This window comes from Acinetobacter sp. SFD, assembly GCF_001647575.1.
GTDB classification, from domain to species: domain Bacteria; phylum Pseudomonadota; class Gammaproteobacteria; order Pseudomonadales; family Moraxellaceae; genus Acinetobacter; species Acinetobacter pecorum.
This window is the reverse complement of the sequence record NZ_LSZJ01000012.1, coordinates 230,413-345,755: the sequence shown is the minus strand read 5'-3', so window position 1 is coordinate 345,755 and position 115,343 is coordinate 230,413. Positions and strand designations below refer to the sequence as shown.

113 protein-coding genes and 4 pseudogenes (1 of these 117 running past the window's edge) are annotated in these 115,343 nt (G+C 42.2%); 43 read left to right on the top strand and 74 right to left on the bottom strand.

Going from position 1 to position 115,343, the window contains the following annotated elements; genetic code table 11:
* The first annotated feature begins 35 nt into the window (after nucleotides 1-35).
* The 5 genes and pseudogenes from AY605_RS09305 (at nucleotide 36) to AY605_RS09285 (ending at nucleotide 5,627) form a co-directional block, all read left to right on the top strand.
* A pseudogene (locus AY605_RS09305) lies at nucleotides 36-1,240 on the top strand (alpha/beta hydrolase family protein).
* A 409-nt stretch (nucleotides 1,241-1,649) separates the two neighbouring features.
* Nucleotides 1,650-1,865, top strand: a complete 216-nt coding sequence (locus tag AY605_RS09300; RefSeq protein WP_064096117.1) for a hypothetical protein — start codon at nucleotides 1,650-1,652, stop codon at nucleotides 1,863-1,865.
* Nucleotides 1,866-2,069: 204 nt separating this feature from the next.
* Complete coding sequence (locus AY605_RS09295) at nucleotides 2,070-3,212, top strand: catalase family protein (RefSeq protein WP_064096116.1); 1,143 nt, start codon at nucleotides 2,070-2,072, stop codon at nucleotides 3,210-3,212.
* A 182-nt stretch (nucleotides 3,213-3,394) separates the two neighbouring features.
* Nucleotides 3,395-4,624, top strand: coding sequence for an alpha/beta hydrolase family protein (locus AY605_RS09290; RefSeq protein WP_416202339.1), 1,230 nt, complete (start codon nucleotides 3,395-3,397; stop codon nucleotides 4,622-4,624).
* 367 nt (nucleotides 4,625-4,991) lie between these two features.
* Nucleotides 4,992-5,627, top strand: a complete 636-nt coding sequence (locus tag AY605_RS09285; protein ID WP_064096114.1) for an SOS response-associated peptidase — start codon at nucleotides 4,992-4,994, stop codon at nucleotides 5,625-5,627.
* Nucleotides 5,628-5,668: 41 nt separating this feature from the next.
* Here the strand turns inward: AY605_RS09285 and AY605_RS15105 are convergent, their stop codons facing one another.
* Nucleotides 5,669-5,815, bottom strand: coding sequence for a hypothetical protein (locus tag AY605_RS15105; protein WP_171254943.1), 147 nt, complete (start codon nucleotides 5,813-5,815; stop codon nucleotides 5,669-5,671).
* A 976-nt stretch (nucleotides 5,816-6,791) separates the two neighbouring features.
* On the opposite strand from AY605_RS15105, the gene AY605_RS15100 reads away from it, so the two are divergent.
* The gene (locus AY605_RS15100; RefSeq protein ID WP_171254942.1) at nucleotides 6,792-7,094 is read left to right on the top strand and encodes a hypothetical protein; all 303 of its coding nucleotides are present in this window, start codon (nucleotides 6,792-6,794) and stop codon (nucleotides 7,092-7,094) included.
* Nucleotides 7,095-7,482: 388 nt separating this feature from the next.
* Nucleotides 7,483-7,827, top strand: a complete 345-nt coding sequence (locus AY605_RS09275) for a hypothetical protein (RefSeq protein ID WP_064096112.1) — start codon at nucleotides 7,483-7,485, stop codon at nucleotides 7,825-7,827.
* Nucleotides 7,828-7,934: 107 nt separating this feature from the next.
* Here the strand turns inward: AY605_RS09275 and AY605_RS09270 are convergent, their stop codons facing one another.
* Both AY605_RS09270 and AY605_RS09265 read right to left on the bottom strand, forming a co-directional pair.
* Complete coding sequence (locus tag AY605_RS09270; protein WP_064096111.1) at nucleotides 7,935-8,213, bottom strand: hypothetical protein; 279 nt, start codon at nucleotides 8,211-8,213, stop codon at nucleotides 7,935-7,937.
* A gap of 603 nt (nucleotides 8,214-8,816) precedes the next feature.
* Nucleotides 8,817-9,047: a hypothetical protein gene (locus tag AY605_RS09265; RefSeq protein ID WP_064096110.1), complete on the bottom strand. Its 231-nt coding sequence runs from the start codon at nucleotides 9,045-9,047 to the stop codon at nucleotides 8,817-8,819.
* 250 nt (nucleotides 9,048-9,297) lie between these two features.
* Here AY605_RS09265 and AY605_RS09255 point away from each other — a divergent pair, with 250 nt between their 5' ends.
* Nucleotides 9,298-9,774: a CinA family protein gene (locus tag AY605_RS09255; RefSeq protein ID WP_064096108.1), complete on the top strand. Its 477-nt coding sequence runs from the start codon at nucleotides 9,298-9,300 to the stop codon at nucleotides 9,772-9,774.
* Between the two features lie 102 nt (nucleotides 9,775-9,876).
* The gene (locus tag AY605_RS09250) at nucleotides 9,877-10,494 is read left to right on the top strand and encodes an aminotransferase (RefSeq protein WP_081406360.1); all 618 of its coding nucleotides are present in this window, start codon (nucleotides 9,877-9,879) and stop codon (nucleotides 10,492-10,494) included.
* A gap of 65 nt (nucleotides 10,495-10,559) precedes the next feature.
* Here the strand turns inward: AY605_RS09250 and prpC are convergent, their stop codons facing one another.
* Together prpC and prpB are read right to left on the bottom strand one after the other, a co-directional pair.
* On the bottom strand, nucleotides 10,560-11,699 hold the full coding sequence (prpC, locus tag AY605_RS09245; protein WP_044110021.1) for a 2-methylcitrate synthase: 1,140 nt from the start codon (nucleotides 11,697-11,699) through the stop codon (nucleotides 10,560-10,562).
* A gap of 4 nt (nucleotides 11,700-11,703) precedes the next feature.
* Entirely contained in the window at nucleotides 11,704-12,588 is an 885-nt protein-coding gene (gene prpB, locus AY605_RS09240; protein WP_064096106.1) for a methylisocitrate lyase, read from the bottom strand.
* 230 nt (nucleotides 12,589-12,818) lie between these two features.
* On the opposite strand from prpB, the gene AY605_RS09235 reads away from it, so the two are divergent.
* Both AY605_RS09235 and argF read left to right on the top strand, forming a co-directional pair.
* On the top strand, nucleotides 12,819-13,466 hold the full coding sequence (locus AY605_RS09235; RefSeq protein WP_064096105.1) for a TetR/AcrR family transcriptional regulator: 648 nt from the start codon (nucleotides 12,819-12,821) through the stop codon (nucleotides 13,464-13,466).
* 113 nt (nucleotides 13,467-13,579) lie between these two features.
* Nucleotides 13,580-14,500 carry an ornithine carbamoyltransferase gene (gene argF, locus AY605_RS09230; protein WP_064096104.1) on the top strand — a complete coding sequence of 307 codons (921 nt, stop codon included), beginning with the start codon at nucleotides 13,580-13,582 and terminating at the stop codon, nucleotides 14,498-14,500.
* Between the two features lie 56 nt (nucleotides 14,501-14,556).
* On the opposite strand, the pseudogene AY605_RS09225 reads toward argF, so the two are convergent.
* Nucleotides 14,557-15,851 (bottom strand): annotated as a pseudogene (locus AY605_RS09225) (MFS transporter).
* Between the two features lie 348 nt (nucleotides 15,852-16,199).
* Here AY605_RS09225 and AY605_RS09220 point away from each other — a divergent pair.
* On the top strand, nucleotides 16,200-16,676 hold the full coding sequence (locus tag AY605_RS09220) for a hypothetical protein (RefSeq protein ID WP_064096177.1): 477 nt from the start codon (nucleotides 16,200-16,202) through the stop codon (nucleotides 16,674-16,676).
* A 107-nt stretch (nucleotides 16,677-16,783) separates the two neighbouring features.
* On the opposite strand, the gene AY605_RS09215 is transcribed toward AY605_RS09220, so the two are convergent.
* From AY605_RS09215 to rpiA, 10 genes are all read right to left on the bottom strand, one after another.
* On the bottom strand, nucleotides 16,784-17,137 hold the full coding sequence (locus AY605_RS09215; protein ID WP_064096103.1) for a YnfA family protein: 354 nt from the start codon (nucleotides 17,135-17,137) through the stop codon (nucleotides 16,784-16,786).
* A 95-nt stretch (nucleotides 17,138-17,232) separates the two neighbouring features.
* Nucleotides 17,233-19,509, bottom strand: coding sequence for an ATP-dependent Clp protease ATP-binding subunit ClpA (clpA, locus tag AY605_RS09210; protein WP_064096102.1), 2,277 nt, complete (start codon nucleotides 19,507-19,509; stop codon nucleotides 17,233-17,235).
* 9 nt (nucleotides 19,510-19,518) lie between these two features.
* On the bottom strand, nucleotides 19,519-19,932 hold the full coding sequence (gene clpS, locus AY605_RS09205) for an ATP-dependent Clp protease adapter ClpS (protein WP_064096101.1): 414 nt from the start codon (nucleotides 19,930-19,932) through the stop codon (nucleotides 19,519-19,521).
* A gap of 18 nt (nucleotides 19,933-19,950) precedes the next feature.
* Nucleotides 19,951-20,700 carry a DUF6776 family protein gene (locus AY605_RS09200; protein ID WP_064096100.1) on the bottom strand — a complete coding sequence of 250 codons (750 nt, stop codon included), beginning with the start codon at nucleotides 20,698-20,700 and terminating at the stop codon, nucleotides 19,951-19,953.
* 76 nt (nucleotides 20,701-20,776) lie between these two features.
* Nucleotides 20,777-21,832 (bottom strand): N-acetyl-gamma-glutamyl-phosphate reductase, encoded by a 1,056-nt coding sequence (gene argC, locus AY605_RS09195; RefSeq protein WP_171254951.1) that lies wholly within the window; start codon nucleotides 21,830-21,832, stop codon nucleotides 20,777-20,779.
* Nucleotides 21,833-21,977: 145 nt separating this feature from the next.
* Nucleotides 21,978-22,337 carry a hypothetical protein gene (locus AY605_RS09190; RefSeq protein ID WP_171254941.1) on the bottom strand — a complete coding sequence of 120 codons (360 nt, stop codon included), beginning with the start codon at nucleotides 22,335-22,337 and terminating at the stop codon, nucleotides 21,978-21,980.
* 139 nt (nucleotides 22,338-22,476) lie between these two features.
* The gene (locus AY605_RS09185) at nucleotides 22,477-24,069 is read right to left on the bottom strand and encodes a rhodanese-like domain-containing protein (protein ID WP_064096098.1); all 1,593 of its coding nucleotides are present in this window, start codon (nucleotides 24,067-24,069) and stop codon (nucleotides 22,477-22,479) included.
* 73 nt (nucleotides 24,070-24,142) lie between these two features.
* A complete protein-coding gene (locus tag AY605_RS09180; RefSeq protein WP_064096097.1) occupies nucleotides 24,143-25,135 on the bottom strand; it encodes an aliphatic sulfonate ABC transporter substrate-binding protein in 993 nt (330 codons plus the stop codon).
* 178 nt (nucleotides 25,136-25,313) lie between these two features.
* Nucleotides 25,314-25,997, bottom strand: a complete 684-nt coding sequence (locus AY605_RS09175; RefSeq protein ID WP_064096096.1) for a M48 family metallopeptidase — start codon at nucleotides 25,995-25,997, stop codon at nucleotides 25,314-25,316.
* Between the two features lie 244 nt (nucleotides 25,998-26,241).
* Complete coding sequence (gene rpiA, locus AY605_RS09170) at nucleotides 26,242-26,913, bottom strand: ribose-5-phosphate isomerase RpiA (RefSeq protein WP_064096095.1); 672 nt, start codon at nucleotides 26,911-26,913, stop codon at nucleotides 26,242-26,244.
* 104 nt (nucleotides 26,914-27,017) lie between these two features.
* Here rpiA and ilvA point away from each other — a divergent pair, with 104 nt between their 5' ends.
* On the top strand, nucleotides 27,018-28,556 hold the full coding sequence (gene ilvA, locus AY605_RS09165) for a threonine ammonia-lyase, biosynthetic (protein ID WP_064096094.1): 1,539 nt from the start codon (nucleotides 27,018-27,020) through the stop codon (nucleotides 28,554-28,556).
* Nucleotides 28,557-28,758: 202 nt separating this feature from the next.
* On the opposite strand, the gene AY605_RS09160 is transcribed toward ilvA, so the two are convergent.
* Nucleotides 28,759-28,944 (bottom strand): hypothetical protein, encoded by a 186-nt coding sequence (locus tag AY605_RS09160; protein WP_064096093.1) that lies wholly within the window; start codon nucleotides 28,942-28,944, stop codon nucleotides 28,759-28,761.
* Between the two features lie 332 nt (nucleotides 28,945-29,276).
* Here AY605_RS09160 and AY605_RS09155 point away from each other — a divergent pair, with 332 nt between their 5' ends.
* Together AY605_RS09155 and AY605_RS09150 are read left to right on the top strand one after the other, a co-directional pair.
* On the top strand, nucleotides 29,277-29,933 hold the full coding sequence (locus AY605_RS09155) for a potassium channel family protein (RefSeq protein WP_064096092.1): 657 nt from the start codon (nucleotides 29,277-29,279) through the stop codon (nucleotides 29,931-29,933).
* A complete protein-coding gene (locus AY605_RS09150) occupies nucleotides 29,930-31,270 on the top strand; it encodes a TrkH family potassium uptake protein (RefSeq protein ID WP_064096091.1) in 1,341 nt (446 codons plus the stop codon). Before AY605_RS09155 ends, AY605_RS09150 begins: the two co-directional genes overlap by 4 nt.
* Nucleotides 31,271-31,340: 70 nt before the next feature.
* On the opposite strand, the gene AY605_RS09145 is transcribed toward AY605_RS09150, so the two are convergent.
* The 3 genes from AY605_RS09145 to AY605_RS09135 form a co-directional block, all read right to left on the bottom strand.
* Nucleotides 31,341-32,480, bottom strand: a complete 1,140-nt coding sequence (locus tag AY605_RS09145) for a phospholipase A (protein WP_064096090.1) — start codon at nucleotides 32,478-32,480, stop codon at nucleotides 31,341-31,343.
* A gap of 21 nt (nucleotides 32,481-32,501) precedes the next feature.
* Nucleotides 32,502-35,441: an insulinase family protein gene (locus AY605_RS09140; protein WP_064096089.1), complete on the bottom strand. Its 2,940-nt coding sequence runs from the start codon at nucleotides 35,439-35,441 to the stop codon at nucleotides 32,502-32,504.
* 165 nt (nucleotides 35,442-35,606) lie between these two features.
* The gene (locus AY605_RS09135; RefSeq protein WP_064096088.1) at nucleotides 35,607-36,059 is read right to left on the bottom strand and encodes a GNAT family N-acetyltransferase; all 453 of its coding nucleotides are present in this window, start codon (nucleotides 36,057-36,059) and stop codon (nucleotides 35,607-35,609) included.
* Nucleotides 36,060-36,335: 276 nt separating this feature from the next.
* On the opposite strand from AY605_RS09135, the gene AY605_RS09130 reads away from it, so the two are divergent.
* The 3 genes from AY605_RS09130 to AY605_RS09120 are packed head-to-tail and all read left to right on the top strand — an operon-like array spanning nucleotide 36,336 to nucleotide 38,298.
* Complete coding sequence (locus tag AY605_RS09130; protein ID WP_064096087.1) at nucleotides 36,336-37,340, top strand: adenosine kinase; 1,005 nt, start codon at nucleotides 36,336-36,338, stop codon at nucleotides 37,338-37,340.
* Between the two features lie 14 nt (nucleotides 37,341-37,354).
* Nucleotides 37,355-37,663 carry a Rieske (2Fe-2S) protein gene (locus AY605_RS09125; protein ID WP_171254950.1) on the top strand — a complete coding sequence of 103 codons (309 nt, stop codon included), beginning with the start codon at nucleotides 37,355-37,357 and terminating at the stop codon, nucleotides 37,661-37,663.
* Between the two features lie 20 nt (nucleotides 37,664-37,683).
* Entirely contained in the window at nucleotides 37,684-38,298 is a 615-nt protein-coding gene (locus AY605_RS09120) for an OB-fold-containig protein (protein WP_064096085.1), read from the top strand.
* A gap of 60 nt (nucleotides 38,299-38,358) precedes the next feature.
* On the opposite strand, the gene AY605_RS09115 is transcribed toward AY605_RS09120, so the two are convergent.
* Together AY605_RS09115 and AY605_RS09110 are read right to left on the bottom strand one after the other, a co-directional pair.
* A complete protein-coding gene (locus AY605_RS09115; protein ID WP_064096084.1) occupies nucleotides 38,359-39,045 on the bottom strand; it encodes a YidB family protein in 687 nt (228 codons plus the stop codon).
* 105 nt (nucleotides 39,046-39,150) lie between these two features.
* Nucleotides 39,151-39,621 carry a DUF6231 family protein gene (locus tag AY605_RS09110; protein ID WP_064096083.1) on the bottom strand — a complete coding sequence of 157 codons (471 nt, stop codon included), beginning with the start codon at nucleotides 39,619-39,621 and terminating at the stop codon, nucleotides 39,151-39,153.
* Between the two features lie 34 nt (nucleotides 39,622-39,655).
* On the opposite strand from AY605_RS09110, the gene AY605_RS09105 reads away from it, so the two are divergent.
* On the top strand, nucleotides 39,656-40,525 hold the full coding sequence (locus AY605_RS09105) for a DUF2797 domain-containing protein (protein WP_064096082.1): 870 nt from the start codon (nucleotides 39,656-39,658) through the stop codon (nucleotides 40,523-40,525).
* 62 nt (nucleotides 40,526-40,587) lie between these two features.
* Here AY605_RS09105 and AY605_RS09100 read toward each other — a convergent pair whose 3' ends face one another.
* The 3 genes from AY605_RS09100 to AY605_RS09090 all read right to left on the bottom strand — a co-directional run bounded on the left by AY605_RS09100 (nucleotide 40,588) and on the right by AY605_RS09090 (nucleotide 43,493).
* Nucleotides 40,588-42,453, bottom strand: coding sequence for a SurA N-terminal domain-containing protein (locus AY605_RS09100; protein WP_064096081.1), 1,866 nt, complete (start codon nucleotides 42,451-42,453; stop codon nucleotides 40,588-40,590).
* A 130-nt stretch (nucleotides 42,454-42,583) separates the two neighbouring features.
* Nucleotides 42,584-42,856 (bottom strand): HU family DNA-binding protein, encoded by a 273-nt coding sequence (locus AY605_RS09095; protein ID WP_004279807.1) that lies wholly within the window; start codon nucleotides 42,854-42,856, stop codon nucleotides 42,584-42,586.
* A gap of 157 nt (nucleotides 42,857-43,013) precedes the next feature.
* Nucleotides 43,014-43,493, bottom strand: coding sequence for a phasin family protein (locus tag AY605_RS09090; protein ID WP_064096080.1), 480 nt, complete (start codon nucleotides 43,491-43,493; stop codon nucleotides 43,014-43,016).
* A 203-nt stretch (nucleotides 43,494-43,696) separates the two neighbouring features.
* Here AY605_RS09090 and AY605_RS09085 point away from each other — a divergent pair, with 203 nt between their 5' ends.
* From AY605_RS09085 to fdx, 8 genes are all read left to right on the top strand, one after another.
* Nucleotides 43,697-44,347 carry a hypothetical protein gene (locus AY605_RS09085; protein ID WP_064096079.1) on the top strand — a complete coding sequence of 217 codons (651 nt, stop codon included), beginning with the start codon at nucleotides 43,697-43,699 and terminating at the stop codon, nucleotides 44,345-44,347.
* A 112-nt stretch (nucleotides 44,348-44,459) separates the two neighbouring features.
* On the top strand, nucleotides 44,460-44,933 hold the full coding sequence (locus tag AY605_RS09080) for an Rrf2 family transcriptional regulator (RefSeq protein WP_005096769.1): 474 nt from the start codon (nucleotides 44,460-44,462) through the stop codon (nucleotides 44,931-44,933).
* A 1-nt stretch (nucleotide 44,934) separates the two neighbouring features.
* A complete protein-coding gene (locus AY605_RS09075; RefSeq protein WP_064096078.1) occupies nucleotides 44,935-46,152 on the top strand; it encodes an IscS subfamily cysteine desulfurase in 1,218 nt (405 codons plus the stop codon).
* 104 nt (nucleotides 46,153-46,256) lie between these two features.
* Nucleotides 46,257-46,643: a Fe-S cluster assembly scaffold IscU gene (gene iscU, locus AY605_RS09070; protein ID WP_004279815.1), complete on the top strand. Its 387-nt coding sequence runs from the start codon at nucleotides 46,257-46,259 to the stop codon at nucleotides 46,641-46,643.
* 34 nt (nucleotides 46,644-46,677) lie between these two features.
* Nucleotides 46,678-46,998 (top strand): iron-sulfur cluster assembly protein IscA, encoded by a 321-nt coding sequence (gene iscA / locus AY605_RS09065; protein ID WP_005107159.1) that lies wholly within the window; start codon nucleotides 46,678-46,680, stop codon nucleotides 46,996-46,998.
* Between the two features lie 102 nt (nucleotides 46,999-47,100).
* Nucleotides 47,101-47,616 carry a Fe-S protein assembly co-chaperone HscB gene (gene hscB / locus AY605_RS09060; protein WP_064096077.1) on the top strand — a complete coding sequence of 172 codons (516 nt, stop codon included), beginning with the start codon at nucleotides 47,101-47,103 and terminating at the stop codon, nucleotides 47,614-47,616.
* A 36-nt stretch (nucleotides 47,617-47,652) separates the two neighbouring features.
* Nucleotides 47,653-49,512 carry a Fe-S protein assembly chaperone HscA gene (gene hscA / locus AY605_RS09055; RefSeq protein ID WP_064096076.1) on the top strand — a complete coding sequence of 620 codons (1,860 nt, stop codon included), beginning with the start codon at nucleotides 47,653-47,655 and terminating at the stop codon, nucleotides 49,510-49,512.
* A gap of 15 nt (nucleotides 49,513-49,527) precedes the next feature.
* Nucleotides 49,528-49,866 carry an ISC system 2Fe-2S type ferredoxin gene (gene fdx, locus AY605_RS09050; protein ID WP_064096075.1) on the top strand — a complete coding sequence of 113 codons (339 nt, stop codon included), beginning with the start codon at nucleotides 49,528-49,530 and terminating at the stop codon, nucleotides 49,864-49,866.
* 90 nt (nucleotides 49,867-49,956) lie between these two features.
* Here fdx and AY605_RS09045 read toward each other — a convergent pair whose 3' ends face one another.
* The 5 genes from AY605_RS09045 to aspA all read right to left on the bottom strand — a co-directional run bounded on the left by AY605_RS09045 (nucleotide 49,957) and on the right by aspA (nucleotide 57,651).
* Nucleotides 49,957-51,402 (bottom strand): adenylate/guanylate cyclase domain-containing protein, encoded by a 1,446-nt coding sequence (locus AY605_RS09045; protein WP_064096074.1) that lies wholly within the window; start codon nucleotides 51,400-51,402, stop codon nucleotides 49,957-49,959.
* Nucleotides 51,403-51,458: 56 nt separating this feature from the next.
* Nucleotides 51,459-51,893: an HIT domain-containing protein gene (locus AY605_RS09040; RefSeq protein ID WP_004646760.1), complete on the bottom strand. Its 435-nt coding sequence runs from the start codon at nucleotides 51,891-51,893 to the stop codon at nucleotides 51,459-51,461.
* A gap of 229 nt (nucleotides 51,894-52,122) precedes the next feature.
* Nucleotides 52,123-55,581 (bottom strand): transcription-repair coupling factor, encoded by a 3,459-nt coding sequence (gene mfd / locus AY605_RS09035; protein ID WP_064096073.1) that lies wholly within the window; start codon nucleotides 55,579-55,581, stop codon nucleotides 52,123-52,125.
* Nucleotides 55,582-55,704: 123 nt separating this feature from the next.
* Nucleotides 55,705-56,070: a hypothetical protein gene (locus tag AY605_RS09030; protein ID WP_171254940.1), complete on the bottom strand. Its 366-nt coding sequence runs from the start codon at nucleotides 56,068-56,070 to the stop codon at nucleotides 55,705-55,707.
* A 129-nt stretch (nucleotides 56,071-56,199) separates the two neighbouring features.
* On the bottom strand, nucleotides 56,200-57,651 hold the full coding sequence (aspA, locus tag AY605_RS09025; RefSeq protein WP_064096174.1) for an aspartate ammonia-lyase: 1,452 nt from the start codon (nucleotides 57,649-57,651) through the stop codon (nucleotides 56,200-56,202).
* Between the two features lie 409 nt (nucleotides 57,652-58,060).
* Between aspA and putP the strand changes: the two genes are divergently transcribed.
* A complete protein-coding gene (gene putP / locus AY605_RS09020; protein ID WP_064096072.1) occupies nucleotides 58,061-59,569 on the top strand; it encodes a sodium/proline symporter PutP in 1,509 nt (502 codons plus the stop codon).
* A gap of 64 nt (nucleotides 59,570-59,633) precedes the next feature.
* On the opposite strand, the gene AY605_RS09015 is transcribed toward putP, so the two are convergent.
* Nucleotides 59,634-60,128, bottom strand: a complete 495-nt coding sequence (locus tag AY605_RS09015; RefSeq protein WP_064096071.1) for an Lrp/AsnC ligand binding domain-containing protein — start codon at nucleotides 60,126-60,128, stop codon at nucleotides 59,634-59,636.
* Between the two features lie 118 nt (nucleotides 60,129-60,246).
* On the opposite strand from AY605_RS09015, the gene putA reads away from it, so the two are divergent.
* From putA to AY605_RS08995, 4 genes are all read left to right on the top strand, one after another.
* Nucleotides 60,247-64,002, top strand: a complete 3,756-nt coding sequence (gene putA / locus AY605_RS09010) for a trifunctional transcriptional regulator/proline dehydrogenase/L-glutamate gamma-semialdehyde dehydrogenase (protein WP_064096070.1) — start codon at nucleotides 60,247-60,249, stop codon at nucleotides 64,000-64,002.
* Nucleotides 64,003-64,186: 184 nt separating this feature from the next.
* Nucleotides 64,187-65,269 (top strand): tRNA (uridine(54)-C5)-methyltransferase TrmA, encoded by a 1,083-nt coding sequence (trmA, locus tag AY605_RS09005; protein WP_064096069.1) that lies wholly within the window; start codon nucleotides 64,187-64,189, stop codon nucleotides 65,267-65,269.
* A gap of 243 nt (nucleotides 65,270-65,512) precedes the next feature.
* Complete coding sequence (locus AY605_RS09000) at nucleotides 65,513-65,737, top strand: hypothetical protein (protein ID WP_034436106.1); 225 nt, start codon at nucleotides 65,513-65,515, stop codon at nucleotides 65,735-65,737.
* Between the two features lie 391 nt (nucleotides 65,738-66,128).
* Nucleotides 66,129-66,689 carry a lecithin retinol acyltransferase family protein gene (locus tag AY605_RS08995; RefSeq protein WP_064096068.1) on the top strand — a complete coding sequence of 187 codons (561 nt, stop codon included), beginning with the start codon at nucleotides 66,129-66,131 and terminating at the stop codon, nucleotides 66,687-66,689.
* Between the two features lie 79 nt (nucleotides 66,690-66,768).
* Here the strand turns inward: AY605_RS08995 and AY605_RS08990 are convergent, their stop codons facing one another.
* Together AY605_RS08990 and AY605_RS08985 are read right to left on the bottom strand one after the other, a co-directional pair.
* Nucleotides 66,769-67,680, bottom strand: coding sequence for a bestrophin family protein (locus AY605_RS08990; RefSeq protein ID WP_064096067.1), 912 nt, complete (start codon nucleotides 67,678-67,680; stop codon nucleotides 66,769-66,771).
* A gap of 69 nt (nucleotides 67,681-67,749) precedes the next feature.
* Nucleotides 67,750-69,477: a glutamine--tRNA ligase/YqeY domain fusion protein gene (locus tag AY605_RS08985; RefSeq protein WP_064096066.1), complete on the bottom strand. Its 1,728-nt coding sequence runs from the start codon at nucleotides 69,475-69,477 to the stop codon at nucleotides 67,750-67,752.
* A gap of 423 nt (nucleotides 69,478-69,900) precedes the next feature.
* Here AY605_RS08985 and AY605_RS08980 point away from each other — a divergent pair, with 423 nt between their 5' ends.
* Both AY605_RS08980 and AY605_RS08975 read left to right on the top strand, forming a co-directional pair.
* Entirely contained in the window at nucleotides 69,901-70,410 is a 510-nt protein-coding gene (locus tag AY605_RS08980; RefSeq protein ID WP_064096065.1) for a peptidylprolyl isomerase, read from the top strand.
* 135 nt (nucleotides 70,411-70,545) lie between these two features.
* Nucleotides 70,546-71,265 (top strand): UDP-2,3-diacylglucosamine diphosphatase, encoded by a 720-nt coding sequence (locus tag AY605_RS08975; RefSeq protein ID WP_064096064.1) that lies wholly within the window; start codon nucleotides 70,546-70,548, stop codon nucleotides 71,263-71,265.
* A 30-nt stretch (nucleotides 71,266-71,295) separates the two neighbouring features.
* On the opposite strand, the gene AY605_RS08970 is transcribed toward AY605_RS08975, so the two are convergent.
* Nucleotides 71,296-71,517: a transposase gene (locus tag AY605_RS08970; protein ID WP_171254949.1), complete on the bottom strand. Its 222-nt coding sequence runs from the start codon at nucleotides 71,515-71,517 to the stop codon at nucleotides 71,296-71,298.
* A 622-nt stretch (nucleotides 71,518-72,139) separates the two neighbouring features.
* Nucleotides 72,140-72,934 (bottom strand): 4-hydroxy-2-oxoheptanedioate aldolase, encoded by a 795-nt coding sequence (hpaI, locus tag AY605_RS08965; RefSeq protein WP_064096062.1) that lies wholly within the window; start codon nucleotides 72,932-72,934, stop codon nucleotides 72,140-72,142.
* A 243-nt stretch (nucleotides 72,935-73,177) separates the two neighbouring features.
* Here hpaI and nfsB point away from each other — a divergent pair, with 243 nt between their 5' ends.
* Entirely contained in the window at nucleotides 73,178-73,831 is a 654-nt protein-coding gene (gene nfsB, locus AY605_RS08960; protein ID WP_064096061.1) for an oxygen-insensitive NAD(P)H nitroreductase, read from the top strand.
* 107 nt (nucleotides 73,832-73,938) lie between these two features.
* Nucleotides 73,939-74,166: a hypothetical protein gene (locus AY605_RS14925; protein ID WP_081406359.1), complete on the top strand. Its 228-nt coding sequence runs from the start codon at nucleotides 73,939-73,941 to the stop codon at nucleotides 74,164-74,166.
* Here AY605_RS14925 and AY605_RS08955 read toward each other — a convergent pair.
* The 4 genes from AY605_RS08955 to AY605_RS08940 form a co-directional block, all read right to left on the bottom strand.
* A complete protein-coding gene (locus AY605_RS08955; RefSeq protein WP_064096060.1) occupies nucleotides 74,129-74,983 on the bottom strand; it encodes a DMT family transporter in 855 nt (284 codons plus the stop codon). The genes AY605_RS14925 and AY605_RS08955 overlap by 38 nt on opposite strands.
* Nucleotides 74,984-75,069: 86 nt before the next feature.
* Complete coding sequence (fba, locus tag AY605_RS08950) at nucleotides 75,070-76,107, bottom strand: class II fructose-bisphosphate aldolase (RefSeq protein WP_064096059.1); 1,038 nt, start codon at nucleotides 76,105-76,107, stop codon at nucleotides 75,070-75,072.
* Between the two features lie 120 nt (nucleotides 76,108-76,227).
* Entirely contained in the window at nucleotides 76,228-76,506 is a 279-nt protein-coding gene (locus AY605_RS08945) for a hypothetical protein (RefSeq protein WP_064096058.1), read from the bottom strand.
* A gap of 150 nt (nucleotides 76,507-76,656) precedes the next feature.
* Nucleotides 76,657-77,844, bottom strand: a complete 1,188-nt coding sequence (locus AY605_RS08940; RefSeq protein ID WP_064096057.1) for a phosphoglycerate kinase — start codon at nucleotides 77,842-77,844, stop codon at nucleotides 76,657-76,659.
* A gap of 139 nt (nucleotides 77,845-77,983) precedes the next feature.
* Here AY605_RS08940 and AY605_RS08935 point away from each other — a divergent pair, with 139 nt between their 5' ends.
* From AY605_RS08935 to AY605_RS08925, 3 genes are read left to right on the top strand one after another with little or no spacing between them, the layout of a single operon-like run.
* Nucleotides 77,984-78,367: a DUF2237 family protein gene (locus AY605_RS08935; RefSeq protein ID WP_004279857.1), complete on the top strand. Its 384-nt coding sequence runs from the start codon at nucleotides 77,984-77,986 to the stop codon at nucleotides 78,365-78,367.
* Nucleotides 78,367-78,960: a Maf family protein gene (locus AY605_RS08930; protein WP_064096056.1), complete on the top strand. Its 594-nt coding sequence runs from the start codon at nucleotides 78,367-78,369 to the stop codon at nucleotides 78,958-78,960. The genes AY605_RS08935 and AY605_RS08930 overlap by 1 nt, the downstream gene beginning before the upstream one ends.
* Nucleotides 78,961-78,988: 28 nt before the next feature.
* On the top strand, nucleotides 78,989-80,158 hold the full coding sequence (locus AY605_RS08925) for a cupin domain-containing protein (protein WP_064096055.1): 1,170 nt from the start codon (nucleotides 78,989-78,991) through the stop codon (nucleotides 80,156-80,158).
* A 75-nt stretch (nucleotides 80,159-80,233) separates the two neighbouring features.
* Here AY605_RS08925 and AY605_RS08920 read toward each other — a convergent pair whose 3' ends face one another.
* The 3 genes from AY605_RS08920 to AY605_RS08910 form a co-directional block, all read right to left on the bottom strand.
* A complete protein-coding gene (locus AY605_RS08920; RefSeq protein WP_064096054.1) occupies nucleotides 80,234-81,013 on the bottom strand; it encodes a glutathione S-transferase N-terminal domain-containing protein in 780 nt (259 codons plus the stop codon).
* Between the two features lie 101 nt (nucleotides 81,014-81,114).
* Nucleotides 81,115-81,624, bottom strand: a complete 510-nt coding sequence (rraA, locus tag AY605_RS08915; protein WP_064096053.1) for a ribonuclease E activity regulator RraA — start codon at nucleotides 81,622-81,624, stop codon at nucleotides 81,115-81,117.
* Nucleotides 81,625-81,636: 12 nt separating this feature from the next.
* On the bottom strand, nucleotides 81,637-82,302 hold the full coding sequence (locus tag AY605_RS08910; protein ID WP_064096052.1) for an NAD(P)H-binding protein: 666 nt from the start codon (nucleotides 82,300-82,302) through the stop codon (nucleotides 81,637-81,639).
* A gap of 214 nt (nucleotides 82,303-82,516) precedes the next feature.
* On the opposite strand from AY605_RS08910, the gene rpsT reads away from it, so the two are divergent.
* Nucleotides 82,517-82,786, top strand: coding sequence for a 30S ribosomal protein S20 (rpsT, locus tag AY605_RS08905; protein WP_005096723.1), 270 nt, complete (start codon nucleotides 82,517-82,519; stop codon nucleotides 82,784-82,786).
* A gap of 192 nt (nucleotides 82,787-82,978) precedes the next feature.
* Here rpsT and AY605_RS15330 read toward each other — a convergent pair whose 3' ends face one another.
* From AY605_RS15330 to AY605_RS08895, 3 genes are all read right to left on the bottom strand, one after another.
* Complete coding sequence (locus AY605_RS15330; RefSeq protein WP_257220449.1) at nucleotides 82,979-83,104, bottom strand: hypothetical protein; 126 nt, start codon at nucleotides 83,102-83,104, stop codon at nucleotides 82,979-82,981.
* A 237-nt stretch (nucleotides 83,105-83,341) separates the two neighbouring features.
* Nucleotides 83,342-84,082 carry a histidine phosphatase family protein gene (locus tag AY605_RS08900; RefSeq protein ID WP_064096051.1) on the bottom strand — a complete coding sequence of 247 codons (741 nt, stop codon included), beginning with the start codon at nucleotides 84,080-84,082 and terminating at the stop codon, nucleotides 83,342-83,344.
* A 60-nt stretch (nucleotides 84,083-84,142) separates the two neighbouring features.
* Nucleotides 84,143-84,994, bottom strand: coding sequence for a 3'(2'),5'-bisphosphate nucleotidase CysQ family protein (locus AY605_RS08895; RefSeq protein ID WP_064096050.1), 852 nt, complete (start codon nucleotides 84,992-84,994; stop codon nucleotides 84,143-84,145).
* A 395-nt stretch (nucleotides 84,995-85,389) separates the two neighbouring features.
* On the opposite strand from AY605_RS08895, the pseudogene AY605_RS08890 reads away from it, so the two are divergent.
* Nucleotides 85,390-86,396 (top strand): annotated as a pseudogene (locus AY605_RS08890) (IS1595-like element ISAcsp6 family transposase).
* A 430-nt stretch (nucleotides 86,397-86,826) separates the two neighbouring features.
* Here AY605_RS08890 and AY605_RS08885 read toward each other — a convergent pair.
* The 4 genes from AY605_RS08885 to AY605_RS08865 form a co-directional block, all read right to left on the bottom strand.
* Nucleotides 86,827-87,066 (bottom strand): hypothetical protein, encoded by a 240-nt coding sequence (locus AY605_RS08885; RefSeq protein WP_064096049.1) that lies wholly within the window; start codon nucleotides 87,064-87,066, stop codon nucleotides 86,827-86,829.
* A 979-nt stretch (nucleotides 87,067-88,045) separates the two neighbouring features.
* Complete coding sequence (locus tag AY605_RS08875) at nucleotides 88,046-88,417, bottom strand: hypothetical protein (RefSeq protein WP_064096047.1); 372 nt, start codon at nucleotides 88,415-88,417, stop codon at nucleotides 88,046-88,048.
* The gene (locus tag AY605_RS08870; protein WP_064096046.1) at nucleotides 88,418-88,960 is read right to left on the bottom strand and encodes a glycoside hydrolase family protein; all 543 of its coding nucleotides are present in this window, start codon (nucleotides 88,958-88,960) and stop codon (nucleotides 88,418-88,420) included. It lies immediately after the preceding gene.
* The gene (locus AY605_RS08865) at nucleotides 88,944-89,207 is read right to left on the bottom strand and encodes a holin (protein WP_064096045.1); all 264 of its coding nucleotides are present in this window, start codon (nucleotides 89,205-89,207) and stop codon (nucleotides 88,944-88,946) included. The genes AY605_RS08870 and AY605_RS08865 overlap by 17 nt, the downstream gene beginning before the upstream one ends.
* 115 nt (nucleotides 89,208-89,322) lie before the next feature.
* Here AY605_RS08865 and AY605_RS08860 point away from each other — a divergent pair, with 115 nt between their 5' ends.
* Nucleotides 89,323-90,261 carry an acyltransferase family protein gene (locus AY605_RS08860; protein WP_064096173.1) on the top strand — a complete coding sequence of 313 codons (939 nt, stop codon included), beginning with the start codon at nucleotides 89,323-89,325 and terminating at the stop codon, nucleotides 90,259-90,261.
* A gap of 30 nt (nucleotides 90,262-90,291) precedes the next feature.
* Here the strand turns inward: AY605_RS08860 and AY605_RS15095 are convergent, their stop codons facing one another.
* The 20 genes and pseudogenes from AY605_RS15095 to AY605_RS08765 all read right to left on the bottom strand — a co-directional run bounded on the left by AY605_RS15095 (nucleotide 90,292) and on the right by AY605_RS08765 (nucleotide 111,557).
* Nucleotides 90,292-92,589, bottom strand: a complete 2,298-nt coding sequence (locus tag AY605_RS15095; protein ID WP_064096044.1) for a right-handed parallel beta-helix repeat-containing protein — start codon at nucleotides 92,587-92,589, stop codon at nucleotides 90,292-90,294.
* Nucleotides 92,590-92,597: 8 nt separating this feature from the next.
* A complete protein-coding gene (terL, locus tag AY605_RS08850) occupies nucleotides 92,598-94,250 on the bottom strand; it encodes a phage terminase large subunit (protein ID WP_064096043.1) in 1,653 nt (550 codons plus the stop codon).
* A gap of 3 nt (nucleotides 94,251-94,253) precedes the next feature.
* Nucleotides 94,254-94,589, bottom strand: a complete 336-nt coding sequence (locus AY605_RS08845) for a hypothetical protein (protein ID WP_064096042.1) — start codon at nucleotides 94,587-94,589, stop codon at nucleotides 94,254-94,256.
* Between the two features lie 65 nt (nucleotides 94,590-94,654).
* Nucleotides 94,655-97,180 (bottom strand): hypothetical protein, encoded by a 2,526-nt coding sequence (locus AY605_RS08840; protein WP_064096041.1) that lies wholly within the window; start codon nucleotides 97,178-97,180, stop codon nucleotides 94,655-94,657.
* Nucleotides 97,181-97,246: 66 nt separating this feature from the next.
* A complete protein-coding gene (locus AY605_RS08835; protein WP_064096040.1) occupies nucleotides 97,247-97,669 on the bottom strand; it encodes a hypothetical protein in 423 nt (140 codons plus the stop codon).
* Nucleotides 97,670-97,728: 59 nt separating this feature from the next.
* Entirely contained in the window at nucleotides 97,729-100,554 is a 2,826-nt protein-coding gene (locus AY605_RS08830; protein ID WP_064096039.1) for a hypothetical protein, read from the bottom strand.
* Nucleotides 100,554-102,590, bottom strand: coding sequence for a hypothetical protein (locus tag AY605_RS08825; protein WP_064096038.1), 2,037 nt, complete (start codon nucleotides 102,588-102,590; stop codon nucleotides 100,554-100,556). The genes AY605_RS08830 and AY605_RS08825 overlap by 1 nt, the downstream gene beginning before the upstream one ends.
* Nucleotides 102,590-103,024: a hypothetical protein gene (locus AY605_RS08820; protein WP_064096037.1), complete on the bottom strand. Its 435-nt coding sequence runs from the start codon at nucleotides 103,022-103,024 to the stop codon at nucleotides 102,590-102,592. The genes AY605_RS08825 and AY605_RS08820 overlap by 1 nt, the downstream gene beginning before the upstream one ends.
* Nucleotides 103,024-103,506, bottom strand: a complete 483-nt coding sequence (locus tag AY605_RS08815; RefSeq protein ID WP_064096036.1) for a hypothetical protein — start codon at nucleotides 103,504-103,506, stop codon at nucleotides 103,024-103,026. Before AY605_RS08815 ends, AY605_RS08820 begins: the two co-directional genes overlap by 1 nt.
* 2 nt (nucleotides 103,507-103,508) lie before the next feature.
* Nucleotides 103,509-103,958, bottom strand: a complete 450-nt coding sequence (locus AY605_RS08810) for a GNAT family N-acetyltransferase (protein ID WP_064096035.1) — start codon at nucleotides 103,956-103,958, stop codon at nucleotides 103,509-103,511.
* A gap of 1 nt (nucleotide 103,959) precedes the next feature.
* Complete coding sequence (locus AY605_RS08805) at nucleotides 103,960-106,059, bottom strand: hypothetical protein (RefSeq protein ID WP_064096034.1); 2,100 nt, start codon at nucleotides 106,057-106,059, stop codon at nucleotides 103,960-103,962.
* Entirely contained in the window at nucleotides 106,059-106,622 is a 564-nt protein-coding gene (locus tag AY605_RS08800) for a hypothetical protein (RefSeq protein ID WP_064096033.1), read from the bottom strand. Before AY605_RS08800 ends, AY605_RS08805 begins: the two co-directional genes overlap by 1 nt.
* A gap of 64 nt (nucleotides 106,623-106,686) precedes the next feature.
* A complete protein-coding gene (locus AY605_RS15410; protein WP_416202341.1) occupies nucleotides 106,687-106,902 on the bottom strand; it encodes a crAss001_48 related protein in 216 nt (71 codons plus the stop codon).
* 27 nt (nucleotides 106,903-106,929) lie between these two features.
* Nucleotides 106,930-107,232: pseudogene (locus AY605_RS08795) on the bottom strand (Gp49 family protein); the annotation flags it as partial.
* Between the two features lie 75 nt (nucleotides 107,233-107,307).
* Nucleotides 107,308-108,210, bottom strand: a complete 903-nt coding sequence (locus tag AY605_RS08790; RefSeq protein ID WP_064096172.1) for a phage capsid protein — start codon at nucleotides 108,208-108,210, stop codon at nucleotides 107,308-107,310.
* Between the two features lie 16 nt (nucleotides 108,211-108,226).
* A complete protein-coding gene (locus AY605_RS08785) occupies nucleotides 108,227-108,892 on the bottom strand; it encodes a hypothetical protein (RefSeq protein ID WP_212839208.1) in 666 nt (221 codons plus the stop codon).
* On the bottom strand, nucleotides 108,885-109,322 hold the full coding sequence (locus AY605_RS08780) for a hypothetical protein (RefSeq protein WP_064096032.1): 438 nt from the start codon (nucleotides 109,320-109,322) through the stop codon (nucleotides 108,885-108,887). Before AY605_RS08780 ends, AY605_RS08785 begins: the two co-directional genes overlap by 8 nt.
* Nucleotides 109,319-110,962: a portal protein gene (locus AY605_RS08775; protein WP_064096031.1), complete on the bottom strand. Its 1,644-nt coding sequence runs from the start codon at nucleotides 110,960-110,962 to the stop codon at nucleotides 109,319-109,321. Before AY605_RS08775 ends, AY605_RS08780 begins: the two co-directional genes overlap by 4 nt.
* On the bottom strand, nucleotides 110,962-111,195 hold the full coding sequence (locus AY605_RS08770; RefSeq protein ID WP_064096030.1) for a hypothetical protein: 234 nt from the start codon (nucleotides 111,193-111,195) through the stop codon (nucleotides 110,962-110,964). Before AY605_RS08770 ends, AY605_RS08775 begins: the two co-directional genes overlap by 1 nt.
* Before the next feature lie 2 nt (nucleotides 111,196-111,197).
* A complete protein-coding gene (locus AY605_RS08765; RefSeq protein WP_064096029.1) occupies nucleotides 111,198-111,557 on the bottom strand; it encodes a hypothetical protein in 360 nt (119 codons plus the stop codon).
* Between the two features lie 135 nt (nucleotides 111,558-111,692).
* On the opposite strand from AY605_RS08765, the gene AY605_RS08760 reads away from it, so the two are divergent.
* A complete protein-coding gene (locus AY605_RS08760; RefSeq protein ID WP_155857665.1) occupies nucleotides 111,693-112,868 on the top strand; it encodes a hypothetical protein in 1,176 nt (391 codons plus the stop codon).
* Here AY605_RS08760 and AY605_RS08755 read toward each other — a convergent pair.
* The 5 genes in view from AY605_RS08755 to AY605_RS08735 are tightly spaced (at most 17 nt apart) and all read right to left on the bottom strand, a layout consistent with a single transcriptional unit that may run on beyond the window.
* Nucleotides 112,865-113,335 (bottom strand): hypothetical protein, encoded by a 471-nt coding sequence (locus tag AY605_RS08755; protein WP_064096171.1) that lies wholly within the window; start codon nucleotides 113,333-113,335, stop codon nucleotides 112,865-112,867. The two genes, AY605_RS08760 and AY605_RS08755, sit on opposite strands and share 4 nt — an antisense overlap.
* 17 nt (nucleotides 113,336-113,352) lie before the next feature.
* Complete coding sequence (locus tag AY605_RS08750; protein WP_064096027.1) at nucleotides 113,353-113,868, bottom strand: RusA family crossover junction endodeoxyribonuclease; 516 nt, start codon at nucleotides 113,866-113,868, stop codon at nucleotides 113,353-113,355.
* Nucleotides 113,865-114,116 carry a hypothetical protein gene (locus AY605_RS08745; protein ID WP_064096026.1) on the bottom strand — a complete coding sequence of 84 codons (252 nt, stop codon included), beginning with the start codon at nucleotides 114,114-114,116 and terminating at the stop codon, nucleotides 113,865-113,867. Before AY605_RS08745 ends, AY605_RS08750 begins: the two co-directional genes overlap by 4 nt.
* Complete coding sequence (locus AY605_RS08740; protein ID WP_064096025.1) at nucleotides 114,113-114,856, bottom strand: ATP-binding protein; 744 nt, start codon at nucleotides 114,854-114,856, stop codon at nucleotides 114,113-114,115. Before AY605_RS08740 ends, AY605_RS08745 begins: the two co-directional genes overlap by 4 nt.
* Nucleotides 114,853-115,343: the 3' portion of a helix-turn-helix domain-containing protein gene (locus AY605_RS08735; protein ID WP_228138650.1), read on the bottom strand. The gene runs 352 nt beyond the window's last position; only the last 491 of its 843 coding nucleotides appear in the window; the start codon falls outside the window, past its right edge; its stop codon occupies nucleotides 114,853-114,855. The genes AY605_RS08740 and AY605_RS08735 overlap by 4 nt, the downstream gene beginning before the upstream one ends.

Below are 115,343 nucleotides of genomic sequence, written 5' to 3'. Positions count from 1 at the left end.
AAAATGAAATTATAAAAATTAAAGTGGTATCGGCAATGAAAATTCAAAATCCTATTCCTCTTAAAGTTATGATTAGTTGTATATGTCTAGGCTTTGCTAGCCATGTTGCAGCTTCTCCTACACAATCCCAAAAAGATAAAAGTCCTTTAACAGATGTGGTATCAAAAACACCAGGTACTTTGTTATCCATTCAGGAACAAAGCACCGATTTATTTCCTCATGCTTCAAAATGATTTTTAATTAATTATCGTAGTCGTGGCATACATTCAGAGTCTATCGTAACTTCCGGATTCATCCTGCTCCCTAAAGGTAATCCCCCAAAAGGTGGATGGCCTGTTGTTGCTTGGGCTCATGGTACAACTGGTGTGGCTGACACTTGTGCACCCTCTGAAGATTATGTAGGAGGGCCTGTGCATGCCTATCAGCAAATCGCCGCCCAACCGCTTGATGCCTGGCTCGCTCGTGGTTTCGCAGTGGTTGCAACGGACTATCAGGGTTTAGGTACACCAGGAAGACATCCTTATATGAATGCACAGAGCCAGTTACATACTGTCGTGGATTCTGTCAGGGCAATCCATCTATTAAAGCCTTACCAGTTCAGTAAAACTGGTTTGTCATGGGACATAGTCAAGGAGGTGCTGCCACCCTGATGGTAGCTGCTCACGGGCAAAAAGATGCTCCTGAACTCAAGCTGCTCGGAGCAATGGCTGTTGCACCAGGTGGTTATCAATATCAAGGGATTGCCAAATACGTTTCAACTCATTCGCAAATTCCAAAAAGTGTGATTGCATTTCTTCCTATTGTTCTTCTGGGTGCGGATGCGGCAGATCCAAGCCTGAACGTCATGAATCTACTCAGTCCAGAAATGGGACAGATTACGACTAATGCGCGGGATCGTTGCTTATCAGAATTGCAAGCTACAGTAAAAGAAGCTCCCAAAACAGTATTCAAATCAAATGCAAATCTTACTCCATTACTTAACTATTCCGCAAAACAGTCGATTGAAAATATGATACCTACTGTTCCCGTAATAATTGTTCAAGGTGATAAAGATCAGATTGTAGATCCTCGTGGTACTTATGCTTACTATCAGCAGATCTGCAAATTGCAAAAACCTATCGCATTCCAACCCGTTAAAGGTGCCGATCACCATGGTTCCTTAAGACAGAGTGCATCCATGGTAGGAAATTTTATCAGCTCGGTTGAACAAGGGAAATTTATGAGTACCTGTAATAAATAATAATCAAGTAAAACTTTAAAAATTAGCCTTTAAAGAATTGTCAGCCCCTTGATTGCAAGTGAGGGGCTGTACATGTATTTAATGCCATGCACAGCAATACAGGAATAATTTTTTTACACTTCTATAACTCAGAAGCGATACTCAGGAGATAACTGCTAAAGAGTAAAATCCACTGTGCCTACACCGGATTATAAGTGCTTTCCAAAAAGCAAATAATCTGTAAATTTCATATATTTATATCACAAGCATACATCACCTTAATTGTATTTTCATCTCAACAATCTATCAATGTGTACACAAAAAGTTTAATAAAAACAAACTATTCAGCATATAGTTCTAGGTGAATACTACATAATATTGGATGATGATAAACAGTGAAAATATAAAACTAAGAATCAGGAGATACATAATGAACGAAGCATACATCTACTGCGATAGAAAAATTATCAAGTGTTCTATTTGTGAAGCACAGGATGACTATAGCTTTAATGATACTCAGCAATTTTCTATTATTGCTGCTGCAGAAGGCAAGCAAACTCATGGGCGCTACTCTATTGAAAGCATCAAGTGCAAGAACTGCAATAAAGTGGCAAAAAACAGTCAGGATCCCTATTTTTATTATTAAGTTGAATTAAAAATAAAAACCTACTTTTATATAGAGCAGATGATAAAGAATGGATATATTTTTAGAAATGAATCTGGATGGGCTTAAAATTTAAAAGATTGATAATTACACAAGCATGATCATTATTATAGGTCTAAAGGGCCTTCAAAGAATTTCAGATCATAAGTTAAAACTAACTTTAGCGGTATATCAAGGAGATACTCAATGCCTGACTTTATAAGAGCTGTAGGCTTGGGCCTACTTTACCTCCCGCTGATGACCATCAGTATCTTTAACACTATATATGCTAATACCTCGCCTATACCCCCTGAATCTCCCAAAGGTATCGCTTATCCCAATATAGATCGTGGTTTAAATGAAAGCCTTTATCCTGATGAAGAAATTACAGCTAAAAAGATCGCAGACATTATTGAGAAATCTATTCGGAAAGAGTATTCCACCGGTATCGCGCTACGTGATGCACACCCTAAGGCTCACGGTTGTGTACGCGCAGAGTTCAAGATAGATGAAGCACTTCCCAAAGAGTTGGCACAAGGTGTTTTCCTTCCCGGAAAAACTTATCCAGCCTGGATTCGTTTTTCTAATGGATCTAGTAATGCTAAACAAGCAGATATTAAAAAAGATGCCCGTGGCATGGCAATAAAGCTTTTGGCAGTACCGGGAGAAAAACTTTTAAATCATGATGAAATGTCTACTCAAGATTTTATCATGATTAATCATCCGGTTTTTTTTGTGAATGATCCAGCTCGTTATATGGCATTTATGCAGGATATAAATAGTGAAAGCTTTCTCAAAAAATTGCATACCCCTTTTGCATTAGGGGCTAAAGGAACCTGGATTGCCTTAAATACGAGAAATAAAATATCTAATCCTCTGCAAACCCGATATTGGTCCATGGTGCCCTATCAATTAGGAACAGACAGTGGTCGTCAAGCTGTAAAGTATTCAGCCCAAGCATGTTCAAAAGGAACAAATCCTATACCCTATAATCCCCACAATAATTTTCTAAGAGAAAATCTGCGGAACCATTTGCAAAAAAGTGAGGCATGTATGGAGTTTTTAGTACAACCCCGAACATCAAACAGCATGTCGGTCGAAGATTCCATGACCGAATGGCCAGAAAGCCAGGCACCTTTTTACAAGCTAGCGACTATTCATATTCCTCAACAGGTTTTTGATACGCCTGAACAAAACAAATTTTGTGAAAACCTCTCCTTTACGCCATGGCATACAGTACCAGAACACAAACCTCTGGGAGGAATAAACCGGATGCGAAAGGTGATTTATGAGCGTATCAGTCAGCTTAGACATGAGATGAATGCTACTAAAAGATTAGAACCACACTGAGAACTAAATATATATGAATTATTAACTAAATTATAACTTAAACTAAAATTAGAGCGATTATTGCACCATTTATTAAATTTAGCTTAATAATTTTAGTTTACAAAGTTTGCTAATAGTTAATTTAAAAACATGGCTAAGACTGCTACATTAAAAATGAAATTATAAAAATTGAAGTGGTATCTGTGATGAAAACAAAAAGTTCTCTCCTGAAAATTATAGTAGGCTGTGCAGGCTTAGGCTCTGCTTATTTGCTCGCCTCTCCTGCTATTTCCCGGAAATGCAAGAATCAGAATTCCCAGAAATGCAATCATCAGAATTGTGATATTGCCGCGAAGACACCCGGAACTTTACTCGCTATCGAGGAACAAAGTACTGATTTATTTCCTCATGCCGCCCAACGATTTTTAATCACCTATCGCAGCCGTGGTATACATTCAGAACCCATTGTTGTCTCCGGATTTGTTTTATTGCCACAAGGCAAACCACCCAGAGGTGGCTGGCCCGTTTTAGCCTGGGCACATGGCACCACCGGAGTGGCAGATACCTGTGCCCCCTCTGGTGATTATGTCGGTGGACCCGTACATGCCTATCAAGAGCTGGCTTCCAAACCACTTGATGCCTGGCTTGCCCAAGGCTATGCAGTAGTTGCCACCGATTATCAGGGCTTAGGTACACCCGGCAAACACCCCTACATGAATGCACAGAGCCAACTGCATACTGTGGTTGACTCTGTAAGAGCACTTCATTTTTTAAAGCCTTATCATTTTAACAGGAAATGGTATGTCATGGGACACAGTCAGGGAGGTGCTGCTGCCCTAATGGTAGCTGCACATGGGCAAAAAGATGCACCTGAGTTAAAGTTACGTGGAGCACTGGTCGTTGCCCCAGGAGGATATCAATATGAGGGAATTGCCCAATACGCAGCCTCGCATCCTCAAATCGAAAAAAGTGTGGTTGCATTTCTTCCTATCGTTCTTTTAGGTGCTGAAGCCGCGGATCCTAGCCTCAATATTATGAATTTATTGAGTCCTGAAATGGCCCAGATTGTTAATTATGCGCGTAATCATGGCTTATCGGAATTACAAGCCGATGTCAAAGAAGCACCTCAAACAGTTTTCAAACCCGATGCAGATCTTAATCCCTTAATAGAATACTCGAAAAAACAATCCATCGAAAATATGATACCTACCGTCCCTGTAATGATAATTCAGGGTAATAAAGACCAGATTGTAGATTATCAAGGTACTCATGCCTATTATCAGCTGATGTGTACCAAGCAAAAGCCGATTGCATTTAAAACTGTTGAAGGTGCAGATCATCATGGCTCTTTAAGACAAAGTCAATTTATGGTCGAAGACTTTATCAACTCAGTTGAACAAGGAAAATTTATGAGTACTTGTGAGACAAATTAATGTTCATATTTTTGTCGATTAGATATTTATTATCATGGTAACTCTATGAAATCAATGAAATATGCAGTCTGTTACTAGACTGCATAGCATTAAAAATTTAGCTCTTATGACCTGAGTATGCCCTTAACACGCTTATCGCAGTTAAGCAGTAACGAATATCGAAACGTAATATTTCATTTATTTGAGATTAATCCGGGCCTGCTACAGGCCAACTAACTTTAATTAATCCAAATTTTATTCCTTCGCAAACGTGCAGCTAAAGCAAGTATTAGAGCTTTTGCTGAAACACATAATTTTGATTTTTGAGTTCCCCATTTTGATTCCTTAATTCTTTAGCAAACAACAATGAGAATGAAAGAGGTTCTTTATGTGCTCGAACTATGAATTCCCTTCAAAAAAACGTCTTTCCTTACTAGATATTCATGAAGAACAACTGGAACTCGGAATAAAAATACATGTTTATCCATTAGCACCCGCCCCAATCATTATGCGTGGTGCGGACAAGTTTGAGCTGGATATTGCACGTTTCGGACTAGTTCCATCTTGGGCAAAAGAGTTGAAATATGGCAGACATACCTACAATGCCCGGAGTGAAACAGTGGCATCCAAACCAAGTTTTCGACATGCCTGGAAAAATAACCAGTTTACTTTAGTCCCAGTCGATACATTCTTTGAGCCTAAATATATAGACGATAAACCACACTGGTTTGGTATTTCACGTGAAGATGGTCATCCTTTCACGGTTGCAGCAATTTATGAGGATGCATTGATTGAAGGTGAGAAAATCAGATCCTTTTCGATGCTTACCATAAATTCGGATCAGCACCCATTTATGAAACAGTTTCACAAGCCGAATGATGAAAAACGTTCGATTATTGTGATTCCTGAAGAATTACGACACGACTGGCTCAACTGCGACCATGAACAAGCTCATAATTTTTTCTTTGAAATGAAAGATGAATTTATAGCAAGGCCTAAAGAGCAAGGTTTGTGGACCAACTGAAAAGCCCTAAACCAAGTTAGGGCTTTATTCATATAAAATACTTATTTCTGCTCTCTCAATGGATTTTCTGGCTCGGCATTGGGTTTTTTCTCCGGCTTGACATGCTTATAAGATTCCTGATTCCCTTTATCGTCATTTGATTCTTTTTGTGGATTTGATTCCTGCTCTTGCTCTGGCTTATTTGTCATATATATCTCCTCGATCTGTTTACTCAAAATAAATATGACATCTGACAATAAACATCAATGTTATTTATGTTTCACATTTACATTATAGAAATTTAATCTCTTCAGCATGTACTCACTTCTCACAGCACCTGTCACACATAAGTTAATAAGTCTCGATAGCTGATTGGAGGATAATACCGTATGAGAATATAAACTTACTTATTGGTTAATAGAGAGTCTTGGCGGTGTAATTAAAGGATTCAGACGCCCCCTGTTTTTTGAATATTTTGCTAACGTGTGTCATTCAATATGTCTGAAATGCGATTACGTCACCACCTCAGATAAGTCTGCTTGACTGACTTTGTTGTTCCACCAGAAAGACAGAAAATGTGGTGCAATAATGACCAGCAATCAAAAGACTGTTTTAAGCATCACATTTACAATACTTCTTTCCCATGGCCTTTATCATATTCATAGAAGAAAAAACATGACGAATATAAATTTATCTTGCCGGATACATAAGTATCGTAATCAACCAAATCTTGTTTTCACCGAGACCAAATACGAAAATCTTCCAACCTTATCTCTATTATAAGGAAAATTTCATCAGTAAAGCCCTCGCCACCTGGTGATTGAACTGGGAAGGCTTTACGTTTATTGTTGGAATATTATTCAATATTTTTCAAGCAATCACGACACTCTTTTATTTCATCATCATCACAGGTGTAATCGATTTCAGTTGCACCATGAAGACCAAATAAACAAAATATAAATTGCATCATGTTTTTCTCCTTTTATATAAATCTCGATTCTGAATCGAGCTTTATTGCTTCAAATATAAAATGATCCAATACATCATGATTTGGATCAGCTGAATAAGCTGGAACGACTTCGCTACTCTGCTCCGTATTTAGGTAAATTAAAGCCTTCAGAGCTAAGTCCGTATAGGTTCTTCAGCTTTAGTCATCTGGTCCTTTTTACAATGATCACTTTTACAATGCTCGTTGCTCATCATCTGACACATTTTTTCTTTGCAAGATTTAAAACAACAGCCGACCATCACGCCCATGCCAAATGCGCATATACATCTCATCATAGCTTTGTCCTGTCTTTTCGTGAAAAGAGATATATAAATAACATCTATTCATGTATTTCTCTTGAGAGAATTTTCATGCTTTATGTTGTGAATGAAAACTTATGTGAACAACAAGGGCGAAAACTACAATCAGTATCAAAAAAGAAGATTGTTGCGAAAAAGAAAAAGCCTGTTCAACTCTCCTCAATTGAACAGGCTTTGTAATATGCTGATTTTTAATTATTTAAATTAAGTTTTTTAGAATGACGCCAAGATATCACTAGCCAACCACCCAATCTGTGTAGGATATATAGATTCAATGTTTCCAAATGTGAAATATTCACTATTTCTGTTAAATAAATGTCTGTATTTTAGGCAAAAATATTTTCACCCCTCAAATTTGACCAATAAACATCCAAATATTAAAGATGATCAATTCAAATAAATATTAAAAAGCTTGGTTCAAATTTTGGGAGAAGATTCTCATTTTTAAAATACTTGCTACTAACTATATATAGTTTCTCAACAACTTATAAAATTTGCAGATGGCTGCTTTCTTTTTCGCTATTTATCTCTATAATTTTTCATATAAGGCATATCAACATTTAGCACTATGAAAAAACGCATACTGATTACTGTCTTGATGAGCGTGGCAATATGTGGTTGCCAAAAACAACAAGCAGAGAGCTCAGCCAAACCTGATTCAAATATCAGAGCACAGTTTGAACAGTCAGATAACCAGCTCAGTGTTTATCTGGATAAACTAGATTCTTCAACAATTCGTATGGAAGAAAGAATCAGTATCCTTTGTAACCAGTATCCTGAAGAATATAAAAATAATTACATGCCAGCACTACTACAACTTGCCCCTGAGGAATATACAGAAAAGGATCTACTCCGAGATCTAGACAATGCGCTGAATTTCTACAAGCTGAAAGCTAATATTCAGTGTTCCTAGTTGATATATTCAATTTTATAAGAAAAAGTAAATGCATAAAAAACCGCCTTATTCAGGCGGTTTCTTATAAATAGCGTATATTCTGAAAAGAATTAACGCTTTATTTTTCACTCATCTTGTTGATTTTGTGAATTTTGTTGTTGCTGGTTACTTTTTTGCTGTGGCTGTTGTTGCTGTTGGCCTTGCTGGTTTTGTTGCTGATTACGCTGCGGTTGCTGCTGTTGTTGCTGATTACTCTGACCCTGCGGCTGTTGTTGCTGCTGGTTGTGTTGTTGCTGATTTGGATTTTGCTGGTTATTTTGCTGACGCTGTTGATCTTGATTGCGTTGTTGATTTTGCTGTTGCTGTTGTTGGTTCTGTTGGTCTTGCTGTTGGTTATTAGCCATGGTGGTATTCCTTACTATTTGCTTTAAATTAAAAGCCGATAGGGTTTCGACTTAATAACCACTTTACTCATTTTTTTGATTTATCCAACCTTTGACCTGTTACAGTTTAATTCAATGTAAAAAATAGTAAGCTAAGTAATTGAAGTGGAGATTAATGAGCAACATAAATTACCTAATATAATGCAAAAGAAACATAAGGAACGATATAAAAATCAAAATTATTATCCAATAAAAGGAATAACTTAAGCTCTGTTTTATATATAGAAAAAATTAAAAAATATTATTAAATACAATTTACCACAACGTATATTTTTGATATTTATAAATATATAAACAAATTTATCTTTTGCAATATTTTTTGAAAATTGAATTAAATATTCATAATCCATTTTTTAAAATATTTTAAACACATCTTAATACGATAATTAAAATAATCTCCTCAATAATAATTTTTGTTTTTAGATTTTATCTTGATTTTGACTTGAATAATTTTTTCTCTTTTTTACTATTAATTTAGGTAAACTCATTGTTTTAAATTATCTTTATTAGATCACTTCTATATAATAAGTCTCCTGTAAGGAGACTTATTAGACTCATTTTTTATTAGATATTGACCACTTTAACAATAATAGTCTGAGTATCTTCCTGCTCTTCAGCTAGATGTAAACGTTTAAGCTCCTTGCTTATCACTTTAAACTGTAAGTTCTGATAAGAAAGCGTGCCTGGAATCTGATCAAAATATTGACCATCAGCATCGATTTCTTCCTGAAATAACGGTGTTCCCAATTGATAGTCAAGACTTTTCAAGACAACATATTTTACTGTGGTTTGCATTCCAACGCCCTACTTTTACTAAGCACTTTATTTTTATTTTTACCACTGTTCCGCCTGAGAAGAAACCTCTATTTATGAAAATAGCGCAAGCTTTAACCACTCAGACTTTAAAGTCCAAACAACATGAAATTACACTTATCTCTGAAAATAGTTTTAATTTTCATAAAAATATAAATATACTTGAAGTTAATGGCTGGAAAAATCTGTCTAGATTGATCGACAATCACTCCCACAAAGAAATAGAGAGACTATGATAAAGACCTGTTGCAGCTTACTCGAAGAGAAAAATATAAAAATTGCCTTTATCGAAAGCGCAAGTTCTGGATATCTCAGCAGCCAGTTCTCCATCTGTAAAGGTGAAGGTGCCGAAATTCTGCTTGGTGGTTTGATCTGTTACGATGTAAGTGTCAAGACTTCAGTATTGGGTATCTCTAAAACCTTGATTAATAGTCATACTGCCGAATCTATGCCGGTAACTGTTGCGCTGGCGGAAGCAGGTAAAAAAATGTTTCGTAATGCTGACTGGATTATCGCCTGTACCGGATTGCTTAAACCAGGTGGTAGCGCGACACCAGAGAAACCGGAAGGAACATTTTTTGTGGCCATTAATGATGGCACGCAAATCCATCAGTTTCAGTATTATCTCAAAGGCTCACCACTTGAACGCCTCAACAAACTGTCGGCAGCGGTTGCACATGACATGATCAATCTGCTGAATAACCGCTAAGCTTTCAAAGTTACTGTGTAGCCTGAATAAGCTTCATTATTTCTACCGTATTTTAGGATAGATTGGCATGATTAGTTGCCAATCTATTTTTTTGAGAGTGGAATGACCATGAATATTAAAACCGCACTGCTTCTGCTCCCTCTTAGCTTGCCCGGTCTGGCTTTCGCTACAGTAGGCGGCCCACAAAATATTGAAGTTTTAGGCTATGAAGTCAAAGAACAAAAACTTTATATCCTTCGTCATTACCTTGATGGTCGTGGACGCTTGCCTCAACTGTATTATTATAATTTTAAATCTAAAACACCGAATCAGCTGATTCAGGTCAATTCCTTATATATCAATCCTAAAACCAAGCGCATCGATTATGATCAAGACAGTCGCAAGTTTGATCAGGACATTGCCAAAATCAAAAAACGTTTAGTCCCATTGAGTCCGATTCAAAAATCAAAGCCACAGCTTAAGGTGTTAAAGACAACGAAAGGTAGCGCGCCTGCCTGGCATGATCCGAATGAAAAAGTGCCAAAATGGACCTATCAATATCAAGTGAAATCTGGCGCACAAAAAAGCCCGGTTCAGCAAGCAGTCAGTTATCAGCAAGGCTTGAAAATTAGCCAAGCCTATAAAGTTCCGAGACAGAATAAAACTCTGGTGACAGTCAAGTATCTAGGTATTCCTTTTGAAACAGGTTATAGCCTTGAAGATCCCGTACTCTTAAACTAATAATACAAATTCAATAAAAAATAAGGTCTCAGAGGAGACCTTATTTTTTCTAAGAGCTTAAGAGATTAAGCCGCTGTAGAACGCTCAGCGATTGGCACTACTTTACGCAACTCTGGACCGGTATAGTCTGCGCTTGGACGGATAATACGGTTGTCTGCACGTTGTTCCATCACATGCGCTGCCCAGCCTGTCACACGTGACATAACAAAGATCGGGGTAAACAGCTTGGTTGGAATGCCCATGAAATGATAAGCCGAAGCATGGAAGAAATCCGCATTACAGAATAATTTCTTCTCACGCCACATGACTTCTTCACAGCGCACTGAGACTGGATACAGTACCGTGTCACCGACATCTTTGGCCAAACGCTCAGACCAGACTTTAATAATGCCATTACGCGGATCATTGTCCTTATAGATCGCATGACCGAAGCCCATGATTTTTTCTTTACGTTCCAGCATGCCCAGCATTTCACGTTCAGCTTCTTCAGGCGACTTCCAGTTTTCGATCATGTCCATCGCAGCTTCGTTGGCACCGCCATGTAGAGGGCCACGCAAGGAACCGATTGCACCGGTAATACAGGAATGCATATCGGACAGCGTTGATGCACACACACGAGCGGTAAAAGTTGAAGCGTTAAATTCATGCTCTGCATACAGAATCAAGGAAACATTCATCACCTGTTCATGTAATTCGTTTGGCTTCTCGCCATGCAGAAGATGCAGGAACTGTGCACCAATCGAATCATCATCGGTATTTTCTTCAATACGCACACCGTCATGGCTATAACGATACCAGTAACAAATGATTGCCGGTAAAGTTGCCAAAATGCGGTCTGCGATATCCTGTTGCTGCTCAAAAGACTGCTCAGTTTCAAGATTTCCCAGCATGGAAACACCAGTACGCATCACATCCATTGGGTGTGAATCGGCAGGAATACGCTCAAGCACTTCTTTTAATGCCTGAGGTAAAGTACGCAAGGATTTCAGTTTGGCTTTATAGGCGGCCAATTGCTCTGCTGTAGGCAATTCTCCAAAGAAAATGAGATAAGCGACTTCTTCAAACTGGCAATGTTCAGCCAGATCCTGCACGTCATAGCCGCGATAGGTCAGGCCTGCGCCACTTTTCCCTACTGTTGAGAGTGAGGTTTTACCTGCCACTTGTCCGCGCAATCCTGCGCCGGTGAGTACTTTTCCTTCAGCCATTTTTTTAATTCTCCTGTTTAAACAGTTTATCTAATGTGTCTTCGAAGCTGTGATAATCTAAAAATTCGTAGAGTTCTTTGCGTGGTTGCATGAGATCCAGCACATTCACCTGAGTGCCGTGTTCACGTACCGACCGCATCACCTCAAGTGCGGCTTTTTGCATTGCACGCGTCGCTGACAATGGATACAGCACCATGCCAATACCCTGCTCCGCCAGTTCATCAACTGTGTAATACGGTGTATCACCAAATTCGGTAATATTCGCCAGGACGGGCACACCGACTGCATCACATACTGTACGGTACATGGTAATATCGGTCATTGCTTCGGCAAATATTGCATCAGCACCGGCTTCAACACAGGCACAAGCACGATCAATCACGGCTTGCAGGCCTTCTTTTTGCAGCGCATCGGTACGCGCCATTACCACAAAGTTTGAATCGGTTTTCGCATCTACAGCCGCTTTGATACGATCGACCATTTCCTGTTGCGATACGATTTCTTTATTTGGACGGTGACCACAACGTTTCTGTGCAACCTGGTCTTCAATATGAACTGCAGCGGCTCCTGCTGCAATCATCTGCTTGATCGTGCGGGCAATATTTAATGCACCGCCCCATCCGGTATCAATATCGACCAATAAAGGGGTATCGACACGCTCGGTAATGCGGCGTACATCTTCAAGAACATTATCCAGGCTGGTCATACCCAGATCAGGCAAACCATAAGAATAATTTGCGACTCCGGCACCTGATAAATAAATGGCTTTATAACCGACCTGTTTGGCCATCATGGCAGCATAGGCATTTACCGTGCCCATAATTTGCAATGGTTTCTCGACTTCAAGTGCTTGTCTAAATCTTGAACCTGCAAAGATTTGTTCTGTCATCTTCCTTTTCCACAGTCTTGGCTATAATTATTGAAATTCGAGTATACCCATTTGGTTTGCTCATTCCATAACCCGATAGAACAAATACTCTAAAACTTTAGTCAAATTTTCAAGTTTTGTTCTCACTAATTTTTTAAATACTGCACCTCTCTGGTGCGATTATGAAATATGCGCATATTTTTGTTATGATGGCAGTTCAATCCTTATTGACATGTTGATATATATCTCCTATGCAAGACCTCTCCCTAGAACCGCTCGCCAAAGACCTGCCGCAAACCAAACGCGGTCATGAGCGTTGTATTGCTTTACTAAACAGTGCAACCGAGCTGTTTCTGGAACGGGGTTATGATGCTGTCTCTCTGGATGATATCGTGCAGCATGCCGGTGGTTCCAAAGCATCTATTTATAAATACTTTGGTAATAAAGAAGGTTTGTTTAAAGCCATCTGTGATTACCGCCGTATCAAGTTTTTTGAGGATATCAGTATTCCAATCGAACTGATGGCACTGGATTTTCGTAGTTATTTGGTACACACCTTGCTCAATTTTTATCATCAGATCATGCAACCAGAGAATTCTGCTTTTATGCGTCTGGTCCTGGAACAGAGTCAGCGTAATCCTGAGCTCGCCCAGCATATTCATGAGCATGGCCCGGTGCATGTACAAAGTACCATTGCAACGGCTTTAGAACAGGCAGATGTACAAGGTTTATTGCATTGCGAAAATCCTCAATATTCAGCACAGCTGTATTTTGGTATTTTACGCAATCTGGAATGGCGTATCCTGATGGGAATTCCGGTACAGGAAGATGATCAGGAAATCGACAAATACATCAGTTATTGTGTAGATCGCTTTTTAGACGGTCATCAAAAAGTCTAGTTTTTTTGCATTTTTGATTGCTTATAGTATATTAGCCGATTCCGTATTTTTTCTTAAACTAACCAACAACTGATTGTTGATCGAGTTTTTCGGCAATTATTGTGGAGTAACGAATGGCTCTCCGTCACTTTCTCACCTTACGCGATTTATCAACTTTAGAACTTAACCAGATTTTGCAGCGCGCAATTGAGCTTAAGCGCAAACAGCATAACAATGAAGTGTTCCAACCTTTTGTTGGTAAAGTGATGGGCATGATTTTTGAAAAATCCAGTACCCGTACGCGTGTTTCGTTTGAAGCTGGCATGAGCCAGTTTGGCGGTAGCGCAATTTTCCTTTCTTCACGCGATACCCAGTTAGGCCGTGGTGAACCGATTGAAGATTCTGCACGCGTGATTTCAAGTATGCTGGATATCGTGATGATCCGTACTTTTGGGCATGATATCGTTGAACGTTTTGCATCCTATTCTAAGGTTCCAGTAATCAATGCACTAACTGATGATCACCATCCTTGCCAGCTGCTTGCCGACATGCAGACTTACCTGGAACATCGGGGTTCAATCCAAGGTAAAACTGTTGCCTGGATTGGTGACGGCAATAACATGTGTAATTCTTATATTGAAGCAGCACACATGTGGGGCTTTAAGCTGAAAGTGGCTGCACCGAAAGGTTATGAACCGCAGCAACAGTTCCTGTCTGAATTCGCGCATTGTGTCGAGCTGGTAGATACTGCTGAAGATGCAGCCGTGAATGCCGATCTGATCGTGACTGACGTTTGGGCCAGCATGGGTCAGGAAGAAGAACAGAAAATCCGTGAAAAAGCATTTGCAGACTACCAAGTCAATGAACGCTTGATGGATCTTGCGCATCCAGACTGTCTGTTCATGCACTGTCTGCCAGCGCATCGTGGTGAAGAAATTTCAGAAAATCTGCTTGACCATAAAAATGCTGTGGTTTGGGATGAAGCTGAAAATCGTCTGCATGCACAAAAAGCGCTGGTTGAGTTTCTGCTCAATGAAAACCTGAAAAAAGACTGATAATTTATAAACTATGAAAAAGCACCTCCTGAGGTGCTTTTTTGATTTTCCACTTCCTAAAGATCATCTTTTAGATATTGAGCTTCTTTAGGAAGTTGCCAGCTGCAGAAGAAACATATAATCAGAATCACGATCACATAGACAAAGAAACTGTTTTCTATTCCTGCTGCCTTAAACTGTAGTGCAACAGAGGGTGCGGAGCCACCAAAGACCGCGTTCCCAACAGCATAGGAAAAGCCTACCCCAAGCGCACGCACATGAGGCGGAAACAATTCTGCTTTTACAATACCGCTAATAGAGGTATAGAAACTAAGTATCATCATTAGAAAGATCAGCAGAAACGCTACAATCAAGGGAGAGCTGCTGAAGGCACGCATATACCTAGCACCATGACGGGATAAATCGCAATAGCCATCAGACTGCTAAACAGTAGCATTGAATTTCTCCGTCCAATACGGTCGGATAGCATGCCAAAAAAGGGTTGTGCTATCATGAGAATAAAGATAGACGCCGTCATAATCAGTCCTACGGTTTTGGCATCAATCCCAATATTGGTCAGATAAGTTTTTGAGTAAACCGTGATCACATAGAAACTCAAAGAACCTGCTGAAGTCAAACCAACGACCAGCAAAAAGGTTTTCCAGTAATTTTTAAATAGCTCTTTAAGTGTGCCGGATTCCTGCTTTTCACTATCTTCATGCGATAAAGTTTCTTCAAGCCGGCTACGTGCCAGTAAAGAAGCAAGTGCAGCAACGCCACCTATAACAAAAGGAATTCACCATCCTCCATCTTGTAACTGCTGTTCCGTCATAATATTCAAGAAAATGACGCCCAACAAACTTGCCAAGAGTTGACCACCTGTTAAGGTCACATATTGAAAAGAAGAAAAGAATCCACGTTGACCCTTGAGGCCGAGTTCACTCATATAGGTTGCGACTGCACCATATTCCCCCCCTACAGACAAGCCTTGTAGCAGACGTACCAGTAGCAACAGAAAAGGAGCTATCATTCCAACTTGTTCATAGGTAGGTAAAGCTGCAAACAGGAAAGAGCTCAATGCCATCAAACAGATTGAAATAACCATCGATTTCTTGCGGCCATATTTATCCGCAATACGCCCAAATAGCCAACTACCAATGGGACGCATGAAAAAGCTGGCTGCAAACACTCCCCAAACGTAAATCGCCTGAGCAGAACTTTCCATTCCAGGAGCGGTTAGTGCATGGGTAAAGTACACTGCAAATACAGCATAAATGTAGAAATCAAACCATTCGACCAGGTTACCAGAAGCTGCTCCAACAACACCTTTAATTCGACTAATTTTTTCTTGTCTAGTATAAGTTTGGTTCAAAATACGACATCCTTATTTTAATTATTCAGATTGAAAATTTATAGGTATTAGGCGTGCATCTTTCTACTCACTGTTTCTTCAGAAATTAACCCAAGCCAGAGTTATTACTTTTTGTTGTAGATAATTTGCTATGAATATAAGCTTTGCTGAATGTTCAGACAAAATAATAAGTGTAATTTTTGATGAGTTTTTTGAAGCTGAAATATGAAAATTCTAATACTCATAGGCAAATATTGTTACTAAAACTTAGCGCTTAAGTATTCGCTATGAAATTAAAGTTGTGTGTTGTTTCTATTCATGTCATGTTTCTATTTTTCTCATAAAGTTAACGTAATTTCTGTGATTCATATGAAATATAATATTAAGCTACTCAGCGTTTTAGGACTTGGTCTCGGTCTACTCACAACAAATGTAAATGCTTCCGAATTTGATCAATATCTTCATAAAAAAGGGATTCTCGACAGTAGCTTTAAAATTAAGAAAAAAGCTGAACTGAATGAATTGCTGACAGTACTGAGCGCAGAAGATTCCAGAACCTTGCCTTTGCAAATTGACCAGAATACAGTGATTGAACAATTGCAGCTAAGTGCTAATAAAACCACGCTAAAAGGAATGATTACCACACCCGACTTCAGCCAGTTTGAAAAAGACCTAGGGCGCAAAGAGGTGATGAAAGTAATTCGTAATAATCTGCTCAATAATTGTGAAATTTTCTTTGAACATCGTTATCAGATTGAAAACCCTTACAAGATTGAACTTACATTAACCTCGCAAACGCAAACTTATAAGACTGCTATTTCCCAGAAAGATTGCAAATTGAAATAGTCTAAATACATAAGAAATCTCGGGTGATTCGATTACAGAATTTAGAAAACAAAAAGGTAGTTTTGGCTGCCTTTTTTGATGAACTTTTTTATCGAGTTGTACCCCGATTAACGTACTAAGCCTTGTGGTTGCAAAATAATAATTAATGCGCCCAGTATGACCACCATACCGCCCAGTAGATCCCAACGTGACAGCGTCACTTGATCAATGAAGCGCAACCATATCAGGGCAGAAAAAATATAGATACCACCATAAGCTGCATAGATCCTTCCTGAAGCAGCCGGATGTAAGGTTAATAGCCAGACAAAGATCGCTAAAGCCAGAGCTGTCGGAATCCATAACCAATGGCTTTTTCCCTGATTTAAAATTAGATAAGGAAAATAACAGCCTAAAATTTCCATCAATGCAGTGACGAAAAACAGGAAAAATGTCGTGAATAACTTGGTAATTTGAATATCCATAATTTATCTTTTGAACTAGATGAAAGAATGTAATGCTTTAAAATATGAATGCATGAAAAAACCCGTGCAAGCACGGGTTTAATCTTTTCCATCAATTAGGCTGGTTCAGCTGTCTGGTCTTCAAAAACTTCAAGTTTTAAGCCGACCGCCTTACCATTTTCTTTCTTAACAGACACCGCAACATTACCGCCATTTTCAGCCAGTTCGCCGAACAGGATCATTTCAGCCAGCGGTTTTTTCAGGTGTTCCTGAATCAGACGCTGCATTGGACGTGCACCCATTAAACGGTCATAGCCATGTTCAGCCATCCATTCACGTGCGCTCTGATCCACTTCGAGCATGACTTTTTTATCATCCAGTTGTGCCTGGAGTTCTGTCAGGAATTTATCTACAACATTTTCAATAATGCTGCTTGGTAATGCCTTGAACTGGATCACGCCATCAAGACGGTTACGGAATTCCGGCGAGAAGGCTTTCTTCATCGCTTCCTGATTATCGTTACTATTGTCTTGTTCCATGAAACCGATGCTGGCACGAGAAATACTCTCAGCACCAATATTGGTGGTCAGTACCAAGACCACGTTGCGGAAGTCAGATTTACGCCCGTTATTATCGGTCAATGAACCATGGTCCATGATCTGCAATAACAGGTTAAATACATCTGGATGTGCTTTTTCGATTTCATCAAGAAGTAATACACAGTGCGGATTTTTGTGAATCGCATCGGTGAGCAAGCCACCTTGATCAAAACCGACATAGCCCGGAGGTGCACCGATCAGACGGGACACTGCATGGCGTTCCATGTATTCCGACATATCAAAACGAACCAGTTCCACACCCATCTGTTTCGCGAGCTGCTTGGTCACTTCGGTTTTACCAACACCTGTAGGACCCGCAAAGACAAAACTACCTACAGGCTTATCTGGAGACTTCAAACCGGCACGTGACAACTTAATTGCAGATGCCAAGGCCTCAATGGCTTCATCCTGTCCAAACACCACACGTTTCAGATCTCGCTCAAGATTTTCCAGCACGCTCTTGTCATCTTTAGAGACCGTTTTTGGTGGAATACGCGCAATTTTCGACACGATGTCTTCGATATTTTCTACCGTAATTAAACTATCATCTTGCTCCGCTTTCAGACGGCGCTGAGCACCGGCTTCATCAATCACATCAATTGCTTTATCTGGCAGGAAGCGGTCATTGATAAATTTTGCAGATAGCTCTACTGCAGATACCAGAGCTTGATCGTCATACTCCACATGATGGAAATCTTCAAATTTCGATTTCAGACCACGTAGGATATCAATGGTTTCTGAAATAGAGGGTTCATTCACATCAATTTTCTGGAAACGGCGTGATAAAGCATGATCTTTCTCAAAGACCTGGCGGTATTCCTGGAAAGTGGTTGAGCCAATGCAACGTAAAGAACCATTTGCCAGCGCCGGCTTGATCAGATTCGATGCGTCCATGGTACTGCCCATACTCGAACCTGCACCAATAATCATGTGAATTTCATCAATAAACAGCACTGCTTCTGGTTTCTTTTTCAGCGCATTTAAAAGCTGTTTCAAGCGTTTTTCAAAGTCGCCACGGTATTTGGTTCCTGCTACCAAAGCACCAATATCCAAGCTAAATATTTCAGCATTTTCCAGTGGTTTTGGCGCTTTACCATTAACAATCAACCAGGCCAGACCTTCAGCAATCGAGGTTTTACCAACTCCCGGATCACCGACAAGCAGCGGGTTATTTTTACGACGGCGGCAAAGGATTTGCGCGGCACGCTCAATTTCTTTTTCACGACCAATCAGTGGATCAGTCTTGCCTTTTTGTGCTTCCACATTCAGGTTAGTCGTATAAAGCTCAAGTGGACCTGAACTCGCTGAAGATGTGGATTCGCCATCTAGGTCCTCAATCTCTTCTTCAGATTGCACATCTTCTTTACGCGTACCATGAGACAAGTACTGGGTCAGCGTCAATCGGTTAATCTGATGGCGTTTCAGCAGATAGACCGCAAATGAATCACGCTCAGAATACATGGCTACCAGAATATCGGCACCTTCTACAGTACGATCACCGCCGCTTGACTGCACGTGAAAAATCGCGCGTTGCAAGATCCGGTCAAAGCTTTCTGTCGGGTGTGGTGCCTGGTCACTATTTTCACCAAGTTTAGGGGTATGTTGTTCTACGTACTCTTCTAATTCCTTACGCAGCACGATAATATCCGCGCCACATGCTTTCAGGGCATTTACGGCGGAATCATTGTCGAGCAAGGCCAACAATAAATGTTCTACGGTCAGGAACTCATGTCTCTTTTGACGAGCCATGCTGACAGCCAAACGTAGTGATACTTCTAATTGACGACTGAGCATGTAACCCCCTTAATCTTTAGGCTCTATTTGGCAAAGTAACGGATGACCTTGTGATCGAGCATAATTATTGACTTGGTTCGCTTTGGTCTCCGCAATGTCTCGAGGATAGACCCCAGCTACACCCTTTCCTTCATAATGTACAGTTAGCATTACTTGTGTAGCTTGGTCAAGATTCATTGCAAAGTATTGTTGTAAAATTTCAATTACAAACTCCATCGGGGTGTAGTCATCATTTAATAAAACGACAGCATACAATGGAGGGCGTTTCAATTCTGGCGGCACAGTCTGTACAGCCAAGTCAGAATCACCTTCTTCAGAAGGTTCATTTGCTAAACGGGGGCTGATATGCCAATCAACAATTCCAGACTCATTAAAAGAGTTTTTAATATCACTTAAACACATTTGACGTTTATTGCTTGGCATAAGATTTATATTTCACACTTAATTTGCATTTGCTTCGGTTTTCGGAATTTCTGACAAGGAGGCAGCCTGATTTTCGACTGCTTTGCCCTGTTCCCAACTAAAACGACGAATTACAGGTTTGGCACCAGTAAGACGTACTTCAATAAATTCAGGCTTAAAGCCTTTAGGCATGGTCCAGCGGCCTGTGAGTCGCTCATAATTTTCAAAATTGAAGTTTTTATCCTCTAATGGCACGACCAGAATTTCAGTGCCTTTAATCAGGCGCAATTCTACGCTACCTGAAGCACGGCTTTTACTTGGACTCACCTGCACCAGATCAATCTGATATTCAAAGGCATTTTCGGGTAAAGGTTTGATTGACAGATTTTGAACTGCCAATGCCAAACCACCACGCTGACGCAAAACCTCGCGATAAATGGTTCCCACGCTTTCAGCCTGAGTCTGTTCATCACGTGCCTTGGTCATGGCCAAATATAGATCATTAGCATTGCTGACCGCCAGATCACGTTCCTGAACCGCAGTATTCAAGTTTTTGTTCAATGTTTCCAGACTGGCTTTCTGTTTTTGTACCACTTCAACCAGTTGTTCCGCATCTGCATCAAAACCAACCGCAGTCAAACCTTGCCGATGCCCGACGGTATAGCCCAGTAGACCACTCCCAAGAATCAGAACAGCAGCACCGGTTACTAATGGTGTGTTGCCTTTCATCCATGATTTCTTTGTATCGGGTTCCTGAGCGATCGTCATGTTTAACTCATTATTCGGCATTTTGATCTCTGTTTGCTTTATACAAGACACACATTTAAATGCAAATCTAAATGTGTGTGAAGTTCTAATACGTTTTTTATGGTAATAAACCAATATTATTTAAGCCAGCATCTTCGGCAAAACCAAACATCAGGTTCATGTTCTGCACGGCCTGGCCTGCTGCACCCTTGACCAGATTGTCTTGTGCAACCAGAATGACCAGTTTAGCGGGTTGCGGCTTATACAGGGCAATACGCAACTGATTCGCTCCACGCACTGAACGAGTTTCAGGAGAACTGCCTGCTGGCATTACATCGACAAACTGTTCGTTGGCATAGAATGCTTCATACAGTGATTGAAGATCAGCTTGTTGACCTGCTTCAGTTAAATCGATATAGATGGTCGACAACATACCACGGATCATTGGCACCAAATGTGGTACAAATAAAATGTGATCAAACACATCTTTCTGACCTGAAATATTTTCCAGTGCTTCGACAATTTCAGGATGATGGCGATGACCCGCTACACCATAGGCTTTAAAGTTATCGGCATTTTCAGAATAAATCATGCCCAGACTAGCTTTACGACCTGCACCTGATACACCCGATTTGGCGTCGATAATAATGCTTTCAGGTTTCACCAATGCTTCAGCTGATTTCAAGACAGGTGCCAGACCCAACTGAACTGTGGTTGGATAACACCCCGGATTTCCGATGACACTGGCCTTTTTAATTTCTTCACGATTTAGCTCAGATAAACCGTATACAGAATCTTTTAACAGTTCTGGACATGCATGTTGCATGCCATACCATTTTTCAAACTGTCCAAGATTTTGTAAACGGAAATCTGCTGCCAAGTCAATCACTTTGGTATTTGCAGCAACCAGCTCTTCGGCATGTTTCATGGCGACACCATGCGGAGTTGCAAAGAAAACCACATCGCATGATTTTAATAGCTCAAGACTGAGATCAGAAAATTGCAGATCAGTATGTCCACGCAAACTTGGAAACATGTCATCTACACGACGGCCTGCTTCAGTACGTGATGTCAGTGCTGTTACATTTACATCTGGATGTCGCAGTAAAAGACGCAAAAGTTCAACGCCTGTATAACCTGTACCACCCACAATACCCACTGAAATCACGATGATTACCTCAAATAAATGTTGCCTTTTATAAGGCTAGTATGACAGGAAGTTATGCTTTTCTAAACCATTTTGCTGGGGTTTGCTGGTTTTTTATAGGCTTTCAAAAGGTCCATATAAAATTTGCATTAAAATTAGTATTTATTAGTGGTTAGTCTGCTTTTGCTGTTGACCAGCTGCAATAGCATAGATAAATCGTAAATAAAAATGCCGGCAATGCCAACAATACGATAGCGTCTAATCGAATAATAAATGGAATTAAGCCTATAATCGCTAGTAAAGTCCCCAGTGCTGAAATCCATTGAGAGATAGGCAGATGCTTCACCCATAAAATACTCATATAAAAAAGTACACCCCAGGCTACCATCCCCGCCAACATGAATAACCTGTATGGCCATGGATACACAATGGGCAGACTTGGATTAAAAATACTCATGAGAAAAAGTACATAAAAGAAAAGTGCGGGAATTGATAGCATAAAAATTAAAATACTTGTCAGTAAGCGGTTCATATTAGAATCTGATATTGTTTTTGTTATCTTTGGAGTTTAACCTAAAATTTAAAAGGCTAACAATAAACTGTACTAAAATGCTTAGGCTATTTTAATTAAAAAATAAAACCGCATGTGCGGTTTTATTTGACTTGATACATTAGACAACAAAAAAACCATGGGTTGCATCTTTCGTTAATTGATCGACCAAACCGTATTCCCAATCCAAATATGCCTGCATCGCTTCCAAAGCGTTGTCAGTTCCTTCATACGGCCGCTTATAACGGTCAATTTGTGGGGATAAGGCTCGGATATCATCAGAGGTTAATTCAAAGCCTGCTTGTTGCCAGCCCGTGTTGCCGCCATCGAGTACCCATATTTTCTGTTCTTGAGCTAAATACGGTGCAATTTCCTCAGCAGCATATTGCGCCAAAATTGCCGTGCTACAGGTCAGCACAATTACTTTTTTGGATTGAAATTCGGGCTCCTGAATCTTTTGAATCGCGTCAGCTTTTAATAACCATTGTGCACCGGGTAAATGGCCTTGCTTATAGTTTGCAAAGGTGGAGACATCCCAAATAGCAATATCCTCTTTCGCGAAGTGATTTAAGTCTTTAGCCGAAATAGTCTGGGCTAAATGCACATTTGGCAGTTTCGATTTCCAAACGCCCTGTTCTGTGAGGACCTGATTAAAATCGGTCTCTAGTACATACACCTCCCAGTTCATCTGCCCCAACCAAGATGCCGTCATATATGCTCTCACCAAAAGGTGATCAATTAAGACAATTCGTGCACCCCGTACTGCAGCAGTATGATCGGTTTCCTGTACCAGTTGACCACCCGCAACCCATCGTGATTCAGGTAAATGTCCCTGTATATATTCCTCTTCATCACGTACATCAAAAATATACGTCGTACGCGTCGTCTCTGTTTTAAATTCCTGTAGTTGTTCTAGGGTAATGGTTTTGACATGGGCTTTTTCTGCCAGTTCTTTAGCACTAAAAACCTGTTGCTCTGATATTGGAGCAATTTGATCTTTATACGAGCGTTGCTGACCGTGCTCTAAGTTCTGGCCTGCTAACGTCCAGCCAATAGTCCCATTCCGCAATGCATAAACAGGATGTGGGATTTTGGCATTGATTAAAGACTGGGTGCCAATAATACTCCGGGTTCGTCCAGCGCAATTTACAAGAATCGTGGTATTTTCATTTTTGACCAAGGCTGGTGCACGTAAAACCAGTTCAGCACCCGGTACGCTTCTCCCGGTTGGGATACTCATAGTCTGATATTCATCGAAACGACGTGCATCTAGGATAATAATATTATCATTCGCATCGATTTTAGCCTGTACATCTTCTGCACTTAGAGACGGCGTATGTTTAAAGTGCTCTACCCATTCACCAAATGCTTTACTCGCAGAGTTCACATCAATAAATAACTCACCACCCTCCTGCTGCCAGGCTTTGACTCCACCTGCCAGGACATAAACCTGGGTGTAACCATACTGTGCTAATTTTTCTGCTGCGCGTTCAACCCGACCATCACGATCATCATAAAGAACGACTTTCGTTTCTAAACGTGGAACACGATTTAAGATTTCTATTTCTAAACGTGATAGGGAAATATTGGTGGCAAACAAAGGATGTGCTTGAGCATAAATGTGCTCCTCACGTAAATCGACAATAGCGATTTCTTTACCCGCCAGTAAAATTTCTCGGATTTGAACAGCGTTTAATGCTGGAATATTTGACATAAATGACTCAGATTTGCTTAGGCTATTTTATTAAACATAAAAAGTCTCAATATGAATTGAGACTTCTAAAAGTTTATTTCGCTTTAAAAATATCGGATGCTTTTGCATCGATGCTGTGTGGAATTAGCTTTTCATTAAAGAATGCATCGGAAATCTGTTGCTGTTCCGCCATATCTTCCGCAATAACGTTTTGCACGTTATAGCTACGATTAGCATTGGCTTGGAGTACAACGTCTGTAGGCAAGTTACCCCATAATGGCGCCAAAATTTTTGCTGCATCATTAGGGTTTGCCTTCACCCAAGCTGCTTTTTCTTCAAGTGTTTGAATGATGGTATTGAGAATCGCCGGATTTTCCTGTGCAAATTTCTGAGCAGTCAAATAGTAACGAATATAATTTGCAAGACCTTCACCTGATGCCAAAACTTTTGCATTCTGAAGTACTGTACCACTTGAAACATACGGCTCCCATGTCACCCATGCATCTACACCGCCATGTTCAAATGCTGCACGGCCATCTGCCGGACTTAACCACGCTGGCGTAATGTCTTTGAAACTTAAACCTGCTTGGTTTAAGGCTGCAATGAGCAAATAATGGCTACCAGCAGCTTTGGTCACCGCAATTTTCTTGCCTTTTAAATCTGCAATAGTTTGAATTTTTGAGTTTTTCGGAATTAAAATTGCTTGTGCATTTGGAGATGCTGTTTCTTTTACATAATAAGTGAGTTTTGCTTGAGCCGCCTGTGCGAATACAGGAACCGTATCTGCCACATCTGCAGTCACATCTACACTTCCTACATTAAGCGCTTCTAACAGCGGTTGACCACTGGTAAATTCGTGCCAGCTGACTTTGACATTTTTTTCAGCCAATTTTTTCTCAAGTTCACCCGACTCTTTAAGTAAAGTCATCAAAGTAGATGAACGTTGATAGCCGATACGTACATTCTCGGCTTTATAAACCGCATCATCTGCTTCTGGTGAAGATTGTGTATTATCAGGTTTGTTACAAGCGCTTAAAAATACGCTAAAAATTAAAGAGAAAACACATAAAAATCTAGAATAAACCATCGCGGTTTCCCCATCCAATAACCGCAGTGAAAAACCCAGTGCGATCTGTTTAAATTGAGGGCATTCTAGAAAAGTGATACATGATTTAAAAATAATCTATTCTCATAAGGGATGCAGAAATTGTTCAAACATCCATCATATTTTTATCTCAAATAAATATCGAAAAATTAGAATTAGATTAGATTTGATGCCACCAATACGGTAAAGGTGTAGTTTTTAACAATTGACGATGAATTTTAAATTCTGGATCATGCTTCGCCACTTCTGTCCAGAAGCGTGGGCTATGATCAAAATGTTTAGTATGCGCCAGTTCATGTATAGCGACATAACGCGTGATATTTTCAGGAAACAATACCAGCGCGCTATTCAACATAATATCATATCTGGCAGAGCAGCTACCCCATCGGGTTTTGGGCTGCCGAATGTTGCAATTAATGAATGGCAAATCACATTGCTGCGAGACAAGCTTTAAATATGAAGGGAGCTGTTCTTTTGCATAGGCAATCACAAAAGCCTTTAAATATTCTTCAGGATGTCGGTCACTAATCCAAAGCTGTAAATTTTTATGATCAAAAATGAAGTTGTTCTTCTGGTTTTGATAAGAAATTTGTACAGGTTCTTTAAGATTGAATAACCGCAGCTCACTCGGTAGCGTCCGGTCAATATTTTCGATTTTTTCTTGCTGGGATTGCCAGGTTTTAATCAGCCAGCTTTCAGATTGCTCAATAAAATGCCGTATCTGTTTTTTGCTGCAAAAAAATGGGGCTGTAAGGCGAATCTGGGTCGCATCGACACGTAAACGTAGCCGTGTTGAACGGACATTTCGGGTGATTTGAATTTCGGGTAAGTCGGATAAGGTCATTTTTTATATTTAATCATTTTTTAATCCTCCCCAACCCTCCTTGGTTAAAGGAGGGAGAAAAGCCTTTATTAAAATATGTAATAACGAGCCTTTCTTGCATAAATGTTAAAGCAGAACTTTAACTTTTACTCAGAGTTTGGGTAGATTTATTTACGATAAACTCACTTCTTTCATTTTCTACCACCTCTTTTACATTTTATCCTAGAAGAAGAAAACATAAGGCATGAAAGAAGGTCATCAAATCTTAAACCGCTGTACGCTCTTCAATTCCGTTATCCGTCGCGACAATTGCGATATCTGCTTTGTTGATCGCAAAGATCCCGTTACACACTACCCCTGGAATATCATTGATGGTTTTTTCAAGCTCAAGTGCATTCAGGATATTTAGGTTATAAACATCTAAAATCACGTTACCGTTGTCAGTTACCACACCTTCACGGTACGCAGGATCTCCACCTAAAGCGACCAGTTTACGTGCTACTGCAGAACGTGCCATCGGAATCACTTCTACCGGAAGCGGGAATTCACGGCCTAATTGCCCTACCCATTTTGAATCATCTACGATACACACGAATTTTTTCGCGATAGAGGCAACAATTTTTTCGCGAGTCAGTGCTGCGCCACCACCTTTGATCATATGCATATGACGGTCAATTTCGTCCGCACCATCGACATAGGCATCTAGACCACCCACGCTGTTCATATCAACAACTTCAATGCCGAGCTTTTTCAGGCGCTGTGCTGTCGCTTCCGAACTGGCTACCGCAGCTTCCAATTGCAGCTCAGGTAAAAGCTCAATTAAAAAGTTCACAGTGCTACCTGTACCTACGCCTAAAATACCCCCTTTTGGCAAGTGTTTTAAAGCCGCTTTGGCTGCAGCTTGCTTCTTCTCATCTTGGGTTGCATATAGACTCATGGCTTCACTCAACTATTTTGGACTTTTGCAGTATTTTCGAACCGCAAAGCTGTCTGGTTTGTTACAATAAGTCCCTATTTTAAACTGTTAGATGGAAAATTAACATGCTGTCTCGTTTGGTTCGACAAATTTTACAAGCAACGGTCTATGATGTTGCAATCGAAACCCCACTCGAAGCAGCGCCACGAATTAGCGAACGACTCAATAATAACATCCGCTTTAAACGTGAAGATTTACAACCGGTTTTTTCATTCAAGCTACGCGGTGCTTACAACCGTATTAGTCAATTACCGAAGTCGCAAATGGAACGTGGCGTTATCACTGCTTCAGCAGGCAACCATGCACAAGGCGTGGCACTTTCAGGGAAAAAGCTAGGCATACGCGCAATTATTGTGATGCCCAAAACCACACCTGATATCAAAGTACAGGCAGTTAAACGTCTCGGTGGCGAAGTAGTTTTACATGGCGATTCATTTGATGTTGCCAATAAATATGCGATTCAACGTGCCCAAGAAGATGGCATGACCTTTATTCCGCCCTATGACGATGAACTCGTGATTGCGGGTCAAGGTACGATTGCCAATGAAATTCTGCGTCAATGGCGTGATGTGGACTACGTGTTTGTTGCAGTGGGCGGTGGCGGCCTGATCGCAGGTGTCGCAGCTTACTTAGGTGATGTCGCACCACACGTCAAAGTTATTCCGGTGGAATATGATGAGTCTGCCTGTTTAAAAGCTGCATTTGAAGCCAATGAGCGTGTGATTCTTCCATCTGTTGGATTATTTGCTGATGGGACAGCGGTAGCCCAAATTGGTGAAAAACCATTTGATGTAATCCGTCTACAAAAATCGGACAATTCTGGCCCAATCGTGGAACCCGAGGTGGTGCTGGTGAATACTGATGAAATCTGTGCTGCCATTAAAGATACCTATGACGAGTGCCGTAGCATCGTAGAGCCATCAGGTGCAATGGCACTGGCCGGCATAAAAAAATACGTGGCTGAACATGGCATCGAAGGGAAAAACATGGTGTCGATTGTCTGCGGCGCCAACATGAACTTCGACCGTTTACGTTATATCGCGGAACGTACCGAACTGGGCGAGCGTAAAGAAGCAATCTTTGCCGTGACCATTCCGGAACAGAAAGGTTCATTCCTGAGTTTCTGCCGTGCCTTGCAAGGTCGTAATATTACTGAATTTAACTACCGTGCCAGCGATGCTTCTGCTGCGCAGGTATTTGTCGGCATCAGTCTGAAAAATGGCGAGAAAGAACGTCAGGAAATTTATGAAGCCTTAAAGTTCCAGTATGACGTTGACGATCTCTCTGATGATGAAGTCGCGAAACTGCATATCCGTTACTTGATCGGTGGCCATGCCGATATTGAAAATGAACGCCTGTTCCGTGTGGAATTCCCGGAACGTCCAGGCGCATTATTGACTTTCCTTGAACGTCTTGGTCCAACCCATAACATCACCCTGTTCCACTACCGTAATCACGGTGCTGCTGAAGGACGTGTTCTGGTGGGTCTTGAAGCAACCGATGCACAGCAGAATCCAGACGGCTTGATCGAAACTCTCGAGACCATTACCTATCCTTATCAGGAAATTACCAATAACCTGGGTTATCAACGTTTCTTGAAGTAATCCTTCCAAATAAAAAACCGCCTTTTGAGGCGGTTTTTTATACATATACAATAATTTTTATTAATGATTTTTTTAAACTATTTAGAGTTTTAATTAAAACTTCGTGTGCAACTTTAATATCAATACTGTGATGTCTCCTGCGATCATCGTCTAAAATTTTATCTTTACTAAATATAGCTAAATGTAAAATGTCATTTTGAAGCTAATCAAGTTCTTCGTAAGTTTTAATTAATCTTCCCTTTAACTGCTCAAGATCTTTATCTTTTTCTACTTCAAGAATGATCTCTAAATTAGAAATTATACCTACATATAAATCATAAATAATCGGCTTCAATTCTTTTTCAATACCATAATATACATTCCCCTCACCCCTCATTAGGTCCTTCATTTAAATTATCAACATGCGAAGCAATATATTAGACAAAATATTTATCAAATTTTCTAATATCCAGATAAACTTCCTTTGCAATATTTGAAACTGTTTCAACTCTCTTTTATGTTTTCCATTGCTTTGAAATACAGTAAGCCACGATAACCGTTAAAATTGCGGCAGCAATCGTTGCAATAGCTCCCTAATCAAGCACACAACTCTCAACCATTTAGCTCTTTTCCTTTTGAAATAAACGTTTTATATCAATTATGTAAAACTTCAAACATCTTGGATTAGATTAACGCTAACATAACTCAAAACACTTTGTTTAGAATAATTAAGGATAGCAAATGGCATTATTTGCAGTCATTGGGCTTGGCAGTTTCGGTGCCACAGTGGCCACACAGCTGATCAGCCTGAATCATGAAGTGATCGGGATCGATCTGAATAAAAAATATGTAGAAAACATTTCTGATCAGCTAACCCATGCCGTGATTGCCGATGCAACCGATGAACATGTACTCGACGAGCTGAATATTCAGCGCTGTGATGCTGCTGTGGTGGCAATTGGAGAGGATATTGAAGCCAGTATTCTGTGTGTATTGCACTTAAAAAATATGGGTGTCAAGAAAATATGGGCGAAAGCGAAATCAAAATCCCATCACATGATTCTGACCCATCTTAATGTTGAAAAAATCATTCACCCTGAAGAAGATATGGGAGTTCGGGTGGCCCAGTCATTAAGCTATCCGATGGTCAGTCGCTATATGGCGCTTGAGGATGATCACTATATTGTCAAAATTGAAATTCATACTGAACAGCATGGTATGCCATTGAATCAATTGATGAAGCATGGGCCTGAAATTACTACTTTATTACATAAGCGCGGGTCTACCCTGCAATATCACGTAGATGCCAATCAGGTTCTTCAGAAAGGCGATATTCTTGTGGTTGAAGGATTATTAGAACCTTTGCGCCACCTTTCTAAATACTTTAGACATCTATGAAAAGTTCTAACTTAAAGGAACACCGGACGATTAATCTCAGCCCTCCAAGCTTACTGGCTTTAGGATTTCTCGGATTAATTCTGATCGGTTCGCTGCTATTAATGCTGCCCATTGCACATCAGGGAGAAATCAGCTGGCTGGAAGCTATTTTTACCGCAACTTCAGCAGTCACCATCACCGGACTATCGGTGGTGAATGTCGGTGAAGCCTATACGGTATTTGGGCAGATCGTCATTATGTTTTTGTTGCAATGCGGTGGTTTGGGTTTTATGACTTTCGCCATTCTAGCAGTAATGAGTCTGGCTCCAAAAATGGGATTGAAGCAGCAAGTCATGGCACAAGAATCCATCGGACAAACCAGTCTGAAAAAAGTCAGTTTTACCATTAAAGCCGTATTTTTATATTCACTATTTTTTGAAGCAATCGGTACGCTGATTCTGACTTTGGCGTGGCTCAAAGAATATCAGTTCAGCGATGCATTATTTTATGCAGCCTTTTATAGCGTTTCAGCTTTTAATAATGGTGGATTTTCACTCTTCCCCAACAGCTTGATGAGTTTTTCCGGCCAGTATTTAATTACTTTTACTATCAGCATGTTGTATATCATTGGGGGTATTGGCTTTTTGGTGTTGATGGATGTTAAAAAAAACAAGCGCTGGCGCAAGTTAAGTACTAACAGCAAGCTGATCCTCTCTACTATTCTGGGTCTTAACTTAAGTGCGTTTATCGTACTCTGGCTATTAGAGGCCTCTAATCCGCAAACTTTGGGCCTGATGAGTTTAGGCGATCAGGCCGTAAATGCCTGGTTCCATGCTACGGTTCCCCGCTCTTCGGGTTTTAATAGCTTGCCAATGGAACAAATGAGCGATGCATCCAGTCTCGTTACCATGCTGCTCATGTTTATCGGGGGCGGCTCCTTAAGTACTGCAGGCGGCATCAAGGTCGGAACGTTTATTATTGTGGTAATAAGTGTCATCAGTTTTTTAAGACGCGAAGATGAAATCCGGGTGTTTAATCACTCTATTCCGGAGAAAACCACATTTAAAGCCTTGGCGGTGGTGTGCATTACTGCTGCACTCATCATAATGGGCTTTATGAGTCTATTAATTCTGGAACCTGATCTTGATTTTCTGGACCTGCTGTTTGAGGCTGTTTCGGCGGCATGTACCGTCGGCTTGTCTCGAGGTGTGACTGAAGAATTACAACCAGCCAGTTTAATCATTCTGATGTTATTGATGTTTGCAGGTCGACTAGGGCCACTGACACTTGCTTATTTCATTGCAACTCCGAAAAAGAGCCGTATAAAACATCCTCCTTCAGAAATCCAGATTGGCTAAGTTTAGTTATAAAAAAACCATGCCGCAGCATGGTTTTTGTTTAATCCCAGGATGATTAAACCTTGGGATCTTAGAACCAGTTCATCAGGGAAATCCCTAATCCCACATAAGTGGCACGGTGATTATAATCAATCAGACTTTCGCCATAGCCGTCAAAAAGCTGGAATTGACCTCGCAAACGTCCACTAATCGGGAATGACCAGTCAAACTGTACTGCACCACGGTTATCATCTCCACCTTTTAAAGTATGACGCAGCATTAATGAAAAATCATGCTCGTTATATCGATAAAATGCAGTCATGTCTCCGCGTCCGATATAGTTTTTGATCTCGGGATTGTTATCGTCTTCCCGTTTCTCTTCAAAGCGATACCAAGGACGAACCATCAGGGCAAAATTGTCTTTTTCAAAACCAAAATTCAGCATCACCCGGTTCCAACTGCGCGATAGCGGATCAGAGCGGCCATTGGACTGATGGTTGAAAGTCAGGCCTAACATGCGCCAGTTCAGACCTAACAGGTCATAATTGGTACGCAAAACAAAACTGGCTTCTGGTTCATAATTGGTTTCACGAAATGGACGTGATTCTTCCGAGTTATACACCTGCCAACGCGAAGACTGGGTATAACCGAGCCAGAGATCACCATTATTTCCCAAGATATTTTCAACTGCCTTGGTCTTTAAAGACAATTGAAACTTCGCTTCAGTTGAAGTGAGATTTTGTTTCTCTGTCTCTGTATTGTTCGGGTTTTCACTTTGAGGGAATTCATTTTTTTTCGATGTCCAGAAACCTGGCATCAAATACACCGGTTGATAGGAACGAATGTTCCAGGTACCAAGTTTACTTTCCGGAGAGAGTTCCCAGCGACTATCCAGCAAAGACAGATTCGGCGTCAGCTTTGATCCTTCAGAGACATAAATATTGGAGACAGTTTTCCCAATTTTTTCTTTCAAATTATCGGGTTCAGGTGCAAGTTCTACCGCAGCACGACGCTCAGAAACGATTTCAGGCTTATCGGTTACCGGAATTTTAAATAAAGCATCATAGCAAGCCAGACGCTCTGCACTACTTTCTAGTGCGGCACAGGCTTCGGCCGTTGCCGGCATGGGGCTGTTAACTACTGTTTCTTCCGCATTCACTTGCGTCCCAACAGTACAGCCAAGCAAAACGCTCAGCTGTAGAGTTGAGCGCTTAATTGAATTAAGCGCCATTCCTTATCCTCATTTTTTTATTTATAGAACTTGTTGAATCACAAAACCAAGCTGCTCAAGCATTTCACGCTTTGCTACCGGTGCCACCACAGCCTTGGTTGCCTGCTGCTCGACCAGATAGGTCTGTGCAACACGCTTCAAGTCATCCAGCGTGACATGCAACAAACGTTCCCGAAGCTTTTTACGGAACGCTGGTGTGCGTTGATGCAGATAGGCATAACATGCAGTAATGGCTTCGCCTGCCGGTGAACCCGGTTTATCCATGCTGGCAATCAGACCCAGAATGGCTTCTTCCAACTGGTGTGGCTGTTGTGGTGCATTGAGTAACCACTGGATACTGGCATCAAAATCCTGGAAAGTTTCTGCTAGACGTGGGTCACGATAGCTGTAGAAACGGAACGAACAGGCATTGCCGTCATAGCTCGCACCACCACCATAGGCACCACCTTTTTCACGAATGGCGCTGTGCAGGAAACCATTACGTAAATAACCCGCCAGTACCATCAATGCAGCAGCATCAGGGTGTGAGACTTCAACTGCCGGATAAGCAGCCGCACAGAACTGGACATTGGCTTGAATCAACCAAGCTTCGTGCTGATCATGGGTCAGTTTTTCGACTTGAGTCAGTGCAACCGGTGCTGGATCAACCGCAAGTTTGTCCCAGACATTCTGGATTTCTTCGATCAGATGCTCAGATTGTGGTTCTTCACACACTAGCAGGAATTGCTTTGGTGCTTGCAACAAGACCCGATGAATCCGTTTTAATTCATCAATCAGCAGATCATATTCAGCCGGATCTTTTTCGATCTTAGACACCAGTTCGATCAGCCAGTTCAATGCACCCAGACCGGTATTATGATAATCACGCAAAGCCAATGCACTATGCTGACGTGAAGCGGTCTGCATCGCATAACTATGTCCAGAACCGGAAATACGTGACTGCCAGCGCGTTTTACGCTGTTGTAGCAGCTCGATAATACGGTCTTTTTCATCAAAACGGAGCTGTTCAAAACCAATCTTCAACAGACGGATCGCATCGAGATGATTCACTAAAGATTTAGTGGTCAGGGTTAGCCAGGCAGTAATCTTGTTTTTGTCATCCACTTTCGAACGCAAAGACGCGCCCATGCCCAGACCGCCGCTTACCGCTGTTTGCAGCTGCTGGAACTCTAGATAATCATACTCACCTGCACCGACTTCACCCATCAGGATTGAAAGCAGGTTAAAGTAAGGCGACTGCACCACTTCATCCGGAATATTAACCAGAACCTGTTGATAATAAATACCATTAGTACCGGCATGATAGAGATTCAATGGCGTATCGACGTGGTTACAGATAATCTCGCGTAACTGACCTTGCACAATCTGTAATTCCGCAGGCACATCTTCCAGACCGACTTTCGGCAACAAGTTCAAGTCATCCGGTGTGTCCTGACGCACATTTAATGCCTCAGTCTGCGCAATAATTTCAGCTTTCTGTTCTTCAGTCAGATTCTTGCCAATTTCAGCCAGACGTGCTTTTTCATCCGCTGCTTCTTTGGCAGATTTGGTCGCATCCGGAACCAGCGTCAGTTGGACACGATGTGGGTTATCCAGCAGATGCTCTTTGATCAGATTGGATAACCACATCGGATCTTGCAGTTCTTCTTTAACTGCAGCAATGGCAGAGTCCACATCCCAAACTTCGACCGGATCACGATGATGAATCGCGCTGCCCAGACCGCTCAGAATCAGGCTCAGACCATACGGCGTACCATCGCCATTGATTTCACGCTGATGCAATTCAATTTGATGCAGGATCGCATCGACCATGTTCTGATCAACAGGTTTAGATGCAACATCCTCCAGAACCTTGAATACACCATTTTTAAACTCTTCTGCATGTTCAGGATTTGAACCCTGCACCGCACAGTAGAAAGTCATTTCAAAGTTAGAATCATCCACGCCCATGAATGGGCCTGTTGCATCTGCATAACCACATGTTTCCAGATAATGACGCAGTGGTGATGCTGAATCTTCGAGCAGAATTCCTTCAACTAAACGCATGCCCAAACGCAGTTTAATGTCACTGGCTTCCGGTAATAACCATGACAGCACATGATAGGTCTTGTCCTGTAGATCTTCGGCATCAACCGCATAGCTATCTGTAACCGTCAATGGTGCAGTCAAACGGGTTTCAGGTGTTGGATAGAGTGTCTGACCTTTTTCAAATTTGGACAATGCCAGATTTTCAAACTGCTCTTGCAGTTCAAATGCGGTTTTATTACCAAAAGTCATGAAGACTGCATTACTTGGATGATAATGTGATTTATAGAAATCAACTAACTCCTGGTAAGTCAGATCAGGAATATCTTTAGGATCACCACCCGAATTATAGTGATAGGTCGTATTTGGGAATAAATGATGCGCCAGCGTGTGATAAAGCTGATCTGAAGGCGAACTCATCGCCCCTTTCATTTCATTAAAGACCACGCCTTTATAGACAGGCTCACCATTTTCCAGCTCAATACGAATACCTTCCTGAGCAAAATCCAGTGGATTTAGATTCGCAGCAAATGCCGCATCCATATACACTTCGAGCAGATTCTGGAAATCCTTGCTGTTTTGGGTCGCAAATGGATACGCAGTCCAGTCCGCCGCAGTAAAGGCATTCATAAAGGTGTTCAGTGAACGGCGAATCATCAGAAAGAATGGATCGCGCACCGGGAACTTTTCTGAACCGCATAATGCAGTATGTTCCAGAATATGCGCTTCGCCTTTAGAGTCCATCGGCTGGGTACGAAATGCGACCAGAAAGACATTTTCATCGTGATTGGTCGCCAGGTGATAATGTGTGGCGCCAGTCACTTTATGTTTATATTCAGACACGAAAATGTCTAAAGCTTCAACATGTTGTTGACGTACCAACTGAAACGCAGGATGTACAGTTTGAGAAATGGTTTCAGTGACATCTACAGTCATGCGATCTCCTAATGCTTTAATTAAAATAACTAAGAGCATTATAGCTTTAGTTATCTGAATTATTCACGTTGAAAACCGAGGATTTTGATCGAATTAAGTAAACTTGATCATTTGAAAATTAAATCATCAAATTTACCATTCAGATTCAGCTTAGGTACTATAAGCTTAAGCAATCAGATATTTAAAATAGTTATAGCTTGGATTATTTTCAACAAATACATAGTTCTGCTTTTGATAAAAACTCGCAGCCACCCGGGTATCGGTTTGCAAGCATAAAGCGGAATAGTGCGGACGTGCCAGTTGCTCCAGATAAGCCAGAAGCTGCTTACCCACCCCATGTAGCCGATATTTTGGATGTACATAGAAGCGGCGCACACGACCAATACGTTCCTCAATCCCATTATCACCCCATTGCTGGTTGAGGCCACCACAGGCAATCAGTTTTTTACCGTCATGTGCGATCAGTAAATGCTCATTGGCTTGAGCAAAGCAGTTCTTCCCAGTGCGATATTCTTCAATTAACTTATCCATCACATCTAGGCCTTCTTTGCGCGCCAGCGTTGCGAGCGCTTCGATTTGGTCAGGAAGTTGTTCGACTTTTACAATTTTAATATCCATATACGCACGCTATTTAAAATGATTGTGAAAATGAGGTTCGCAGAACGACTTAAAAGTATCATACCAAGCTCGAATTATCCTTATAAATAAAAGTTGACACTTAAATCAATACTGATGAGTGCCGGCGCCTAAAAATAAGTCAAAACTTAGACCAAAGATAGCTCCTGAATAAAATACAGTATTTTTGAGAAATATTTGAAAATGATTCAGCAAACTACTGCATTTCCAAGCAATCGTGTAAACTTGATACTTTCATTTTTAATGTGATATTTGAACATGGCAAATGTTGATCTTTTTGCAATTGGTAATGCGCTGATTGACCAAGAATTTAAAGTTTCTGATGATTTCTTAAATGCACATCACTTGCAAAAAGGCACCATGCAACTTGCAGATGGTGAAACTCAGGCCACTCTTTATCAAAATCTTCAAGCGACTCAGGTGTATAAAGGACAGGCTTCTGGTGGTTCAGCAGCCAATACTACGGTAGCATTTTCAGCACTGGGTGGTTCTGCATTTTATGGTTGCCGTGTCGGTAATGACGAACTCGGGCAAATCTATCTGAAAGGTTTAAATGATGCTGGCATTGAGACTACAACCCAATCGATTAGTGAAGGTGTAACAGGTACCTGTATGGTGCTGGTCAGCCCTGATTCTGAACGCACCATGCATACCTATTTGGGTATTACGGCTGAACTGAGCAATACACAAATCGATTTCAGTCGACTGAATACAGCAAAATGGCTTTATCTTGAAGGCTATTTGTCGACTTCGGATACCGCACGGCAAGCTGTGAAACAGGCACGTGAAATTGCCCGTACTAACGGTGTTAAAATTGCGTTAACTTTATCTGATCCAGCAATGGTGCAATATGCCCGTGCAGGCCTTGATGAAATGATTGGCGATGGTGTTGACCTGCTACTGTGTAACCAGCAAGAAGCCTTGATGTACACCGAAACCGACAGTCTTGAGGCTGCTTTACTTAAACTGAAAAGCTTAAGTCAGCACGTTGTCATTACATTGTCAGCCGAAGGTGCACTTATTTCAGATCATGAGAACACCTTTAAAGTACCAGGCCGTAAAGTGACTGCAGTCGATGCAAATGGGGCTGGTGATGCTTTTGCCGGTGCTTTTCTGTACGGATTAAACGCCAATTTAGGTTTGCAAGCATCTGCAGAACTGGCAATTCTTATTTCCAGTCAGATAGTTTCACAATTTGGTCCACGCCTGGCAGTTGAAGACTATGCAGCCTTATTAAAAGACTTTCGAAAGGAATGTGCTTAATGTTTAAAATTTGCATGACGGAAGACATTCCAGAGCATGAAGCACGCTCTTTTGAGCTTCCAGATGGTGATACAATTTTCATCACCCAACGTGATGGTGCATTTTATGCCTATCAGAATTTGTGCCCACATCTGCAGGTCGAACTGGAATTTCTGGAAAACCAGTTTCTGGATCGCGATCAGGAATTTATTGAATGTTCAACGCACGGTGCACTATTTCTGGTGGAAAGCGGTGAATGTATTTCTGGACCTTGCCAAGGTCAATCACTTGAAAAAGTAGAGATTACCGTGCATTCTGATGGTGGAATTTACCTCTCAGAATAAGACTGAAACGGACAAACACCATGCCTGCATTTTTTCTAGACTATAATCTGATGCCTTTCCATCTCAGCTTATTGGCGATTATTCTGTTTGGCGTGGTGAAAACCGTTTGTTTCTATTTTGGGCTGAGACCCAGTAAAATTCTGCAAAAAATTTCACCCTATGATTTTCAGCATGTTGATCTGTTAAATGTGAAATTTTCAAAAACATTGATTGTATTTTTTTTCCTGATGAATTTCAGCTTTGCCGGCTATGTCTTGCAATTTCTGATTTATTCTCAGGAATTCAAGTTTCTCCCCGCTTATTACCTGATTATTCCCGCTTTGATCATTGCGACCTTTTTCACGATTTTTATGATTCACTGTCTCGATCAGGTCATTCCACCCAAATATAAAAAGAACAATGTCAATTTGCTCGGCCGGCTGGCAACGATTTCAAGTGGCAATGCCCGCCCCGGTTTTTCTGCTCAAGCACGGGTACGGGATGAATATGGGCAACTCCATTATGTACAGGTAGAACCGGAATTTGGTGAGCTTGGTTTTCAATCGGAGATTATCCTTATTCGCATAAGAAAATCTCATTATATAGCCAAGAAAATCTGCAAGTCTAACCAGCTGTTTAGCCTAAATCTGGATTAAATATCAGGTCATTTCTCATATTCAAAATCCTGACGGCTATCAGGATTTTAGTTTACAGATTTATTTTTTGAGAAGCCCCGAAACCATACTTAGTACATTTTGTATATCGCTGTTGGCTTCCTGCTTACTGGTCTGTTCACCTTGTGGGGTAAGAGAGTCAATAATCTGCGGCAATACCTGTGAAATAGCACCATATACATCTTGCTTAGGGGTATGAGTTTGCTGCGCTACCTCTTCAACTTCCTGCTCATCGAACAGGTTTTGTACCTGCTGCGGATCAACATGAGCATTTTCACCGGGACCTGTCGATACCCAATCGTCTACCTGACGAGTAAGGCCTTGGCCTTTTAGCTTGTCCAAGGCACCCTGCAAGCCACCCTGTTTTTGTATCCAGGCCAACACCAAAGGCAACACAGCGATCAACAACGTTTTGCCGGTAGAACTCCCCCCGAAACCTGAGCGAGGTTGAGAGGTGCTTTGACTACTGGCACCACCACCTAGCTGACTGAGAACCGAACCTAAAATTGCACTCAGGCCATTTTGGCGTGTTTGCTGACCGGTTTGATTCTGTTGATTTTGGGTTTGTTGGGTTTGTTTATTTTGCTGAGGATTGGACTGGTTTAAATGCCCTAATACTGAGCCTAGAATATCTGCCAAGCCGCCCTGTTGTGAAGTTTTCTGCTGCGATTGTCCGCCACCTAATGCCTGCTTTGCTAATATTTCCACAATATTACTTAGGTTTGTCATGTCCTATATCCTATGTGCATCTTAACTACAGGATACGGCCTGCCTTTACATTGTCTAGGCCAGATTGTGTTAATATTTGCAATCTTGATAAAGCAGGTTTTCGGCTTACCAGCGAAATTTATCCCAGTTTTCCGGGTTAGCCCAAAACTTGGAATTAAACCAGTCTGGCACATGTTTATAGGTTAAAATATTAAATTGCCACAGCGCAAAATCTGCCTCATGTGCGGTCTTGTCGATCAACTGGGTAAATCCCAGAGCTCTCAATAATTTTTCGTTGTGCAAACGACTGACTACCACCAGACGTTTGGCAAACAAATCACGCAATTTCACCAGAATTTGACTCATCATCTGTTCAGACAAAAGTTCAGTTTCTGTGGTATCCAGCCTCACCACAGCCACGTCATAACGTTGTTGAAAAGGCAGATTTAAAAAGTCAGATACGCTAAAATGGTACCATTGAATAGCTGGCTGAAACTGGACTTGGCTCAAGTCCTGCCCAATACAAATAGCAGTATGAATTGGCTGTTCCCGTGCGAAATCGTCTAGCATCGAAGTAATGACATTCTGCTCAGCCATAACTGCACCCTTATGATTTAAGTGAGTAATTTTTATGGAACTTCAGGGCATTTGTCATAAAATGCACGTCGGCCTCAAGGACCTTAGTGTAACTGAACAACAGTTACAACGGGCAAATGTTGAATATAAATTAATTCTGGATCGTGCAGAAATTGATCTCCCGTTTAATTTAGGCGAGGAAATCGAGATTGAATGGACAGGGAATATTTACTGTGTGTCTTGTGGTAAAAAAACCTCCAAATCATTCTCACAAGGTCACTGTTTTAAATGTTTTAAAACCAATGCTTCATGTGATATGTGCATCATGAAGCCAGAAACCTGTCATTATCATTTAGGCACTTGCCGCGAAGATGAATTTGCACAGAATGTCTGCTTTCAGCCACATATTGTTTATTTGGCCAATTCTAGCGCATTAAAGGTCGGTATTACCCGTACCAGCCAAATGCCGACCCGCTGGCTTGATCAAGGTGCCACCCAGGCCCTGCCGATTATGAAAGTGGGCTCACGTCGTCTTTCTGGAAAGCTTGAGGTCATGTTTGGTACGCAGGTAGCTGATAAAACTGACTGGCGCAAGCTACTCAAAGGTGAAGCAGAACCCCTTAACCTGATTGAAGTGCGTGAACAGTTGCTAGAAGAATTTGCACCAAAAATTCAGACGATCCGTGAAGAATTTAATCAGAATTTGCAGTTTAATGAAAATATTGAAGTGCTTGAAGATGAACTGCCACGTGAGTTTATTTATCCCGTAGAGGAATATCCGGAAAAGATTAAATCGCATAATCTGGATAAAACTCCCGTGATTCGCGGCAAATTACAGGGAATTAAAGGCCAATATTTGATTTTAGATACTGGCGTGATCAATATCCGCAAATATACCGGTTATGAGCTGATTATACGAACTTAAACCATCATTGCCACAAGCATAAAAAAACCAGCCTGCAGGCTGGTTTTTTGGTTAAGATCATCTTATTTGATTTTTGCCTGCGATTTCAGATAACGCGTATAGTCATCAAATTCCTGCTGACCACGAAGTTGCTGATATAACTTCACCAACTCACTACGTTGCTCTGCACTCAATACATCTACCGGGTTCTTCTTCACTTCTGATACTGCAACTACAACCAGCTCATTTGGCATTTTCGTTGTCGTTACTGACCAGTAACCTGCTTTTGGTGTCGGAAGACTAAATGCTGCGCGCTGTACATCGCGTTTTAGCAAACCTTCAGCACGTGTGTAAACACCAGCATCTTCAAAGATCAAATCACCTTTTGCAACAGCTGCAGCCGGTTTGGTTTTAAACTCATCCAGAGCTTTCTGAATTTTTGCTTTTGCCAATGCAGCTGCTTTGTCTTCAATCAATAGCGTTTTAACCAGCGGTTTGGCTTCTGCCAGTGTCTGTTCACCGGCTGCATGATAATCACGTACCTTGATCCAGGCTACATCACCATTGGCCAGCTGGATACTGGATGAAGCATTACGATCACCATTTTTAACATCCTCATTGAACAGTTTGACTTTGAGGCTGGCATCGCTCAGCACTGGATCTCGGGTCGAAAGTTTTACCCCTTGGGCTTTCTGAACCTGTACACCTTTGACCTCTTGAGTAACGACATCCAGAGAATCACTTCCTACCACCATATCATTCAGTGTATTGACCATATCGGAGAATGCATTGGATTTTTTAGCAGCCAAAACTTCTTTAGATAAACGCGCTTTTTGTGACTCAAAAGAAGGAACCACAACATCTGGAGTTTGTACAGAAATAATATGATATCCATAATCTGTTTTCACCGGCGCAGACACCTGACCCGATTTTAAAGAACCAACTGCCTGATCAAATGCGGTACCGAATACACCTTCTTCATAGACAGCAATTGCGCCACCTTTCGACTTGGAATCAGGGTCTTCAGAATACTGTGCGGCAGCTTGCTTAAAACTTGTTCCAGCTTTAATTTTTGCTGCGATTTCCGTTGCCAGTTTTTTTGCTTCTGCATCACTACGACTGTCCGCCGTAATTAAAATATGCTTCACCTCTGGTTTAACTGCCTGTTTTTGTTTAGCAACAAAAGCTGTATAGGCTTCCTGAAGTTCAGCATCTGTCACCGCTAAACTCTGTGCCTGAATATCGCTTGGCTTTAATACCACATAGTCCACATCTACACTGGTGGGCTGCTTAAACAGGGGTTTATGTTTTTCATAATAGGCAGCAATTTCTGCATCAGTTACTTTGACGTCTTTTTTATAACGATCCAGATTAATACTCGAGATATAAATATGGCGTTGTTCAGTTTGCAAATCAGCAATCTGCTGCATTTCGACCGGGCTCACCAGCGGATAATCCAGAAAAGTCGATGACAGCATCTTCAGTGCATGATCTGTACGTAAACTTTCGATCAAAGCACGATTGGTCATGCCAATTGATTTCAGATAGTTTTCATATAAAGCATTGGAGAACTTGCCATCTTGCTGGAAAGTAGGCTGTTGGGCGATCATCTGTTCAATCTGCTGGTCACTGAGACTGATTCCCAATTTTTCAGCCTGTTGCAACAATAAAGTACGGGCGACCAGCGTATCCATGGCTTTTTGGTCGATGAAGCTTTGATTCAGTAAAGTTTCATCCCCATTGGCATAACTGAGATATTGTTCTTTAAATGATTTCGTCAGTGTCTCTAATTCTTTTTGAGATATTTCAGTTCCATTTACTGATTTTGCTGCATCAGAACTTCCGCCGCTAAAATATCCTTCAATACCTACAAGTGCTAACGGGGTCAAAAATAGAACGAGCAAGACTTTGCCCAACCAGCCCTTAATAACTTTACGAAAAGCTTCCATAAGTATTCCAATATTTTATTTGCCAAGGATTTTAACCGAAAATACCCATTGAATGAATGTGTTAATCATCTCAATTAAATTTATTAATAAAAAACGCGCCAAATAAGGCGCGTTTTGTCGCTAGAAAGACTTAAGCTACAGCGTCTTTTAAGCCTTTACCTGCTTTGAAACTAGGTACTTTGCTTGCTTTAATTTCAAGAGTAGCACCAGTTTGTGGATTCCGGCCAGTACGTGCAGCACGTTCTTTCACGCCAAAAGTACCAAAACCGACTAAAGTTACAGTATCACCCGATTTTAAAGCTTCAGTAACAGAAGCAATTGTAGCATCTAAAGCCTTACCTGCGTCAGCCTTAGATAATCCCCCTTTCTCTGCAATTGCATCAATTAATTCTGATTTATTCATGAAGATTACGTCCTCTTAATATCGTTTATTTAAGGTTCAAGAATTGGTTTAACATGCCATAACGCCTTTATAGCAATGCTTTAGGTATAAACGCAATACTTAAGAACCTCTTTTTTTTCAAAAAATATGCGAAAAAAACATTGAATAATAAATAAAGTCATTTTATTTGTGTTTTTTTCGATAATTCTTCTTTCATTTTTTCTTGTTCCGCAGTCAATTGATCAACTTTGGCATGCAACTGAAGGATTAAACGTTCCAAATATTGTACATCCTTCAGTGTGACTAATCCTATACGATTCAATGAATGATGAACAGAGTTGTCAATTAATTTTTCCACTTTGTCTTTGGTGTCGATAACCGACTCTTTGGCTTTCTCCGAAACCTTTTCTACAGTTTGATCAGCAATATCGACAGTTTTAGATTCCAGTTCTTCACCCACCTTGACCAACGAGTCAAACAGTTTGTTGCCCTCTTCCTCTGCCCGAGAAAATGCCCCCAGCCCTGCCAGCCAGATCTGTTTGGTGTATTTACGAAAATCAAGAACCGATTTGCGCTCTGAGGCAGATTTGGACTTGGCTTTTAGCGTTTTCTCATTCGAAGCTTCCGCTGAATCTTGTGCTGTTTTTGACTTGTCCATGTGCACGGCTCCTGCTTATTTTCCACTCAATTATTATAAATTATTCTACAAAATCACTGCATAATAGCAAATTTAGTACTTGATAGATTTGGTAAACTGTTCTACAAAGCAATTTATTTCAAGTCTAATTTGATTTAACCCTGAAATCTTTTTACAGGCAGGAAGCTTTTTCACTTTATATTTCAGGTAAGGATTGGTTGTATATGAGCGAATCGCAACAAAGTCAAAATCAACCGCATTTGTTGCTTACGATGATGTTAATTGTTCTTGAAACAATATTTACCTTCATTCTCAAGCATGATCGTGTCGTTGCTCTACAGGCCAAAAAGTTTGTAGATAAAAATATCTCGGTTAAAATCAATAGCTATATTCCATATTTTGACTTTTATGTGCAATTCACCCCAAACGGGCTATTGTTTGACCATAAAGCACCAGGCCGCATTGTAGATCTGGATGTACGCACGACCCTCCCTGACCTGATTAAAATTTTTATTTTTGGCAATCGTCGCAGCATCCGCAATATGCGCATTGATGGTCATCAGGTTTTAAAAGATGAGTTTCGTGATCTGTTAACTGTATTTAGTTTACCAAAAGTCTTAGCTGACTGGAGGCACTGGCTGTCCGAGGCACCTACAGATGAAACAGAAATTGTTGCCTCTAAAAAGCGTATTGCACCACTTCTAAAGAAAATTGAAGAGCAACGTTCCAAGATCAATACCTTGCAGGTAGAAGTTAAACAGTACAGAAACCGTCTGAAACGGATCGAGCAGCGTCAAAAGCGCATTAATATTGCTTTTGGCCTGAGCACAATACTTTTGATTACGTTATTAGTGTATAATTGGCTGAGTGTGTAAATCTTTCATTATCCAAAATTTAAATCCCACTAAGGTCTACCAAAAATAACTTGACTATTTTAGTCGGGATTCTTAGAATTGACACATCTAGTCTAACCATGTGTATCGAATCATGCGCCTAACCACTCGCGGTCGCTACGCTGTGACTGCTCTGCTTGATCTAGCTTTACAGCCTTCTGAAAAAACGATTACGCTCGCTGAAATTGCGGCACGCCAAACTATTTCTGTCGCGTATCTTGAGCAGTTATTTGCAAAACTCAAACGCCATGGCTTAGTTTCAAGTGTTCGCGGAGCAAATGGTGGTTACCATTTAGCACGCAATGCAGATGAAATTACAGTGTTAGCAATTATTGAAGCTGTAAACGAAACAGTTGATGCGACTCGCTGCGACCATAAAGGCAACTGCCAGAATGGCGCAATGTGCTTGACTCATGATTTATGGCAGGAACTCTCCCATCACATTGCCGATTATTTAGCAAAAATCTCGCTTGCTGATCTGGTGGCGCGTGACAATGTACAAACCGTGTCATTACGCCAAAATTCAGCCCCCTTTGATTCAGCCCTTTTATCGGTTACAGGTATTTGACATGAAACGTCCGATTTATCTTGATTATGCAGCTACAACTCCTGTAGATCCTCAGGTTGCTGAACGTATGATGGAATGCTTAACATTCGATGGTACCTTCGGTAATGCAGCATCTCGTTCACACGCATATGGTTGGCAGGCTGAAGAAAAAGTTGAATATGCACGTGAGCAAGTTGCCAATTTAGTTAAAGCTGATCCGCGTGAAATCGTATGGACCTCAGGTGCGACCGAGTCAGACAACCTTGCAATTAAAGGTGTAGCTCATTTCTATGCATCTAAAGGTAAACATATTGTTACCTCTAAAATTGAACATAAGGCAGTTTTAGATACCTGTCGTGAGCTTGAATCCGAAGGTTTTGAAATTACCTATATTGAACCACAGCCTAAAACTGGTTTAATTACACCTGAGATGGTACAGGCAGCGATTCGCCCAGATACGATTCTTGTTTCCCTGATGATGGTAAACAATGAAATCGGTACGGTGACTGATGTTGCAGCGATTGGTGAAATCACTCGTGCCAACAAGATTTTCTTCCATGTCGATGCTGCCCAAGCAGCGGGTAAAGTTGAAATTGATCTTTCGACTTTAAAAGTGGACCTGATGAGCTTCTCTGCACACAAAATTTATGGTCCTAAAGGTATCGGCGCATTATTTGTACGTCGCAGCCCGCGTGTACGCCTTAAAGCTGAAATGCATGGTGGCGGTCATGAACGTGGTATGCGTTCAGGTACGCTGGCAACACATCAAATCGTAGGTATGGGTGAAGCTTTTGAACTTGCAGGTAAAAACCTGGAAGCTGAACAGACTCGTATACGCGTACTTCGTGACAAGCTTTGGAATGGCCTGCAAGATTTGGAACAGGTTTTCCTAAATGGTCACCCGACTCAAAACGTTGCAAACTACCTCAACGTAAGTTTCAACTTCGTTGAAGGCGAATCTTTGATGATGGCATTGAAAGATGCTGCGGTATCATCAGGTTCAGCATGTACATCTGCAACACTTGAACCATCTTATGTACTTCGTGCGCTCGGTCTTTCAGACGAGCTTGCACACAGTTCGATCCGCTTCAGCTTTGGTAAATACACCACTGAAGAAGATATCGATCACGTATTGACTATCACTAAAGCTGCTGTTGAGAAGTTACGTGAACTTTCTCCGCTTTGGGATATGTATAAGGAAGGTATTGACCTTTCTAAAGTTGAGTGGGCTGAGCACTAATTTTCATCCTGAGATAGTAACGAATCCGTTGCTGTCTCATTGAGAAAAGTTTTTTTACCCCCATATTTAATACTAAGGCTGACCCCGAGGTTTGGAGAAGCAACATGGCTTATAGCGAAAAAGTAATTGATCATTACGAAAACCCTCGTAATGTTGGCGTTTTAGACAAAAATGCTGAAAACGTTGGTACTGGTATGGTTGGTGCGCCAGCATGTGGTGACGTAATGCGTTTACAGATTCAGGTAAACGACGAAGGCGTGATTGAAGAAGCACGTTTCAAAACTTATGGTTGTGGTTCTGCCATTGCATCAAGTTCACTCGTGACCGAATGGCTCAAAGGTAAAACTTTGGATCAAGCTCAAGCGATCAAGAACATTGATATTGCAACTGAACTTGCACTTCCACCAGTAAAAGTACACTGCTCTGTTCTTGCTGAAGATGCAATTAAAGCAGCTGTAGAAGACTACCGTAGCAAGAAAGTTAAAGCTTAATTGTTCCACGTTTTGAAATTTTAACGGAGTTTTCATGATCCATTTAACTGAAAATGCTGCAACTCATATCAGCAATTATTTAAAAAATCGCGGTAAGGGTGAAGGTATTCGCGTTGGTGTGAAAACTTCAGGCTGTTCTGGTCTGGCTTATGTGCTCGAGTTCGTCGATGAAGTCGATGCACATGATCAGGCTTTTGAACAGTTTGGGGTTAAAGTATTCGTTGACCCGAAAAGTCTGGTTTATCTTGAAGGTATGGAGATGGACTACGTTAAAAACGGCTTGAACGAAGGCTTCGAATTTAACAACCCCAACAAAAAAGGCGAATGCGGTTGTGGTGAGTCCTTCACTGTATAAACCCGACAGTTATTCTCTTTGACATTAAAACAGTGTGTTTCACACTGTTTTAATTGCATTTATACAGTTATTTTTGCACATTAATCGCGGATCACCTCTCCCATGAATCATTTTGAGCTGTTCAACCTTCCTGTAGCACTCGATATTGATTTGGCGGCTTTAAAGACTGAATTCTTAAAGTTGCAGCAACAATATCACCCAGATAAAGCTGAAGACAAAGATCAGGCGCTGATTAAATCAAGTGATATCAATCAGGCATTTAAAGTCTTGTCAGCGGTCGATAGCCGTGCAGCGTATTTACTGTCTCTCAAGAAACAGGATTATCACTTAGATCAGTCGATCAGTGATTTTGAATTCTTGCAGGATGCTCTGGAAATTCGTGAACAACTGGACGATGCGACTTCTGCTGAAGATTTAACCTCACTTAAACTCGAAGTCCAGCAATGGATCGAGGGTCTGGTTCGCGAGTTTAAAATTGATTATGCGGATGAAGACTGGGCTGAAGCACGCGATACAGTGCGTAAACTACGTTTCTTTGTCAAAGTCATGGCCGATATCGACAAAGCGGAAGACCGCTTCCTGGACGATGACAGCTTTGATCTTGATGATGATTTCTAATTTTTTTAATATTTAACGTGCAAAGGATGTAACACTATGGCTCTCTTGCAAATTGCAGAACCAGGTCAATCAAGTGCACCACATGAACACCGCATTGCGATTGGTATCGATTTAGGCACCACCCACTCTTTGGTTGCCACGGTTCTTTCAGGTAAAGCCAAAGTACTTAATGACGAACAAGGTCGTGTGCTACTTCCTTCTATCGTGCATTATGCAGAACAACAGACTCAATACGGCAATGAAGCAGCGCCTTTCATTATTACTGACCCGAAAAATACCATCGTTTCTGTGAAGCGCTTCATGGGTCGTTCAAAAGCCGATATTAAATTCCAGCATCCCTATACATTGGTCGGTGAAGCGAATGAAATGCCGGCTTTTGAAACTGTACAGGGACGTAAGACTCCGGTTGAAATTTCTGCAGAAATTTTAAAGCAGTTAAAAGACCGCGCTGAAGCAAGCCTGCAAAATCCGGTCAATGATGCAGTCATTACTGTTCCAGCTTACTTCGATGAAGCACAGCGTCAGGCAACCCGTGATGCTGCCCAGCTTGCCGGCTTGAATATTTTACGTTTATTGAACGAACCTACTGCGGCTGCTGTGGCCTATGGTCTTGATCAAGAAAGCAATTTGAGTACAGATCGCAACTATGTGATCTATGACTTGGGTGGCGGTACTTTTGACGTTTCCATTCTGCGTTTTTCTCAAGGTGTGTTTGAAGTTCTGGCAACAGGCGGCCACACTGCGCTCGGTGGTGATGACCTGGATCGTTTAATCCTGAAATGGGCCAAAAAACAGCTGAATATAGATACTTTGAATGATACTGAATATGCACATTTCATTGTCGCTGCGCGCAAAGCCAAAGAAGCTTTGTCGGATGCAGATTCAGTTCAACTCCAGCTGCTTGATCAAGTATTAACACTGGATCGTTCGACATTTGAAGAAATCATAAAAGTTGCTTTAGACAAAACCATCAGCGTCTGCAAACGTGTTATGCGTGATGCCAAACTTGAACTGAATGACATTCAGAATGTCGTTTTAGTCGGTGGTTCAACACGTTCTTATGCGGTACAAAAAGCTGTGCGTGAAGTGTTCAACCAAGAACCGCTATGTACCATTAATCCGGATGAAGTTGTGGCGATTGGCGCATCAATTACTGCGAACCAATTGATTGGCAACTCAACCGATGGTTCATTGTTATTAGACGTGACCCCATTGTCTCTTGGTCTTGAAACCATGGGCGGACTGGTTGAACGTTTAATTTCGCGCAACACCGCAATTCCGGTGGCTCGTCGTCAGGAATTTACCACTTATCAAGATGGCCAGACTGCCATGTTGATTCATGTGGTTCAAGGTGAACGTGATCTGGTTGAACACTGCCGCAGCTTGGGCCGATTTGTGCTGCATGGCATTCCACCAATGACTGCTGGTCAGGCACGTATTGAAGTGACGTTCCAGGTCGATGCAGATGGCTTGCTGACTGTATCTGCCAAAGAAACCACCTCTGGTGTGAATGCCCATATCGATATCAAGCCATCTTATGGTTTATCGGGTGAAGATACTGAACGTCTACTGCTAGAGGGTTATAAGTTCGCTGAAGAAGATAAAAATCTTCGTCATTTGAATGAAACCAAAGTTGAAGCACAGCGTGAGCTGGAAGCACTGATTCAGGCACTCAAGGTAGATGCCGCCCTTTTAACGGAAGATCAGCTTGCAGCCCTGCAAACCGCACAAACCCAACTTGAAACTGAACTTCAGGGTTCAGATATCAAAGCAATTGAATCTGCCGTTGAACAGCTTAAAATACATAGTGATGCTTTTGCAGCAGCACGTATGAATCAACATATTGATGCTGCTCTCAAGGGTACTAAACTCGACGACTGGTCAAACTCAAACTAATTTAAGGTAACGACTATGCCACGTATTAAAGTTCTTCCACATGCGCAGATTTGCCCCGAAGGTGCTGAGTTTGAAGTCGAACCAAATGCTAATCTTTGCGAAAGCCTGCTGAAAAATGGCATTAAAATTGAACATGCTTGCGATATGTCAGCTGCGTGTACGACCTGTCATGTAGTTGTGCGCAAAGGTTTTGACAGCCTCGAAGAAATGGATGATGTTGAAGCTGACTTACTCGACCGCGCTTGGGGTCTAGAACCAGACTCACGTCTTTCTTGTCAGGTTAAGCTGGACGGTGAAGATCTGGAAATTGAAATTCCAAAATATACAATTAATCACGCGTCAGAAAATCATTAAGATTTTTCACCGTACGCTCAATTAAAAAACCACGCTGAGGCATGGTTTTTTTTCTTTGCTAGAAAGAATTAAAGTAAATTTAGATGAACTCTAAATATGTTCAATCACTTCATCCTCAAGCTTCAGTTTGACGATACCCTGCGAGTTGGTCATTTTCTGCTGAATTTCAATGCGTTTAATCATTTTTTCAAGTACATGAATTAACTCAGGATATTCAAAGTTTTGTACTTCATCCAGATTAAGCAGTAAATGAAAACCCTTATATTCATAATCGAACCAGCGCTGGTATTCGACTTTCTGAGATGCATATTTCTCCATCACCTGCCAGGTTCGTACTGGTGTTTTAATGCCTTTCAGGAAAATTGGCTTTTTCGGTGCGCAAAGATAATTATCCTTGATCAAATTATGAGTATCTTCTGAAATCAGGATTTCATCGACTGCCGCGGCACTTTGCAAACGCGCTGCCAGATTGGCATCACGCCCTACAATAGTATAGGCCATACGATGCGTGGCCCCATAATTTCCTACGTGGCAATAGCCGGTTGAAATTCCCATGCGGATATGGAGCGGCGGATAACCCATTTTTATCCAGCGTTCGCGCAGTAACTTCATTTGCTGACGCATTGCCAATGCCATCTCCATACAGTTTTTGGCATCCTGCTCCACGCCTTCAGAATGCGGATCACCAAAGAAAATTAGAATGGCATCACCCATGAACTTATCAACAGTTGCTTCATAGTTTTTTGCGATTTCGGTCATATGCCGAAGATAATCATTCAGCAGGAATGCCAGATCATCTGGAATCAGGGTTTCAGATAACTCTGTAAAACCTTGAATATCTGAGAAAAAAATCGTCAGTTTTTTACGTTTATATTCAATTTTGGCTTCAGATTCACCTTTCATGATCGATTGCCACAACTGCATAGGCGCATAGCGACTCAACTGATTGGCAAATTCCATATAGCGGTTCATCTGTTCGAAATAATGGTCTTTCTTCTGGGTCATGTATTGCACACGACCACTTTGATAAAAACTTCCAACACCAAAATAGGTAATCAGGCAGATAAAACCAAGAACCGTCAGTTCACTACTGGTCGACTCAAAATAATTATTAAACCCGAAGACCAGAATATTGGCCAGATAGAAAAGCGTAATCCCGATCAGGCTGGCTAGAGAAGCCATCATAAATGAGATTTTATTACTGATTGCGGTGTAAAGGACGGCGACCAGACCGAGTAAAGACAATACCAGGTCCAGATGCACGGCCGCCAGAACCACCGAAATCACAATGACATCGATCAGAAAAAGAATATTACGCCGGATGTGATAATCATATTTATAAATCATCCAGCGAGATAGCTTGGGGATGATCAGTAAAACCAGAAACAAAAAAAAGGGAACAAAAAGTTGATACTGAGTATCTGGTTCAGTGTAATGAAAAACGACCAGAACCACAGACAACATGATATATCCCATCATGCGATGGAAATATTCGAACTGATGAGGCTCTTTTTGAATCCAGTCGTCTAATTGCACTCACTCACTCCCTGAAGTCCGCAACTGTCCATGGTTCTTTGAATGCCTTTGACTGATCAGTCCATGCGCCAGTCAAATGGCATATCGCCCTGGCCACGTAAAGCCAGCATTAAGGTTTGACGCATGTGTGCAAGTACTTCACTGCTATAGGGAACTGCAGGTGTGCCCCAAACCGGTTTTGGCCATGCAACATCGTTCTGATAACGAACCACATGATGAAAATGCAATTGCGGAACCATATTGCCCAATGCCGCGACATTCATTTTATCCGCACGGAAAACACGTGCCAGCTGGCTTGATAACCAGCTTGATTCACGTAAAAACTGCTCTTGGTCAGCTTGGCTCAATTCATATAATTCAGAGACACCCGGCACACGTGGAATCAGGATCAGCCAGGGAAATTGCATATCATTCATCAAACGACATGTTGACAAAGGAAAGTCGCCTACAAAAAAAGTATCTTGAGCAAGTTGTGGATGCAAACTAAACATATCTTTATAAATGATGCAAAATTAGAATGATGGCTAATACTAACATATCCAACCGAAGCTGAATATTGAAAGCAATGGGTTTAAAGACAAATTCTCATGATTTGTTGCAAAGCAGATCACAACAATCACTCTAAACAATTCATCAAAAAAATCAAGCCTGTCGTTCCTGCAAATTTCATCCTGTAATGTAATCCCAGCTGAATTTTCAGGCTGATTTAATCGAATAAAATCAGTGCAATTCTTTGAGCAGACTATCCAGCAAATCCTGAATAAACTGAATCCGTTTTTGATAATCTTCCAGCATGACCATCACTTTCAGACGTTGTCCTCCCTCCATACGGAAATAGGTCGGATGTTTCTGCATCATCTGGATGATGGTCATCGCCTGAACCGGGGTATCCGGGGCAAATTCAATATGCCCGCCCTGGCTACTGATATCAATTTTGGTAATACCAAGCTGTTCGGCTTTCAGTCGAATCTGATGGACGGTAAATAGCTGTTTGACAGGTTGAGGTGGTATGCCAAAACGGTCGATCAATTCCATCCGGATATTGTCCAGTTTTTCTTGGGTATCGGTATTACTGATACGCTTATAAAACAACAGACGTTGATGGACATCGCCAAGATATTCATCCGGAATCAATGCTGGCATATGCAGGGTAATTTCGGCAGTCAATGACAATGGTGCATCGAAGTTTGGCGTTTTGCCTTTTTGAATGGCTTTGGTGGCTTTTTCCAGCATTTCCATATACAGGCTATAACCAATCGCCTGCATCGAACCACTCTGCTGCTCACCCAGTAATTCACCTGCGCCGCGAATTTCCAGATCTTCAGTTGCCAGCATAAAACCGGCACCCAAGGTTGATGCACGCTGAATGGCATCCAGACGTTTTTCCGCATCACCTTTTAAGGCTTTTAATGACGGTACCATCAAATAGGCATAAGCCTGATGATGTGAGCGTCCTACACGTCCGCGCAGCTGATGCAGTTGTGCCAATCCGAGTTTATCAGCACGTTCAATCAGAATGGTATTGGCATTCGGAACATCAATCCCGGTTTCAATAATGGTCGAACATACTAGAACATTATATTCCTTGTGATAAAACTGCTGCATCACCTGCTCCAGTTCACGTTCACGCATCTGCCCGTGGGCCACAATCACCCGCGCTTCCGGCACCAATTTACGGATATGCTCGGCGGCACGATCAATCGTATCAACTTCATTATGCAAAAAATAAACCTGACCACCGCGCAGTAATTCACGCAGAATCGCTTCTTTAATGGTGTCATCGGTATGTTCTTGCACAAAAGTTTTCACCGCAAGACGGCGTGCCGGCGGTGTGGCGATAATCGACAGATCACGCATGCCACTAAAGGCCATATTCAGCGTACGTGGAATTGGGGTCGCAGTCAGTGTCAGCATATCAACATCGGCACGCATGGCCTTGATTCGTTCCTTGTCGCGCACACCGAAACGATGCTCTTCATCGACAATCATCAGACCGAGATTCTTAAACTGGACATTTTCCTGCAAAATCTTATGTGTACCAATCACAATATCGACTTTACCTTCAATCAGGTCGTCAATGGTCTTGGTATGTGATTTGGAAGAACCGAAACGTGACAGCACTTCAATCCGGACCGGCCAGTCGGCAAAACGATCTTTGAATGAATCATAATGCTGTTGTGCCAGCAAGGTAGTCGGTACCAGAATCGCCACCTGCCGGTTATTCTGTACTGCAACAAATGCGGCACGCATTGCGACTTCTGTCTTGCCGAAACCGACATCACCACACACCAGTCGATCCATCGGTTTGGCCTGCTGCATATCCTGCAGCGTAGCTTCAATGGCATTGGCCTGATCCGGTGTTTCTTCATAAGCAAAGCCACTGGCAAATTGCATATACAGGCTTTGATCGATTTCAAAACTGATCCCGGGCTTGGAAGAACGCCGTGCCTGAATATGTAGCAATTCGGCCGCGACATCGTGAATCTGTTCCAGCGCTTTACGTTTGGCTTTATTCCACGCATCTGTACCCAGTTTATGCAAAGGTGCCAGATCCGGATCACCGCCACTATACCGGCTGATCAAGTGCAGATTGGTCACCGGCACGTAGACTTTTGCGGCATCTGCATAATCCAGCTGCAGGAATTCATGATCCTGATCATCAATACTTAAGGTGACCAGACCAGCATAACGTCCGACCCCATAATCGATATGTACCACAGGCGCACCCATGGTCAACTCAGTTAGACTTCGGATCAGAAACTCTTCGGAAACTTCCTGCAGACGCTTGCGACGGCGCTGTACCACCCGATGTTCATACAGCTGATTTTCAGAAATTACGCTAACACGATCAGTCAATACCAGACCGCGCTCTAAAGGCGCATTGGTAATGGCAATTGCATGCAGGGACTGGACAAAACTATCAAAATTTTCAACTGTTGGAATATCACCCAGACTTGGTCTTAAGGCGTCTTTGAGACTTTCACGGCGTCCCGCACTCTCAGCCACCAGCAGTACCGGATGATTGGCCTGATCAATATATTTTTTGACTTCATGAAACGGTTTTTCACGTTTCGGGTCTACAGGTAGACGCGGTGGCAACTGGGTATCAAGATTCAATACTCCAGCTTTTTGATCAAAAGGTGTTTGTGCGGCAATAATGCGTGCAAACTGATTCAGTTGCTCCAGCACCTGATTGGTCTGAAAAAACAGGCTTTCTGGGGGCAAGATCGGCTGATCGACATTGTGGCGACGGTCTTCATAACGGCGCACAACATCTTGCCAAAATTGGCTGAGACTTTCTTCGAGAGCCCTATCTGTAATGACAATGCCATTCTTTGGTAGGTACGAAATCAGTGAACTTTGGCCTTGCATGGCTTCCGCGCTGAAAAACAAGGGCAAATAAAACTCGATTCCCGGCGAGACTATGCCATCCATCACATCCTGATAGATCGGGTTTTTCTTTGGATTCGCGGTCGGGAAAAATTCGGCATAGCGGTCACGGAAAGTGGCACGACCTTCCTTGAGCGGAAATTCCTGTGCCGGCAATACGGTAAACTGCTGCAAACTTTCTGTGGTGCGCTGAGTTTCAGAATCAAAAAATTTCAGGCTTTCAATTTCATCATCAAACAGGTCAATCCGAATTGGTGCTTCCTGTCCCGATGCGTAGATATCCATGATACTGCCGCGCACTGCGAATTCACCCGGATCATAAACGGTATCGACCAGATGATAACCCGCCTGAATCAGCTTTTTCTTTTGTTGTTCCAGATCAAATTTCTGACCGACATGAATATCAAAATGCTCACCCAGAATCCATGAGGTCGGCGCTACACGTTGTGCCAGAGTTGAGGCGGACAGCAACAGTACACCTGTTTTGGGCATATTGGATAAGATTGCCAGACGTTCCGAGACAATATCCTGATGTGGGGAGAGACGGTCATAAGGCAAGATTTCCCAATCTGGAAAAATCGTGGGTTTAATCCCATAAAATTCCAGTTCACTTTCCAGTTGACCCAAATGCTGATTATTACGTGCAATCACGATAAATAAACGCGATTGCTGCTGCACGATTTCTTTAAGCAATAATGCAGTTGAGGAACCTTGCAGATTACCTAACCAGCGTTTCTCGCCTGCTTTGAGCTGTGGTAAATTGAGTTGGGAAATTTCTTGCTGGAACATGGATATAGCTTTAAAGTCTAAATAACCTGAGGCTTATACTAGCACGATGATCTCAGGATATTTTGTTATTTTTATGCAGTCTTGCGACATCAATACACATCGAAAATAAGCCACTTTTGCAGCTTATTTTTGATCACGCAGAAAGTTACGATAATAATCATTTAACTTCTTGAGGATCATTTTGAATTGCAGCAGGTTTTCTTTGGTATTGCCTAAAGTCGCATTAAAACGCTGATGGGCAATTTCCAGATCAATTTTTTCATTGATCAGCATTGCGGTATCATATAACGCTTTTAAATCATCAAACTGTTTTAAACGGCGATTCGACAAATACTCCAACAGTGCACCCAATTCCTGATTGAGTTGAATACCATCGACGATATAACCTGTACCTTCTACATACTGGATATTCTGCTCTTCTAAATATAGCTGTGCAGCAGTCGGTTTATTACTTTTAAATAATGCACTAATTTTATCAAACATCGCCATTTACCCAGCCAAATATAGTTCAGCTTATAGTCTAGATGAAAATGCCTCAAATCCACATCCTGAACTTGAGGCAAATTATCAAAATAGCAGCTGTTCGATGTTACAGACGATTTAAGGTCTCTGGCTCTGTTAAGAAACCTGTTCGAACTGATTCTCTGCTGAAGGGATTTCAGACACCAGATTTTCAAATGCAAAAATCTCTTCTAATTGCGCTTCACTCAATAAACCCAACTCTAATACCACTTGTGGCACGGTTTTATTTTCGCGCATACATTGTTTGCCGATTTCATCGCATTTGGCATGTCCCAATATCGGTTCAAGCAAGGTCACAATCCCGACACTGCGCATAACTGAACTTAAGCAGATCTGCTCATTGGCCTGAATACCAGCAATACATTTCTGATTCAGAGTTTGCATGCCTTGGGTCAATAACTGAATTGATTCATTCATCGCCACGGCAATCACAGGTTCCATGACATTCAATTGTAGCTGCCCGGCTTCCGCAGCCATAGTAATGGTTAAATCATTACCAATCACCCGGAAGGCAATCTGATTCACAACTTCTGGAATTACCGGATTGATTTTTGCCGGCATGATCGAAGAACCCGCCTGTAATTCGGGTAACCGAATTTCAGCCAGACCTGTACGCGGTCCCGAACTGAGCAGGCGCAGATCATTACAGATTTTGGACAGTTTTACCGCGAGACGTTTTAAACTGCTCGACAGAATAATAAAGACGCCACAATCACTGGTCGCCTCGACATAATCTGCGGCTCCTTTTAAAGGCAGACCAGTCAGGTGCACCAAAGTTTCTACCACCCGCTTGGCATAGCCCGGTGGTGTATTAACCCCGGTCCCAATCGCAGTAGCACCTAAATTGACTTCCAGCAATAACTGTCGCATCTGCCTAATCATTTTCAGATCTTCTTTTAATAAAGTCGCAAATGCTCGGAATTCCTGTTCCATAGTCATCGGAACTGCATCTTGTAACTGGGTACGTCCCATCTTGATAACATATTTAAATTCAGCCGCCTTCTGGCCTATACACTCTATTAATGCGTTAAGTACATTCAATAATTCGTCCAGACTGCTATAGGTTGCCAGACGCAAGGCTGTTGGATAAACGTCATTGGTCGATTGCGAGGTATTGACGTGATCATTCGGATGCAGAATGTGATAATCACCTTTCTGATGGCCCGACATTTCAAGGGCAATATTGGCGATCACCTCATTGGCATTCATATTGATGGATGTTCCGGCACCGCCCTGATAAGGATCGAGTGGGAATGCCGATTGCCACGCTTCCGGATGCTGAATCAATTCATCACAAGCTTTCTGAATGGCAGTACTGGTCTGCTCAGGCAATTTTTTAAAATGCAGATTAGCCTGTGCCGAGGCTTTTTTTACTTGGGCCAAGGCACGAATAAAATGCGTTTGTTGTCCCACGGCCAGTCCGGAAATCTTAAAATTTTCGATAGCACGTAAGGTATGAATCCCATAATAGCTATGTAATGGAATCTGTTTTTCACCCAACAAATCACGTTCTATGCGGGTCGGTTCGATTTGAAGCAAATTGTCCACGGAAAAATACTCTTGGCGATGCACCGTATTTGGTGTGATCTCAATATGAGCAAACAAATCCACATCTAATATGAAGACTTTGCCCTAGATTTGCTACTGTTTATTACCAATACGATAGAGCTGTTAATTCTGTAAGTTTATGTAATTGGCTGACTAAAATTTCTCTACGTTAATTGTTTATTATGCATTGCCAATTTTTTCTTAAACGACGTCTTTTCGCCTTGTATACCCTTAACTCCTCATTGTTCAATTTCAGTGGATCTGAAGTAAATTTACAATAAGAAAACATAAAAGCTGTGCAATTGTTACAGAGTGTAATTTTTAAACCATGCTTGAATCACTGCCTTGCGATCTCAGTACAAAAAATCATCTTGGATGATGATTTTCATATTTACAGGATGCCCTACCTATGACTTATTTAAATCCCACCCTGATTACCTTCGTGTTTTATATTATCGCCATGATTGCAATTGGTTTATATGCTTATCGTGCAACCTCTAATTTTGATGAATATATTTTAGGTGGGCGAAGTCTGGGCAGCGTAGTCACTGCACTTTCTGCAGGTGCATCGGACATGAGTGGCTGGCTATTGATGGGTCTTCCGGGGGCCATTTACCTCTCCGGCCTGTCAGAAGCGTGGATTGCCGTCGGTTTGATTATCGGCGCATGGTTAAACTGGTTACTGGTCGCTGGCCGGTTACGTGCACATACCGAATACCAGAACAATGCCCTGACCTTACCGGATTATTTCACCAGCCGTTTTTCCGACCGCAAGCGTATTTTACGAGTATTGTCAGCCCTAGTGATTCTGGTGTTCTTTGCAATTTATTGCGCCTCGGGTATGGTTGCAGGCGCACGTCTGTTTGAAAGTCTTTTTGGCTGGAATTACACCACAGCACTTATGATTGGTGCGATGGCGACCATTCTCTATGTCTGTATTGGCGGCTTTTTGGCAATCAGCTGGACCGATACATTCCAGGCCGGCCTGATGATTTTTGCCTTATTGCTGACTCCGATCATTACCTTCTTGGCCCTGGGTGACAACAGCCAGCAAGTGAGTGTCATTCTTGAATCGGCTCGTCCACATGCCTCAAGCATGCTTGAAGGTTTAAGCACCGCTGCGATTATTTCTAGTCTGGCTTGGGGCTTGGGTTATTTTGGCCAGCCGCATATTCTGGTGCGTTTTATGGCAGCAGATTCAGTCAAAATCATTCCTGCTGCACGCCGCATTGGCATGACCTGGATGATTCTATGCCTAGGCGGTGCAATGGCTGCCGGTTATATCGGCATAGCCTATTTTACGGTCAATCCGGCATTGGGTTCAGTGGTCAATCAAAACCCTGAAACGGTATTTATGGAATTGACCAAAATTCTGTTTAATCCTTGGATTGCCGGAATCATTCTGGCTGCTATCTTGGCGGCAATTATGAGTACCTTAAGCTGTCAGCTTCTGGTCTGCTCAACCACCCTGACCGAAGATTTATACAAGAGTTTCCTGCGTAAAAATGCTTCACAAAAAGAGCTGATCTGGGTAGGTCGTGGCATGGTCTTGGTGATCGCGTTGGTTGCAATTTCATTGGCGATTAAACCGAACAGTAAGGTTTTGGGTCTGGTGGCTTATGCCTGGGCCGGCTTTGGTGCTGCATTCGGCCCGCTGATTATCTTGTCTCTGTTCTGGAAACGAATGACCCTCAACGGCGCAATTGTGGGTATGGTGGTTGGTGCCGTGACTGTAATTGTCTGGAAAAATTACATGGGTGATACCGGTCTGTATGAGATTATTCCGGGCTTTATTCTGGCCACGCTCAGCATTATCATCGTCAGCCTGCTGGATAAAGCACCTAGCGAAGATGTGGTACATCGTTTTGAAATGGCTAAAGCCGAGTATCAAAAAGAAATGGCGGAAATGAAAAAATAAACATTGTCTTCAGCATAAATTAAAGGGACTTTCGAGTCCCTTTTTGATTTTAATTTACTGCTAATTATTTAGCTTTTCCCGGCATTTTCAGATGAATTCTTTGACTTTCTTTAATCACTTCCATCACCGGATAACTGCGCGTTTCTTTAATGCCGGGCAATTGCCACAAGATCTGACCTGAGATTTTGCGGAATTCATCCATATTGGCACAGCGGATTTTCACCACAAAATCAAAACCGCCACTGATCATATGACATTCGATAATTTCAGGAATCTGCCGCACAGCATGGGAAAATTCATCTAAAACATTCGGTGTGGTTTTATCCAGTAAAATTTCAACAAAGACCACAAAACCATTATTCAACATGATGGGATTGAGGCGCGCTTCATAGCCCACAATAAAACCTTCACGGGTCATCTTCTGTACACGTGCCAAGGCTGCCGTAGGTGACAGATTGACCAGTTCAGCCAGTTTGATATTGGACAGCTTGGCATCGGATTGCAATAAACCCAGTATACGAATATCTATACGGTCAAGGTTCAAATAAGGACTTGGCATTAGAATTATTCTCTAAAAAAAGCGAAGACTATAGTGAGATATTCGTCAAATATTCTGTGATTATAGATTAAAACTCATTCACCTCAAAGAACTGATTGACGCAGTACAGGAAGTCACTATGCCAACCACTCTCCGCCCAGATTCAATTTTAGATGCGGCCCAGCACTCGAATTATATTGCTGAATTCAAACATAAAAACCAATACGAAGAACGTATTAATACGGCATGGCGTCGTGCTGAAACTGAATGCGTCGAAGAGTTATTGGCCCATAGTGAAATTTCTTCCGAGATAAGTGACAAGATTCAGGCACTTGCCTTTGATCTCGCACATTCCTTGCGTGAGCGCAAAAGTTCCACTGGGAAAGCCGGTATCGTACAGGGTTTATTGCAGGAATTTTCTTTATCCTCTCAGGAAGGCATTGCCCTGATGTGTCTGGCAGAAGCCTTGCTGCGGATTCCGGACAAAGCCACACGTGACTTGCTGATCCGTGACAAAATCAATCAAGGTAACTGGAAAGAACATTTGGGCCAGAGCCAATTGATGTTTGTGAATGCGGCCGCCTGGGGATTGATGCTGACCGGCAAGCTGATGGAAACCCCACAGCAAAAAAACCTGTCTAGCTTGTTGACTGGTATTTTGGCACGCAGTGGCCGCGGAATTATTCGTAAGGCCGTCGATGTTGCCATGCGCATGATGGGCGAGCAGTTTGTTACGGGTGAAACCATTGATGAAGCATTAAAAAATGCGGAGCCGCTGGAAGAAAAAGGCTTTCGCTATTCCTATGACATGCTGGGTGAAGCAGCACTGACCGATCCGGATGCTGAACGTTATTATCAGGATTATCAGCAAGCCATCCATGCTATTGGTCAAGCATCACAGGATAAAGATGTTTATGACGGGCCTGGAATTTCTATCAAACTCTCTGCGCTGCATCCACGTTATCAGCGCTCACAAATGGATCGTGTACATAACAAACTCTATGCAAAAGTACTGAAACTCGCGGTCCTGGCCAAGCAATACAATATTGGTTTAAATATCGATGCTGAAGAAAGCGATCGCCTTGAAATTTCGCTGGAACTGTTAGAACGCCTGTGTTTTGAACCGCAATTGCAGGACTGGAAAGGCATTGGCTTTGTGATTCAAGCCTATCAAAAACGCTGCTTCTATGTCGTGGATTACATCATTGATCTGGCGAAGCGCAGCCAGAAACGCCTGATGATCCGTCTGGTCAAAGGCGCGTATTGGGATAGCGAAATCAAGAAAGCCCAGATTGATGGAATGTCGGATTACCCGGTATTTACCCGCAAGGTACATACCGATCTGTCTTATATCACCTGTGCGCGTAAGCTGTTGGCTGAACCGGATTATATTTACCCGCAATTTGCCACTCATAATGCACAAACGGCAGCGACGATTTATCAGCTGGCGCAACCTGAGCAGTATTATGCAGGCCAATATGAGTTTCAATGTTTGCATGGCATGGGCGAACCGCTCTATGCAAATGTCGTGGGCGATACATCGAAAAATAAACTGGGTGTTCCCTGCCGGATCTATGCGCCAGTCGGCAATCATGAAACCTTGCTGGCTTATCTGGTGCGTCGTTTACTGGAAAATGGTGCCAATACGTCCTTCGTCAATCGTATTGCCGACAAGACCTTGAAAATTGAAGATTTGATTGAAAATCCACAGCAAACGATTTTAAAGGCATCAAAACAGGAAAACGTATTGGGTGCCAAGCATCCGCATATTCCCTATCCGCAAGATCTTTATACCGATGCACGACTGAACTCTTCAGGACTCGATTTGGCCAATGATGCTGAACTCAGGGTTTTAAATGACGTCGCATCCAATCTGGCAAATACGCAATTTCAGGCAGCGGCTATGGGAACGGCATTTAGCAACGTGGATACGACCCATGCAGTTCCCGTAATCAATCCGGCACAACATCAGGATGTGGTCGGCACGGTCTATGAAGCAACTTCTGAACAGGCCGAAATTGCACTCACCCAAGCCCTCAATGCACAAAGTTTCTGGGCTAATTTGCCTAAAAATGAGCGTGCTGCCTGCCTGAATAAAGCCGCAGAACTGATGGAACAGCGCTTGCTTCCGCTCATGGTTCTTCTTTCTCGTGAATCAGGTAAAACCTATGCCAATGCGATTGCTGAGGTTCGTGAAGCAGTAGATTTCTTACGCTATTATGCAGCTCAAGTTTTGGATCTCAGTGACCATGTACAGATCCAGCCTTTAGGCACCGTGCTATGTATCAGTCCATGGAATTTCCCGCTGGCGATTTTTACCGGCCAGATTTCAGCGGCACTGGTAGCAGGTAATACCGTGATTGCCAAACCGGCTGAACAAACACCGCTCATTGCAGCACAAGCCGTACAGATTTTATGGGAAGCAGGGATTCCGCAGGATGTATTACAGCTGCTACCTGGGCGCGGTGAAACCATTGGTGCACAGCTCACTGCAGATTCGCGTATTCAGGGCATCATGTTTACCGGTTCCACCGAGGTCGCCCAAATTCTACAAAAAACCGTTGCAGAACGGCTAAACCTGTTTGGAGAAAGCGTCACCCTGATTGCTGAAACCGGTGGTCAGAATGCCATGATTGTGGATTCATCCGCCCTGACCGAACAGGTGGTGCTGGATGTTGTGAGCTCTGCCTATGACAGTGCCGGTCAACGCTGTTCTGCCCTGCGTGTCCTCTGTGTGCAAGAAGATAATCTGGAGGCTGTGCGCAACATGCTCAAAGGTGCGATGCAACAGTTGCGCGTTGGCAATCCGGTCTTGCTTAAAACCGATATTGGTCCGGTGATTGATGCAGAAGCCCAACAAAATATCCAACAGCATATTGAGCAGATGCGCAGCAAAGGCCATAAAGTTTATCAGTTGATGTTTAATCAAGACCAGACTGAATTAACTCCAGGAACATTCATTGCACCAACCCTGATTGAACTGCCAAATCTGGATGATCTGGAACGTGAAGTATTTGGTCCGGTACTGCATCTGATCAGCTATAAATATGGCGAACTGGAACAGTTATTAGATCAGATCAACAGTAAGGGCTATGGCCTGACTATGGGTTTGCACACGCGCATTGATGAAACCATGCAAACCGTGATTGCGCGAGCAGAAGTCGGCAACCTGTATATCAACCGCAATATCGTTGGTGCTGTCGTGGGTGTCCAGCCATTTGGTGGTGAAGGCTTGTCCGGCACCGGCCCGAAAGCGGGTGGCCCGTTGTATATCTACCGTTTAATGCATCACGTATCCGAGAAAAAACTGGCTCAGCCTTATGCAGTTCAAGCGGAGCCAGCCCTTGTTGAAAATCACCTTGTTCAGGAGTTTAAAGCTTGGTTAGCTAAAACTTTCCCAACTTTATCTTTAAAAGCGCCTATGCAAATTGCGACTGGTCAAAGCTTTAGCCTGCAAGGCCCAACTGGTGAGGATAATCAGTACATCATCTTGCCACGAGAAAGTGTTTTATCCTTAGCACATACCGAGCAGGATCAGATTCAGCAAATTCTGGCGATTTTATCGGTTGGCAGTCGTCCTGCGGTACTGGCGGACAATACTTTTATGCTGAAATATTTACCAACGATGCCGGCCGCGGTCAGCAAGCAGTTTAAAGTGATCCGGAATATTGAAATAGGTGCATTTGGTGCCGTCCTGCATCATGGTGACACTGCTGAACTGATTGATTTGCAGAAACGCATTGCAGCCCGAAAAGGTCCAATTATTAGTGTTACTCATTTGAGTTCGGGAAACTACGATATTCCGGTCGAACGATTGGTGATTGAACGCGCCATCAGCATCAATACGGCGGCGGCAGGCGGCAATGCCAGTTTAATGACCATGGGTAATCTCTAAATAAGTCGAATAAAACCCGCATTTTTAGTTCAAATATTTCCTCTTTATGACCAAATTTTTCTCCTCAGATTGTTTGGTCTTTTTTATGCAGTTTTTAAAGCCGTTCTACCAGAATAGGCTTAGGCAGATCGGCAATTTTTTGCTACCATTTGCGCTTTAAAATATTTGCGATTTCTTACTGCATATGACCTCATCTTATCAGCAACAACTTGAAGCCAAAATTGAACGCATCAGCGCTCAGTTTGCCGAATATCAACCACCTGCTTTAGAAGTATTCGAGTCTCCTGAAAAATATTTCCGCATGCGTGCTGAATTCCGGATCTGGCATACTGAAGATGATCTGTTTTATGCCATGTTTGAACGTGACGAGAACAACAATAAAAAAGTGATTCGGATTGATGAGTTTCCAATTGCAGACCGCAGTATTAATGACTTGATGCCGCAACTACTGGCAGCATTCAAGGCAGATGCCAATCTGGGTCATCGCCTGTTTGAAGTACATTTTCTGGCGACTTTAAGTGGTCAGGTTCTGGTATCCCTAATTTATCACCGTAAACTGGATGAAAGCTGGGAACCAGCAGCAAAAGCGCTGGCGGAAAAACTCAACATCAAACTGATTGGTCGCAGCCGTGGCCAGAAATTTGTCCTGACTGATGAATATGTGGTGGAAGAACTGTCTGTTTTTGATCGTCGCTATAAATATAAGCAGATCGAAAGCAGCTTCACCCAGCCCAATGCACAAGTTTGTCAAAAAATGCTGGAATGGGCATGTGATGCAGCGGAACAATCAGATAAAGATTTGCTGGAACTCTACTGTGGTAATGGCAACTTCACTCTGCCGCTTTCAACCAAGTTCCGCCGTGTATTGGCCACTGAATTAGCCAAATCTTCAGTTTATGCAGCTGAGTGGAATATTGAGCAGAACCAGATTGAAAATATTCAGGTTGCGCGTCTGTCTGCCGAAGAATTCACTCAAGCTTATAATGGCGAACGTGTTTTCCGCCGCTTGCAGGAAGCACAAATCGATATTTCGACTTATGATTTTGATACGGTATTTGTCGATCCACCGCGTGCTGGGATTGATACTGAAACACTGAAGTTGTTACAACGTTTCCAGCGTATTATTTACATTTCATGTAATCCAGATACTTTATATGACAATCTGAAACAATTGTCTCACACCCACAAAATCAGCAAATTCGCCATGTTCGACCAGTTTCCTTATACTCACCATGTAGAGACAGGTGTTTTACTGGAAAAAGTATAAAGAATTTGTTTCAATTTATTATATTGTTACAATAATGGAGCTTTTTGAAGCTCCATTTTTTGTATTAACAATCATAAACTTAATAATAAATATTGACTTGTACAGCAAGAAATATCGTTAGAAATATTGGCTTCAATCGGAAATTTTCAAGTCTGACTGCTGCTTTTATCACATAGGTCCTATTGCTTTATTTATTTAATTGGCTATATTTCACTCTATGTTAGGTTGTTGTATGAAGGCTCTATGAGTTTTTGGCAAAAGTTGTTTTCTAATGAACAACACAATGAACACAAGAATCAAATCGCTTGTGTTGAAAATGATTGCTCTTGCAAGACAAATGAACAGCTTCTTGAAGCACTTTCTAAAGCCACTGATGAAGAAATCATCATCGGAATTAAAAAGGTTCTCGTATCTCGAGGCTATAGCCGCAAAGAGCTGAATGAACTTCAGCACTTGCCATTGCAATAATCGGCCAACGTTACAGCCGTAAAAAAAGCACCTGTTTCATCAGGTGCTTTTTTTATTTGGAGAAGTGGGATTGTATAATTTAATCCCCTCTTCCTTTACTCAGGTTATAAGGCTAAAAATGACTTGAGAGTCTCTGTCATTAGGCAGAGAAATTCTGCATGATACCTTCGATTCCAGGTTTTGATTTTAGAGCAAGAGCTGATTTTCTTAGGCTATTTAGATCTTTTTATCACCTCTATATTTCTTCGATTCTAGCTTCTTTGAATTATTTAAAAAATGATGATCAAGTCTCCAATTTTATTCTGAAATGCAGACAAGACATCGATTAATTTTGTAAAACACAGTACACTTCCTATTAAACGACAATGCTTTTAAATGGCTTAATTCTGATATGCAGCGGACTAAACGGTTTCCCATAGGGGCACATCTTATGGTCAAACATTTCGGCTATACCCATCACGGGATTTATGCCGGACGTGGTCGTGTCATTCATTATTCCGGTTTTGCGCATTTATTCAAAAAACGCCCTATTGAAATCACCTCGATTGAAAATTTCAGTCAGGGTAAACCAATTCACATACAGCATTATGATTCGGCAAAATATAAAGGTCGTAAAGTGGTACGTCGCATGCGTTCCAGAATGCATGAAAATAACTATCATCTGATTATTAATAATTGCGAGCATTTGTGCACTTGGGCCATTACCGGCGTGGAAAGTAGTCCGCAAGTAATTTACATGATGAATCGCCTGACTACGATTGGCTATATCAGCTCAATGATGAGTTTTATGAACAGCATGTTCCTGACCCTGACCACCACCAGTTTCGCATTGGCACTGTACATCAAGAAGAAACTCAGAGATAAAGCCAAGCAGCGTTTGCAACAATATCGTGAATTGCAAGATCAGGCTAAAACCAAGGTGTCAGACCTGACTAATTTTAAACATCGTTAATTCAACACCTAGTCTACCGATAAATAATGAGCAGGAAAGGTTGAAGCCGTGTTTACATTTTGAAGATATAGATAGCAAATCAGGTTAAATAGCCTTTTCTGGCTTGAATCGCCTCAGGTAGTGCTTTACCTAAAGAGCTTAGGGTTTCCCGCTCTACCAGTCGTACAATTGAATCTAGCGGCAGATCGTTGTCCTGCAAGCCAAAGGGTTCTTCCAGCTCCGCACTGAGCTCATCCAGCCCGAGCAGCATATAAGCAATCAATCCGACCAGAATCGGCGTCCACAGGCCTAAATTCGCCTGCAAACTGAAAGGCAAGATAAAGCAAAAAGAATAAACCGCACGATGCAACAACACCGAATAAGAAAATGGCAATGGGGTTGACAAAATCCGGTCACAACCGGCCTGAATATCTCCCAAGGCCACAGTATGCTGATTCAGGTTGTTATAAATAATATCGCTGATCTTGCCCTGCTGATACTGTTGTACCAGCTGTTTTTGCATCTGCTCCAGCACCCATTGTGAGGGATTGATTTGCATGGGCAATTGCTCGAATGATTCGGGTTCAAAGCTGGCAGTGGCCTGATAAGCCTGAATGCTGGATATTTGCTGTCTCAATCGGTCCCGTAATAGATGGGTAAACAGCATCATGCGGTACAATAAGATTTCACGGGTTTGATCGTCCAGAACGTGGCTGTCACGGCATAAATGACGCGTGGTTGCAATCAGCGCACCCCAAAGCTTGCGTCCTTCCCACCATCGATCATAGCAGGCCGTATTTCTAAAACTTAAAAAAATCGAGAGAATGACACCAAAAATCGTAAAGCCAATTGCCGGGACAGCAGGAAGGCTGACGAAATGCGCCTGACTCAAATACACCAGCAAGGCAGAAATAAAGACCACCAAAACCAATGCGGGCAGCACCTTGGGCAGAATCGTTCCCTGCCAGGCAAACAGTAAACCTAAACTATTATTCTTATCACGCACAATCATGGAATGTTCCCTGCTGTATTAAAAAAGCCCAACCAGAGTTGGGCTTTTTACATTTTGACTTAAACCAGCTTATTTGCCCGGTTTAAAGCTGTCCTTAAGATCAAGGATACGGTTAAATACCGGTTTTTCGCTGGAATGATCATATTGATCCGCCACAAAATAGCCTTCACGCTCAAACTGGAAACGATCTTCCGGCTGAGCTTGCGACAAAGCAGGCTCAATCACGGCTTGAACCACCTTCAATGATTCAGGGTTGAGGTTTTCCAGAAAGTCATCGCCCACTTCAGGATCAGACTCCGTAAACAGACGATCGTAAATACGCACTTCGGCAGGAATACCCTTAGTCGCAGATACCCAGTGAATCACGCCTTTCACCTTACGACCTTCAGGATTTTTACCTAAAGTTTCAGGATCAATCGAACATTTCAGCTCAACCACTTCACCATTTTCATCTTTAATGACTTCATCGCATTTGATGACATAGGCATGACGTAAACGGACTTCACCGCCTGGAATCAGACGTTTAAAGCCTTTTGGTGGCTCTTCTTCAAAGTCTTTACGGTCAATAAACAGCTCGGTCGTCAGTGGAATAACACGCTCACCCATATCGACATTCGGATGACGTGAATGGGTCAGGTCCATGTCAGCTGGCAAATTGGTTAAAGTCACTTTGAGTGGATTTAACACGGCCATACCACGCGCGGCGGTATTTTCCAGAGACTGGCGAATACAGTATTCCAGCATGGCTACATCGACGATACTGCCATCAACCTTCGATACACCGACGCGCTGACAGAAATCACGCAGACCTTCAGGGGTGAAACCACGACGACGCATACCGACTACAGTTGGCATACGTGGGTCATCCCAACCCTGAACAAAGCCACCTTCAACCAGTTTACGCAGTTTACGCTTTGAGGTGATGGTGTAATCCACGTTCAAACGGCTAGATTCGTACTGACGTGGCACTGACGGTGATTTAACTTTTGCTATCACCCAATCATAGAACGGACGATGATCTTGGAATTCCAAGGTGCACAGTGAATGCGTAACGCCTTCAATCGCATCAGATAATGGATGCGCATAGTCATACATTGGATAAATTTTCCATTTATCGCCAGTCTGATGATGTTCAGAATGCAAAATACGATACAGAATCGGATCACGCATATGTACGTTTGGTGACGTCATATCGATCTTGGCACGTAGAACCGCCTGACCTTCCGCGTATTCACCGCAACGCATTTTTTCAAAACGTTCTAGGTTTTCCGCAACAGTTGCATCACGTTGTGGCGAGTTTTTACCCGGCTCAACAAAGTTACCACGGTTTAAACGGATCTCTTCTGGACTTTGCAAATCAACATAGGCATCACCCTGCTCAATCAGCTGAACTGCCCAGGTATAAAGTTGATCAAAATAGCTTGATGCATAACGCGGCTCACCTTCCCACTGGAAGCCTAGCCATTTCACGTCATTGGCAATACCATCAACATATTCCTGTTCTTCGGCATCCGGATTGGTATCATCAAAACGCAGGTTACAAACACCTTTAAATTCTTCAGCAATTCCGAAGTTCAAGCAAATTGCTTTCACATGGCCAATATGTAAATAGCCATTCGGCTCAGGCGGAAAACGCGTCACTACCTGTTGAACGCGACCAGCAGCTAAATCATCGGTAATGACCTGACGTACAAAATCCAAGCCTGGTTGTTGCTCTTGCTGCTGCACTGAATCGACTGCACTGTTATTTTGGGTCGGGTTCTCGGGCAGAGATGTCACAACATCATTTGGCTTCATGATCAATCATTCACTTCTAAAGTTAAAAAGGGATTAACAAATATTTAATCGTACAATTTGTACGTATATTCATTAACAAAGTTCCTTAGTTTAACTATAGGTGATTAATCTCTCAACCGCTAACTCGGGTATTTGATTTCAATTCACTCATTTTAAAAAGTGAAAATACGGCAACCTGTCTATAACCAAACTATCCAGGCGTTAAAAGATTAGAAAATGTTTTAATCCATGCTTGTCAGAAATATTACGCCATGTCTGTCAGTATTTGAAATGCCTTGATAAATCAACGTATAAATAAGGTATTATTTTTATGCTTTTAACAAAGAAAATAATGTTTTTACTTGCCTTGTCGAACGCAGTTTGCTTATGCTTCACTCATTCAGAAAAAACCATGGCACTTGTCCATGATCAGGAGATTACACAATGAGTTTTCCTCAAGTCGAATTAAACACCAATAAAGGTCGTATTGTTCTAGAACTCAATACTGAAAAAGCACCTAAAACCGTAGCTAACTTTTTAGAATACGTACGTGACGGTTTTTATGACGGCGTAATTTTCCACCGTGTTATTGATGGTTTCATGATCCAGGGTGGCGGCATGGATGAAAACTTCAAGGAAAAAGCAACACGTGATGCAATCGAAAACGAAGCAGACAATGGCTTGACCAATGACGAAGGTACGATTGCAATGGCGCGTACTCAGGCTCCGCACTCTGCTTCTGCCCAGTTCTTCATTAACGTGAAAAACAACTCATTCCTGAACCACACTGGCAAAACTGCTCAAGGTTGGGGCTATGCCGTATTTGGTAAAGTTGTTGAAGGTATGGATGTTGTAAATGAAATCAAAAACGTGCGTACTGGTAACCGTGGCTATCACGCTGACGTTCCTCTAGAAAATGTCGTGATCGAATCTGCAAAAATCATTTCTGAATAAGTTTAAATCCTCCCTGAGTAGCACTGCTACGCAAGTCCTTTAATAAAGGAGGGAATCACCTTTTATCAAAATAAGGTTTTCCTCCCTTTTTCAAAGGGAGATCAGGAGGGATTAAATTAAAGAAGGAAAAGATTCGTGACCTATCTGTTTATCTCAGATTTACATTTGTCACCTGATCACCCTCGACTTGTTCGGGGGTTTTTAGATTTATTAACTGAATATCAAGATCGAAACACCCACCTGTATATTCTGGGTGACTGGTTCAATGCTTGGATTGGCGATGACTATACCTCTCCATGGCTGGACGAGATTGTCATTGCATTAAAACAGTTTACTCAAGCAGGCAATCAGGTTTATTTTCTGGTAGGTAATCGGGACTTTGCCTTAGGTCAGGATTTTTTGGATCAATTTTCTGGACAACTTTTGCCAGAGATTACCCATTTTAATATTGGCTCGACCCGATATCGCATTGAACATGGCGATGCTCTGTGTACCGACGATGTATCCTATCAACGGTTTAGAAAAATAATTCGTCATCCTTGGGTTTTAGGCATATTACGCAAAATGCCGCTCAGCTTTCGTGCCAGACTGGCCAGCGGCTTTCGTAAAAAAAGCCATGAAGCACAGCAATTAAAAAGCTATGAGGTGATGGATGTCAATGCATCTGCCGTAGAAGCCGTCTTCAAACAAGCTGATGTGCTGATTCACGGTCATACACATCGGGCTGCCATTCATCAAACAGCTAATAAAAAGCGCATTGTACTGGGTGACTGGAAACAGGAATATGCTGAAATTCTGGAAATCCAGCCAGACCAAAATTTTAATACGCTGAAACTAAAAAAGTGGCGATATTAATCAGCCACTTTTTTTAAGATATAGATTTGCTTAACACAAACGGTAAAGCTGGTTCACACCGGTATAAAAGCTTTTACCATCAAGATTAAACAGGATTTCCTCACCAGTTTGCAGTTGGATCATTTTTCCAACTTCTACCCAGATAAAACCATCCAGAGTGCTCTGTTTACGCTTTAAAGGAACTAATTTAACGTTAATTTCACCACCATTTACGGCAGTGGCGACATGCCATTCATTTAATATATTCAAAATATTTACTCATAATATGAGCTTTTTGTGACAGTACAAAGAGATTAATAAAACCAAATTTGTATAATAATTCTGTAGTTACTAGATGTTATTCAAGCTTAAATGCTTGAACCAAAAGTGAATCACAATCAGCTAAAATAATAAAAGCGAGAACTATACTCGCTCGAAGTTTTGCCACTATACCCTTTATTTCTTAGGAAAGCAAACATACATTGTCATTACAAATAACGATTTGAATTATGCTTTAAACCCTTATTTTGTAAATCTTATTTTATGAGTTAGACATAACCCGATCTTAAATAGTTCATAATAAATATCATCGACAGTCAGCTTAGCACTAAGAATAGAAAGTTCCATTCTGCTGTTTTTTGATAATTCACAATAAAAACAACACTATTTAAAACTGCGAAAAAAGATATGAATTATGAAACACGCTTTCTGTACTTATTGATGTCTTTGCTGGCACTTATTCTCTCAAATGCTTTGCTGTTCTTGTAAAAACTGTTCCGCTCCCTGAAGATTCATTAGGATTTTCTTATATTTGAATGAATAGCTTTCTTAGACAGTTTTTGATTAAAAATAAATCAAAACCTAAGTAAGCTATTCATTCAGAAGTTCTTATTGATTAATAGCCGCCAGTCAGGTGAATTACATTGATATCCTTTCTATATTTTCCTAGCAGATCACGTAAAGAATTCATCAAAACGCTGGTATCCACGCCCACAGCGACAAACTCAGTACCAAGCTCGAGATATTTCTGAGTCACTTCATGCTGGGTCGACAAAATCCCTGCGGCCTTGCCGGCAGCACGAATACGTTGAATGGCATCTACTACTGCTTTTTGCACTTCAGGATGATTTGGATCACCTTGATAGCCCATGGTCGCAGACAAGTCTACCGCACCAATAAATACCCCATCAATCCCGTCAAGCTGAAGAATAGCATCCAGATTTTCCAGCCCTGTCACTGATTCAATCTGAATTAATAGACAGATTTCCTCATGAGCCCTTTGATAATAATCCGGAATACTGTTCCAGCGGGTAGCACGTGCCAGCGCAGCGCCTACACCACGAATCCCTTCAGGCGGATAACGAACTGCCTTTACCATAAGCTCGGCCTGTTCCACAGTTTCCACCATCGGAATCAACAGCGTTTGTGCTCCGATATCAAGGAGCTGCTTAATCAGTTGTACGCTGCCAATGGGCGGCCGTACTACGGCTTGCGAGGGATAAGCAGCAATACTTTGCAGTTGTGACAAGGTCGTTCTCAGATCACTGGGTGCATGCTCACCATCAATCAACAACCAGTCGTAGCCTGCATTGGCTGCAATCTCGGTACCATAGGCATCGGCCAGTCCAATCCATAAGCCGATTTGCTGCTGGGTTTTAAGTTTGTGTTTAAAATAATTGGTCACTTGCATCCGCTAACCTATTTGCATGTTGCTGCCGATGCCTCTTATTAAACGCTTCTTGCTTAAAAGTGCCAATAGACAAAAAATAGTTTTTAATCTGATTTAGCTCTAAGTTTGGCTGACACACAGTTCAAGATCATGTCAGAATTGGCTTTGCTAGATGCTGTTTTATTGTAATAATCTGGGGAATAGGAAAGTGTATATAGTTAAAATCCCTACCCGCTGCTTATTTGAAAAGATTGGAGTCCATTGATGGATTTACTCAAGATCGCGCAAAATCGCTACACCACTAAAGCCTATGATCCTAGCAAAAAAATCCCCCCAGCCCAGTTTGATCGCCTGTTAGAAATTTTGCGTCTTACCCCCTCTTCGATCAATATTCAGCCTTGGCATTTTTTTATTGCGGATCATGATGCTGCCAAAAAGCGCATTGCAAAAGCCCTGGTCGGCACTTATGCCTACAATGCACCCAAAGTTCTGGATTCTTCACATACCATTTTATTCTGCACCAAAGCAGATATTAATGAGCAACATTTAGACAACTTATTAAACCGTGATGATCTTAGCGGCCGTTTTAAAGATGAATCTGCCAAGGAAGGCCAGAAAAATACCCGCGCAGGCTATATACATTACTATCGTAATGAAAAAGGAGATATTCAGCGCTGGGCGGAAAACCAGACCTTTATTGCACTCGGTCAGATGCTGTTGGCTGCCGGAATTGAAGGTATCGATGCCACACCGATTGGCGGTTTTGATGAAGAGATTATCAGTGAAGAACTACAACTTGCAGAACAGGGTTTGATCCCTTCCGTATTGTTGACTTTAGGCTATCGCAGTGAAAATGACTTCAATGCCAAGCTACCTAAATCACGCCTACCTGCCGAAGATATTTTCACCAAACTGTAATTAAATTATGTTATAAAAGGGGCCAAGTGCCCCTTTGCATATCAATTCGGGCCTATTTTTTGCTTTATTCTCCAAATATCTAACTAGAATAACAATTAGAGGTATCCATGTCTGTTATAGCTTCCCGCTCCTTAAAATTCGAATGCAAACATTGCGATAAAATCTATTTACACCATTATGCGCATTCCCAGTATCGTTATCCGCATTGTCCCGACTGCAAACAGGCCGGCTTGCTGCTGGGACGGGCAGAAAAACAAGACCTGCTGCGTTATCCGCTTGAATTTGCCTCTTCCTATGTTAGACAGACATTGCATAAGCTAGGCAAATCACACTGATCACGCCTAGGATTAATCCTACCGTGCTTGCAGGTTTGAGGCGCTCCTTAAAGATCAGCAACCCTGCAATTACACCAAAAATGACTACCAGAATATTCATGCCGGCAAACACGATTGCCGGTGTATCTTTAAGCAGCATATGTGCCTTGACATAAAAGGCGATGTTGGCGAAGTTCAGTACGCCCAGTAGCAGGCCTAAGCCGATGTCCTTGCCGGACCCCAGATGATGATATTTGAGTAGTAGATACAGCATCGATAGAATCATGGCGCATACAAACATCAGATTAAGCGCTACGGCAAATTGCAAACCCAGGCTGGTCGTATATTTCAACAATACATCAATCAGTGCATAACCCACCCAGACCAAGCCCAAATATAACATTCCCTGCCTGCCCTGCCCGCTACTTTGGCGGTGTGAAAGCAGAATGCACAGTACTGCACTGATCCCCAAGGCAATACCCAGTATTTTTAGCTGATTGAACTGTTCCTGAAAAATAAAATAGGCTGCCGCCAGAGATAAAACCACCGAGAGTCGCTGGGCAATTTCTGTTTTTAAAATTCCCGCTGTCTGTAAAGCCTGAGCCAGAAACAGGAATACGCTAGGAAGCAAAATACCCAAAGCTAAAATGAGTAACCATGGTGTCTGAGTCATTGAAATATGCTGAATATCAGGCTTGAACCAGACAAAACATAAGAGACTAGCTGAGGCATAGTTCCAGCTAATCAAGTGAATCGGGCTCAAACCCTTGTTCCTGGCGACTTTTAATAATATTGAGACTACAACACTACATAATGCTGCAATAAAAATCAGTTCCATACGCTGCTCTTATTTTTTCATCTTTATTTATCCATAAAAAAGCCCACATTTGCTGTGGGCCCTTCTTATAAATCATTCATCAGGAATTATTTATAACGTTCAACCATTTTCTCTAGAGAAATCGGGCGAATCTTGTCTGCATTACCTGCAGTACCAAAAGCTTCATAACGATCAATACAGATTTGCTTCATTGCATCAACCGTTGCACTGAAGAATTTACGTGGATCGAATTCGCTTGGTTTTTCAGCCATCATACGGCGCATTGCACCTGTAGACGCCAAACGTAAGTCAGTGTCGATATTAATTTTACGCACACCGTGCTTGATCGCTTCAACCAGCTGCTCAACAGGTACACCATATGTTTCCTTGATGTCACCGCCATACTGGTTAATCACTGCCAGCCATTCTTGTGGCACAGAGCTTGAACCGTGCATAACCAAATGCGTATTTGGCAGAGCTGCATGAATTTCTTTGATGCGGTCAATCGCAAGAATATCGCCTGTAGGTGGACGAGTAAACTTGTAGGCACCATGAGAAGTACCGACTGCAATTGCTAATGCATCAACATTGGTATCTGCAACGAATTGACGCGCTTCTTCAACAGAAGTCAGAAGCTGAGAATGGTCAAGTACGCCTTCAGCGCCTACGCCATCTTCTTCGCCTGCCATTCCTGTTTCCAGGCTACCCAGACAGCCGATTTCACCTTCTACTGAAACGCCACATGCATGTGCCATTTGTACAGTACGGCGAGTAACGTCGACGTTGTATTCGTATGAAGTTGGCGTTTTACCATCCTCACCCAGTGAGCCGTCCATCATGACCGAAGTAAAGCCCAACTGGATAGAACGCTGACAAATGTCAGGGCTCGTACCGTGATCCTGATGCATTACCACTGGAATATGTGGCCATTCTTCAATTGCAGCCAAAATCAGGTGACGCAAGAATGGTGCACCTGCATATTTGCGAGCACCCGCAGACGCCTGTACGATTACAGGTGAATTGGTTGCATCTGCTGCGAGCATGATTGCGCGCATTTGTTCTAAGTTGTTTACGTTAAACGCTGGTACGCCGTATGCATGTTCGCCGGCGTGATCCAAGAGCTGGCGCATCGAAATAAGAGCCATAATATCCTCCCAGGTAATGGGCCATATTCTACATGTTCAACTATTTCAATACAGCCAAAAAATACAATATTTTATAAAAAATCCCTGCTTTTGCAGGGATTTTTACTTGCGTACTCTCACTTAGTGTGTAACAGGCTCAGAAGCTGCGGTTCCAGATTCATCTGGTGTAGCTGCATCTGCCGACGCATTAGCAATTTCAGGCGGGACATCCATATTTTTTTCATCCAGAACCGGCTTATCAATGGCATTAATTGCTGCCTGGTGTTCTGGGCTTACGGTTTCTGCAGCAACAGGTGCTGAACCTTCTACTTCAGATTCTGGGGCACTTTCCTGTTTCGCACATGCGGTTAAGGCCAAAGATGCTGCCAGTAATGCAGCTAAAGTGAGTTGCTGTTTCATCAGGAGATCTCGTTCTGTTGACTCATGGTCTGCATCATATGACAGGTTTATTGCATTTTAATGACCAAATGATGAACGGATTCAGAATCTCTGGTCTATAAAAATAAAAAAAGCTGGCATCATGCCAGCTTTTTAAATCAGACCCTACACTTAAGCACGTTCCAATAGCACTGCAACTGCAGGAAGTGTTTTACCTTCAACAAACTCAAGGAATGCACCACCACCCGTCGAGATATAGCCAATCTTGTCAGCCACTCCATACTTGTCAATCGCAGCCAGAGTGTCACCACCACCTGCGATCGAGAAACCTTCTGATTCAGCAATTGCTAAAGATAAGGTTTTAGTACCTTCACCGAATTGATCTACTTCAAATACGCCTACCGGACCATTCCAAAGAATCGTCTTAGATGTTTTCAGGATTTCTGCAAATGCTTTCGCAGTTTCCGGACCAACGTCTAGAATCATGTCGTTATCAGCAACATCTGCAACATTTTTCACCGTTGCTTTGGCTGTAGCCAATGAACCCAAGAAATCTTCAAAGTTGATTTCAGAGGCATCTGCAACCACAACGTCAGTAGGAAGCGGAACTGATACTTTTGCAGCAATGGCTTTTGCTGTATCGATCAGGTCTTTTTCACACAATGATTTACCTACGTTATAACCCGCTGCAGCAAGGAATGTATTGGCAATACCACCACCCACAATCAATTGATCACAGATATCAGACAGTGAAGTCAAAACGTCCAGTTTGGTTGAAACTTTAGAACCTGCAACAATCGCTACCATTGGTTTTTCTGGAGTTTTCAGTGCACGGCCAAGCGCATCCAGTTCAGCTGCCAATAAAGGACCTGCTGCTGCAACTTTTGCTAAACGCGCTACACCTTCAGTAGATGCTTCTGCACGGTGCGCTGTACCAAAGGCATCCATTACAAATACGTCGCAAAGTGCTGCATATTTTGCTGCAAGCTCAGGGTTATTTTTCTTTTCACCCACATTAAAACGACAGTTCTCAAGCAGAACGACCTGACCTGGCTGAACATCAACGCCATCTAAATAGTCAGTGAACAGTTTCACGTCCTGACCCAAAGCTTCAGTCAGGTAAGCCGCTACAGGAGCAAGTGACTGTTCAGCCTTAGGTTCACCTTCAACCGGACGACCCAGATGAGAATACACCATTACTGCAGCGCCTTTTTCTAGTGCTGCTTTAATCGTTGGCAATGCTGCACGAAGACGCGCATCGCTGGTGATCACACCATTTTTAACAGGAACGTTTAAATCTTCACGGATCAGAACACGTTTACCTGCTAAATCGAGGTCAGTCATACGCTGAAAGTTCATGTAGAGCTCACTTTATAGATATTAAAACCAGCCGATTTTAAATGATTATGCAGAAAAAGGTTAGCATCTTTTGCAGAAATCATTATGAATGCCAAAGTTTTGTTATGATAGAAAAAAGCCTCTTTTAGATTCAGTCCCTATGTCGATACATCCTGATCCAAATCTTAACCGTTTGAACGTGTTAGGTGAGCCTTTGTCCAGCTGTTGCTTCGATCCGATTACCGGGTATTTCCGCAATGGCTTTTGCCATACTGCAACCACTGATCTGGGGCAACATACGGTATGTGCGCAGATGACGTCGGAATTTCTGAATTTTTCCCAAAAAGTGGGCAATGATCTGATTACACCTTTGCCAGAGCTGGACTTCCCCGGCCTGCAGCCTGGCGATTTCTGGTGTATCTGCGTGACGCGCTGGGTCGAAGCCTATGAAGCCGGTCAGGCACCACCGATCAAGCTGCAAGCCTGTCACAAAGCTGTTCTGGCCTATGTACCGTTAAATATTCTTGAGGAATATGCTGTCTAATGAATTCTGTACAGATTATCTTGGCATCCTCCAGCCAAACCCGTAAAGAGTTGATGGATCGTTTGCATATTGATTATATTTCCGTAGTTCCGGATATTGATGAGTCTCCTCGCGGGGAAAATCATGCAGATGATCTGGCACAACGACTGGCTTTCGAGAAAGCCAGATATATTGCTGAACAGAATCCAGAAGCGATTGTGATCGGCTCGGATCAGGTGGCATGGCGTGAAGGTGCACCAGATATTTTTATCGGTAAACCGTTAACGACTGAAAAAGCTATTCGCCAGCTACAAGCCAACTCAGACAAGATTGTATATTTCAGTACGGCGCTCAGTGTGCAGCAGCTATCGACCGGTTTTGAACAAAGTCTGGTTGAACACTATAAAGTCAAGTTTCGTAAACTGTCTCAGGCCGAAATCGAGCGCTATATCGAAATTGAACAGCCGTTACATTGTGCAGGCAGTTTCAAATGTGAAAGCCTCGGCATCAGCTTGTTTGAAGAAATGATCGGACAAGATCAGACCACGCTCATGGGCATGCCAATGATCAAGCTCTGTCATATTCTTCGTGAATTAAAAATTTTGGTTCCTTAATCTCCCCTTTAAATTCAGGCTGTAACCTATGTCTCAACCTTTAGACGTATTAGGCGGTATGACCGCTGAACAATTCCTTAGCGAATACTGGCAAAAGAAACCTTTACTGGTGCGTAATGCGATGCCTGAAATCGTCAGTTTGCTTGAACCCAATGATGTGATGGAACTTGCGCTTGAAGAACATGTCACTGCCCGTCTCATCAAGCAGAAAGATCGTGATCCGAATCAGTGGAGCGTGAAATCTTCGCCTTTACTCAAAGCAGATTTCCAGAAGATGCCCAAGCTCTGGACACTTTTGGTTCAGGCTGTAGATCACTATTCATTTGACCTGTCGGCACTTTGGAAAAAATTCCCATTTATTCCACAATGGCGTCGCGATGACATTATGGTGTCTTATGCACCGCAAGGCGGTTCAGTCGGTAAACATTTCGACTTCTATGATGTATTTCTGGTACAAGGCTATGGCCACCGTCGCTGGCAGCTTGGGCAAATGTGTGATGCCGAAACTCCATTCGTTCCGGGTCAACCACTCAAACTGTTACCAGAAATGGAAGTTAATTTTGATGAAGTGTTAGCACCTGGCGACTTGCTCTATGTTCCACCTGGGCTTTCACACTACGGCGTAGCTAAAGATGACTGCCTGACTTATTCTTTCGGTTTCCGTATGCCGAATGTCAGTGAAATGATGGATCGCGTCGGCGACAAGTTTGCCGAAAATGAAGCTTTACGCAATCCTCTAACTGACATCATTCGTGATCAAATCAGTGCTGCCGGTGAAGTCACAGGCAATGAGCTTGAATATCTGAAAGACAAAATCATGGAGCAGCTGCATAACTCCAATGTACTTGAAGATGCCATTATGAGCCTGATGTCTGAACCCAAATACCCAGAAAACCTTCCGGAAGCTGAGGAAATTGGTACGGGCGACCTGGAAGAGGCATTGGATCAAGGTTATAGCATTATGCTCGAGCCTGCATCACGCCTGCTTTATACTGAAGAAGATGGTGAAGTAATGTTCTGGGGCAATGGTGAAGGTTTATGTGTCTCAGAGACATTTGCAGAAAAACTCAAGCTGATCGCCAATGGCGAGTCTGTGATGCTTGATCTGGACTTTACTGATGAAGATATGCTGGAAGATCTGGCAGATCTGCTCAATGAATCAATTCTCATGCTGGTTCCACCTGCTGAAGAAGAATAAAAGACAAAAAAGAGGATCATTTGATCCTCTTTTTATTTATCGCTTAGGAAATTCTTTATTAAAAAATTACGAAAATTAAGAGCCATACTGACGTTTTAGATAATCCACAATATCTTTCGATTCAAACATTTTTACATGGGTATTCGGGTCGACCAGATAAGGTACCTGAATATTATTTCCCATCACTTCTAAGACATGTTCACGCTTACCGCCCGGCAATGGTTCATATTTACCCGGTTTTAGTCGCAGTTTTGCCAGACCCTGATCCTGCCAGCGCTCTTTCGCTACATTATGGTAGATATAGGGAATTTCTAGCTCAGACAATACCCCACGGACAATACGGGTATATGGACTGGCTTCAAAGCCCCATAGTTCAAGAAGCTGTGCAGGTGCAGGTTTATCTTTCTTTAAGGGTTTCGCCATACCACCGCGCAGGCCGTTCACCATTGTACCGGCAATGGCGGCAACTGGCACTTTTGGATAATTTGCATATTTGGCTGGGGTTTTACCGGTTTTGCCATAATGCTTAAACAGGTGGTGAATAATATCCTGAGATTCGTACAGCTTATCTCCCGTGTTTTCATCCACTAAAAATGGGAACTGAAGTTTACCGCCCTGCTGTTTTACTTCAGGACGAAAGCGTTTACCACCTCGTGGACATGGATACACTTCGTAATCGAGGTTCAGTAAAGTCATCACTTCACGCACACGGCGACAGAATGGTGAGCCTTCGTATTCATAAAGCTTTAGCGGCTTTTCAGGCTGGTTTGGAAACGGGGTTCCAGTCGTTCCTCGACCGCCTTCCAGAAATGCAGATGCCAATGCCTGTGCTACTTTGATCTGATGACCTAACATATCGTCTATCCTCTTTATTATTTTAAAGCCGTGAAAGCTGCAATCTAAACTGCCGAACTTTCACGTTATAGCTGATTTTTGTATGTTTTCAATAAACAGGATTAGTCCACCAGTTTTTCTTTAGACAAAACGATACCATTATTGTCTGCATAGACGTATTCACCTGATTGAAAGGTAACGCCACCGAAGTACAGTGGTATATCAACTTCGCCAATGCCTTTACGGTTGCTCTTTTGCGGAATCGCAGCTAAGGCATGCACACCAAGATCAAGTCCAGCGATTGCATCGACATCACGCACACAACCATAAATAATTACACCATTCCAATGATTTTTTACGGCTGACTCTGCAATCAGGTCACCCATCAAGGCGCAGCGCATTGATGCACCACCATCTACCACCAGTACCTTGCCGGTTCCATTTGTGGCTAACAACTCTTTCACGCGTGAATTATCTTCAAAACATTTTACTGTCACAATCTGACCGCCAAAAGTTTTTCGAGCTCCATAACTCTTAAAAAATTTACCGTCCAGACAAGGTGTAACTACTTGAAGCTCTAGCTCAGGATGGTCATCTAACAAGTCACAGGTAACAAATGCTGCTGTAGACACGGTGTTTTCCCCTCATTTCATTTTTTGTATACGTAAATTATCATAAATTTCAAATTTTACCGTCTGGGTCAGCGCAGCCTCGACCATAGTATGAGCGACCTGTTCAGCCGTCACTGGCTTGTAAACAAAATTGTCAGGAATAAAACGCGATACTTTATGGTAAACCTGCTGCGCGATATCTTCTAGAAAACGCTGTTCTGGACGTTCACCAATAAGCAATGAAGGCCGAATCAGACTGATTTTATCCAGGGTCAATGTTTGCACATAATCCTCCAGTTCGCCTTTAACCCGGTTATAGTAAAAATGTGATTGCGAATTGGCGCCCATCGCACTCAGCAGCAGGTAATGCGCTGAAGTCTGTTGCAATAGCTCTGCAAAGTGTGCGTTTATCGTATAGTCAATACTATAAAATGCCTGTTTGGATCCGGCTTTTTTCATGGTACTACCCAGACAGCTAAAGCCATGGCTATGCTGGCTGACATCCTGATCATTCAGCATCAGGAAATCTTCTAATACCAGTTGTTGAACTTTATCCAGAGCATCCAGATCTTTTTGATATTTTCTGACCACTGCAGTAATCTGCTGGCAAGTGGGTTCTTCCTGCAAACGTTTTATTAGTTGTTTCCCTACCAATCCGGTGGCACCTATAACAACGGGATGAGTCAGTGATTTAGTCATTTTTTATACGATCTCCTAGGTGGAATACTAATCTAACGTTTTCTTTAGAATTTTTCTGCATCTAAAATGTTGTCAAAGCATGTCAAGACTTGACTTCGGTGCTTAGTTTAATCAGAATATGGCACTTGTTTACGGGCTGGTGATAATTCCTCTGATGTTGGTTTTCAGTTGAGTTTCAGCCCGCCCAGACCAATCAATTTCAAGGAGTGCACGAGTGGCAAACTCTGCTCAAGCTAAAAAACGTGCTCGTCAAAACGTTAAAGCACGCAAACACAACGCAAGCTTGCGTTCTATGGTTCGTACCTATCTTAAACGTACATTAGCTGCTATCAGCACTAATGACTATGCTGTTGCTACTGAAGCGTACAAAACGCTTGTTCCAGTAATCGACCGCATGGCTGACAAAGGCATCATCCATAAAAACAAAGCAGCTCGTCACAAGAGCCGCTTGAACGCGCAAGTTAAAGCACTAGCTTCTAACTAATCGCAAATAAGAAAAGCCCTTTTTAGGGCTTTTTTTGTATCTGAAATTTAGAAAATTTAAAGAAAAAAAATATCAATCTTCATATCATACCGCCTGGCTGATGTATTTAACCTGCCAATACCATGCTGAGATTAGATAACTATTTAATAAATTCAAAACCAAGTCATATTTCTATTTTCAAGTTCTTTTAACTTATCGATCTTTATCCATAGAGGATGGCGAAGTCGTTTTGTCCTGTTTCGAATTGTCAGTGTCCCGTTTTTGACATGCGGTTAAACCCAAAATCGCGATCAGGCTTAAAACTGTAATAATTTTCATAATTTTTTCTCAAGAAGATTTCCATATCTATCAAGCATAGATAATTTTCAGCGTTACATTATTGAACTTTTATCTTATAAATGTAAAAAATGCTATTTTAGAATTTACTCTTTAACGTTTTAGACTGACTTATAGTTGATGATCAATACAGAAGTTCAGCATCTTTATAAATTTTCCAGCTAAAAATAAAAAACTCAATTGCTGCGAACAATTGAGTCTTGGATAAAATAATTTTATTTAAGAAGTCTGCGAGCGCTTAAAATCAGCAATATCCAGTTCATGTACCTGACCACGCCAGATCCATTTTAGTTTGGACTCTAAAAATATATCTCCCTCGAACCAGACAAATAACCCTTCCATCATTTTTGGCCAGTCTTCCCGACTAACATCCTGACGTCCCGACATCACCGCAATCATTGCTGCCAAAATGGTGTCGTGGCTGACGGCCAGACTCAATCCATATTTATTTTGCGGATGAGTGTTGTAAATCAGTTCCAGCACATCCACCACACCATGAATCGGCTGTTTCATCCCCGGCAAGGCATTATTGACAAAACTGTTAATGAAGCCGAGCGCACCCTGCTTGGCGAAATAAGGTCCGGCTTTTTGAATATCCAGCACAAAACTGCCCGGCTCAACCAGAAGCCCCTGCTCTATAATTTCAATGTTATGGGTATTTTGCTCAGGAGTAACCGCATCTGCCCCTTCAATCATCAGGGCAGCGGTATCGATACAGCGCTGGATCGGACTCGAAATACAGTGATGAATCATGCGATCCGTCTGATCAGCCAGATAAGCGCCCCATTCTTGCGCCAGATCCCGTCCCTGACTGGTCAGTTGCAGGTCATAACCTGCTAAACCCTGACCCCGCACATCCTCACGAATCGAATGTCGTGTGAATAAGGTGACAGGCGTCTGTACATCGGGCAATAGATCAATTGCACTCAACATACTCGGAGGAAGCAGTTTCAGGGACACGTTACAGCCTAGTGGATTTGTAATAGCTTAATTACCACTATAACATGCTCAGGATTTTGCTCAATGCTCAGTCTGCATGTCAGACACTGCCTGCAATGCAATATTTTTCATCTCATTATTTTTAAAGGCAATGAATCCGCCATTCAGCAAGGTATTCCGATGATTATAGGTAAATGGACGGCCTTTAAAATCGACCAGGCCACCACCAATCCGTTCGAGCATACATTGACCAGCACTGGTATCCCATTCCGAGGTCGGATGAAACCGTGGATAGATATCCACCTGATCTTCTAACATCAGGCAAAATTTATAGGCACTACCCGCTTTAAATTCCGTATAGTCAGTAAGCTTGGCCAGACTTTGCAAATACTCGGTATATTTCGGTTTCTGCTGGCTGCTTTGACTCAAACCTACAGAAAGTATTTTGGTTGTCAAAGACGTTTCATATTCGAACCAGGCCATAGTTCGAATATCATATTTATAAGGCAATCCCTGCTCTGGACAGAAATAAATCAGTTGCTGCTCAGGAACCGCCAATATGGCAAAAGTGGTTAAACTGCCTCTGACCAGACTTAAATTAATGGTGAATTCAGGCCGTTGGTGCAAAAACTCTTTGGTTCCATCTAGCGGATCAAGCAACCAGAATTCTGTCCATGAGCGGCGTTCATGCTCTTGCCCTTCTTCAGACAATAAAGGTAAGTCTGAAATCTCCGCCAAAGCCCGAGTCAGATAAGTATTAACCCGAAAATCTGCCTGAGTCACCGGAGAATTATCATCCTTTTTAATGACATCAAAAGCTGCACCAGAACAATAACGCTGATATTCTTCTCGCAAAATTTCACAAGCTTGGGTCAAAATGGGCACGAACTGTAAAACCATCGGGTCTTGTGGCGCTGCTGTTGCTCTAAACATAGAAAACCTGAATCTCTCAAATGCTCTGAAAAACCTAACATATTTTTCAATAGGCAGGGATAGAGTTTCAAAATATTAATTTAGATATATTTTTATTTATTATTTAATTTTATACATATATTCAAAAACATACTTACATTCATAATAGATAGAAACTCTTAACTGGAGGACTTTGCTACGATTTCAATTCTATTTGCATACCCGTATTACCCGCTAGATTGACTGCAGACGCCCATCGACTATCGCGATTTTGTATTATTTTTTTAAGATAAAAATGCCCGGATAAGTACCACCATCCGAGCTTTAGTAAAAGGCTGTGTTTTAAATAATCGTTGATTGATTAATATTTGTGCGATATGTTTAAAGCTAAATAGTGATTGGCAAGGTGATACATTATGGATGTTACTAAAAACCTTGATGTTATAAAACAATTATTTAGCAATCTTTCTGAGCATGATAAGCAAGCTTTCTTATTGTCTGTATCAGCAAAAGATAATATTAAAAAAGTTATTCAACCTAAAAAATTTCTTGTTGTTTGCATTGCGAGTCTAAACATTTTGTAAAGAATGGAAAAGAAAATAACAATCAACGCTATTTATGTAGGATTTGTAAAAAATCCTTTGTAGAACAAACAGGTACTATTCTATATAAGACTCATAAAAGTATAGATGTTTGGGATAAATATATTGAGTGCTTTTTAGAGAAATACTCAATTCGCAAAAGCGCTCGAATTTGTAAAATCAACATTGCAACAGCATTTGCTTGGCGACATAAAATACTTGATGCCTTACAAAAAATGATGGATGAAGTTGAATTGTATGGGGTAGTACAAGCAGATGAAACATATACGACTATATCTTACAAAGGTAATCATAAACACTTTATGTTGCCACGCCCAGCGCATCAGCGAGGGACAAAAGCAACCAAACGAGGAATATCTCAAGAGCAGGTCTGTGTTACCTGTGGTGTAAATCTCAGTGGGCTATCTATTGCTAAAATATCTAATCTTGGTCGCCCAACTTTATCGGATGTACAAAAGGTTTTAGATGGAAAAATTAAAACTGAGTCGATTTTTGTTACTGATTCCCTGCGCCCATATCAAAAGCTATCAAATGATATGAATCTGAATCATATACGCATTGATACCGATAAGCGCTCTAAAGGTATATTTAATATTCAAACCATTAATAATTATCATAGTTGCTTAAAAGCTATGATTATTAATACATTTAAAGGAGTAGCAACAAAATATTTGAATAACTATCTTGTGTATCATAATTTCGTTAATTTTTATAAAGATACGATTGAGAATAAAAATTTAATTTTAATTGAGTACATTAGAGATACTATCTGTTTAAGTAAATCTATTGATATTTCAAAAAGACCATGTGTACCGATTTGATGTAATTCAAAATAAATCAAGCACTTGTGATTTTATATTAATAAAAAAATTACTCTGAGGATGGGGAATGAATAATCAAGAGCGATTAATAACGGCACTGTATTACTCAATAGGTGGGGTTATTCTAGGATTGGGATTGGCGATTTTTACATCATTTTATCTCAGCACTTCATTTAGTTCAGTTAAAATAGTTATTATCACTATAATTTCTTGCTTCATTATAGGTTATTTATTTCCAAATTTTATTGGAAATATATTTAGATGGGTTTGGAAAATTTTCGTAAATTAGATTTTTTATAAAAAATTAATTTATTGCCTTAATTAAAAATAAAACTATGAGTTTTACAAATGAAAATCATAGTTTCATTTCTTAAATCAACGTATTCTTAAAACACAGCCTAGTAAAAATATAATTTCTTGGCTAAGAAAATTAATGCATTCCTAAATCAGTAATAGCGATAATCTTAATATCCTCTTTTAAATCAAGATAACTCATGACTTCTTTAGAAATCTGCTCTAGATCAGTTCCACCATGTTCTGCCAGTCCGACAGAAGCATTTTTGAGTTCGACTGTCTTAATTTCACCGTTCTGCATGTAAGCAATTAAATGTGTGGGTTGAGGACCTGATGGCACTCCTAGATTAACGACACTTTGAAAATCAGCATCCATTTTTATTCCTTACAATTTAATTAATGTGTTTCTTATTTAAGCGAAGAAAATAGAGCAAAACAATTGAATGACCTTTATGGATTATTATCCAATTTGTAAAGCGCGACCAGTTGGGTTCTGTGCTGCCAAAGTACATTTTTTTTGCACCTGATGCGTTTCAACCTCATTGCTCGCGTCTACTTATTGCAGATAAACCAGCAACTCAAAGGCCCGATAATTCTACTTATAAAAAACTTTATGAAACGCATTCGTATCCCACCAAAGATCGCAAATGTCTTTAACTGTGAGCTGTTTCAGATATTCATCCCCCTCCTTTCAACACAATAGCGGTATTGCCACACGATATTAAGGTTAGGTATTAGTCGAATCGACGGACCACCCCGATCTGTCACCACCCCCACCTTTTCATGTAGTTGTGCTTTATTGAATTTAAGCCCACCATCACTTCAACCCATATAAATTTTCCTGCCCAAATGCTCTATACTTTGCATATATTCAAGCAGAGCAAAATTATGTATACCCCGATGTACATAATTTTTTCTTGAAAGGTAAATGATTTTGTTGAACTTTGAAATTATTTGATCACCGTTAAAGAACGCGAAAGACAGCTAATTTCATTGAATCTAAAGCTTTTCTACATGCTTTGTTGAACTTTGAAAAACTTTGGAGAATCCTGAATGCAAAGACCGACTATCATTTTCGATATGGATGGTTAAGACCGCAAACCTTTAATTTAGATATATTTTTTATTTAATATTTAATTTTATAAATATTTATGTACACACTACTGTACACATTCAAAAATATACCTGATTCATTATAAGCAAAAAGCCCTCACTTTGAGGACTTTGCTACAATTTCAATTACAGCCGCATGGCGCTGCTTACAATCTACATACTTTCGTCGATCATCCACCATCACCTGCAGCACTTCTTTTGCTTGGCCAGACTTTAATTCCAATAGATCAGGACAAGGTGTTTTAAGGTTTGCTGGAATTACCAGCGGCATTGACTGCTGACACCCCATCGTCATCAAAGCAATTAGTGTGGATATAAACAGGACGTTCCACGATCTTTTGCACTTCACGTGTAATCGTTTCGGTTTTAACGCGCTCAACTTCTTTCGATTCTTCATATTCTTCCCCTGCTTTATTGGCCAGCTTCTGTGCTTCCTTTTCAGCATCAAGATATGGCTTTAGCTTTTTATTAATTTTGTCCTGGCATGTCGTTTCAGCTTTTCGTAAATCCCCGGCTAAACGATTGGCCTGAAAGAGCTGGCAAAGGATTACGATGCAAAGCATAACAATCAGGGACCAGCGTTTGTTGTTCCAGATCAGCATTAGGAGTGGCATTTAGTTCACTCCCATGCATTTGTTGTAGCGTTCAACTTGTCGAGTCCACACGCCATAGCAATTGTTAGAACGAATACTGCAGTCACGCTTGGCCACATACTTCCATTTCAAAAGTGACTTACACGCCTGGATATATTCACGCGCTTTCAAATGGCGCAGCATTGACGATCCAGACCAGGCACCAGTGCCGTACTGGTATGTGAAATCAAGATAAAGATCATATTCAGGCTGTGAAATTGGAACATTCAGAACGGTTTTGTTAAATCGCTGTGCATCCTTATCCATGTGCAGCTTGAGATATTCAAAAGCCTGCTTTCGGTCAATCGCTGGATCAGTCATTTTGACGCGCACACCGTTTGGATAGACCGTAGTGCCGTGGCCAATGGTTGGTACATCGCCTTTGACCGGAATGACTGGTTTAGATGTATAGCCTTCTTTTTGTGCTGTGGCTTGCACCTGTTCTTCACTTGGACCAGTAATCCACATGCCTGCAGCAAGCACCAGAGAAGAACCAATCACATAATATTTAGTCTTGTTTGACATCGTAATATTTCTCCCATTGCTCTACTTTTAGTTTGTGGATCTCATCGGCTCGTTTGTTCTCAAGTCGTTTGTAGTACCAGTTCACTGCAAAGCCACCCAGTGCAATCGCAATACCCAGCCATGCGAGAACATCAATTGACGCAAGGTATGCCAAAAAACCAGAAGCAGCCCCCGCATATGTTGTTTTTGATGCAGCGGAAGAAACGGTTGCTGCCATCTCAACCACTGCCGTTTTATGTTCGGACATGCCGCCCCCTAAATTTTTGGTAATAAAAAAGCCCTAACTTATTAAAAGCTAGAGCTTATGGTGGTTTGTTGGGTGATGTTTCTATAAAATTATTCTAAAGAATGGACTAATGTTTATGGAAGACCAAAGAAATCTTTCCCTTGATATACTGAAAATAATCCTAGCAGTGAGCGTAGTTTTTCTCCATTGTCATTTTTTAAAAAATATTTCCAATATTGGCTATTTTTCTACAGTAGAAGGATTGTTCAGATTGGCTGTTCCAACTTTTTTAATTATCAGTGGATTTTATTTTTTTAATATTACTTGTTTAAGTAAATTAAAAAAATGGGCTATTAGGTTGGGTTTATTATATTTGATTTGGATGCTTATTTACTCACCCTACTGGCTAGACTTAAATAATATACCAAAAACAATATATATATTCTTTAATGGATACTATATTTTATGGTACTTAATAGGGGTTTTATTCAGCGGTTTTTTCGTATATTTAATTAGAAACCTATCAACTAAAATTCATATTTTTTTAATATTAATATTGTTTTTTATGGGTTGTATAATACAACTTTTAGGTAACTTACATATATTAAATAGATATTTAGATGAAATTTTTAACATGAATGCTGTACATAGAAACTTTTTATTATTTTGTATACCATTTTTCTTAACTGGATACCTAATAAACAAATATAAAATTTTCAATAAGATTGAAGTTAACTTACCCATGCTAATAATAGTTTTATCATTGGTTGTTTTAGAGTCAAACCTGAATAGAATATTTGTAAGTTCATCTGAAAATCTAGATCAACTATTCTCCTTAATTATAGCATCACCAATTCTATTTACTTATTTCAAAAACAAAAATTTAAAAATAAAATCTAAAAATCTTGCCAATTTATCCAGTGCTATATATCTAGTTCACCCTATGATATTATTTTCTTTAAGCTACTATATTATTCTAGATGAAACCATATCTTCTTTCATAGTTTTAATATTAGCAATTATAGTAGGAAACCTCCTTATTTATTTAAATAAAAAACTTAAGTATATTATTTAAAAATAGCCCCTTTAAAAGGGGCTATTTTTATTATTGAGCTAATTCAATTTCCACCGCAAAAGATAAAGAGGATTGTTCTGTTGTTAGAGATGCGGTCTCTATTTTTAAATTTATTGTATCTCCAGAGTTTAACGAATATTGTCCAGGTTGATAATGTATTATTCCAGTTTTAGAGGAATTATCTGCTGTAAACACATTAGCCACCAATGCACTACCATTTTTATATAACCTTGCTGTTGCTGTTCCTGAAATTGTTAGTTGTTGAACTACTAGTCTAAATGATTTAATAAACACTTCTCTGTTAACGTAAGCTAATAGAGTATTACCCACAAAACTCATATCAGTAGAAGTATTCGTTCCAGCAGTCATGCTAGGTGAACCGAATAAAAGTTTATTTATAGTTTCCCCCACATATTGATTAGACAGACCATCAACACTATCAATTTTAGTTTGAATACCTTCAAACTCAGTTTTGGATACTAGATTTCTTATGCATCCTGCTCCCATTTGTACACCAGTTTTCATTAATGGTATTGAGCGATCATCAACAATATTATTTCCGACTAGTTTGTTATCAGTACTATAATATGTAATATTATCAGAATCTTTATAGGAAGCTAATCCGATTGCACCTACCTGAGTACTTCCTGAAGATATTACGTTTTTTATCGTATTAGAGTTAATTTCATTTTTACTACTACCATATAAATAAATAGCTCGATTTCTACCGCCATCAAATATGTTTAACGAAACCTTACATCTATTTGCCCTATAAAGCATGATACTGTGAAATTCATTATCTACATTATCCAAATTAAACGTATTATTGATAATCTCTGAATCATATAACGTACAGCCCACACCTTGCCCATAAAATGCAGCACCTTTTAATCCATACATTTTATTATTACTTATTTTTAATCTCTCATATTTATAAGTAACTCCAGTAGGTGGCGCTGCCAGAGTTATCGCGTGATACTTAACTCCTTCTACCCCAAAAAAATTATTAGAAACAACATCACAATCATTGGCTGCTCTAAATACAATAGCCTCTAATGCATTAATATAGAATGTATTGTTATAGATGTAATTATGTGTTGACCCAATAATATAAACACAATGTCTTGATGTTGATGTAAATGTATTTTCAAAAACCCTACAATTTAATGGTTTGGGAGAATAAGAGTCATATTCAATGCCAATACATGTACCGATGGTATTTTCAAAAATACAACCGCTAATTTTTTTTCTGCTAGCACCACTTCTCACAGCCACTGTTGCTGTATTATTTCTTTTGCCACCTGTATGCCTGAATGTACAATTCTTTACCCCCCCTCCCACATTTGTATTTCCACTAAATAATATCAAGTCCCACCAAACTGAAGTCGTAGGATCATCAATACTATTTGAAATTTCCTCTAAAACTGTATCTTCATAATGCCCAACTAAAGTAACTTTTGGAGGTATCGATAAACATGCACCATTGTTAACCGGTTTAACAATAAAATGGCCTTGGGATAAATCCACACACCCTCCGCCTTTATTTGACTTAATGTTGGCTAATTTTAAAATTGCTGCTTGATCAATCGAAAAATCCTTGTCAGTTACAAATGAATAATCAGCCTGTACATCTGCTAATCCTTTATATTTTTGATTGTAATTATTTGAACCGGCTGTGTACCACTCTTGAACAGTGTGAAGGATTCCATCACCAATAGCACCATAATCATAGATTGTTTCATTGTCTCGTTTAGATTTTATATTGATTTCAGCATTAATCTGCTTTTGATTCTTATCACCATCAACAACAAAAGAAGCATCCCACCCTTTATCTACAGCAATCTGAGCCAGTCTTTCCATCAGATAGTTGTAGTACTCATCTAATTGATCTAGTGCCACCCCCTGCTTGCGGATCTCCTCCATAAGATAAGCTTTTAGCTCATCATCTTTTCGGTCCACATAGTTCTTCAGTGCACTAATACGATTACCGAGAATCCAGTCAGCTACACCCAACTCCTGAAGCTTCCACCAGATCCAGTCAAAGTCTTTATTTACAGCTGGTGGACGGAATGAATTATTGTAAGATTGGTAGTCAGTGTTTCGGCTAAATGGTGTATTGCGCTGTAAGGTAATCTTCCGGCCACTAGCTGGTGCAGTGGTGAATACCACATTGCCACCGGTTAAACTCCAAGATGCAATCGGCGGCTCAACATCATCCACTAAAACAATTAAATGATCTTTTGATTCACACTGAAACTTTAGTGCGAAGCTAGTAGTTACCCCGTTTCCTGTGTGTTCGATATACGGCGTTTGTTCAGGTACAGACATAATGCCCCCTAATTCTCAAAGTCTAGAGTGGCTTCAATCACGCCACTATTCCCTCTCCAATTAGGGCCTTCATTGACCTCATTATTTCTGTGTATTTTGCCTACGCGTTCCGGTGAATCAGTAACAGCACCTGCTAAAGAATCTAGGTCATCATCGGGCTGTTCAGTAATTGCAGGGTTGAACATACGCATATTTTTGTACTGTCTTGAGCTATTCTCACCTTCTTCGGGGGTATCAATGACGGATGTATGCACCCATAAAAGTCCTGACATTAACGGCCCTTCTAGCGCTTCTAAAATACGCTTGTTTTTATTCCCTACACTGTGTTCTTCTTTTACTCCACAACGGATACGACGTGCTTTCAATGCACCTTTTAGAGCTGCTGGTGCAAAGTTACCAATACCATTAGTCTCAATCGTTAGACTCGGTACATTGAATTGCTCAATCAGGTCGCAAAGCTGCCATACCTGACCACCTATGATATTTCCTTGTGCGTCATGAGTAACGACATCGCCAGTCAGTGCAACGGATCTATGCCAATACTTGGCACCAAAATCATCATGCAGCACTAATGCAGTTGAGGAAATATCGGATTTCAGCTTTCCGGATGATGGGTCCCAACGCATGGTAATACCGACAATCTGACGATCCCCAAGCATCATGATGTACTGGCCGTTGGCACGTCTTAAAACTGGTTCGCAGTCATAAGGAATCATCTTATCCGGATCAAGTCGAACTTCGCCAACTGGCTTGGCATGCATCTGGTACTGTGAATCCCATTCGTTTAATGTCCGGCACTCTCTACGGCGCTCTCCCATGACTTTCGGTGTAAAGCGTTCAGGCCATAGCGATTCACTATACAAGTCGATCAGATAGTGTGTTTCTTTTAGAATAATCTTGAAGGTGTTGCCAATTTTATAAACTGCATAATCTTCATCACGTGTGAGCAGCTTGGCTGTATGACTGATCCCACTGAACACATAAACCGGATCGAAGTCAGATAAACACTCGCTGATATTCTCAAAGCGTTTCTCTTTTTCAAACATTTTAAGGATCATACATTTTGCACCCTGTTTTTGTACTTGGGTATAAAGTGAGTCATGGGTATGCGGTGTTCCGACAAATAGCTTTTGTCCACCTGGTATGAGAATGTGCGTCTGTTCAGACAGGCGATAACGCAGCTTCTCGCGTGCTTCGGGTGTACCGATGTTGGCTGGCATTTCTACGTCATCGTTTTGAATCTCATGCGCACGTGCACCAGTCACGTTGGACAATACGCCACGCGCATGCAGTGAGCCGTGCCGCACATCTTCCGATCCGGTCACCCACCACTTTTGAAGCTCACCACGTTCTTTAAATACGCCAAACAACTGGCACAACGGATGCTTTTCAATGACTTGCTGAGTACCACGGCTACACTTTGAAGCATCACCATCAGTTGCGCCCTGGTGCAGAATCAATCGATTTCGATCAATGAATAGCTTCCATGCGTTATAGATATCTAGAATCGTGGATTTGCCGTGACCACGTGGCATCATCAATAAACCAAGTGAGCCGTAATTTTCCAAGAAATCACAGACATCTAAATGGAAATCTGGCACTTCCCAATTCATGGCTTCCGCATAAACCAGAAAGAAAGCAGCAAAGCTGACCTTAATCATGTATTAGCTCGGACGCTGTTTGCGTTCTTCTAACTTCTTGGCCACAGCTTCAAGTAATTTTGCGGCCTGTGCTTCTGGTGATACATTCCGATCACTTCCGTCGCCAGCTGACAATTCATCATCAAGCAAGACTCGGTTCAGTTTCTCCATGCAGGTCAGGGCTTCTTTTGCGCCCTTGTATAACCAGACTTTGTCACCACGGCCTTTCTTATCAAAAACATCCTGACCATAAGCCTCAGTCATTAGATCGACCGCATCTGTACCGGCCATCTCCATACAGAGCTTTAACTTCTCTACAGTTTCAGGCTTTAGGAAACGTAACTTCTTTACATCCGACATAAAAAATCCCCCGTATATAAGCCATATATACAGGGGGTTTGATTGGGGTTAATTGGGTGTCCTACTTACTCCACGATACGCTCAAAATCAGGCATCTGAATATCCCCCACATCATCACCCCAGAACCGCGTCCGGTCGTGCTGACGTTCGGCTTTACGCAATAATTTTTCACGGTACCCGGGTGCAATCATGTCCTGCATTTCATCAAAGATCATGCGATTGGTTGCCGCCTTGGTATAGAACAGGTTTTGCGCTGGTATCTTGTTCTTGAGCAAACGGAATGCTTCATTCGCTGCATTGGTGTCCTTGTCATCGTAGTACTGCGTCAGGTTGCCGACGGTCAAACCAAGTACCGCTTTAACGTCTGAACCCAATGGACCTACCATAAAGTCCGAAGCACTACGCCCTGAAGTATCCGTACCAGCAACAAGGATATCGCCAAGAATAGATAGACCACCACCCTGAACCGCTGAACGAGTCCAGAAGTTCATTGTCTTTTGTGGATCTTCACTATCCCACATGGTTGAAGGGTCGTTACCATTGGCCAGCTCTTTAAGCTGTACCGCCAGCGCACCAAGTAGTGTGGTCATAGCAAACAATGAAATGCCATAAGCTGCTTTACCTTTCACCCCATCCTGCGCCATTGCACGTGAACCGTGACGCATCAAAAACGCGGCTGGAAAGGATTTAAACTGAAGCATGGATTTCACCAGTTCGCCCATGCCTGTGCCTTTTCGTTGCCCTGCACTCATCCATGTACGTTCACGCAATCCGGCTTCAACTACGGCCATTCCCTGCTCATCCAGCAAGTGTGCCTGAAACTGTGTGGCCACTTCGTCACGCACCTTTTGTGGGTCGCCAAACCTAGTTAAATCACTATCAGGAATTTCATGGATAGAACGTGCAGACATTAACTGGTTACCTTTACGATCCACGACCGGATCAGCCAGGCGCATCACTTCCCAAGCGCGTTCGTTCAGTCCGGTTTTTTCCATGAGCTCACGATCCATTACATCCAGATCGGCCCATGTTTTAGAGCGGGTCAAAGTGCCGTATTTATGCATAAGCATCTTGGTAAAACCGACTTTTGAAGCTGCTGTGAGTGCATTCAGGCCAGATATGCGCATAACCTGTGAAGCAATACCACTGGATACCCGAGCTAATTTCTGCGACTTGCCATGCACTGAGGTCAATCCATCATCAGACCAGCGTGCGATAGAACCGAGCATTTCTTCAGTGGCTAAACCTAAGCTGTGCGCTAGTTCCCGATCTTCTTTATTTTTAGGATTGAGCTGTGAAACCAGCTCACCAAAAGTTTTGTGGTAGGCAATACCATGAGCCCATGCAGTCTTGGCAATCATGGCCTGATCGGTGACGGATGAAATTGTGGTACCACCCAGCATGGATGCCACGTTCATTGACCGGTACGCTAAACCCATATTGGCCAGCACTTCGGATTGCGGTGTATTCTGCCCTGAAAACTCGTCAAACATGGTCTGTGCGCGTTTACGTGATTTGCCTGTATCGTTTGCATCAACACCCTTTTGCCAGTCCTTTTGCTCTGCTGCATCCATCAATATGCGCATGGCATTTTTAGGACTACTACCCAGATTTTCCACCATAGCAATATCTTTGGATAAGCCGTTAATATGTGCTTCCACCAAGTCTACAAACGGCATACCACCGAACTCAGCCTGATATTCCATCCATGATTCAGCATCTTTAAAATGCAGTACCCGGCTTTCAGAATGTCGGCTGGTGACTTTGGAATTACCGCCAAAGGACTGACGACCAATTTCAGTTTTATTGGCACCGTTGCTGCTCAATGTGTCGAATGAGTATTCAAGTAGTTCGCGGATCTCTTGCTGTGAATAATACGTTCCATCTTCATGCACGTATTTTGAAGTGTCGATTAAGCCTTCTGCTTTCTGCACCCATGCCTGTTTGCCGGCTAATACAATCTTTTCTAAGCTATGCGTCTGCGGTAATCCCCAATCATCCAGTTTTCCAATATCACCACCGGCACGGTTAAAGCGTTCACGCATACCTTCAAAGACTTCGCCCATTTTGTCTGAAATCTTCTTGGCCAAAGGATCGCCGGTACTGTCATTGAAGCGTTCACGGACAATTTTTTGTACCAGTTCTGCATCAGTAAATACACCTAAACCGCCTTTAATATTGGTATAGAAGTCCACTAGATCACCACGGTAAACGGATGCAATCGCACGTGCTTTGGAGTCAATCGATTGGATGCCGGACATATCACCATGCGGTGCAACCATACGGTCTACAACTTCACTGGCTGTTAATGTGGGATGATCAAGCTGTGCAAGGTTTTTGTTTTGGGTAAGAATGTCACGCGCTGCAATGGCATGCTTTCGTTTTAATTGCGCTTGAATATCTTCTGCGACAAATTCACCAGCTTTCACCAGTTTTTCTGCATCAGATAAATTGCGCCAGTTCTGAATATCTTTTTTGGCCAAAGACTTCATCGCGTCCTTGATCCGGTTTTCAATGTCGGTGGCTTCTTGCTGGTTTAGTGTGGCCTTGCCGAGTGCTTTAGCTACGGCGGCCTTGCATTGGTCTTTCATAATAAAAATGCCCAGATAATTTCCATCATCTGAGCATTAGTTAGAGTGTGGTTTGTTGGGTAAAGCTTAAGGCTTAAGCTTATTTGCCATCTCATTGAATAATTCTTTTACATCAAAAAGGGATTGCTCATATTCTCCATTAAATAAATTATCTACATGATCAAACCGTTCCTGTGTAAGTACGCATAGCACTTCGAAATCATATTCTCTTTGAGTGAGTATTAATGCATCCAACCCGAATTCGCTATTATTTCTTGATCTGCTCAAATAGCTACGCACTATATTTTCTAAAGACTGCTTTACATGATCTTGGTCATTAAGATCGATCCACTCGTCAATAGAGTTAATATATAAAACATCATTATCCACTGGACATATTGAAGTAGGTACAGCCCTACCGAAATGACTAATAGGACTTTTTTTAATTACATCCATATAACTTGTATTTGAGATCCACTTATCCCAATCAAAATTCTCTGCATTATTCATAAGCAATTATCTCAAGGTGATTTCATGTTCAATCTTTTTTCTTTTCAAAAGATATAACGTCACTCCCCAAACTGTAAAGCACAACTAATCGCAGTCTGTGCGGCCAAAGTATCTTCTTGTGCCTGACGTGCTTCAGCTTCCAGCTCATCCAGTCGTTCACGTAAAGATATGGTGATTTCTTCCATTTCCCCATCTGGACGCATGCGACTGACTGAAATTTGCTGATCCGGATTCTGCATGATGATATCTAAAGCGGCCGATTCTTCTGGACCATCACCAAACAGTGAGCCTTGTCGCGGATCGCCCATCCCCTCGATCCGGTCAATCTCACTTTGAATATTGTCTGAAATGGCCTTAGCACTACGCTTATTGGTATCAAATACGTTTAAAAACTGCTTTGCACCATCACTTAAACCGTCCTCGAGGAGCTGACCTTGACTTAAATAATCCGGTACGGTCTGACCACTGGCTTTCAGATCACTAAGTTTTTGCGCTGCCTGTGCCAGATCCTTGGCCAAACTATTTTGATGACGACCGCCCTGCTTCACTAAGCTATCAAGCTGTGCCAATTGCGGTGCAGCACGGAGCAAGGCATTCAATACAGTCTTGCTGTCATCGTCCAGATTCTCAGCCATACGGCCAATCAATGATGAATCCTCATAGGTGCGTTGCATGATTGCAGATTCAATACGGCGTTTCCCCTCCTGGCTTAAACGTCCGTCACCGGTAATGACTGTGCCCTGTTCTGACTTTGGCAATGACCCCACAAAACCGCGTACAAAGTCCATAGAGCCATCTAAATTAATTGAGCCATCATTGTTGATCTTTAGCAAGGAAGCATCAGGCAGACGATCCGAGTCACTCACAGCACGCTCAGTTGCGGAGTACTGCGCAACGTCCGATTCATTGGCCAGTTTTGCAAATTGCGTACGGTCTGTATCGGTTAAACGTGTCCGGACTAAAACAGGATTATTGATACCAGCAATATCGATACCACGTTCAGCCGCGTACTGTTCCAGAAAGGCCCGATATTCTTCAGCACGGCCCGATTCATAAGCCTTTGCAATAGCTAGTGTACGACCGTTACCAGACTCGACCACGTTATCCATACCGATAATAGGTGCACCATCAGACAGCTTTGGAGATTCGCCAAGCAACTCAGGTCGCAGATCCTCTGCCATGCGTTCAATCTGTTGACGTGATGCTTCACGGGTACGGTCACGTGGTTGTAGTTCCGATGGATAAAGCGGATTTACCCCATAGGCCAGATCGTTTGATGCAATCAGTTCATCCAGTGATTTGACCTCATAGGCCATGTCATAGCTTGAACCATCCATGCCGATTGCAGTACTGGTGCCATTACCACCATATCGAGCGCTTAAACTATTCCACTTATTACGCCATTTGCCAATCGCTTGGCCGACGGTCATACCATCCATGGCATTATTTTTCACAATAGCATTGGCATTCTTTGGATCGTACTTGCGAACTACATCGATCAGCTTTGCATTCGGATCTGCTTTTAATACTGCAGACGCTCCACCTGGTCCCAGTAAATGCCCCAAGTAGTGTTCATGCGGTTGTAGCTCCCGGCCAATACTTTTCTTGATATGGCTTTCTGCCTGCTTCATATGCTTGAAGCCGATGCGGATCTGCTCATCAATATTAGATCGATCACCACCGCCCAAGTTACTCCACGACTTATCCAGCACCTGAAACAGACCATGTGCGGATGATGTTGGATTCTTGGCTGTATGGCTGAATGAACCGCCTGTTTCAATATGGGCAATCGTTAAAGCTACATTTGGAGGAATCCCGGCCTGTTGTGCCTTACGTGCAATCGTTTTGGCATTGGTTGGTAAGGCCATAGTGTCGTAATTGACTGGCTTCTGCTTTTCCTCACCTTTCACCGGATGCACCACATTTACCGGTCGACCCATACGGATTGCTTCAACTGATGCATCTAGGTTTTTAATATGGTTATTAGCCTGAACTGGATTGGCTGGCTTCACTGGTGCCAGTGTTCCTTCAAACTCCAATTCATTTAAAACCAATGCTGCCTGCTGCTGCTCTGGTGTGACATCGGGATTATTGAAATACTTGCCTGCGCCACGTGCTGCACCAAAAAACAGGGTATTCAGCAAAATATCTGTAGTGACTGATTCGGCTGTGACTTCGTATTTTTTGGCCTGTTTGTCGTAACCTTCTGATTCAAGAATTGCACCGGATGCAGCTTGGCCACCAATTGATAGACCAGATGCTCCACCAACGGAAAGTAGGCCATCTTTAATCACGCCACCTGTGCCTTTAAAACCATAGGACATAGGCAATGCAGTTGATACCGCAGCCACAGCACCATCAGTCAAAGCAACTTTTAACGCAGTTTCTTCGTCCACGCCGTCACGGGTTAAATCACCATAGACATAGTTAGTCTCAGATCCACCAGTAACAGCCGCAGCACCAGCGATACCACCCACAGCACTACCGACCACCGCACGTGTTGCATAGTCGCCCAAACTGAATGCGATATTGCCGACTGTGCCGGTATTCTCTTTATCCTCTAAGTATTCAATAGATTCATAGACCAGATCATCACGCGCCTTTTGCTTACGTTCCTTGTAGGCAGAATACGGCTCGCTAAATTCCTCTTTGCCCACATCATCAAAGGAATATGAAACACGATCCACAACGGCATCGACTGGCGCAGCAATAGCATCACCGACTTTGGCAAAGCCAGCTGCCGCACCACGCAACGGTGCAGCAAGGCTAAATAGGCCGCTAGAATCTTCCGTTGTTTCAGTGGGCTTGTGTGCCAGTCCTTTGGCATTGACCGTATCAACCTGTTTCTGTTCTTCAGGTGAATATTCAGATAACCAGTTACTCATTACTTGGTCACTCCATCAGGCATGTTCATATAAAACAGCGGTGTGCCACGCTCATTGATCAGCGCATAGCGGATCTGGCCTTTAGGGCCGTTCTGGCTTTCACGACGTAAACGCAAGTCTTTAAGTTCAGCTTCTGAAGTCTGGTATTTCTGCGCAATCGCCGCATAGCGAGTATCTAAAATACTTTCAAAACGGTCATCATCCATTCCGTATGGTTTGGATACCTTCCATGTCTTTTGATTGCCGTATTTCACACCCTGTTCATATACGCCACCAGTCGCCAGACTTAATGCGGTATTGGTTAGCTCCTTACTAATATCGTCCTTGTCTTTGTGCTGATAACCATTGCGTTCAGACAAATGTGCATAGATCGATTTAAATGCCGCAAAAGACATATTCGCTGTGGCACCCGATACGGTAGTCCCAACATACTTGTTGAATTCGGCCTTGAGCAGATCATCCTTAGGCATCACCAGTGCTTTATTTTTTAAAGCCTGCGTACCTGAAACGATAGCAACTGCAACATCTTCACCATCACGTGAACGGTAGTTATTGGCGCGTGCTACACCTGCCATAAGATAGGAAAGATCACCACCGCCTAACTGCCCCAGCGTAGCCGACCAGATAGTATTCCCCTTTGGAACGCTTTTGGTTTGCTGAATGAGGTTGCCAATAAAATCCAGTTTCTGATTTACGCCCATAGCATCAAAAGCCTGTTTGGCTTCGGCCAGATCCTCAGACGCAATAGGCTTGATCACCAGATTGGGATCTTTTAATGCGATCTGACTGACGGCGTTATCCACGACCTTTTCAGCAAAGCCACCCGGATTGGTTTTCAGTTCCATGCCTGTGAGCTGATGGGTTTGCAGTCCCGCTTCACGTACTGCCTGATTTGGGTTGTCCTTGATGGTTTGTTTCTTTTCATTCAGGATGGATTCATAGACACCTAAAACCTTTTCCTCAGTGACTGCATCCGCTGTCTTGCTGTTGGCCATTTTGGTTTTTTGCTGATTGACGCGCTTTTCCATGTCGGCAGTAGATAAACGACCAAATGACTGGAAGTTTGTAGACTGTGATTTATAGAAATTGTACTCAGCCTCGTATTCGGTACCTTGAACCGCTGCCCCCATGGTCTGCAGGTAGTCATCATCCAAAGCACGGCCAGTCATCACCTGAGATTTAAACTCAGTCAATGCCTTTCCAGCCAATTGCAGGCGCTTGTTTTCCTCAATTTCGACCTGCTTATTGATTGCATCGATCCGGCTGAGTGCCTGGGCTTTCTTTTGCTGTAGCGTTGGGCCATCGGTATAACCAAAACCACCGTTATCCATTTCAGTGACAAGCTGCTGCAGGCTGGCCGTGTCCTTATTTTCAATGGCACTGGTGATACGTCCGTCAATATCTTGCAGATCACGTGTGCCTTGGTATTTATAAATCAGTGCCTGTTTTTGTGCTTCCGGTATGTTCAAGCTTTGAATATTGGATTTGACGTATTCAGCACCGGCTTCACGATCCATACGTGTGCCAATCTCAAGATAACGATCAGCCAGCACTTCGCCTTTTTTGTTGTCAGCACTCAACTGCAATGGCAGAAATGAAGTGGCATTCTTCGCTACATTTTGGGACCAGTAGTTTTGCAGATCCAGACGTGCGTGCATCGGCAGATCATTTTCAAGACCTTTGAAGCGTTCCTGTGACCAGGTCTGTAGATTCTTGTTGGCCACATCTGCGGTCATTGCGCCGTTGGCCACATCGTTTTTTAACAGGGTGATTTGTTCTGACAGTTCAGTGGTCAAAACATCATCCAGTTTGACCTTGCCTTCTTTCTCGGCCATCTGGTTGTTATAGAGTTCCGCATTTTTGGCAGATACATCGGCTGCATCTTCTTTCTGTCTGCGGTCTATTGCTTTGTTTTGAAATACTTGTCCTAAGTTACCTACAGCCTGAGCCAATTGGCCTGTGTTGCGCTGTGGCATCTGGATACGTTCAACCTGTGGCATTGCATTGCCAAAGTTCCCCATCGGGATTCTAGCCATTATTTCCACCCCTTAGAATTACCATACGCAGATGAGCCTGCGGCAGCCGTATTCAATGCACCGGAAACAATCGCTGTATTGGCATTATTGCGATGCACACTTGCTTCAGCTTTCAGGCGTTGTGAGCTGTTATAACCCGTAATCTCGGCCATATTGGCATCATAGTTACCATCAAGTTCAATCTGATCATTGATTACAACGGCTGTACCTTCGTGCACATCCAGACCGTTTCCTGCAGCCGCTGCACGTGCACGTGACTGTGCCTTATCTTTTTCCTTACGGATTCGTTCAGCTTCAAGCCGTCCACGCGCCTGTTCAGCTTTTGCATCCGCTTCAGCCTGCTCACCCAAGTGTTTATTGTTTTGATAGTTGGTGTATCCCGCATACGCCGTGGATGCCACCGTTGCCACTACTGCTACTGCTGCCCATGACATTATTCAATCTCCTTTAATCGGTTTGGAAGTGACGCAAGAAATTGATCAATCTCATCGTCAGGCACAATCACCTGCTGTTCGATCTTCTCAAGGTCGGTATCGGATGTTGGGTGTATCGTGATCCATGAACTGTCTTCGTGGAAATAACCAATGCGTTTGGTGCCTGGCATAGATTTCAATACACATGGTGCAGTCATCAATTGAATGCCATCCTCGGTGGCTACTGTGAGCGAACCTTTCAGCAAGATATTCATGTGTTCGGTACGGTGCATCTTACTTACTACCAAAGTGCCGGCTGCTGCATCCATCTGGCGCATGTACACACCTGGTGCAAAATGATGTTGAACAGGCACATCGATCTGATCCGGACTTTCTGACAGTTGCTGCTGCACATCACGTACCGTGTCGATATAAGCACGCTGCTGAATATCCCCCAGAATATGGGCCAATAGTTCAGTGTTATCGGCTGCAATAATTTCCATGCTTAAAGCTCCAGATCCAAAAGAATGCCGTATTCGTTAAAGCCAAAATGTTTGTATAAACGCACGCAGCTTTCCGTGTTAATTCCGGTTGTGGTACCGCATTGCACACGACCTGCACCCATCTGGCGTGACCAGTTCAGGAACACATCAATAAGCAGCAATGCCGCACGTGTGCCGCGATATTCAGGTTTGACATAAAAGACCTGTTCAAAGGCAATGACCTGATTGTTAAACCAGTCCTTAGTTGTCAGGCAGACAATACCGCCAGCAATCTCTTGCCCTTGCTCAGCCACAAACACCGCACCCATACCATCAATAACGGCGCTCAGGTTGTCTTTCAGTGCCTGTTCATCCAGTTCACGGCTGGCATAGTTCGGTGCTTCATGAATGAATTGACGGGCTATTTCAATCAGTGCCGGCACGTCATCCAGTGTGGCTGATCGGACTATCATGTTATTTCTCGTTAATTGACAACTGCATGGTGATAGCTTGCAGGTGAAAAGGTAGCGGTTTGTTGTGTGAGATAACTAAAGGCACTTTGTGCAGATCCTCCCATGTGCCGCCTTCTTCCAGGTGATATCCGGTATATGGTTTACGTGGTCCCATCAGGTTGTCATCAAAGGTGAATGTTTCGACCAGCTGGCCGTTCAACTGCACACCTAAAGTTTTATTAAAGAAGAACGCCGTCCGATCTACCTTGGCCTTATGCATCATGCTCGACATTGGGCTTTGGCTGAGCTCAGGCGGGAATAGTTCCGCTACACATTCAAACAGCTCACCAAAGTACAGCGTTTCATTGATCAGACTTGAATCATCAATAATCAGTTCATCCCCCTCGATCCGATATTCGATTTCAGTCACTGTGTCGTCTTTAACCCAATACGCAGCAATATTTTTCAGGTGATCGAAGCGTGACTTAACAAGAATGCCGGTATTCAGTTTTATACTGGTCTGAGAATCCACCAAAGCATCAAAAGAGATCTGCTCAAGATAAACATTGCCTTTGCGCTCAATCAGCATGTACGCATCATCAGAACCCAACTGAGTCGGCATAGAACAGATACTTTTCACCGATCCACCGAAATCATGCTGTGCCCATGCCATAACTTCTTGATCACGGTTAAAGGTAATTGATGCCACCTTGCCATCACCCAGCACTAACCAAACAATTGATTCAGGCTCTTGCTGGTATGAAATTTCATTCACGCCCTGGTGCAGCTCACCGATATGTGAAGACAATGCACTGATCTCTGGTGAAACAAGACCATCCACCTCATAGCGATAGGTCAATGCCCGGACACGTTCACCACCACGCTGCACGAATAACAGCTCATTCCCGACCCGCTCAGGACGTGTTACGGAATATGCGCCGTATGCGCTGTGCTCTACAATGTTTACTGTGGTCGGTGTCAATCCCCCATCTGAGTCCACCATGAATTCACCACCAGAAGTCAGGCAGATCACCCCGCGCTGTGCTTCTAAAAACAGGATACTGTTAGACAGACCAGACGCTGAAACAATACTGAATGCATCCGCATCCTCTGTGGTTTCTAGAAAGTTTCCGTTATCCCCTACGGCGCTAAACCAGATCTTGTTCGGTGCTTTCTTGGTATTGGCCAGAACAAGGCGCTGTTTGAAATAGGTGCAGCAACGTGGATAGCCATCAGACTCATTGAAAGCATGCGGCTGAATCACCCATGAACGTTCAATTGCTAAAATATCTGCATCCAGTTTTTTAACGATCTCACCGCTAACACTATCGCTGTTGTTGAATTTCGTGATCTTGATCAGGCCACCGTTGACCTCAAGATAACGCCCCACATCCGCTGCAGTAAAACCTGCCCCATTCGCATTTGGCACCCACACCCAATCCCCCGGGTATGCATCAGGTCGTTTTCCTGTGCTTTCTGTTGCTGCCTGATAATAAAAAGGCGTAACAAATCCAGCAGGCAGATAGGCCACCACGTCACCAGTTAAATAGGTTTGCGTTTCATCCCAGACAGATACGACATCAAGCGTGAAATTGACGAATGCACCCAGATCCTTACCTGATGGCTTGCCCTTACGGAACGGATAACGTGCACTTTCTGAATCAATTGGTGGATGGGTAAATACAAACTCTGAAATATTCCAGTTGCTAAACAGCTCATCACAACGCAATCGCTGCATCGGCACACCGTTATGCGTCAGAAACATTTCAAAGCGATACTGCACATATTGAATGTCACGGATCTGCGCCGTTGTATAGGGTGAAACAAGAGTGGTAATGACTGTTCTGTTACGTGGGTCATAGACCGTAATGCTCTGATGGTTGAAAATCAGTAAATAAACATTGGCCGAGTTCACAATGAATGGAATCAGGCGAATCGCTCCACCTTCCATCAGTCCACGATTGAATGTTCCGGGACGCTTGCGCACACCACCTTCCACCAGTGGGAATAAGTTTTTAATACGCTTTGCGCCGTTGGAATACTGCTGAATATCTGTCCGGGTGTATAACGCTGGTGCCAGCTCCCCGGCACTAAAGTTATTTTTCATGACAACGGTTTTCATTAGTAGCGCACTCCAATCAGTGAAGATTGATAATCTGCTGCAAAGTCTTGCGCTGGTCGCTCCTGCCCATTGATTGCACGTGCCTGTTTCAGCATGTTTTGTAGCTTCTGCCATGCGCTATCAGATTCAGACTGACTACCTGTAATCGGCTTGGCCAGCTTATTGATCAGGTACAGCACCATGCACTCACAAAACAATGAATCCCAAATTTCCTCATTATCTTCATCCGCAATGTACTGCAGGTTGATCAGATTGGTATTGGCGAGAATGTGGCGTGCTTCGACTTCATATTCCTCCACACCAGCACTGATCACACGTAAGAAATCACGTGGCAACGGGAAAGAGTTTTCATAACCAAATGTCGGGTGCGTGGTGACTGGTGCAAGCTGCACTCGTTTTTTCGCAAAGGACCATGGATGCATGCGCAATAGTGCCTTGCGTGTGCTGGCATAGATCGAAGCGCAACGGCGTGCATTCTCTGTATTTTCATCAAATGAAATAATGGATTTAGCGCCGATCTGGCTCAGTGCTTCATTGCAGATAGATACTTCTGTAATAGACATAAAAAAGCCCTCAAGTTTTAGTGATCTTGAAGGCTTCTTTGATTAGGTTTGTTGGGTATTAGGATCAGCCACCCATTGCTTTAAATAGATCCGCGTCATATTCAATGCGTGAGCCTAGAATATTGGAGTAAAGTCCCATCACTTCAGCTTGTGACTCTAGGCTATAAACCTGATCATCTGTGAGCATTGGTGTTTGATCCGTACCAAGCTTGGCCAGAAATGCTTTTAAGGCATTCAGTTTTGTATCCAGTTCAAGCTTTTCGAACTGCATGCGCTCAATGTGGTTTTTAGGTGGTTGAGCTGGATTGGCAAATAATCGATAGCCTTCCAGTTCCCAAAGTTTATTTTCTGCTTGCTTGGTTGCATTGCCTTTTGCTAAACGCTCACCAATTTCAGCATTAAAGTTTTCTTTATTTACACATGCACTAAAACCTGTGGCCAAAAAGAATGAACCATCTAAATATGCATGTACAAAAGTTGAAGTGGTATCACCTGGCTGCTGCACAGTCACATATGCAACACGATCCATAAGAGCATCGATCTGATCTTTAGTCACACGCGGTGCAACGGCTTTTTCTGCTAATTCTTGTTCTGTTACTGCTTTAGTCATTTGAGTATTCCAATTCGGTTATTAAAAAAGACCCGACACCCCATGCCCAAGATGCCGAGCCAAAGCCCCTACCAGTTAGACAACGAAGTCCAGCGCAACAACTTTCTTCTCGTTTGCACGACCTGCCGCTAGAGAATGCACACCACCGACCTGCTTGATGTTTTTCTTGTCCGCACGTGTGGTGATATCGAAGCCAGTGATATCCGCTTCACCGAAATGGATTGCAGATCCACAGTAAGCAACGGTACGAAGTTCACCCACCGCAGCACCTTGACTTAATTTTTCGTAGGGAACCCAGTTGAAGCCCATCCATTTACCACCAACACCACCTTCCTGAATCATCTTGCCGGCCATGAAGTCAGCAGATGTCAGTGTGGTATCACCTAAGATTTTCTCCATCATTGCAGACGTATACAGGATGTATAACTGCTCGCCGTTGTGCTCGTCACACTCATTGGCACGGAAGATGGATTTTGCTTTGATGATCTTGCTTTTTAGGCTACCACTGCCAAAACCTGAAAGAATCAACTGACCCGCTGGCAATGCGGTTGGTGTGGTTGTTGCTGTGCCGTTATCCGCAACACTTTTACGGCTGATAGTACCGATTGCAGCCTGGTAAATGATGTCATCGATTTTGCGGTTTTTCGCGTTATACAGCAGCTTGATATATTTATCGTTTGGATGCGCTTTCAGCTTTGGAATGTCGCGTGATTCGATTGGAATGAACAGGTCAAAGTCATTCATCAAGACGCTACGTGTACCAGCATCAGGAATCGTCCAGGTAGTATCACCGAAACGCGCACCAGAAGCGGCCATTTCAACCTGCCCCATATCGTTAATGGTGAATGATTCACCCACGATTTTGCCGCGATTCACTACGGTTTTTAATAGACGGCTTTCGTTCTGTTGTGATGCCAACTCATAGTTGTCATGGAACTGCTGAACAAAGGCCGCCGTGATTTTATTTTCATTCACAATAGGCATACATTACCCCTTATTTGTATTGCTTCTGATAGAAGTTCTGAACCTGGCCAAAGACACGTTTGTGATCAGGGTGGCTTTCGTTCAAATACGCTTCCGACTGCATTAATGATTCAACATCTACGCCGCCAGTTTGTTGTGTGTTAGATGGGGGTGTATCTTCATTGAGCTGCTGGCCAAAGTACGCTGCCATCTTCAACACCAGTGGATTGTTACCAAATGACGGATCGTTCACCTCCTCCGCAGTCAGTACGCCGTTTGCAATCAGATTGCCTGCCACTGCTTGGGCATAACCGAAGTTTTGTTCTGCTTCAGCTCCCCAGGCTTCAGTCATAGTTTTGACCGTGGTTTCATTGTCCAGTACGGCGTTATTTTCCATGAGTGCTGGAATCAGCTCGTTATATTCCTTCAGCAAGAAGTTCAGGCTACCGTTATCCAGTCCGGCTTCACGCGCACGTTCCAAGAACTCCTGATTTTCAGGGATGGCCTTGAACTCATCAAAATTGAAGTTTTCCACTTCGACCTGATAACCATCGATTGATTCAGGTGCACCAGTCGCTGCAGGTGGGTCTACTGGATCAGTTGGTGCAGGATCTACCGGATCGGTTACCGGTGGATTCATCACGCTAGGTGCTGGATTGTTTTCTGGCTCTACTGGGTTATTCACTGGATCAGTCATTTACTTCGTCCTCTTGCTTATAATTCGGGTCGTTTACTTTGTTGATTTGTCTATAGATGAAGCCCACCACATCGGCCTGACCTGCACGGAAACAGGACTCACGTTCAGCATCATGGCCACCGCGTACATAAGTCGATTTAGTGGTGTACATGTGGGCTAGATGCGCAAGGATTCGCTGTCCGTTTACGTCCAGATCAAAGACATTGCGGTAGGTTTCTGGTGTGGCTGGTCGGCTCATACGTGTTTTGACAAATGTGCCGACTTCATCCGGTTCGCTTTCTTTGTTCGCTTCAGGTAATGGGCGCTCAGAAAGCTCATCCTGGTATTTTTCAATCTGGCTTTTCAGCTCTTGGTTTTTGTTGACCTCATTCCACCAGCCAACGGCTAAGATCAGGACAACGATAAGCAGTACAGCTACGGAAATAATCACTGCATTACTCCTGTTGTGGGTTCAGCACCGATCTGTTTCTCAATGCCTTTAGCAACTGCACTGCCGGCCATTTCCATCATGGCTTGCTGTTGTTGCTGCTGGGCTTGTGCTTCTTGCGCTTTCTGGCGTGATTCACGCAATTGCTGAACTTCATCCGCAGTACGCATGATCGATTGAGGAACGCCACGGCCTGTACCTGTAATCGTTGCTACTGCATCAAAATCGATATTGTCCAGAATGGTTGGCTCTACGGCTGCTGCATTCCCCATGCTCGCGATGTACTGCTCGGTGGCATAGACTTCTTCCATACGCTGAGAGCGTGCCAGTGGTGAAACAAACTTGAATGAAAGATTGCGACCCCATAATTCTTCTGGTGGCTGTCCTAAAACACCTGAACGCAAGGCCAGACCAAAACAGCGATCAAGGATAGATTTCAGGTATTCAGTTTGCAGACGACCATACATCGGCCCGAGCAGCTGCCGGATCAGTTCGACCCGTGTATTGATTTCTGTTGCTGTCATGTTGCTGGTGCCAATTGGTGGCAACTGGTCAGCCATAAGACGGCGACGAATCCCGCCTTGCAGGTTGGCTAATAGATATTCTGGAAGCTGGAAATTCACACCATCATCCAGGCGCTTCATTGAATCTACTGAGTTGGCAATAATCACTTTTCGTGGGCCAATGCGCACGGTATGCGGGTTTAAAACGCCGTCATCCTGAGCAATCCACATACCACCAATTTGAAGATCCGCAGAACGTAGCGTGTTCTTCATCAGATCATTTAATGACTTGGCATCAGGCAAAGCCAAAGTCATCTGGCCATTGCCATACACCGAGTTTGGCAACTTGCGCAGACGTGGCACCGAGCAAGGAAATTCGTGATAACCAGATTCTTTCAGCATGTGCTGATTGCTCTGATCAATATGGAAGGATGCAAACGGCATAGCCTTGTTGATCTGGCCAGCACCCACCTGTTTACGCGGCTGAATCACATGCAGCAATTTTAGTTTGGTGTCTGGTGACTTCTTGGCAGTATCAACCACCGTGTAATGGCAGTTCTTTTCACCATAAGTATTGATCATGGCTTCGGCTGTCATTTCGTGTTCGCGGTAAATGGTGTCAATCAGACCGTCCGCACGTGTTGATCCGATAAAGCAACTACCTGTAGGCCATGACTCAAATACATAGCCCCCACCAGCTGTGCGATCAATATCGACATACATCACACCCCATCCAGCGGTCACAACGTCCGTGATCGTGTCGAAGTTCTCACTGTCAAAGTTTGCGCCGTGGATATTGCGCCACATGAACTGACACACATCCTCAAGCCAGCGTTCACCCTCAGTGACTTCTGACAGGTCATCTATGCCGTCCGGCTGTGCCTTAAACCAGATTGCATTCGCAGGTGTAACGCCGTTCATGATCATGGAAACCAGCACCTGGACAGAATCGGCAGCGGTTGAATCGTACAGATCTGCACGCTCAGTCTCACGCTGATTCTTTACATCACTTCCAGCAAAGGACTGCTGACGCTCAGGCGCACCGAACCGATAGCATTCAGCCCAATGCGATTCATACTGTGCACGCGCAGCTTTGAGTTGTCCCAACCGGGTACAGTATTTACGAGCGTCGTTTTGCATTAGCCACCGCCTAGTTTTGATTTTTTGTCTTGCACAAAGTTGTTCCAGCTCTTAGCAAAACCGGATAACTGCTTCTTATCAGTATCCCCACCCAATACGCTCATGCCGCTACCCATAGAGCTACCAGTACGGCGCATTGCTTTTTTGGCATTGGATTCCGCTGTAGCCTTTTCGGCTGCCCGGCGTGCATCACCTTCCGGATCTTGCTGCACTACCTTTGGTTTAGCTCCCATGGTTATTCCTCCACTGAATCCCAGCCGCGCTCAGTCAATACGTTTTGGATACGCTTAACTTCGGCAGTTTGTGATTGAAGTTGCTGTACTGTGGCCTTGACTGGTTTTACTGCTTCACCTTTGGTTTTGCGCCATTGAAGGAATTCTTCATATTCCTTTTTGGCTGTCAGTTCTTCTGCAGTTGGTTCAACTAGTGCACCTAGTGAACTAGTTTCATTAGTAGACTGGTCTTGTAGTGCTTCAGACATTTCACCAGTTGCTTTTTCGCCCTTTGGATCTAACTCAGTTGCACCAATTGGTGTTGTGTCTGCTGCCGGTGCTTTCTCTGTTGCACCTGGTGTATTTACTTTGCGAGCTGCCATAAAAAAACCCTATCGTTGGTTGATAGGGTTACTGTGGGGGTATGGGTGTTGGGGTTTGTTGGGTGATATAAAAACAATTTTAAGTTTTTCAAAAATAAAGTAATATTCAACAAATTTATTTTTCAAAAAAACACCATGAATAGCCAAACCAAAAGCTCAGATGAAATTAAATCTCTTATATTAAAAAACTTACTAGAGATATTTGATCAGTTACAATACTTTAGCAATAATAATAATATGATAAAAAAATATACGACACATATTCATTTTGATTCATTAAAAGATTTAATTAATTTTTTAAGAGAAGATCATCTATCCCAGTTTTCAATTAATAATTATGACGAATACATCTTGTCTTACATTAACAACATCGCCACAAATATTAAAAGTAAAACTTTAAGAATATTTCATACCAAGTCAGAAGAAATAATAAATGAATTTATAGAAGAACTACTTAATTCAATAATTATATTCTGTAATTCAACTTTAGAACTCTTATCAAACCATCTTATTATTAAAAATAGATATAATGAAGAAATTAAATACAATTTAGATAAAATAGAATCTCTGAAATTAGAGAATGATTCATTAAAAAGCGATTTCACAATCGTGGGGAAAGAAGTACTTGAATTAAAAAACTCTTTAACTAAAAATAATGAAAAATTAATAAAAATTATTAATAAAAATGATGAATTAACTCTTAAACTAAGTAAGTCAAATGAGGAACTCCAAAACGTCACCGTAGAGAAAAATAGAATTCAAGCTGAACTTTTACAATTTGAGAATGAACCAACTACGACTGCTTACGACGAGGCAGCAGTAAAATATACAAATTTACATGAGAAATTTCGAAATTTTTTTTATTTTTCACTAACAGGTATTATATTTGTCATATTTATAATGATTTATTTAAAATCTAATATAATACCTTTAATAAATTTCACATTAGTAAATAATAATAATGATCAAGTTGAATACTGGATTATCAAAATCTCATTAATGTTAATAGGCATGACTCTCGCAAATTACTTTCTAAAGCAGTCTTCACATTATCAGCGGCTAGCCGATCAACACCATCAAACCTCAGTAGAATTAAAAGCTTACCCCTATTTTATGAATAGTGTACCTTTAGAGCATTCTATCGAGATCAGGAAAGAATTAGCATTAAAATATTTTGGTAAAGAAATTGATTCCGCTTCTCACAAAAATATGTCTAACTTAATTTCAGACCAGATGAAAAGCACTACAGATATGGTTAAAGCCACTACAGATGTAATCAAAAATATAAACGTTCAAAAACCAGGATCTTAATCAGATCTTGGTTTTGTTTTTTTTAATTCCCGATCCAATTCATCAATAACCTGATCACACAGGCCGCCGTCTTCAAAAATATCCATCTGGCCAATCTTGTATTTGTATGTCATCCATTCACCTTCCAGTGGGTAACGCACAATGCCTGTCTCTGTTTGCCACAGCAAAATGAATGCATGGCCGTTGTCATAGTTTGGAACGCCACCACGCGCCCATTCTGAAACTGTAGAAGCACCAGACACCGGCAGAACGTCTGCAATCTTTTCGTGTGTCCAGCCGCATTTGCCTAAGTCCAGAATCATTCTGTTGAAGTCTGGACGCTTGTAATTTCGAAGTTTTAACTTGAACTCTTTGACCTTCTTTTTGGTATGCAGATTGATAAAACGCGCGCGCGCGCGAGGAGAGTTCGTATATACCCCCTCTCCACACTCACCACCGACTAGTTGCAGCCCTATAGAACTTCCCATAGCAACCCCTATAATCATTAGATTTCCATCACTTTTATTTTGAGTAGTCCGCCTTTAACCACATTGCCCCGGCGCACTATCAGCTCATCAAACTGTTCGTCATCTACGCAAAATTCACACTTCACCAGGCTATCAATCGTTGCTTTCAAGTAATTATCGATATCCCGTCTTAATCGATTCGGAAAATGAAACGTCACCTCCAGTTTTAACCGTGCTGCTGTTCTGGTTGGCGGTACCAACATGCTGACCAGATCGTGAAAATCTCTTGCCTCATCACTCAACTTGAAACCGCGTCCAGATTTCTTCCAATAGTGGTTTACCGATGGAGGAATAGCCGGCAAATTAAAATCTAAAATGACTTTTTCACCCCCTACGCTATTTCGCTCTAGTTTCGCGTCTACGGCGTTTTGCTCTGCTTCATGTGTCTTTGCTTCAATTTTGTTTTTAAATTGCACTGACGCGCATTCCTTGCGTAAATTGTGCTTGTTCAAGTGAACTTCTAACTGTTTTTCACTCCAACGGGTTCCAGTCATGTACCAGCCTCAAATAATTGTTTAGCTTTTTCGGTTGGCAGGAAGCCTTGTGGGTATTTTTTATCGCCTGTGATGTATCCAAGCCTCTCAAGTGATGCCAGATACTTCTGCACAGTTCTTTTGCTTACGTCTGAAACCACATCATCCAGAACATCCTGCACATAGGTTTTCTTTCTCCGGAACGTGATGAACAAAACGATTTCAATCGTGAGTTCAAACATGTGGCCGTGTGATTGACTGATACTCATGCTGCACCCCCTGTACGTTGATCATTCCAATTGCATTCGACTACGCTTAAACCACCTTGCTGGAAACGTGACCAAAGACGATCACCCAAGTCTTTTTGCAGTTCTTCCAGGGTTAAATTTGAAATCAGCATGGTCGGCTTCATGCGGTCATAGCGTGCATATAAAACTTTGTGCACCAGCTCCCGGCGCTTATCACGGTCATGCAATCCATATTCATCCAGAATTAATAAATCGTATTGAGTGAAATCATGGATCACGGATTTCTCTGTAGCGTCTGGTGCATCCCATGCGTGCATGATTCGTTGTGCCAGATCCTCACTGGTGATGTAGCGTGCATGCTTGCCCTTGTTGAGCAGTGTTCTGGCCGTTGCACAGCTCAGATGGGTTTTCCCTGTACCTGTAGGCCCCACCATCACAAAGTTATTCTTGTCGCCGTTGATCATGTTCTTGGCGAAGGAGACAACCTGATTTAAAGCGTTCTGGTGTCCTGCATGTTTCACCAGGTAATTTTTAAAACCTGACTGAGCATGACGTTCTGGAAGTTGAGCGCCTGCAAAGTGCTTTTCACGTACCTGACGATCCACTTCGGCCTGTGCTTGTGCAAGTTGTGCTTCATGAAACTCTACGGCGCATTTTGGGCACTTGTGATATGGGCCTGCTTGAACCATAGCGACCTGATGCTTGTTGCAGATCTCTTGAACTTTTTTCAGTCCAAACGAAAACGATGACATTGCGTTCATACGAAGTCCTCCGGGATATCCACTTGGAAGTTTTCAACAGGTGCGTGATAAGTTGCCTGATCTTTCCATGCATCATTCACGTTCAGATTTGCGTTAGATTTCTTGCTGGTTTTTGGTTTTTCGGTCTTCGGTTTTGCCGGCTGGTAATTGCGTAACCAGTTCAACCAGGTGGTCATCCATTTTTGAGAAATGCGTTCAGGTTGGCCAACTGACCATTGCGCCAGCTCTTTGAGTTGTTCAAGTACGATGTCTTGTGACAGCTTTGGAAAACTCACAGCTGCTTGAGCCATGAAATCCTGTTTGATTGGGTAGGTCCCAGATAGATCTTTCAGCGTGTACAGCTTTTGATCGTCAGAGTGGTAGTCAATAAAATTCAAAGCACCACGATCCTGAGGAACAAATTCTGATGGCGCTTTATTATTATTTTCTAAAGATTCTATTGGAGTATCTATTGTGTGTCCTGTAACGGGACTAGTAACTGGTTCAC

Coding starts and splice junctions, on each gene's coding strand:
- AY605_RS09040 (WP_004646760.1), bottom strand. CDS start 51,893: ATGTTTAGTTTGCATCCACAACTTGCTCAAGATACTTTTTTTGTAGGC.
- hscA (WP_064096076.1), top strand. CDS start 47,653: ATGGCTCTCTTGCAAATTGCAGAACCAGGTCAATCAAGTGCACCACAT.
- iscA (WP_005107159.1), top strand. CDS start 46,678: ATGATCCATTTAACTGAAAATGCTGCAACTCATATCAGCAATTATTTA.
- AY605_RS09190 (WP_171254941.1), bottom strand. CDS start 22,337: ATGAACCGCTTACTGACAAGTATTTTAATTTTTATGCTATCAATTCCC.
- AY605_RS08800 (WP_064096033.1), bottom strand. CDS start 106,622: ATGTCTATTACAGAAGTATCTATCTGCAATGAAGCACTGAGCCAGATC.
- iscU (WP_004279815.1), top strand. CDS start 46,257: ATGGCTTATAGCGAAAAAGTAATTGATCATTACGAAAACCCTCGTAAT.
- terL (WP_064096043.1), bottom strand. CDS start 94,250: ATGATTAAGGTCAGCTTTGCTGCTTTCTTTCTGGTTTATGCGGAAGCC.
- AY605_RS08775 (WP_064096031.1), bottom strand. CDS start 110,962: ATGCAAAACGACGCTCGTAAATACTGTACCCGGTTGGGACAACTCAAA.
- AY605_RS09270 (WP_064096111.1), bottom strand. CDS start 8,213: ATGGCTAATAACCAACAGCAAGACCAACAGAACCAACAACAGCAACAG.
- AY605_RS09255 (WP_064096108.1), top strand. CDS start 9,298: ATGATAAAGACCTGTTGCAGCTTACTCGAAGAGAAAAATATAAAAATT.
- AY605_RS09130 (WP_064096087.1), top strand. CDS start 36,336: ATGGCAAATGTTGATCTTTTTGCAATTGGTAATGCGCTGATTGACCAA.
- AY605_RS08910 (WP_064096052.1), bottom strand. CDS start 82,302: ATGACTAAATCACTGACTCATCCCGTTGTTATAGGTGCCACCGGATTG.
- AY605_RS08870 (WP_064096046.1), bottom strand. CDS start 88,960: ATGTCAAACAAGACTAAATATTATGTGATTGGTTCTTCTCTGGTGCTT.
- AY605_RS08990 (WP_064096067.1), bottom strand. CDS start 67,680: ATGATTGTGCGTGATAAGAATAATAGTTTAGGTTTACTGTTTGCCTGG.
- argF (WP_064096104.1), top strand. CDS start 13,580: ATGGCTCTCCGTCACTTTCTCACCTTACGCGATTTATCAACTTTAGAA.
- AY605_RS08810 (WP_064096035.1), bottom strand. CDS start 103,958: ATGATAGTCCGATCAGCCACACTGGATGACGTGCCGGCACTGATTGAA.
- AY605_RS08830 (WP_064096039.1), bottom strand. CDS start 100,554: ATGAGTAACTGGTTATCTGAATATTCACCTGAAGAACAGAAACAGGTT.
- rpiA (WP_064096095.1), bottom strand. CDS start 26,913: ATGAGTCTATATGCAACCCAAGATGAGAAGAAGCAAGCTGCAGCCAAA.
- AY605_RS08815 (WP_064096036.1), bottom strand. CDS start 103,506: ATGGAAATTATTGCAGCCGATAACACTGAACTATTGGCCCATATTCTG.
- AY605_RS09100 (WP_064096081.1), bottom strand. CDS start 42,453: ATGGAAGCTTTTCGTAAAGTTATTAAGGGCTGGTTGGGCAAAGTCTTG.
- AY605_RS08820 (WP_064096037.1), bottom strand. CDS start 103,024: ATGTCATGGGCAGCAGTAGCAGTAGTGGCAACGGTGGCATCCACGGCG.
- prpC (WP_044110021.1), bottom strand. CDS start 11,699: ATGGCTGAAGGAAAAGTACTCACCGGCGCAGGATTGCGCGGACAAGTG.
- AY605_RS08945 (WP_064096058.1), bottom strand. CDS start 76,506: ATGAAACAGCAACTCACTTTAGCTGCATTACTGGCAGCATCTTTGGCC.
- AY605_RS15330 (WP_257220449.1), bottom strand. CDS start 83,104: ATGAAAATTATTACAGTTTTAAGCCTGATCGCGATTTTGGGTTTAACC.
- AY605_RS09115 (WP_064096084.1), bottom strand. CDS start 39,045: ATGACAAACCTAAGTAATATTGTGGAAATATTAGCAAAGCAGGCATTA.
- trmA (WP_064096069.1), top strand. CDS start 64,187: ATGACCTCATCTTATCAGCAACAACTTGAAGCCAAAATTGAACGCATC.
- AY605_RS09125 (WP_171254950.1), top strand. CDS start 37,355: ATGACGGAAGACATTCCAGAGCATGAAGCACGCTCTTTTGAGCTTCCA.
- AY605_RS09185 (WP_064096098.1), bottom strand. CDS start 24,069: ATGTCAAATATTCCAGCATTAAACGCTGTTCAAATCCGAGAAATTTTA.
- AY605_RS15095 (WP_064096044.1), bottom strand. CDS start 92,589: ATGTCTGTACCTGAACAAACGCCGTATATCGAACACACAGGAAACGGG.
- AY605_RS08835 (WP_064096040.1), bottom strand. CDS start 97,669: ATGAATAATGCAGAGAATTTTGATTGGGATAAGTGGATCTCAAATACA.
- putA (WP_064096070.1), top strand. CDS start 60,247: ATGCCAACCACTCTCCGCCCAGATTCAATTTTAGATGCGGCCCAGCAC.
- AY605_RS09110 (WP_064096083.1), bottom strand. CDS start 39,621: ATGGCTGAGCAGAATGTCATTACTTCGATGCTAGACGATTTCGCACGG.
- AY605_RS08955 (WP_064096060.1), bottom strand. CDS start 74,983: ATGGAACTGATTTTTATTGCAGCATTATGTAGTGTTGTAGTCTCAATA.
- AY605_RS08750 (WP_064096027.1), bottom strand. CDS start 113,868: ATGACTGGAACCCGTTGGAGTGAAAAACAGTTAGAAGTTCACTTGAAC.
- AY605_RS09015 (WP_064096071.1), bottom strand. CDS start 60,128: ATGCCAAGTCCTTATTTGAACCTTGACCGTATAGATATTCGTATACTG.
- fba (WP_064096059.1), bottom strand. CDS start 76,107: ATGGCTCTTATTTCGATGCGCCAGCTCTTGGATCACGCCGGCGAACAT.
- AY605_RS09220 (WP_064096177.1), top strand. CDS start 16,200: ATGAAATATAATATTAAGCTACTCAGCGTTTTAGGACTTGGTCTCGGT.
- AY605_RS09030 (WP_171254940.1), bottom strand. CDS start 56,070: ATGGCGATGTTTGATAAAATTAGTGCATTATTTAAAAGTAATAAACCG.
- AY605_RS08770 (WP_064096030.1), bottom strand. CDS start 111,195: ATGGGAGCTAAACCAAAGGTAGTGCAGCAAGATCCGGAAGGTGATGCA.
- AY605_RS15100 (WP_171254942.1), top strand. CDS start 6,792: ATGCTCGTTGCTCATCATCTGACACATTTTTTCTTTGCAAGATTTAAA.
- AY605_RS08760 (WP_155857665.1), top strand. CDS start 111,693: ATGAATAGCCAAACCAAAAGCTCAGATGAAATTAAATCTCTTATATTA.
- AY605_RS08745 (WP_064096026.1), bottom strand. CDS start 114,116: ATGAGTATCAGTCAATCACACGGCCACATGTTTGAACTCACGATTGAA.
- AY605_RS15105 (WP_171254943.1), bottom strand. CDS start 5,815: ATGACAAATAAGCCAGAGCAAGAGCAGGAATCAAATCCACAAAAAGAA.
- AY605_RS08920 (WP_064096054.1), bottom strand. CDS start 81,013: ATGTTAGGTCATCAGATCAAAGTAGCACAGGCATTGGCATCTGCATTT.
- AY605_RS09200 (WP_064096100.1), bottom strand. CDS start 20,700: ATGCCGAATAATGAGTTAAACATGACGATCGCTCAGGAACCCGATACA.
- AY605_RS08845 (WP_064096042.1), bottom strand. CDS start 94,589: ATGTCGGATGTAAAGAAGTTACGTTTCCTAAAGCCTGAAACTGTAGAG.
- AY605_RS08925 (WP_064096055.1), top strand. CDS start 78,989: ATGTCTCAACCTTTAGACGTATTAGGCGGTATGACCGCTGAACAATTC.
- fdx (WP_064096075.1), top strand. CDS start 49,528: ATGCCACGTATTAAAGTTCTTCCACATGCGCAGATTTGCCCCGAAGGT.
- AY605_RS08785 (WP_212839208.1), bottom strand. CDS start 108,892: ATGACTGATCCAGTGAATAACCCAGTAGAGCCAGAAAACAATCCAGCA.
- AY605_RS09215 (WP_064096103.1), bottom strand. CDS start 17,137: ATGGATATTCAAATTACCAAGTTATTCACGACATTTTTCCTGTTTTTC.
- AY605_RS09295 (WP_064096116.1), top strand. CDS start 2,070: ATGCCTGACTTTATAAGAGCTGTAGGCTTGGGCCTACTTTACCTCCCG.
- AY605_RS08875 (WP_064096047.1), bottom strand. CDS start 88,417: ATGCCACTCCTAATGCTGATCTGGAACAACAAACGCTGGTCCCTGATT.
- mfd (WP_064096073.1), bottom strand. CDS start 55,581: ATGTTCCAGCAAGAAATTTCCCAACTCAATTTACCACAGCTCAAAGCA.
- AY605_RS09155 (WP_064096092.1), top strand. CDS start 29,277: ATGGCATTATTTGCAGTCATTGGGCTTGGCAGTTTCGGTGCCACAGTG.
- AY605_RS08995 (WP_064096068.1), top strand. CDS start 66,129: ATGCAGCGGACTAAACGGTTTCCCATAGGGGCACATCTTATGGTCAAA.
- AY605_RS09135 (WP_064096088.1), bottom strand. CDS start 36,059: ATGGATATTAAAATTGTAAAAGTCGAACAACTTCCTGACCAAATCGAA.
- AY605_RS08755 (WP_064096171.1), bottom strand. CDS start 113,335: ATGGGAAGTTCTATAGGGCTGCAACTAGTCGGTGGTGAGTGTGGAGAG.
- AY605_RS08805 (WP_064096034.1), bottom strand. CDS start 106,059: ATGAAAACCGTTGTCATGAAAAATAACTTTAGTGCCGGGGAGCTGGCA.
- AY605_RS08865 (WP_064096045.1), bottom strand. CDS start 89,207: ATGTCCGAACATAAAACGGCAGTGGTTGAGATGGCAGCAACCGTTTCT.
- AY605_RS09275 (WP_064096112.1), top strand. CDS start 7,483: ATGAAAAAACGCATACTGATTACTGTCTTGATGAGCGTGGCAATATGT.
- clpA (WP_064096102.1), bottom strand. CDS start 19,509: ATGCTCAGTCGTCAATTAGAAGTATCACTACGTTTGGCTGTCAGCATG.
- AY605_RS09300 (WP_064096117.1), top strand. CDS start 1,650: ATGAACGAAGCATACATCTACTGCGATAGAAAAATTATCAAGTGTTCT.
- AY605_RS09095 (WP_004279807.1), bottom strand. CDS start 42,856: ATGAATAAATCAGAATTAATTGATGCAATTGCAGAGAAAGGGGGATTA.
- ilvA (WP_064096094.1), top strand. CDS start 27,018: ATGCTGTCTCGTTTGGTTCGACAAATTTTACAAGCAACGGTCTATGAT.
- nfsB (WP_064096061.1), top strand. CDS start 73,178: ATGGATTTACTCAAGATCGCGCAAAATCGCTACACCACTAAAGCCTAT.
- AY605_RS09075 (WP_064096078.1), top strand. CDS start 44,935: ATGAAACGTCCGATTTATCTTGATTATGCAGCTACAACTCCTGTAGAT.
- AY605_RS09265 (WP_064096110.1), bottom strand. CDS start 9,047: ATGCAAACCACAGTAAAATATGTTGTCTTGAAAAGTCTTGACTATCAA.
- AY605_RS09090 (WP_064096080.1), bottom strand. CDS start 43,493: ATGGACAAGTCAAAAACAGCACAAGATTCAGCGGAAGCTTCGAATGAG.
- hpaI (WP_064096062.1), bottom strand. CDS start 72,934: ATGCAAGTGACCAATTATTTTAAACACAAACTTAAAACCCAGCAGCAA.
- AY605_RS09250 (WP_081406360.1), top strand. CDS start 9,877: ATGACCATGAATATTAAAACCGCACTGCTTCTGCTCCCTCTTAGCTTG.
- AY605_RS08860 (WP_064096173.1), top strand. CDS start 89,323: ATGGAAGACCAAAGAAATCTTTCCCTTGATATACTGAAAATAATCCTA.
- AY605_RS08930 (WP_064096056.1), top strand. CDS start 78,367: ATGAATTCTGTACAGATTATCTTGGCATCCTCCAGCCAAACCCGTAAA.
- AY605_RS09160 (WP_064096093.1), bottom strand. CDS start 28,944: ATGAAGGACCTAATGAGGGGTGAGGGGAATGTATATTATGGTATTGAA.
- AY605_RS08895 (WP_064096050.1), bottom strand. CDS start 84,994: ATGTTTAGAGCAACAGCAGCGCCACAAGACCCGATGGTTTTACAGTTC.
- AY605_RS09285 (WP_064096114.1), top strand. CDS start 4,992: ATGTGCTCGAACTATGAATTCCCTTCAAAAAAACGTCTTTCCTTACTA.
- AY605_RS09235 (WP_064096105.1), top strand. CDS start 12,819: ATGCAAGACCTCTCCCTAGAACCGCTCGCCAAAGACCTGCCGCAAACC.
- AY605_RS08935 (WP_004279857.1), top strand. CDS start 77,984: ATGTCGATACATCCTGATCCAAATCTTAACCGTTTGAACGTGTTAGGT.
- AY605_RS09080 (WP_005096769.1), top strand. CDS start 44,460: ATGCGCCTAACCACTCGCGGTCGCTACGCTGTGACTGCTCTGCTTGAT.
- AY605_RS08740 (WP_064096025.1), bottom strand. CDS start 114,856: ATGAACGCAATGTCATCGTTTTCGTTTGGACTGAAAAAAGTTCAAGAG.
- hscB (WP_064096077.1), top strand. CDS start 47,101: ATGAATCATTTTGAGCTGTTCAACCTTCCTGTAGCACTCGATATTGAT.
- AY605_RS08940 (WP_064096057.1), bottom strand. CDS start 77,844: ATGAACTTTCAGCGTATGACTGACCTCGATTTAGCAGGTAAACGTGTT.
- AY605_RS08765 (WP_064096029.1), bottom strand. CDS start 111,557: ATGGCAGCTCGCAAAGTAAATACACCAGGTGCAACAGAGAAAGCACCG.
- prpB (WP_064096106.1), bottom strand. CDS start 12,588: ATGACAGAACAAATCTTTGCAGGTTCAAGATTTAGACAAGCACTTGAA.
- putP (WP_064096072.1), top strand. CDS start 58,061: ATGACTTATTTAAATCCCACCCTGATTACCTTCGTGTTTTATATTATC.
- AY605_RS08885 (WP_064096049.1), bottom strand. CDS start 87,066: ATGGATGCTGATTTTCAAAGTGTCGTTAATCTAGGAGTGCCATCAGGT.
- AY605_RS09150 (WP_064096091.1), top strand. CDS start 29,930: ATGAAAAGTTCTAACTTAAAGGAACACCGGACGATTAATCTCAGCCCT.
- AY605_RS09105 (WP_064096082.1), top strand. CDS start 39,656: ATGGAACTTCAGGGCATTTGTCATAAAATGCACGTCGGCCTCAAGGAC.
- AY605_RS09175 (WP_064096096.1), bottom strand. CDS start 25,997: ATGACCTTATCCGACTTACCCGAAATTCAAATCACCCGAAATGTCCGT.
- AY605_RS08985 (WP_064096066.1), bottom strand. CDS start 69,477: ATGAAGCCAAATGATGTTGTGACATCTCTGCCCGAGAACCCGACCCAA.
- AY605_RS09180 (WP_064096097.1), bottom strand. CDS start 25,135: ATGGTTTATTCTAGATTTTTATGTGTTTTCTCTTTAATTTTTAGCGTA.
- AY605_RS09145 (WP_064096090.1), bottom strand. CDS start 32,480: ATGGCGCTTAATTCAATTAAGCGCTCAACTCTACAGCTGAGCGTTTTG.
- AY605_RS08825 (WP_064096038.1), bottom strand. CDS start 102,590: ATGGCTAGAATCCCGATGGGGAACTTTGGCAATGCAATGCCACAGGTT.
- AY605_RS09120 (WP_064096085.1), top strand. CDS start 37,684: ATGCCTGCATTTTTTCTAGACTATAATCTGATGCCTTTCCATCTCAGC.
- AY605_RS08980 (WP_064096065.1), top strand. CDS start 69,901: ATGAGTTTTCCTCAAGTCGAATTAAACACCAATAAAGGTCGTATTGTT.
- AY605_RS09000 (WP_034436106.1), top strand. CDS start 65,513: ATGAGTTTTTGGCAAAAGTTGTTTTCTAATGAACAACACAATGAACAC.
- AY605_RS09140 (WP_064096089.1), bottom strand. CDS start 35,441: ATGACTGTAGATGTCACTGAAACCATTTCTCAAACTGTACATCCTGCG.
- AY605_RS14925 (WP_081406359.1), top strand. CDS start 73,939: ATGTCTGTTATAGCTTCCCGCTCCTTAAAATTCGAATGCAAACATTGC.
- AY605_RS09085 (WP_064096079.1), top strand. CDS start 43,697: ATGAGCGAATCGCAACAAAGTCAAAATCAACCGCATTTGTTGCTTACG.
- AY605_RS08840 (WP_064096041.1), bottom strand. CDS start 97,180: ATGAAAGACCAATGCAAGGCCGCCGTAGCTAAAGCACTCGGCAAGGCC.
- clpS (WP_064096101.1), bottom strand. CDS start 19,932: ATGCCAAGCAATAAACGTCAAATGTGTTTAAGTGATATTAAAAACTCT.